Annotated in this window: 102 protein-coding genes, 1 tRNA gene and 1 pseudogene (2 of these 104 only partly in view); 39 read left to right on the forward strand and 65 right to left on the reverse strand. The window is 68.8% G+C overall.

Going from position 1 to position 112727, the window contains the following annotated elements; genetic code table 11:
- The 3 genes from atpA to DFP88_RS12690 form a co-directional block, all read right to left on the reverse strand.
- A protein-coding gene (gene atpA / locus DFP88_RS12680; protein WP_110815066.1) for a F0F1 ATP synthase subunit alpha crosses the window boundary here: on the reverse strand, window positions 1-1514 show its 5' portion. 25 nt of this gene lie to the left of the window's left edge; only the first 1514 of its 1539 coding nucleotides appear in the window; its start codon is at window positions 1512-1514; the stop codon falls past the left edge of the window.
- On the reverse strand, window positions 1514-2080 hold the full coding sequence (locus DFP88_RS12685) for a F0F1 ATP synthase subunit delta (RefSeq protein ID WP_110815067.1): 567 nt from the start codon (window positions 2078-2080) through the stop codon (window positions 1514-1516). Before DFP88_RS12685 ends, atpA begins: the two co-directional genes overlap by 1 nt.
- A 225-nt stretch (window positions 2081-2305) precedes the next feature.
- On the reverse strand, window positions 2306-3091 hold the full coding sequence (locus DFP88_RS12690; protein ID WP_110815068.1) for a class I SAM-dependent methyltransferase: 786 nt from the start codon (window positions 3089-3091) through the stop codon (window positions 2306-2308).
- Between the two features lie 63 nt (window positions 3092-3154).
- Here DFP88_RS12690 and gloB point away from each other — a divergent pair, with 63 nt between their 5' ends.
- Both gloB and clpA read left to right on the forward strand, forming a co-directional pair.
- A complete protein-coding gene (gloB, locus tag DFP88_RS12695; protein WP_110815069.1) occupies window positions 3155-3931 on the forward strand; it encodes a hydroxyacylglutathione hydrolase in 777 nt (258 codons plus the stop codon).
- A 200-nt stretch (window positions 3932-4131) separates the two neighbouring features.
- On the forward strand, window positions 4132-6462 hold the full coding sequence (clpA, locus tag DFP88_RS12700) for an ATP-dependent Clp protease ATP-binding subunit ClpA (protein WP_110815070.1): 2331 nt from the start codon (window positions 4132-4134) through the stop codon (window positions 6460-6462).
- Window positions 6463-6642: 180 nt separating this feature from the next.
- Here the strand turns inward: clpA and DFP88_RS12705 are convergent, their stop codons facing one another.
- From DFP88_RS12705 to DFP88_RS12715, 3 genes are all read right to left on the reverse strand, one after another.
- Complete coding sequence (locus tag DFP88_RS12705) at window positions 6643-8682, reverse strand: peptidoglycan -binding protein (protein ID WP_110815071.1); 2040 nt, start codon at window positions 8680-8682, stop codon at window positions 6643-6645.
- Window positions 8683-8686: 4 nt separating this feature from the next.
- Window positions 8687-9886, reverse strand: a complete 1200-nt coding sequence (locus DFP88_RS12710; RefSeq protein ID WP_110815072.1) for a biopolymer transporter ExbB — start codon at window positions 9884-9886, stop codon at window positions 8687-8689.
- Window positions 9887-9959: 73 nt separating this feature from the next.
- Entirely contained in the window at window positions 9960-10499 is a 540-nt protein-coding gene (locus DFP88_RS12715; protein WP_110815073.1) for a gamma-glutamylcyclotransferase, read from the reverse strand.
- 72 nt (window positions 10500-10571) lie between these two features.
- Here DFP88_RS12715 and DFP88_RS12720 point away from each other — a divergent pair, with 72 nt between their 5' ends.
- On the forward strand, window positions 10572-11588 hold the full coding sequence (locus tag DFP88_RS12720; protein ID WP_110815074.1) for a DUF2125 domain-containing protein: 1017 nt from the start codon (window positions 10572-10574) through the stop codon (window positions 11586-11588).
- A gap of 7 nt (window positions 11589-11595) precedes the next feature.
- Here the strand turns inward: DFP88_RS12720 and DFP88_RS12725 are convergent, their stop codons facing one another.
- The 6 genes from DFP88_RS12725 to rpsD form a co-directional block, all read right to left on the reverse strand.
- Window positions 11596-12342 carry an extensin-like domain-containing protein gene (locus DFP88_RS12725; protein ID WP_110815075.1) on the reverse strand — a complete coding sequence of 249 codons (747 nt, stop codon included), beginning with the start codon at window positions 12340-12342 and terminating at the stop codon, window positions 11596-11598.
- Window positions 12339-13274, reverse strand: a complete 936-nt coding sequence (locus DFP88_RS12730) for a prephenate/arogenate dehydrogenase family protein (RefSeq protein ID WP_110815076.1) — start codon at window positions 13272-13274, stop codon at window positions 12339-12341. Before DFP88_RS12730 ends, DFP88_RS12725 begins: the two co-directional genes overlap by 4 nt.
- Complete coding sequence (hisC, locus tag DFP88_RS12735) at window positions 13271-14347, reverse strand: histidinol-phosphate transaminase (RefSeq protein ID WP_110815077.1); 1077 nt, start codon at window positions 14345-14347, stop codon at window positions 13271-13273. The genes DFP88_RS12730 and hisC overlap by 4 nt, the downstream gene beginning before the upstream one ends.
- Before the next feature lie 113 nt (window positions 14348-14460).
- Complete coding sequence (locus tag DFP88_RS12740) at window positions 14461-15882, reverse strand: homospermidine synthase (RefSeq protein ID WP_110815078.1); 1422 nt, start codon at window positions 15880-15882, stop codon at window positions 14461-14463.
- 86 nt (window positions 15883-15968) lie between these two features.
- Window positions 15969-16646 (reverse strand): DUF4396 domain-containing protein, encoded by a 678-nt coding sequence (locus tag DFP88_RS12745; RefSeq protein WP_110815079.1) that lies wholly within the window; start codon window positions 16644-16646, stop codon window positions 15969-15971.
- 163 nt (window positions 16647-16809) lie between these two features.
- Window positions 16810-17430 (reverse strand): 30S ribosomal protein S4, encoded by a 621-nt coding sequence (rpsD, locus tag DFP88_RS12750; protein ID WP_110815080.1) that lies wholly within the window; start codon window positions 17428-17430, stop codon window positions 16810-16812.
- Between the two features lie 288 nt (window positions 17431-17718).
- On the opposite strand from rpsD, the gene DFP88_RS12755 reads away from it, so the two are divergent.
- On the forward strand, window positions 17719-19308 hold the full coding sequence (locus tag DFP88_RS12755) for an alpha-glucosidase (RefSeq protein WP_110815081.1): 1590 nt from the start codon (window positions 17719-17721) through the stop codon (window positions 19306-19308).
- A gap of 39 nt (window positions 19309-19347) precedes the next feature.
- Here DFP88_RS12755 and DFP88_RS12760 read toward each other — a convergent pair whose 3' ends face one another.
- Window positions 19348-20526, reverse strand: a complete 1179-nt coding sequence (locus tag DFP88_RS12760; protein WP_110815082.1) for a citrate synthase family protein — start codon at window positions 20524-20526, stop codon at window positions 19348-19350.
- An 86-nt stretch (window positions 20527-20612) separates the two neighbouring features.
- Between DFP88_RS12760 and DFP88_RS12765 the strand changes: the two genes are divergently transcribed.
- Window positions 20613-21698, forward strand: coding sequence for a citrate synthase (locus tag DFP88_RS12765; protein WP_110815083.1), 1086 nt, complete (start codon window positions 20613-20615; stop codon window positions 21696-21698).
- Here DFP88_RS12765 and DFP88_RS12770 read toward each other — a convergent pair.
- Window positions 21671-22039, reverse strand: coding sequence for a DUF4186 domain-containing protein (locus DFP88_RS12770; protein ID WP_110815084.1), 369 nt, complete (start codon window positions 22037-22039; stop codon window positions 21671-21673). The genes DFP88_RS12765 and DFP88_RS12770 overlap by 28 nt on opposite strands.
- Window positions 22036-22386 (reverse strand): YigZ family protein, encoded by a 351-nt coding sequence (locus tag DFP88_RS12775; protein ID WP_110815085.1) that lies wholly within the window; start codon window positions 22384-22386, stop codon window positions 22036-22038. The genes DFP88_RS12770 and DFP88_RS12775 overlap by 4 nt, the downstream gene beginning before the upstream one ends.
- A gap of 108 nt (window positions 22387-22494) precedes the next feature.
- On the opposite strand from DFP88_RS12775, the gene DFP88_RS12780 reads away from it, so the two are divergent.
- The 3 genes from DFP88_RS12780 to DFP88_RS12790 are packed head-to-tail and all read left to right on the forward strand — an operon-like array spanning window position 22495 to window position 25363.
- Complete coding sequence (locus DFP88_RS12780) at window positions 22495-23901, forward strand: YcjX family GTP-binding protein (protein ID WP_110815086.1); 1407 nt, start codon at window positions 22495-22497, stop codon at window positions 23899-23901.
- Window positions 23901-24326 (forward strand): GNAT family N-acetyltransferase, encoded by a 426-nt coding sequence (locus DFP88_RS12785; protein WP_110815087.1) that lies wholly within the window; start codon window positions 23901-23903, stop codon window positions 24324-24326. Before DFP88_RS12780 ends, DFP88_RS12785 begins: the two co-directional genes overlap by 1 nt.
- Complete coding sequence (locus DFP88_RS12790; RefSeq protein ID WP_110815246.1) at window positions 24323-25363, forward strand: YcjF family protein; 1041 nt, start codon at window positions 24323-24325, stop codon at window positions 25361-25363. Before DFP88_RS12785 ends, DFP88_RS12790 begins: the two co-directional genes overlap by 4 nt.
- Here the strand turns inward: DFP88_RS12790 and DFP88_RS12795 are convergent.
- Entirely contained in the window at window positions 25360-26184 is an 825-nt protein-coding gene (locus tag DFP88_RS12795) for an SDR family NAD(P)-dependent oxidoreductase (RefSeq protein WP_110815088.1), read from the reverse strand. The two genes, DFP88_RS12790 and DFP88_RS12795, sit on opposite strands and share 4 nt — an antisense overlap.
- Window positions 26185-26243: 59 nt before the next feature.
- Window positions 26244-27152: a helix-turn-helix domain-containing protein gene (locus tag DFP88_RS12800; RefSeq protein WP_110815089.1), complete on the reverse strand. Its 909-nt coding sequence runs from the start codon at window positions 27150-27152 to the stop codon at window positions 26244-26246.
- A 229-nt stretch (window positions 27153-27381) separates the two neighbouring features.
- Between DFP88_RS12800 and DFP88_RS12805 the strand changes: the two genes are divergently transcribed.
- From DFP88_RS12805 to melA (DFP88_RS12830), 6 genes are all read left to right on the forward strand, one after another.
- Entirely contained in the window at window positions 27382-29430 is a 2049-nt protein-coding gene (locus tag DFP88_RS12805) for an ABC transporter substrate-binding protein (protein WP_245904810.1), read from the forward strand.
- Between the two features lie 80 nt (window positions 29431-29510).
- Complete coding sequence (locus DFP88_RS12810) at window positions 29511-30542, forward strand: ABC transporter permease (protein WP_110815091.1); 1032 nt, start codon at window positions 29511-29513, stop codon at window positions 30540-30542.
- A 2-nt stretch (window positions 30543-30544) separates the two neighbouring features.
- Window positions 30545-31759 (forward strand): ABC transporter permease, encoded by a 1215-nt coding sequence (locus tag DFP88_RS12815; protein ID WP_220032334.1) that lies wholly within the window; start codon window positions 30545-30547, stop codon window positions 31757-31759.
- Window positions 31760-31776: 17 nt separating this feature from the next.
- On the forward strand, window positions 31777-33393 hold the full coding sequence (locus tag DFP88_RS12820; RefSeq protein WP_110815248.1) for an ABC transporter ATP-binding protein: 1617 nt from the start codon (window positions 31777-31779) through the stop codon (window positions 33391-33393).
- Window positions 33390-34751 carry an alpha-glucosidase/alpha-galactosidase gene (melA, locus tag DFP88_RS12825; protein ID WP_110815092.1) on the forward strand — a complete coding sequence of 454 codons (1362 nt, stop codon included), beginning with the start codon at window positions 33390-33392 and terminating at the stop codon, window positions 34749-34751. Before DFP88_RS12820 ends, melA (DFP88_RS12825) begins: the two co-directional genes overlap by 4 nt.
- 14 nt (window positions 34752-34765) lie before the next feature.
- Window positions 34766-36250 (forward strand): alpha-glucosidase/alpha-galactosidase, encoded by a 1485-nt coding sequence (gene melA, locus DFP88_RS12830; protein ID WP_110815093.1) that lies wholly within the window; start codon window positions 34766-34768, stop codon window positions 36248-36250.
- Window positions 36251-36333: 83 nt separating this feature from the next.
- On the opposite strand, the gene DFP88_RS12835 is transcribed toward melA (DFP88_RS12830), so the two are convergent.
- From DFP88_RS12835 to DFP88_RS12905, 15 genes are all read right to left on the reverse strand, one after another.
- Entirely contained in the window at window positions 36334-37152 is an 819-nt protein-coding gene (locus tag DFP88_RS12835) for an ABC transporter ATP-binding protein (RefSeq protein ID WP_110815094.1), read from the reverse strand.
- Window positions 37149-38039: an ATP-binding cassette domain-containing protein gene (locus DFP88_RS12840; protein ID WP_110815095.1), complete on the reverse strand. Its 891-nt coding sequence runs from the start codon at window positions 38037-38039 to the stop codon at window positions 37149-37151. The genes DFP88_RS12835 and DFP88_RS12840 overlap by 4 nt, the downstream gene beginning before the upstream one ends.
- Window positions 38040-38041: 2 nt before the next feature.
- Entirely contained in the window at window positions 38042-38890 is an 849-nt protein-coding gene (locus DFP88_RS12845) for an ABC transporter permease (RefSeq protein WP_110815096.1), read from the reverse strand.
- Window positions 38890-39921 (reverse strand): ABC transporter permease, encoded by a 1032-nt coding sequence (locus DFP88_RS12850; protein ID WP_110815097.1) that lies wholly within the window; start codon window positions 39919-39921, stop codon window positions 38890-38892. The genes DFP88_RS12845 and DFP88_RS12850 overlap by 1 nt, the downstream gene beginning before the upstream one ends.
- Before the next feature lie 81 nt (window positions 39922-40002).
- Entirely contained in the window at window positions 40003-41613 is a 1611-nt protein-coding gene (locus DFP88_RS12855) for an ABC transporter substrate-binding protein (RefSeq protein ID WP_110815098.1), read from the reverse strand.
- Window positions 41610-43208, reverse strand: coding sequence for a hydantoinase B/oxoprolinase family protein (locus tag DFP88_RS12860; protein ID WP_110815099.1), 1599 nt, complete (start codon window positions 43206-43208; stop codon window positions 41610-41612). Before DFP88_RS12860 ends, DFP88_RS12855 begins: the two co-directional genes overlap by 4 nt.
- Window positions 43208-44314, reverse strand: coding sequence for a M24 family metallopeptidase (locus tag DFP88_RS12865; RefSeq protein ID WP_110815100.1), 1107 nt, complete (start codon window positions 44312-44314; stop codon window positions 43208-43210). The genes DFP88_RS12860 and DFP88_RS12865 overlap by 1 nt, the downstream gene beginning before the upstream one ends.
- Window positions 44314-45975, reverse strand: a complete 1662-nt coding sequence (locus DFP88_RS12870; RefSeq protein WP_110815101.1) for a hydantoinase B/oxoprolinase family protein — start codon at window positions 45973-45975, stop codon at window positions 44314-44316. The genes DFP88_RS12865 and DFP88_RS12870 overlap by 1 nt, the downstream gene beginning before the upstream one ends.
- Window positions 45972-48083: a hydantoinase/oxoprolinase family protein gene (locus DFP88_RS12875; RefSeq protein WP_110815102.1), complete on the reverse strand. Its 2112-nt coding sequence runs from the start codon at window positions 48081-48083 to the stop codon at window positions 45972-45974. Before DFP88_RS12875 ends, DFP88_RS12870 begins: the two co-directional genes overlap by 4 nt.
- Window positions 48080-48577 carry a GAF domain-containing protein gene (locus DFP88_RS12880; RefSeq protein ID WP_110815103.1) on the reverse strand — a complete coding sequence of 166 codons (498 nt, stop codon included), beginning with the start codon at window positions 48575-48577 and terminating at the stop codon, window positions 48080-48082. The genes DFP88_RS12875 and DFP88_RS12880 overlap by 4 nt, the downstream gene beginning before the upstream one ends.
- Entirely contained in the window at window positions 48574-49242 is a 669-nt protein-coding gene (locus DFP88_RS12885) for a helix-turn-helix domain-containing protein (RefSeq protein WP_181418641.1), read from the reverse strand. The genes DFP88_RS12880 and DFP88_RS12885 overlap by 4 nt, the downstream gene beginning before the upstream one ends.
- 414 nt (window positions 49243-49656) lie before the next feature.
- A complete protein-coding gene (locus DFP88_RS12890; protein WP_110815105.1) occupies window positions 49657-50622 on the reverse strand; it encodes an SIS domain-containing protein in 966 nt (321 codons plus the stop codon).
- Window positions 50619-51437 carry a DeoR/GlpR family DNA-binding transcription regulator gene (locus DFP88_RS12895; protein WP_110815106.1) on the reverse strand — a complete coding sequence of 273 codons (819 nt, stop codon included), beginning with the start codon at window positions 51435-51437 and terminating at the stop codon, window positions 50619-50621. The genes DFP88_RS12890 and DFP88_RS12895 overlap by 4 nt, the downstream gene beginning before the upstream one ends.
- Before the next feature lie 101 nt (window positions 51438-51538).
- Window positions 51539-52387 carry a fumarylacetoacetate hydrolase family protein gene (locus DFP88_RS12900; RefSeq protein ID WP_110815107.1) on the reverse strand — a complete coding sequence of 283 codons (849 nt, stop codon included), beginning with the start codon at window positions 52385-52387 and terminating at the stop codon, window positions 51539-51541.
- 88 nt (window positions 52388-52475) lie between these two features.
- On the reverse strand, window positions 52476-52850 hold the full coding sequence (locus DFP88_RS12905; RefSeq protein WP_245904811.1) for a winged helix-turn-helix transcriptional regulator: 375 nt from the start codon (window positions 52848-52850) through the stop codon (window positions 52476-52478).
- A gap of 100 nt (window positions 52851-52950) precedes the next feature.
- Between DFP88_RS12905 and DFP88_RS12910 the strand changes: the two genes are divergently transcribed.
- Entirely contained in the window at window positions 52951-54438 is a 1488-nt protein-coding gene (locus DFP88_RS12910) for an amidohydrolase family protein (RefSeq protein ID WP_110815109.1), read from the forward strand.
- 106 nt (window positions 54439-54544) lie between these two features.
- On the forward strand, window positions 54545-54973 hold the full coding sequence (locus DFP88_RS12915; protein WP_110815110.1) for an RbsD/FucU family protein: 429 nt from the start codon (window positions 54545-54547) through the stop codon (window positions 54971-54973).
- A 34-nt stretch (window positions 54974-55007) separates the two neighbouring features.
- Here the strand turns inward: DFP88_RS12915 and DFP88_RS12920 are convergent, their stop codons facing one another.
- From DFP88_RS12920 to DFP88_RS12945, 6 genes are read right to left on the reverse strand one after another with little or no spacing between them, the layout of a single operon-like run.
- Window positions 55008-56222 (reverse strand): AGE family epimerase/isomerase, encoded by a 1215-nt coding sequence (locus DFP88_RS12920; protein WP_245904812.1) that lies wholly within the window; start codon window positions 56220-56222, stop codon window positions 55008-55010.
- Window positions 56212-57321 carry an ABC transporter ATP-binding protein gene (locus tag DFP88_RS12925; protein ID WP_110815111.1) on the reverse strand — a complete coding sequence of 370 codons (1110 nt, stop codon included), beginning with the start codon at window positions 57319-57321 and terminating at the stop codon, window positions 56212-56214. Before DFP88_RS12925 ends, DFP88_RS12920 begins: the two co-directional genes overlap by 11 nt.
- Complete coding sequence (locus DFP88_RS12930) at window positions 57314-60493, reverse strand: alpha-mannosidase (protein ID WP_110815112.1); 3180 nt, start codon at window positions 60491-60493, stop codon at window positions 57314-57316. Before DFP88_RS12930 ends, DFP88_RS12925 begins: the two co-directional genes overlap by 8 nt.
- On the reverse strand, window positions 60490-61305 hold the full coding sequence (locus DFP88_RS12935) for a carbohydrate ABC transporter permease (RefSeq protein ID WP_110815113.1): 816 nt from the start codon (window positions 61303-61305) through the stop codon (window positions 60490-60492). The genes DFP88_RS12930 and DFP88_RS12935 overlap by 4 nt, the downstream gene beginning before the upstream one ends.
- Window positions 61305-62207, reverse strand: a complete 903-nt coding sequence (locus tag DFP88_RS12940) for a carbohydrate ABC transporter permease (RefSeq protein WP_110815114.1) — start codon at window positions 62205-62207, stop codon at window positions 61305-61307. The genes DFP88_RS12935 and DFP88_RS12940 overlap by 1 nt, the downstream gene beginning before the upstream one ends.
- A gap of 56 nt (window positions 62208-62263) precedes the next feature.
- Window positions 62264-63580, reverse strand: coding sequence for an extracellular solute-binding protein (locus DFP88_RS12945; protein ID WP_110815115.1), 1317 nt, complete (start codon window positions 63578-63580; stop codon window positions 62264-62266).
- Between the two features lie 221 nt (window positions 63581-63801).
- Here DFP88_RS12945 and DFP88_RS12950 point away from each other — a divergent pair, with 221 nt between their 5' ends.
- From DFP88_RS12950 to DFP88_RS13015, 14 genes are all read left to right on the forward strand, one after another.
- Complete coding sequence (locus tag DFP88_RS12950) at window positions 63802-64833, forward strand: substrate-binding domain-containing protein (RefSeq protein WP_110815116.1); 1032 nt, start codon at window positions 63802-63804, stop codon at window positions 64831-64833.
- Window positions 64834-64967: 134 nt separating this feature from the next.
- Window positions 64968-66569 (forward strand): cytochrome-c oxidase, cbb3-type subunit I, encoded by a 1602-nt coding sequence (ccoN, locus tag DFP88_RS12955; RefSeq protein ID WP_110815117.1) that lies wholly within the window; start codon window positions 64968-64970, stop codon window positions 66567-66569.
- A gap of 5 nt (window positions 66570-66574) precedes the next feature.
- Window positions 66575-67336: a cytochrome-c oxidase, cbb3-type subunit II gene (ccoO, locus tag DFP88_RS12960; RefSeq protein ID WP_110815118.1), complete on the forward strand. Its 762-nt coding sequence runs from the start codon at window positions 66575-66577 to the stop codon at window positions 67334-67336.
- Between the two features lie 7 nt (window positions 67337-67343).
- The gene (locus DFP88_RS12965; protein WP_110815119.1) at window positions 67344-67541 is read left to right on the forward strand and encodes a cbb3-type cytochrome c oxidase subunit 3; all 198 of its coding nucleotides are present in this window, start codon (window positions 67344-67346) and stop codon (window positions 67539-67541) included.
- Window positions 67538-68572: a cytochrome-c oxidase, cbb3-type subunit III gene (gene ccoP, locus DFP88_RS12970; protein ID WP_110815120.1), complete on the forward strand. Its 1035-nt coding sequence runs from the start codon at window positions 67538-67540 to the stop codon at window positions 68570-68572. The genes DFP88_RS12965 and ccoP overlap by 4 nt, the downstream gene beginning before the upstream one ends.
- A 104-nt stretch (window positions 68573-68676) precedes the next feature.
- Window positions 68677-70209: a 4Fe-4S dicluster domain-containing protein gene (locus DFP88_RS12975; RefSeq protein ID WP_110815121.1), complete on the forward strand. Its 1533-nt coding sequence runs from the start codon at window positions 68677-68679 to the stop codon at window positions 70207-70209.
- Window positions 70206-70667: a FixH family protein gene (locus tag DFP88_RS12980; protein ID WP_110815122.1), complete on the forward strand. Its 462-nt coding sequence runs from the start codon at window positions 70206-70208 to the stop codon at window positions 70665-70667. Before DFP88_RS12975 ends, DFP88_RS12980 begins: the two co-directional genes overlap by 4 nt.
- Complete coding sequence (locus tag DFP88_RS12985) at window positions 70664-72808, forward strand: heavy metal translocating P-type ATPase (RefSeq protein ID WP_110815123.1); 2145 nt, start codon at window positions 70664-70666, stop codon at window positions 72806-72808. Before DFP88_RS12980 ends, DFP88_RS12985 begins: the two co-directional genes overlap by 4 nt.
- On the forward strand, window positions 72805-72990 hold the full coding sequence (ccoS, locus tag DFP88_RS12990) for a cbb3-type cytochrome oxidase assembly protein CcoS (RefSeq protein WP_110815124.1): 186 nt from the start codon (window positions 72805-72807) through the stop codon (window positions 72988-72990). Before DFP88_RS12985 ends, ccoS begins: the two co-directional genes overlap by 4 nt.
- 91 nt (window positions 72991-73081) lie before the next feature.
- A complete protein-coding gene (locus DFP88_RS12995; protein WP_110815125.1) occupies window positions 73082-75004 on the forward strand; it encodes an ABC transporter substrate-binding protein in 1923 nt (640 codons plus the stop codon).
- A 77-nt stretch (window positions 75005-75081) separates the two neighbouring features.
- Window positions 75082-76086, forward strand: a complete 1005-nt coding sequence (locus DFP88_RS13000) for an ABC transporter permease (protein WP_110815126.1) — start codon at window positions 75082-75084, stop codon at window positions 76084-76086.
- A 4-nt stretch (window positions 76087-76090) separates the two neighbouring features.
- Entirely contained in the window at window positions 76091-76954 is an 864-nt protein-coding gene (locus DFP88_RS13005) for an ABC transporter permease (RefSeq protein ID WP_110815127.1), read from the forward strand.
- Entirely contained in the window at window positions 76951-77988 is a 1038-nt protein-coding gene (locus tag DFP88_RS13010; protein ID WP_110815128.1) for an ABC transporter ATP-binding protein, read from the forward strand. The genes DFP88_RS13005 and DFP88_RS13010 overlap by 4 nt, the downstream gene beginning before the upstream one ends.
- Window positions 77985-78905 carry an ABC transporter ATP-binding protein gene (locus DFP88_RS13015; protein WP_110815129.1) on the forward strand — a complete coding sequence of 307 codons (921 nt, stop codon included), beginning with the start codon at window positions 77985-77987 and terminating at the stop codon, window positions 78903-78905. Before DFP88_RS13010 ends, DFP88_RS13015 begins: the two co-directional genes overlap by 4 nt.
- Window positions 78906-78941: 36 nt before the next feature.
- Here DFP88_RS13015 and DFP88_RS13020 read toward each other — a convergent pair whose 3' ends face one another.
- Window positions 78942-79742 (reverse strand): MauE/DoxX family redox-associated membrane protein, encoded by an 801-nt coding sequence (locus DFP88_RS13020; RefSeq protein WP_110815250.1) that lies wholly within the window; start codon window positions 79740-79742, stop codon window positions 78942-78944.
- A 97-nt stretch (window positions 79743-79839) separates the two neighbouring features.
- On the opposite strand from DFP88_RS13020, the gene DFP88_RS13025 reads away from it, so the two are divergent.
- Window positions 79840-80193: a metal-sensitive transcriptional regulator gene (locus tag DFP88_RS13025; protein ID WP_342767729.1), complete on the forward strand. Its 354-nt coding sequence runs from the start codon at window positions 79840-79842 to the stop codon at window positions 80191-80193.
- A gap of 126 nt (window positions 80194-80319) precedes the next feature.
- Here the strand turns inward: DFP88_RS13025 and DFP88_RS13030 are convergent, their stop codons facing one another.
- From DFP88_RS13030 to DFP88_RS13050, 5 genes are all read right to left on the reverse strand, one after another.
- Window positions 80320-81267 carry a nickel/cobalt transporter gene (locus DFP88_RS13030; protein ID WP_110815130.1) on the reverse strand — a complete coding sequence of 316 codons (948 nt, stop codon included), beginning with the start codon at window positions 81265-81267 and terminating at the stop codon, window positions 80320-80322.
- Complete coding sequence (locus tag DFP88_RS13035; RefSeq protein ID WP_110815131.1) at window positions 81249-81914, reverse strand: DUF1007 family protein; 666 nt, start codon at window positions 81912-81914, stop codon at window positions 81249-81251. Before DFP88_RS13035 ends, DFP88_RS13030 begins: the two co-directional genes overlap by 19 nt.
- Window positions 81915-82129: 215 nt before the next feature.
- The gene (locus tag DFP88_RS13040) at window positions 82130-83191 is read right to left on the reverse strand and encodes a zinc ABC transporter substrate-binding protein (RefSeq protein WP_110815132.1); all 1062 of its coding nucleotides are present in this window, start codon (window positions 83189-83191) and stop codon (window positions 82130-82132) included.
- Window positions 83192-83728: 537 nt separating this feature from the next.
- Window positions 83729-84295 (reverse strand): methyltransferase family protein, encoded by a 567-nt coding sequence (locus DFP88_RS13045; RefSeq protein WP_110815133.1) that lies wholly within the window; start codon window positions 84293-84295, stop codon window positions 83729-83731.
- A gap of 10 nt (window positions 84296-84305) precedes the next feature.
- Window positions 84306-84863, reverse strand: a complete 558-nt coding sequence (locus DFP88_RS13050) for a dual specificity protein phosphatase family protein (RefSeq protein ID WP_110815134.1) — start codon at window positions 84861-84863, stop codon at window positions 84306-84308.
- 97 nt (window positions 84864-84960) lie between these two features.
- Here DFP88_RS13050 and DFP88_RS13055 point away from each other — a divergent pair, with 97 nt between their 5' ends.
- Together DFP88_RS13055 and DFP88_RS13060 are read left to right on the forward strand one after the other, a co-directional pair.
- Window positions 84961-85617 (forward strand): response regulator, encoded by a 657-nt coding sequence (locus DFP88_RS13055; RefSeq protein ID WP_110815135.1) that lies wholly within the window; start codon window positions 84961-84963, stop codon window positions 85615-85617.
- Entirely contained in the window at window positions 85614-86879 is a 1266-nt protein-coding gene (locus DFP88_RS13060; protein ID WP_110815136.1) for a sensor histidine kinase, read from the forward strand. The genes DFP88_RS13055 and DFP88_RS13060 overlap by 4 nt, the downstream gene beginning before the upstream one ends.
- 70 nt (window positions 86880-86949) lie before the next feature.
- On the opposite strand, the gene DFP88_RS13065 is transcribed toward DFP88_RS13060, so the two are convergent.
- Window positions 86950-87885, reverse strand: a complete 936-nt coding sequence (locus DFP88_RS13065; RefSeq protein ID WP_110815137.1) for an AraC family transcriptional regulator — start codon at window positions 87883-87885, stop codon at window positions 86950-86952.
- Between the two features lie 114 nt (window positions 87886-87999).
- Here DFP88_RS13065 and DFP88_RS13070 point away from each other — a divergent pair, with 114 nt between their 5' ends.
- Both DFP88_RS13070 and DFP88_RS13075 read left to right on the forward strand, forming a co-directional pair.
- Window positions 88000-88338 (forward strand): EthD domain-containing protein, encoded by a 339-nt coding sequence (locus tag DFP88_RS13070; protein WP_110815138.1) that lies wholly within the window; start codon window positions 88000-88002, stop codon window positions 88336-88338.
- A 266-nt stretch (window positions 88339-88604) separates the two neighbouring features.
- Window positions 88605-89291, forward strand: a pseudogene (locus DFP88_RS13075) (tyrosine-type recombinase/integrase).
- 270 nt (window positions 89292-89561) lie between these two features.
- Here DFP88_RS13075 and DFP88_RS13080 read toward each other — a convergent pair.
- A complete protein-coding gene (locus DFP88_RS13080) occupies window positions 89562-90884 on the reverse strand; it encodes a serine hydroxymethyltransferase (RefSeq protein WP_110815139.1) in 1323 nt (440 codons plus the stop codon).
- A 98-nt stretch (window positions 90885-90982) separates the two neighbouring features.
- On the opposite strand from DFP88_RS13080, the gene DFP88_RS13085 reads away from it, so the two are divergent.
- Complete coding sequence (locus tag DFP88_RS13085; RefSeq protein WP_110815140.1) at window positions 90983-91861, forward strand: LysR family transcriptional regulator; 879 nt, start codon at window positions 90983-90985, stop codon at window positions 91859-91861.
- Between the two features lie 426 nt (window positions 91862-92287).
- Here the strand turns inward: DFP88_RS13085 and DFP88_RS13090 are convergent, their stop codons facing one another.
- From DFP88_RS13090 to DFP88_RS13140, 11 genes are all read right to left on the reverse strand, one after another.
- Window positions 92288-92701, reverse strand: a complete 414-nt coding sequence (locus tag DFP88_RS13090) for a VOC family protein (RefSeq protein ID WP_110815141.1) — start codon at window positions 92699-92701, stop codon at window positions 92288-92290.
- 145 nt (window positions 92702-92846) lie between these two features.
- A complete protein-coding gene (locus tag DFP88_RS13095) occupies window positions 92847-93734 on the reverse strand; it encodes an ABC transporter permease (protein ID WP_110815142.1) in 888 nt (295 codons plus the stop codon).
- Entirely contained in the window at window positions 93727-94680 is a 954-nt protein-coding gene (locus tag DFP88_RS13100) for an ABC transporter permease (RefSeq protein ID WP_110815143.1), read from the reverse strand. The genes DFP88_RS13095 and DFP88_RS13100 overlap by 8 nt, the downstream gene beginning before the upstream one ends.
- Window positions 94681-94750: 70 nt before the next feature.
- Window positions 94751-96358 carry an ABC transporter substrate-binding protein gene (locus DFP88_RS13105; RefSeq protein WP_110815144.1) on the reverse strand — a complete coding sequence of 536 codons (1608 nt, stop codon included), beginning with the start codon at window positions 96356-96358 and terminating at the stop codon, window positions 94751-94753.
- Between the two features lie 68 nt (window positions 96359-96426).
- Window positions 96427-97353, reverse strand: a complete 927-nt coding sequence (locus DFP88_RS13110; protein WP_110815145.1) for a 2-hydroxyacid dehydrogenase — start codon at window positions 97351-97353, stop codon at window positions 96427-96429.
- Between the two features lie 102 nt (window positions 97354-97455).
- A complete protein-coding gene (locus DFP88_RS13115) occupies window positions 97456-98442 on the reverse strand; it encodes an ABC transporter ATP-binding protein (RefSeq protein WP_110815146.1) in 987 nt (328 codons plus the stop codon).
- Window positions 98439-99449, reverse strand: coding sequence for an ABC transporter ATP-binding protein (locus DFP88_RS13120; RefSeq protein ID WP_110815147.1), 1011 nt, complete (start codon window positions 99447-99449; stop codon window positions 98439-98441). The genes DFP88_RS13115 and DFP88_RS13120 overlap by 4 nt, the downstream gene beginning before the upstream one ends.
- Window positions 99446-101041: a DUF885 family protein gene (locus DFP88_RS13125; protein WP_220032335.1), complete on the reverse strand. Its 1596-nt coding sequence runs from the start codon at window positions 101039-101041 to the stop codon at window positions 99446-99448. Before DFP88_RS13125 ends, DFP88_RS13120 begins: the two co-directional genes overlap by 4 nt.
- Window positions 101038-102162, reverse strand: a complete 1125-nt coding sequence (locus DFP88_RS13130; RefSeq protein ID WP_245904813.1) for a Gfo/Idh/MocA family protein — start codon at window positions 102160-102162, stop codon at window positions 101038-101040. The genes DFP88_RS13125 and DFP88_RS13130 overlap by 4 nt, the downstream gene beginning before the upstream one ends.
- On the reverse strand, window positions 102159-103241 hold the full coding sequence (locus DFP88_RS13135; RefSeq protein WP_110815149.1) for a ketopantoate reductase family protein: 1083 nt from the start codon (window positions 103239-103241) through the stop codon (window positions 102159-102161). Before DFP88_RS13135 ends, DFP88_RS13130 begins: the two co-directional genes overlap by 4 nt.
- 5 nt (window positions 103242-103246) lie before the next feature.
- Complete coding sequence (locus tag DFP88_RS13140; RefSeq protein ID WP_110815150.1) at window positions 103247-104425, reverse strand: hypothetical protein; 1179 nt, start codon at window positions 104423-104425, stop codon at window positions 103247-103249.
- Window positions 104426-104601: 176 nt separating this feature from the next.
- Here DFP88_RS13140 and gcvA point away from each other — a divergent pair, with 176 nt between their 5' ends.
- Window positions 104602-105498: a transcriptional regulator GcvA gene (gene gcvA / locus DFP88_RS13145; protein WP_181418642.1), complete on the forward strand. Its 897-nt coding sequence runs from the start codon at window positions 104602-104604 to the stop codon at window positions 105496-105498.
- A 316-nt stretch (window positions 105499-105814) separates the two neighbouring features.
- Here gcvA and DFP88_RS13150 read toward each other — a convergent pair.
- The 5 genes from DFP88_RS13150 to infA form a co-directional block, all read right to left on the reverse strand.
- A tRNA-Phe gene (locus tag DFP88_RS13150) sits at window positions 105815-105889 on the reverse strand.
- A gap of 125 nt (window positions 105890-106014) precedes the next feature.
- Window positions 106015-106224: a DNA gyrase inhibitor YacG gene (locus tag DFP88_RS13155; protein ID WP_110815152.1), complete on the reverse strand. Its 210-nt coding sequence runs from the start codon at window positions 106222-106224 to the stop codon at window positions 106015-106017.
- 2 nt (window positions 106225-106226) lie between these two features.
- The gene (locus DFP88_RS13160; protein WP_110815253.1) at window positions 106227-107279 is read right to left on the reverse strand and encodes a ribonuclease E/G; all 1053 of its coding nucleotides are present in this window, start codon (window positions 107277-107279) and stop codon (window positions 106227-106229) included.
- Window positions 107276-107875 carry a Maf family protein gene (locus tag DFP88_RS13165; protein ID WP_110815153.1) on the reverse strand — a complete coding sequence of 200 codons (600 nt, stop codon included), beginning with the start codon at window positions 107873-107875 and terminating at the stop codon, window positions 107276-107278. The genes DFP88_RS13160 and DFP88_RS13165 overlap by 4 nt, the downstream gene beginning before the upstream one ends.
- A gap of 10 nt (window positions 107876-107885) precedes the next feature.
- A complete protein-coding gene (gene infA, locus DFP88_RS13170) occupies window positions 107886-108104 on the reverse strand; it encodes a translation initiation factor IF-1 (protein WP_018300988.1) in 219 nt (72 codons plus the stop codon).
- A gap of 209 nt (window positions 108105-108313) precedes the next feature.
- Between infA and DFP88_RS13175 the strand changes: the two genes are divergently transcribed.
- Complete coding sequence (locus DFP88_RS13175; RefSeq protein ID WP_110815154.1) at window positions 108314-110098, forward strand: PRC-barrel domain-containing protein; 1785 nt, start codon at window positions 108314-108316, stop codon at window positions 110096-110098.
- Between the two features lie 82 nt (window positions 110099-110180).
- Here the strand turns inward: DFP88_RS13175 and DFP88_RS13180 are convergent, their stop codons facing one another.
- Genes DFP88_RS13180 through hisD form a run of 3 tightly spaced genes read right to left on the reverse strand, consistent with a single transcriptional unit; the run spans window position 110181 to window position 112449 of the window.
- On the reverse strand, window positions 110181-110654 hold the full coding sequence (locus DFP88_RS13180) for an arsenate-mycothiol transferase ArsC (protein WP_110815155.1): 474 nt from the start codon (window positions 110652-110654) through the stop codon (window positions 110181-110183).
- A gap of 5 nt (window positions 110655-110659) precedes the next feature.
- Window positions 110660-111139 (reverse strand): UPF0262 family protein, encoded by a 480-nt coding sequence (locus DFP88_RS13185; RefSeq protein WP_110815156.1) that lies wholly within the window; start codon window positions 111137-111139, stop codon window positions 110660-110662.
- Complete coding sequence (gene hisD, locus DFP88_RS13190; protein WP_110815157.1) at window positions 111136-112449, reverse strand: histidinol dehydrogenase; 1314 nt, start codon at window positions 112447-112449, stop codon at window positions 111136-111138. Before hisD ends, DFP88_RS13185 begins: the two co-directional genes overlap by 4 nt.
- A 174-nt stretch (window positions 112450-112623) precedes the next feature.
- Here hisD and DFP88_RS13195 point away from each other — a divergent pair, with 174 nt between their 5' ends.
- Window positions 112624-112727 carry the 5' portion of a lysophospholipid acyltransferase family protein gene (locus DFP88_RS13195; protein ID WP_110815158.1) on the forward strand. Its footprint extends 757 nt past the window's final position, so only the first 104 of its 861 coding nucleotides appear in the window; the start codon lies at window positions 112624-112626; the stop codon falls past the right edge of the window.

A 112727-nucleotide genomic window follows, 5' to 3' on the forward strand; every position in this document is an offset into this window, starting at 1 on the left:
TCGATCGCGCCCTTGATCTTCTCTTCCGCGTCGCCCTTCACCTTGGGGTCTTCGTTGGTGATGAAGTCCAGCACGTCGCTGCGGTTGCTGCGTAGGTGCTTGAGCAGGCCCTGCTCCCAGCGGCTGACGTCGCCGATCTTCACCTTGTCCAGGTAGCCGTGGGTGCCGGCGTAGATGACGCAGACGATCTCGGCGTTGGTCAGGGGCGAATACTGCGGCTGCTTCATCAGCTCGGTCAGGCGCTGACCGCGGTTCAGAAGCTGCTGCGTGGCGGCATCGAGGTCCGAGCCGAACTGCGCGAAGGCCGCCATCTCGCGGTACTGCGCAAGCTCCAGCTTCACCGGGCCGGCGACCGACTTCATCGCGTTGGTCTGCGCGGCAGAGCCGACGCGGCTGACCGAGAGGCCGGTGTTCACGGCGGGGCGGACACCCTGGTAGAACAGCTCGGTCTCGAGGAAGATCTGGCCGTCGGTGATCGAGATCACGTTGGTCGGGATGAAGGCCGACACGTCGCCGCCCTGCGTCTCGATGATCGGCAGCGCGGTCAGCGAGCCGGAGCCGTGATCCTCGTTCAGCTTGGCCGAACGCTCGAGCAGGCGAGAGTGCAGGTAGAAGACGTCGCCCGGGTAGGCTTCACGCCCCGGCGGACGGCGCAGCAGAAGCGACATCTGGCGGTAGGCGACGGCCTGCTTGGAGAGGTCATCGTAGATGATCAGGCCGTGGCGGCCGTTGTCGCGGAAATACTCGGCCATCGCGGTGGCGGTATAGGGCGCGAGGTACTGCATCGGCGCCGGGTCCGAGGCGGTGGCGGCGACGACGATGGAGTATTCCATCGCGCCGGCGGCCTCGAGGCGCTTGACCAGCTGGGCAACGGTCGACCGCTTCTGGCCGATGGCGACGTAGACGCAGTAGAGCTTCTTGCTCTCGTCGTCGCCGGCGCGCTCGTTGTAGATCTTCTGGTTCAGCACCGCGTCCATCGCGACGGCGGTCTTGCCGGTCTGACGGTCGCCGATGATCAGCTCGCGCTGGCCACGGCCGATCGGGATCATGGCGTCGATCGACTTGAGGCCGGTCGCCATCGGCTCGTGGACCGATTTGCGCGGGATGATGCCCGGCGCCTTCACGTCGGCGACGCGGCGCTCGGTCGTCTCGATCGGGCCCTTGCCGTCGAGCGGGTTGCCGAGGCCATCGACGACGCGGCCCAGCAGGCCCATGCCGGCGGGCACGTCGACGATCGACTTGGTCCGCTTGACCACGTCGCCTTCGGCGATGGCGCGGTCAGAGCCGAAGATCACGACGCCGACGTTGTCGGTCTCGAGGTTCAGGGCCATGCCCATCACGCCGCCGGGGAACTCGACCATCTCGCCGGCTTCGATGTTGTCGAGGCCGTAGACGCGCGCGATGCCGTCGCCGACGCTCAGCACACGCCCGACCTCGGCAACCTCGGCCTCCTGGCCGAAGCTCTTGATCTGGTCCTTGAGGATCGCGGAGATTTCCGCCGCTTGGATCGCCATTACCGGGCCTCTTTCATGACATTCTGCAGGGACTGGAGCTTCGAGCGGATCGAGGTGTCGATCATCTTCGAGCCCAGCTTGACGACGAGGCCGCCGATCAGCCCCTCGTCCACCATCTGGTGCAAGCGCACGTCGCGCCCGGCCTGCGCCTTCAGCGCGGCGGAGAGCTCTTGCGTTTGCGTTTCGGTCAGCGGCTTGGCGCTGGTGACGTCGGCCGTCACCTCGCCCCGCTCTTCGGCGAGCCGCTCCTTGAGCGCGCGGATCAGCTGCGGCAGCACGAAAAGACGACGCTTTTCGGCCATGACGCCCAGCAGGCCGACCATCGTCTGCGACAGGTCCATCTTGCGCGCCACGGCGAGCACGCCGTCCCGCTGCTCGCCGCGCGCATAGATCGGCGAATTGATCAGGTCACGCAGGTCGGCGCTGTCATTCAGCGCCGCTTCCAGCGCCTCGGTATCCGAGCTCAGCCGGTCGAGGCCATCCCCCTCCCGTGCGAGGTCGAAGGCTGCTGAGGCGTAGCGCCCCGCTATGCCGGTCGAGATCGAAGCTGATTCAGACACATCCACCCTTCCGCTGTCTGGCCCGCCGCCGCCCCATCTGGCGCCGACCGGGCAGCGTAACGACCCACGCCGCGCGGGGGCCTTCAAAAATCAGAGGCGATGTAGCAGAGCCCTAAGGGTGCCGCAACCGGCTAGCTGCCGCCCAAGCGCCGCAACCGCCCCATCTTTTCGCCCGCGGCCACCGCCCCCCATCGGCCAGGGCCGCGCGCCCGCGCCATTTCGCGTCAAGGTTTAGCCATAGTCAATGCTGTTGGCGAGGCCCCGCCCGTAGCGGGCGGGTTCCGGCACCGGCGCGCCGATCCCCTCGAGCACGCGCAGCGGTTTGCGCACACGCTCGCTCAGCCCCGGACGGGTCGGCGCCGTCACCTGCTTGCTGACCTCGACGATCAGCACACCGCCTGCGGCAAAGACCGGCAGGTGCCGCCCCACCCCCTCGAGGACCTGCGCCGCCCGGCGCCAGCCGCGATGGACCGAAGGCGGCTGGTACAGGGCCGAGACCGCCTTCTCGGTACTGAAGCGATGCGTCTGCAACTGCGCCTCGAGCTGGCCCATGCTGTAGGGCCGCCCGTAGCCGAAGGGCGTCCGGTCCGAGCGCGACCAGAGCCCGGCGCGGTTCGGCACGACGAAGACCGCGCGCCCGCCCGGATCGAGCACCCGCCAGCATTCCTCGAGCAGGGCCGAGGGATGCTCCGATGTCTCGAGCCCGTGCATCACCACCAGCCGGTCCACCTGTCCGCTGCGCAGCGGCCAGAGCGTCTCTTCGCACAGCACGCTGACATTGGGACGCGCCGGCGGCCAGGGCATCACGCCCTGCGGCGCCGGCATCAGCCCGATCACCCGCTCCGCATCGGCAAGGTAGGGCCGCAGCAGGGGCACGGCAAAGCCGTAGCCGACCACCGTCTGCCCCCGCGCCCCGGGCCAGATCTGCAGCAAGGTGTCGCGGATCGCCTTCTGCGCCGCGCGCCCCAAGGCACTGCGATAGTAGAAATTGCGCAGGTCGATCGCGTCCAGGTGCATTGCGGGGGGCCGGTCCTTCCGTCAGTCTCGACCGGCACCTTAACAGCAAAGGCCCGCACCGCCATGCCCCAGGACACCGCGCCGCTCACCCTTGTCACCGTGCCGTGCCGGACCGACAACTACGCCTTCCTGCTGCACGATGAGGCCAGCGGCGCCACCGCGCTGGTCGATGCGCCCGAGGCCGCGCCGATCCAGGCAGAGCTGGACCGCCGCGGCTGGACCCTGTCCGACATCCTGATCACCCACCACCACGACGACCACGTCGACGGGCTCGCCGCCCTGCGCGGCGAGGCGCGGGTGATTGGCGCCGCCGCCGACGCGCATCGTCTGCCGCCGCTGGACCTGGCCGTGGCACCGGGCGGGGCCCTTGACGTGCTGGGGCAGGAAACCCAGATCATCGACGTGCCCGGCCATACCGTCGGACATATCGCCTTCTACATCCCCGACAGCGGCCTTCTGTTCACCGGCGACAGCCTGATGGCCCTTGGCTGCGGCCGGCTCTTCGAGGGAAGCCCCGCCCAGATGTGGGACAGCCTGTCCCGCCTCGCCCAGCTGCCGCCCGAGACGCAGGTCTGTTCGGGCCACGAATACACCCGGGCCAATGGCCGCTTCGCCCTCTCGGTCGACGGAGGCAACGCCGCCCTGCACCGCCGTGTCGCCGAGGTCGCCGCCGCACGCGAGGCCGGCCGGCCCACCGTCCCCTCCCTCCTGCAGCAGGAGCTGGAGACGAATCCCTTCCTTCGGGCCGGCGACCCGGAGCTGCGCCGCAGCGCGGGGATCGCTCAGATGAGCCCCGAGGAAGCCTTTGCAGAGCTTCGGCGACGCAAGGACAGTTTCTGAAACCGCCTGCCTCATTTGCAGGCACTGCACAGCGGAAAGGCACCCCAGAAGGACACAGCTCTGTGACACCGGGCCGCCCCGCGCCGTGATGAGCAAAGAAATGGCTTGAAGCGCGGCGGATAAACCCGATCTTTATTCCAAGAGGCCACGGTCTGGTTGGGACCCTTACCCTCCGGACCCCCGACAGAGGAGCACATCCAGTGCCGTCATTCTCGACAACTCTCGAGCAGTCCATTCACGCCGCTCTCGCCCTGGCCAACTCCCGTCGCCATGAACTGGCGACCCTCGAACACCTGCTGCTCGCCCTGACGGACGAGCCAGATGCCACGCGCGTGCTGCGCGCCTGCTCGGTGGACCTGTCGCAGCTGAAGAAACAGCTCGAGGACTTCATCGAGGACGACCTCTCGACGCTGGTCACCGATGTCGACGGCTCCGAGGCCGTGCCCACCGCTGCCTTCCAGCGCGTGATCCAGCGCGCCGCGATCCACGTCCAAAGCTCTGGCCGGCAGGAGGTGACGGGTGCCAACGTTCTCGTCGCGATCTTCGCCGAGCGCGAATCGAACGCCGCCTACTTCCTGCAGGAGCAGGACATGACGCGCTACGACGCGGTGAACTTCATCGCCCATGGCGTCGCCAAGGATCCCGCCTTCGGCGAGAGCCGCCCCGTCACCGGCGCCACCGACAAGGACGACGAGAGCGAGACCGCCTCTTCCGGCCCCGCCGGCGAGGAAAAGGAAACCGCCCTCGGCAAGTACTGCGTCGATCTCAACGCCAAGTCCCGCAAGGGCGACGTCGATCCGCTGATCGGCCGCGAAAGCGAGGTGGAGCGCTGCATTCAGGTGCTCTGCCGCCGTCGCAAGAACAACCCGCTGCTGGTCGGCGATCCCGGCGTCGGCAAGACCGCCATCGCCGAGGGCCTCGCCTGGAAGATCGTCAATGGCGAGGTGCCCGAGGTGCTGTCCGAGGCGACGATCTTCAGCCTCGACATGGGCGCGCTGCTGGCCGGCACCCGCTACCGCGGCGACTTCGAGGAGCGTCTGAAAGCTGTCGTCTCCGAGCTGGAGGATCATCCCGACGCGGTGCTCTTCATCGACGAGATCCACACCGTGATCGGCGCCGGCGCCACCTCCGGCGGGGCGATGGATGCCTCCAACCTGCTGAAGCCCGCGCTCGCGGGCGGCAAGCTGCGTTGCATGGGCTCCACCACCTACAAGGAGTTCCGCCAGCACTTCGAGAAGGACCGCGCCCTGTCGCGCCGGTTCCAGAAGATCGACGTGAACGAGCCCTCGGTCGAGGATGCGGTAAAGATCCTGCGCGGCCTGAAGCCGTATTTCGAGGATCACCACCACATCAAGTACACCCACGACGCGATCAAGACCGCGGTGGAGCTGTCTTCGCGCTACATCAACGACCGCAAGCTGCCGGACAAGGCGATTGACGTCATCGACGAGGCCGGCGCGGCCCAGCACCTGCTGGCCGAAAGCAAGCGTCGCAAGACCATCGGCCCCAAGGAGATCGAGGCCGTGGTGGCCAAGATTGCCCGCATCCCGCCCAAGAACGTCAGCAAGGACGATGCAGAGGTGCTCAAGGACCTCGAAGGCAGCCTGAAGCGCGTCGTCTTCGGACAGGATTCGGCCATCGAGGCGCTTTCGAGCGCGATCAAGCTGTCGCGGGCCGGCCTGCGCGAGCCCGAAAAGCCGATCGGCAACTACCTCTTCGCCGGCCCCACCGGCGTCGGCAAGACCGAGGTGGCCAAGCAGCTCGCCAGCACGCTGGGCGTCGAGATGCTGCGCTTCGACATGTCCGAGTACATGGAGAAGCATGCCGTCAGCCGCCTGATCGGTGCCCCGCCGGGCTATGTCGGCTTCGACCAGGGCGGTCTTCTGACCGATGGCGTCGACCAGCATCCGCATTGCGTGCTGCTTCTCGACGAGATCGAGAAGGCGCATCCGGACGTGTTCAACATCCTCCTGCAGGTGATGGACCACGGCAAGCTGACCGACCACAACGGCCGCGCGGTGGATTTCCGCAACGTGGTGCTGATCATGACCTCGAACGCCGGCGCGACCGAGCAGGCGAAAGAGGCCATCGGTTTCGGCCGCGACCGGCGCGAGGGCGAGGATACCGCCGCGATCGAGCGGACCTTCACGCCCGAGTTCCGCAACCGCCTTGATGCCGTCATCAGCTTCGGCCCGCTGGCCAAGGAGACGATCCTCTCGGTGGTCGAGAAGTTCGTCCTGCAACTCGAGGCGCAGCTGATGGACCGGAACGTCCATATCGAGCTGACGCGCGAGGCCGGCCTCTGGCTGGGCGAGAAGGGCTACGATGAGAAGATGGGTGCCCGCCCCCTGGGCCGTGTGATCCAGGAGCACATCAAGAAGCCCCTCGCCGAAGAGCTGCTCTTTGGACGGCTGACCAAGGGCGGCATCGTCCGCGTCGGCGTCAAGGACGACAAGATCGACCTGCAGTTCGAGGCGCCGGGCGCCAAGGCCCTGTCCGGCAACAAGCCGCCGCTGCTGACGGCCGAATGACCCCTCCAGGGATCGAGTGACGAAAAGGGGCGCCGGTGGCGCGCCTTTTTTTTGTGGTCCAGCGCCTCCGGGTCGCCCCCTTGGCTGGCTGCCAAGCCCCGCGCGGGGTCCTGCCCGCACTCTGCGGGAGGGCGGGCGGGGCGATGCGGCGGCGCAGCCGCGAGCGAGCGTCGTCCCGCCCTAGCGCTCCGTCAGCTTCAGCTCGATCCGGCGGTTCTGCGCCCGCGCCTCGGGCGTGTCAGCCGGGTCGAGGGGCTGGTATTCGGCAAAACCATTGGCCGAAAGGCGCTGCGGCGGGATGCCCTGCTCGTCGATCATGTATTGCACGACCGACAGCGCCCGCGCCTGGCTCAGCTCCCAGTTGTTGGCGAATTCGCCGGTGCCCGACAGCGGGATGTTGTCGGTATGCCCGTCGACCCGGATCACCCAGTCGATGCCATCGGGAATCTCCGCCGCGATCTGCCGCAGCAGGCCCGAGACGCTCGCGATCTCGGCCTCCCCCGCCGCGGAGAGCGTCGCGGAGCCGGGCGCGAAGAGCACCTCGGAAGAGAAGACGAAGCGGTCGCCGACGATCCGCAGCCCCTCCTGCCCCTCGAGTACGGAGCGCAGCCGCCCGAAGAAATCCGAGCGATAGCTCTCCAGATCCGCGGCCTCCGCCTCGGCCGCGAGGCGCGCCTCCTCCTCGAGCTGGCGGCGCCGGCGCTCTTCCTCGGCAACGCGGGCGAGCGCCTGGTTCAGCTCCGCGCCCAGGCTTTCGACCCGCACCTCCGAGGCCGCGTCCGAGGCGCGCGATTCGTCCAAGAGGCCCTGGAGCTGGTCCAGCTGACCGCGCAATGCCGCAACCTGCTGGTTCAGCGCCTGCACCCGGCGCTGTGCCTCGGCGGATTGCACCTCTTCCTCGGTCAGCTGCTGCCGCGCCGTGGCAAGAAGCGCGGCCCGGCGCTCTGCCTCGTCCTGGCTCTCCTCTGCCGCGCCACGCGCGGTTTCCAGCGAGGCCAGCGCCTCGGCCAGGCGCGCTTGCAGATCGGCCCGCTCGGCGCCCTCGCCGGTCAGCGTGTCCACCTCGCCCTGCAACCTGTCGCGGGCCAGCAGCGCCGCCTCAAGCCGCTCTTCCAGCGTCAGCCGCTCTGCCGCGGCCTCGGCCGCCGTGCCTTCGGCCGTCTCGCGCGCCAGAACCGCCTCGGCGAGGCGCCTGCGCAGCGCCTCCTCGGTGGTGGCCCCCTCGGCGAGGGCCGCGTCCAGCGCCTGCTGCACCTGCGCGAGATCGGCTTGGGCCCCGTCACGCGCGCCCAGCGCGGCGGCGAGGCGGGCCTCGAGGCTCTCTGCCCGATCCTGCGCATCCTCCCGCGCCTCGGCAGCCTGCTGCTGCGCCAGAAGCGCCTCGGCCAGCCGCGCATCCAGCCCCTCGCTGGCCGATTCCGCGGCGGCCAGCAGCGTCAGCGTTTCTTCCGCCTGCCGCCGCTGCTCCTCGAGCTGCAGGGTCATCGCCGTCAGCTCGGCATCCGCATCCTCGAGCCGCTCGCGCAGCGCCTGCGCGGCGGCGGCCTCGGCAAGGCGCTCCGCCTCGAGGGCGTCGATCTGCTCGGCACTGTCACCCTGCGCGCCTTCTAGCGCGGCGATACGGCCCTCGGCCTCCTCGGCCCCGGCCCGCATCTCCGCGACCAGTGCCTCCAGCGCCTCGCGCCGGGCGGCGGCGAGGCGGGCGGCTTCCTCGGCCTCGTCAAGGGCACCCTCAGCCGCGTCGCGCGCCTGCACGAGGGTGTCGGCCCGGTCCTCGGCGCCGCTCAGGTCGCGCTCGAGCCCGGCGATCCGCTGGCGGGCGGTGGCCCGCTCGGACAGCAGCGCCGCGATGCGCGCCTCGCTTTGGGCCGCCGCGCCTTGTGCCGCGTCCCGCTCCTGCGTCAGCCCGGCGATCAGTGCTGCCTGCTGCTCGGCCCGGCTCGTCGCCTCCTGCAGGGTGGCCCCGAGATCGCGCGCCTGCTCCTCGAGGCTGGCGGAGCGGTCGCGCTCCAGCCCCAGCGCCTCGGCGAGGCTGGCGACCTCGGCGGTCAATTCGTTCAGCTCCGTCTCCTGGCCGGTGATGGTGTCGCGCAGGACGAATTGCACCACGGTGAAGATGGTCAGCACGAACATCAGCACCAGCAGCAGGCCCGTCATCGCATCGACGAAGCCGGGCCAGATATTGGCCTGGAACCGCGGGGAGCGGCGGTTCAGCGCCATCGCCCTAGACCTCCGAGTCGCGGGCGGAGAGCGGGCGCCGACGCGGCCCCAGCGTCGGCGAGGCCGGCTGGGCCCCGCGCCGCAGCGCCTCGATCAGGGGGGCGATATCGGCGCGCAGTTCGGCCACGGTTTCCTGCCGGCCGGCGCTGATCTCTTCGAGGATGCGCAGAAGCTGCACGTCCATCGACCGCAGGCGCATGCGGCTTTCGGCATCCAGCCCCTCGGGCGCCTCGCGCTGTTCCAGCACCGCGATCAGCCGCTCCTGCCCCTCGGCCACCCGCTCGAGCGCGCGGGCATTGCTGCTGTCCTGCACGCTGTCGGCCAGCCGCTCCATCACGCCCGAGAGCTGCTCGAGCCGCGCGTCGAGCTGCCCGCGCCCGGCCTCGCCGCGCGCGATGAGGGTATGCAGCCCCTCCATCTGCTCGGAGAGACCGTCGACGACCTGCGCCATGAGGCCGGCCTCGCCGCCCTCTTCGGCAAATCCAACCCGGCTGATCGAGCTGAGCCATTCCTCGAGCTCGCGGTAGAAGCGGTTCTGGCCGTGGGTCGCGAAAAGCTCCAACAGGCCGATCACCAGGCTGCCCGCCAGCCCCAGCAGAGAGGAGGAGAAGGCCGTGCCCATGCCGCCAAGCTGCGTCTCGAGGCCCTGCTGCAGGCGGCTGAAGATCGCCGTGCCCGATTCCCCCTCGCCGGGGTTGAGCGAGCGAATGGTGTCGACCAGCGCCGGCACGGTCGTGGCAAGGCCGTAAAAGGTGCCCAGAAGCCCGAGGAAGATCAGCGTATTGCCGAGGTAGCGCGTGATCTCGCGGTCTTCCTCGACCCGCTGGCCCACCGATTCAAGGATTGTCCGGGCCGAGTTCGCCGAAAGCCGCATCCTTGCGCCGCGCCCGCGCAGCAGCGTCGCCAGCGGCAGCAGCAGGGCCGGCGCCTCCCATGTCTGCTCCTCGGGGCTGCGGGCAAACTCCTCGATCCAGCGGACGGAGCGCATCAGCGCGATCACCTGCCGGAAGCAGGCCAGCACGCCGAGGATGAAGAAGCCGGCGATGGCGGCGTTCAGGTAGGGGTTGGAATCGTAGATCGCGATGAAGGTCGGAAAGACCAGCACGAGGCCCAGAAGGACAAGCGCCAGAACCGCCAGCATCGAGCCGATCTGCCGCAGCGGCTTGGAGAAATGCAGCTCGGGCTGCGAGCCTGTGGCTGCCATGCGCGGCGGGTCCCCCAATTGCCAGTCACGCGGCAGCATAGGTGCAGCCGCCGAAATGCCAAGCGCCCTGCGGTCAGCTGTCGCTTTCGTGCATCAGTGTCTGCACCCGCCGCGACAGCCAGTCGAGGTCGGGATCGGCCAGCCCCAGTCCCTGCAGGTGGCTGGCGGTGTTGAGCAGGTAGTCGGCATTGCTGCCCATCGGCCCCGAGGCACGGGCGATCTTCCGGGCCTGCTCTTCGAGATCGAGGTGGACGTATTGCGCCGTCTGCCGGTTGATCACGTAGGTCAGCGCCTCGACCTCGCGCCCGTCGGAAAGGGTCAGCGGCAGGCGCATTTCCACATAGGCGTCCGAGATCAGCTCGCGCTTGCGCAGCATATCCAGCACCATGGCCTCGTCCCTTGGCGCCGCGCGCAGGGCGAGGCCGGTGCAGCTGGCCCCCGGCGCGGCATCGAGCGCCAGCACCAGCCCCGGCACCTCGGGCGTGCCGCGATAGTGGATCGAGCTCATGCAGAAGCTGCGGTGCCAGCCGTCGAGGCGCGCGACGGCGCTTTCCTCGGGCGTGAACTCTGGCTTCCACAGGAGCGAGCCATAGCCGAAGACCCAAAGCGACATTCTGGCCCTCCTGCCCGTTGCACGCTAGTCACTGGGGCGTGGTAGCCAATCGGCCTGTCCGGAGAAAGAGCGATGCGCATCATAGTGATCCTGCTGACGGTGGCGGCAGTGCTGTTCCTGGGCTGGTGGTTCGTCGCCGTCTGGCTGCTGGACCGCGGTCTCGACCGCAGCGCCGAGGCGCTGCGCGCGCGCGGCTGGACCGTCGCCTACGAGACGGAGCGGGTCGGCGGCTTCCCCTACCGCTTCGACCTGCGGCTTCGGGACGTGGCGCTGAGCGATCCCGCCGGCGCGCTGGCCTGGCAGACGCCGGAGCTGCGGCTCGACGCGCTCAGCTACCGACCGAACCGGGTCCTGGCCTTCTTCGCGCCCGGTCAGACCGTCACGCTGCCGCGCCAGACGATCGACATCGTGGCCGATGACCTGCGCGGCGACATCCGGGTCGGCTTCGCGCCACAGGTTCCGCTGACCTCGCTGACGCTGGACAGCGGCCCCCTGCGCGCCGCCTCGAGCCTGGGGTGGGAGATCTCGGCCGCGGAGGGTCTCGCGGCGCTGCGGCTCGCGCCCGATGAAACCCAGCAAGAGGCGCCGGAAAGCGGCGTGCTCTACGACGCCTATGCCCAGCTGGACGACCTCGCCCTGCCCCCGGTGCTGGCCGAGCGGCTCGATCCCGAGGGCGCGCTGCCTGACCGGCTGGCCGAGGTCAGCCTGGATGCGCGCCTTGGCCTAGACCAGGCACTGGACCGCGGGATGACCGCCTGGCCGCAGGTTCGCAGCATCGAGCTGCGCGGGCTTGAGGTCGATTGGGGCGCGGTGACCATCGCCGGCAGCGGCGATCTGCTGCTCGACGACGCGGGCATCCCCGAGGGCGAGCTGGTGCTGCGCATCGGCGGCTGGCAGCAGCTGATCGACCTGGCCGAAGAGGCCGGCCTGCTGACCGGCGGCTCGGCCCGGATGGTGCGCGGCGCGGCCAGCGCCATGGCCGATGGCGATGCCATCGAGGCGCCGATCACCTTCGAGGGCGGCGCAATGCGCCTGGGCTTCGTGCCGCTGGGGCCCGCGCCGCGCCTCTTCGTGCCGCCCGGCGGCTGACGCCCCCTCAGCGGCAGTAGGCGCCGGAGCTGCGCGCGGCCGTGTCGAAGTGGAAGTGGTCGTGGTGCAGCGCGTTCGCCTCCGGCCCCAGCACGGTGCCGAAGGGGCCGCAGGCGGCCTTGTGCAGGGCGCGGAAGGCGCCGGCATAGGGGCCGGACCAGTCATCCGTCAGCGTCAGCCGCGTGCCGTCGCGCAAGGCAAAGCCCATGATGTCGACGGCATGGCCGTAGGCATGTTCCGACAGCCGATTGCCCGCCCGGTTGTTGCGCGGGCGGCAGGTATAGCCCCCCGCCACGCGAAGCTGCGCCAGCCCGCCGCCGTAGCCCGCCAGCACCGGCCGCGCAGCCTCCTGCACCCAGTCCAGCAGCGTGACGGCGGTATTGCAGTTCACCGTCAGCGGCCGCGACAGGGCGATTCCGTCGACACTGCGCACACGCACCGCGTCCTCGACGCCGCAGGCGCCCGGCCCCTCGACCGTGCCGAGCCTGTCGCCCTGCAACTCGGGCCGGCCGCAGATCATGCCCCGCCGCGCCTCGGCGCGATCGGCCTCGACCCGGGCGGTCAGCGCCCCGGGGCGCAGCGGCGGGCGCAGGGCCTGCACGACCGCCGCCTCAGGGGCGGGCGCGGCTGCCGGCGGAGCGGAAGGGGTGCCCTCGGGGCGCGCCTGCGGCAAGGGCGCCTCAAGCGGCGCCTCGGCCAGAACCGGGGCAGCGTAGAGCAGCAGCAGGCCGGCCAGCCGGGCGGTCTGCCTCACGCGTTGCCGCCCCCGGCCTTGGTGCCGCCGCCCCGGCCGAAGTCCGGCGCCGCGGTGTCCTGCCCGGCCTCGATGATGCCCCGGCGGATCGCGCGGGTGCGGGTGAAGTAATCGTGCAGCTGCTGCCCGTCGCCGGTGCGGATCGCCCGCTGCAGGGCGAAAAGCTCCTCGGTGAAACGGCCCAGGATCTCGAGCGTCGCCTCCTTGTTGCTCAGGAAGACATCGCGCCACATCGTCGGATCGGAGGCGGCGATGCGGGTGAAGTCGCGGAAGCCCGCGGCGGAATACTTCACGACCTCGCTGTCCGTCACCCGGCCCAGATCGTCCGCCACGCCGACCATCGTATAGGCGATGAGGTGAGGCGTATGGCTCGTCACCGCCAGCACGAGGTCGTGGTGATCGGCGTCCATCCAGTCGACATGCGCGCCCATGCCCGTCCAGAAGGCGGCCAGCCGGTCCTGCGCCGCCTGCGGCGCGCCGTTCGGCACGAGGATGCACCAGCGCCCCGAGAAGAGCGCGGCAAAACCGGCGCGCGGGCCGGATTGCTCGGTCCCCGCCAGCGGGTGGCCGGCGATGAAATGCACGCCGTCGGGCAGGGCCGGCACCACGGCGTCGATCACCGCCCGCTTGACCGAGCCTGTATCGCTGACCGTCGCGCCGGGTTTCAGCACCGGCGCGATGTCCTCGGCCACGGCGCCCATCGCGCCCACCGGCACGCAAAGCATGACCAGGTCCGCACCCTGCGCCGCCTCGGCGGCACTGTCGCAGATCACGTCGCAGAGGCCGATTTCGCGCGCGGTCTCGCGGTGGCCTGCGTCGATGTCGTACCCCGCGACCTCACCCGCCAGCCCCGCCTGCCGGATCGCATGCGCCATGGACGAGGCGATAAGCCCCAGCCCGATCAGCGCGACGCGGTCATAAAGGCGGCTCATGCCGCCCCCTTGAAGCGCGACAGCGCGGAGAGGAGGCGGTCCACCTCCTCCGGCCGGCCGACGGTCATGCGCAGCGCCTCGGGAAAGCCGTAGCCGGTGACCCGGCGGACGATGATCCCGACCTCGCGCAGGGCCTCGTCGCAGGCGCCTGCCTCGGCCTCGTCGGCGAAGCGGGCGAGGACGAAGTTCGCCTCGCTCTCGTCGCAGGCGATGCCGAGCGCTTGCAGCCCCTCGGTCAGCCGCGCGCGCTGCACCAGCGTCTCGGCCTGAACCTCGCGCGCAAAGGCCTGATCGCGTACCGCCGCCTCTGCCGCCGCAAGCTGCACCTGCGACAGGTTGAAGGGCTGGCGCACCCGGTTGAGCACCTCGATCACGGCGGCGGGGCCATAGCCCCAGCCGATGCGCAGCCCGCCCAGCCCGAAGAGCTTGGAGAAGGTGCGCGTGGCCAGCACGTTGTCGCGCTCCGCAAGGCGCAGGCCGACGTCCCGCTCTGCAGCGAACTCGTCATAGGCGCCGTCGACGATCAGCAGCGCCCGCTCGGGCAGCCCCTCGGCGAGGCGGACAAGCTCGGCCTCCGGCAGGGTGGTACCAGTGGGATTGCCGGGGTTGGTGACGAAGACCAGCGCCGTCCGCTCGGTGCAGGCGGCGAGGATGGCATCGACATCGACCCGGCGCTCGCGCTCGGCCACCTTGACCGGCGCCGCGCCGACGGCATTGGCAAAGATCGGGTACATGGCAAAGCCATGCTCGGTATAGATCACCTCGTCGCCCGGCCCGGCATAGCACTGCGCGGCGAATTGCAGCACCTCGTCGCTGCCGACGCCGCAGATCACCCGCTCGGCATCCAGCCCGTAGACCTCGGCGATAGCGGCGCGCAGCGCGGCGTGGTCGGTCGAGGGGTAGCGGTTCAGGGTCTGCGCTGCCTGCGCAAGCGCCGGGCCGACCTCGGGCGACGGGCCCCAGGGGCTTTCGTTCGAGGACAGCTTCAGCACGTCGGGATGCCCGGGCAGCGTGCTCTGCCCGCCCTTGTAGAGGGCGATCTGCATGATACCGGGCTGCGGCGTGATCGGCATGGTCTGTCTCCCCTGTCCTCGGGCGGTTCTATCGGCGCGGCGCGCCCCGCGCCATAGGGGACGGCGGGCGGGGCGATGCGCGGGCGCAGCCCCGCGCGAGCGCCGTTCCGCCGTCAGGTGGCCAGGACGTTGCGGAAGGCCCAGGGCTCGCTCTCGTCGATATCCTCGGGGAAATGCGCCCAGCGGTCCTTGAGCGGCGTCCAGTCGGTGTAATGCGCCTCGACCGGTCCGAGGTAGGGCTTCTGCACCTCGAGGCAGCGGGCGTGGTCCATCTCGTCGGTCTCGACGATGCCCGCCTGCGGATTCTCAAGCGCCCAGACCATGCCGGCCAGAACCGCGCTGGTCACCTGCAGGCCCGTCGCGTTCTGGTAGGGCGCCAGATCGCGCGCCTCGGCGTTCGACAGGCGGCTGCCGTACCACAGCGCGTTCTTCTCGTGCCCGTAGAGCAGCACGCCAAGCTCGTCGATGCCCTCGACGATCTCGTCCTCCGACAGGATATGGTGGCTCTGCTGCTGCACCCCGGCCCCGAACATCTCGTGCAGGGACAGCACCGCGTCGTCGCAGGGGTGATAGGCATAATGACAGGTCGGCCGATACTCCGGCTCTGCCCCCTGCCCCACGGTGTAATAGTCGGAGATCGAGATCGCCTCGTTATGCGTCACGAGGTAGCCGAACTGCGGGCCGGGCGTCGGGCACCAGGAATGCACGCGGGTGATCGCGCCGGGGCGGTCCAGCCAGATCGAGGCCTGGCACCCCTCCTCGTGGCGGTGGCCGATCTCGGGGAACCAGGGCTCATGCGTGCCCCAGCCCAGCTCCGCCGGCTGGAAACCTTCTGCAATGAAGCCCTCGACCGACCAGGTATTCACGAAACTGCCGCGGGGGCGCGGGCGGGCGCGGGCCTGGGTGTCGCGCTCGGCGATATGCACACCCTGCACGCCCAGATCCCGCATCAGCCCGGCCCAGCCAGGGCGGTCCGCCGGCGCCGTCTCGCCGCGCCCGGTGTCGCGGGCCAGCGTCAGCAGCGCATCCTTGACGAACCAGCTGACCATGCCGGGATTGGCGCCGCAGCAGGAGACGGCGGTCGTGCCGCCGGGGCTGCGCGCCTTTTCGTCGCGGATCGCCTGGCGCAGGCGGTAGTTGGTGCGGCTGGGGTTGTCGGCGGTTTCGAAGTAGAAGCCCTTCCAGGGCTCGGCCACGGTATCGATGTAAAGAACGCCCAGCTCGCGGCAGAGCTTCATGATCTCGAGGCTCGAGGTATCGACGCTGAGGTTGACGCAGAAGCCGCGCCCTTCGGCGAAAAGCTCGGTCAGCACCTCGCGGTAGTTCTCGGGCGTCAGCGCGACCTGGCGGTGGTTCAGCTTGTGCTGGCGCAGGAAGTGGCCGACCTCCGGATCGGGGTCGATCACGGTGAACTTGTCCGCGTCGTAGTCGAAGTGCCGCTCGATCAGCGGCCAGGTCCCTTTGCCGATCGAGCCGAAGCCGATCATCACGATGGGGCCGTCGATGCGGCCGTAGACGGGATGAGAGGGGGCCATGCGCTGCACTCCTTCCAGCGGTCTCTGTCAGGGGCGATCCTCTAGCGTGCCGCGGCGCAAGATGGAACAGCGCGGCCCGCGTGGCGCTACATCCGCTCCTTGATGCCGCGGCGGATCAGCCACCAGTTCACCGGGTAGGCGGTCGTGAAACCGCAGAGCATCGCGATCTGCATCATGAACCAGAACTCGACACTCGCCGGCTCAAGCGTCACGCCCAGAACGTGGCCAAAAAGCCAGAAATGCGCGACGGCCATGAAGCCGTACATCCCGACCTGCCAAGAGGTCAGCGACAGTGCGTCCGCCTTGACCGCCTGCACCAGCCCCGCGCGCAGGCCCAGCCCGCGCATCGGCGCGATGGCGAAGTACTGGAACACCACGCCGATGCCGAAGGCGAGGATGTAGTCGAGGATCCAGACCGCGAAAATCTCGTGCCGGAAGAGGCTGCCGTAGCCGAACCAGACCGCAACGCCGGGCACGGCGATCACCAGCCATTCGGCGATGATATCGCCCAGGGTACAGCCCGCCCCGCAATGCGCGGCGCCAGTGCCGACGCTGGCGGCGAAACTGCTGTCTTCGGCCCGACCGACGCGCCTGTAGGCGATCAGTGCGGCAAGGCTGCCGAAAAGCGCCACCAGCGGCCAGACGAGGCCCATGATCCACATCTTCTGCGGATGCCGGCGCAGGTCCAGCGCGATCAGCACCGCGCAGACCGCTGCCAGCAGCAGCGACAGGATCGAGAGCCAGTGCAGCCATAAGGGTATCATCGCAGCCTCCGCCGGTTTGCCCGCATCAACGGGAACCGCCCCGTGGCAGGTTCCCGCGCCGGACGGGCCGAATGCGGTGGGCGAGACGCAAAACGGGCCGCGCGATCCCTCGCACGGCCCGTCCTTCATCCCGTCCCGGGGCGCGCGGGCGCGCCCCGCCGGATCAGTTCTGAGCGTAGTATTCGATGACCAGGTTCGGCTCCATCTGCACCGCGAAGGGCACATCGCCCAGGCTCGGGGCGCGCACGAAGGTGGCGGTCATCTTGTTGTGGTCGGCGTCGATGTAGTCGGGCACGTCACGCTCGGCGAGGCTGACGGCCTCGAGCACGCTGGCGAGCTGCTTGGACTTGTCGCGGACCGAGATGACGTCGCCTTCCTTCACGCGATAGGAGGGGATGTTCACCCGCTTGCCGTTCACCTCGACATGGCCGTGGTTCACGAACTGGCGCGCGGCGAAGACGGTCGGCACGAACTTGGCGCGGTAGACGACCGCGTCCAGACGGCTTTCCAGCAGGCCGATCAGCAGGTCGCCGGTGTCGCCCTTGCGGCGCTCGGCCTCGGCGAAGATGCGGCGGAACTGCTTTTCGGTCAGGTCGCCGTAGTGGCCCTTCAGCTTCTGCTTGGCGCGCAGCTGGATGCCGAAGTCGCTCATCTTGTTCTTGCGGCGCTGGCCGTGCTGGCCGGGGCCGTATTCGCGGCGGTTCACCGGGGACTTCGGGCGTCCCCAGATGTTCTCGCCCATGCGGCGGTCGATCTTGTACTTGGCAGAGGTGCGTTTGGTCACCGTCTGATCTCCTTCTTTCAATGTGCCTTGCGGCAGAAGGGCGTTGTCCTCTGGGAAGCGATCCCCGACAGGAGTCCCCTCGCGGGGCCCACCAACACCAGTGAAGCGCGCCTTATATCCGGTGCGGCCCGCCTGTCAACGTCCGCCCGCCGCGGCATCGCCAAAGGCCAGATCGATCAAAAGCGGCGTGATCCCGCGCCCCATGGCCGGCCCGGCGCCTTGCCAAGGCTGGCCGCCTCTGAAAGGGGTTTGGAAAAGCGATAGTCCCGATTGCAGGAAAGGGTTCTTATGTCCAACGCAGACTGGTGGCGCGGGTCCGTCACCTACCAGATCTACCCCCGCTCCTTCCAGGACAGCTCGGGCGACGGCATCGGCGATCTGAAGGGGATCACCAGCCGGCTCGGCCATATCGCCGACCTCGGCGTCGATGCGATCTGGCTCTCGCCGATCTTCACCTCGCCCATGGCCGACATGGGCTACGACGTCGCCGACTACACCGGCATCGATCCGTCCTTCGGCACGATGGAGGATTTCGAGGCGATGGTCACCGAGGCGCATCGCCTCGGGCTGAAGGTCATCATCGACCAGGTGCTCTCGCACAGCTCGAACCAGCACCCCTTCTTCGAGCAGTCGCGCCAGTCCAAGGACAACGACAAGTCCGACTGGTACGTCTGGGCCGATCCCAAGATGGACGGCTCTGCCCCCAACAACTGGCAGGCCATCTTCGGCGGCATCGCCTGGGAGTGGGAGCCGCGGCGCAAGCAGTACTACTTCCACAACTTCCTGAAGGAACAGCCCGACTGGAACTTCCACAACCCCGAGGTTCAGGACTGGCTTCTGGGCACGATGAAGTTCTGGCTGGACAAGGGCGTCGACGGCTTCCGCCTCGACACCGTGAACTTCTACTTCCACGACCAGCACCTGCGCGACGATCCGGCGGACTTCCGCAAGGGCGTCTGGCCGGCGGTCAAGCCCTACGACATGCAGTACCACCTGTTCTCGAAGAACCAGCCCGAGAACCTGGTCTTCCTGGGCAAGATGCGGGCCCTGCTTGACCAGTACGACGCGCGCACCCTGATCGGCGAGGTCGGCGAAAGCCACCACGCGATCGAGATCATGGGCGAGTACACCAGCGCCAACCGGCTGCACATGGCCTACAGCTTCGAGATGCTGAGCCCCAACTTCACGCCGGGCCACTTCCGCAGCCAGATCGACAAGTTCTTCAGCCTCGCCCCCGAGGGCTGGCCCTGCTGGGCGATGTCGAACCACGACGTCATCCGCCACGTGACCCGCTTCGCGGAGCATGGCGCCAGCCAGGACGCCATCGCCAAGCTTTCGGCCGCGATGCTGCTGAGCTTCGAGGGATCGGTCTGCATCTACCAGGGCGAAGAGGTCGGCCAGACCGAGACCGACATCGAGTTCCACGAGCTGACCGATCCCGAGGGCATGACCTTCTGGCCCGAGGCGAAGGGCCGCGACGGCTGCCGCACGCCGATGGTCTGGGAGGCCGATGCCCCCTACGGCGGGTTCTCGGAGGTGAAGCCCTGGCTGCCCGTGAAGGCGCCGCAGCTCTCGCGCGCCGTCGACACGCAGCAAGGGGTCGAAGGCTCGGTCCTCGAGACCTACCGCGCCCTCCTGAAGGTGCGCGGCACCACGCCCGAGCTCAGGACCGGCCGGACGGAGTTCCTCAAGGCGCAGCAGCCGGTGCTCGGCTTCATCCGCGGCGGCGCGGTGCTCTGCGTTTTCAACCTCTCGAACGAGGCCACCGAGGCCGAGATTCCGGCCACCGGCGACGTGCTGTTCCAGATGGAGAGCAGCGTGGACGGCGGCAAGGTGACGCTGGGCCCGAACGGCGCCCTGATCGCCCGCCTCGCCTGATCCGCTCCGGGCGCGGGGAAGCCCCCTCGCGCCCGGGTCTCAGCCCGTCTCCGCCCCCGGCCCGCTGTAGCGGGCACGGGGGCGGATCAAACGGTCCTCCCCGCCCTGCTCCAGCGCATGGGCAACCCAGCCCGCGCTGCGCCCCACGGCAAAGAGCGCGAGCGCCGCGCCCGGCGGCAGGTCCAGCGCGCGCCGCAGCGCGACCAGCGCCACGTCGATCGTCGGCGCCCGTCCTGACCCCTCTGCCATGAGCGCGATCAGCCTGTCCCGCCCCGCATCGGGCGGCAGCAGCGGCAGCAGCGCCGCCGCGCGGGCATCGCCCTGCGGATAGAGCTTGTGGCCGAAGCCCGGCACCCCCTCGCCCCGCCGCAGCCGCGCCTCGAGCGCCGGCTCCGCGCCCAGCGCCTGCACCTCGTCCAGCAGACGCTCGACCAGCGATGTGGCGCCGCCATGCAGCGGCCCCGAGAGCGCCGAGAGCCCGGCCTGCAGGCAGGCCCCCAGCGAGGCGCCGGTGGAGGCGACGACTCGCACCGCAAAGGCCGAGGCGTTCAGCTCGTGATCGGCCAGCAGCACCAGCGCGCGGCGGATCAGCTCGGCGCCATCCTCCGCGCCCCAGGCCTGGGCGAGGTGCCGATGCAGCGGCAGGTCCGAGGGCTGCGTGCCGCTTACCGCCGCCGCCATCGCCCGCATCAGCGCCGCGCCGCCGGGCCAGAGGTAGGCCGGGCTGCGCTGCCATGCCGCGCGGCGCCCCTCGGGCAGACTAGGCAGCAGCAGCTGGCAGCCCTCGGTCAACGGCAGCCGCCGCGCGGCCTTCATCTGCGCCTTCTTCCAGGGCGCGGGCGGCGGGGCCACGAAGGGATCGGAGGCCCCGCAACCCCAGAGCAGCCGCGCGGCCTCCTCGAGGCTGGCCTCCTGCGCGAGGTCCGCCGCGTCCCGCCCGCGGTACAGCAGCCGCCCGCCCTCGATCTGCGACAGCCCCGAGGCAAGGACCGGCAGGCCCCAGTCCAGCGCCGCCTCTGCCGCCTGCCCCGGACGCCGGCCCTGCGCCTTCTTCTGGAGAAGCGCGTCGATATCGGCGCGCCGGTAGAGGCGCCGGCGCGGATCACCGGGCGCGGGATCGGTGCCGATCCGGCCCCGGCTGACATAGGCGTAAAGCGTGGCGCGGCTGACGCCCAGCGCCTGTGCCGCACCTTCGGCGTCCAGATGGCTCTCGGTCATGGCCCTACATTGATTGTCTGTATCAAGATTGACTGACCACTGATGCACCGTCAAGCCTGCGGCCCGTCACCATGATAGGACAGCCCATGACCCAAGGCTTCACCCCCGGTCTGCAGGACACCGTCGCCGCCGAAACCGCCCTGTCGCATGTCGATGGCGCGGCTGGTCGCCTGATCCTGCGCGGACGGGACCTCGACGCCCTCGCAGGCCAGCCCTTCGAGGCGATGCTGGCGCTGCTCTGGGAGGGGACGGCCCCGCAGAAGACCCCGCAACCGATGGAGGCGGAGGCCCTGCGCAGCGCCCTCGGCGCCGCCCGGCAAGAGGCCTTCGCCCTGATGCAGCCCCTGCTGCCTGCCGCCCGCGCCCTGCCCCCGGTGCCTGCGCTGCGCCTCATGCTCTCGGCCCTGCCGGATACCCAGGACGCGGCGATCCGCTCTGTCGCCGCCACGGGCACCTTCACCGCCGCCATCGCCCGCCTCGCCATGGGCGAAACGCCCGTCGCACCGGACCCCGCGCGCGGCCATGCCGAGGACATGCTGGCTATGCTGACGGGCGCCGCGCCGGAGCCAGCGCAGGTTGCCGCGCTGGACCGTTACCTCGTGACCGTGGCGGATCACGGGCTCAACGCCTCGACCTTCGCCGCGCGGGTCGTCGCCTCGACGCGGGCCGGCACCGTCTCCTCGGTCGTGGCGGCGCTCTGCGCGCTGAAGGGGCCGCTGCACGGCGGCGCGCCGGGGCCGGTCCTCGACATGCTCGACGGGATCGGAGAGGCGGGAAACGCCCGCCCCTGGCTCGCGGCGGCGCTGGACCGGGGCGAGCGGCTGATGGGCTTCGGCCACCGCATCTACCGGGTCCGCGACCCGCGCGCCGACGTCCTCAAGGCCGGCGTTCAGACCCTGCGCGGCAGCGGCCGCATCGCCTTGGCCGAGACGGTCGAGGCCGAGGCCCTCGCCCTTCTGGCCGAGCGCAAGCCGGATCGCCCGCTGCAGACCAACGTGGAGTTCTACACCGCCCTCCTGCTCGAGGCGCTGGGATGGCCGCGCGACAGCTTCACCTGCGTTTTCGCCGCCGGTCGGGTCGCGGGCTGGACCGCCCATGTCAGGGAAGAGGAACGGACGGGCCGCCTGATCCGCCCGCAATCGCGCTACGTCGGCCCGGCCCCGGCGCGGTAGCCCATCTGGCGGTCGATCCATTCGAGGATCACCGCCGCCGCCCGCCCCTGCTCCACCGCGGTCATCTCGCGGCCCTGCGGCACCCCGTGCCACTTCGCCAGGCAACCGCGGCAGCAGGTGGCGGTGGCGTGCTGCGCGATGAAGACCGGGTGCCCGCGCATCGGCGTCTGCCGCCCGTCGTTCTTAGGCTGTGCCGGGGCGAGGCGCTGCGCGACGAAATCCTCCGCATGCGATAGAATTGTGCCGCGACCCTTGGCGTTCGCGTAGTCCCGCTCCTTGTCCCCCAGCCGGAAGCGGCTGCGAAAGGCGGAGCGGGCGAGGCGCTGGTGGATGTCGCTCATCCCAGCGCCGCGAGGTACTGGCGCACCGCCTCCTGCACGTGGCGAAAGCGGTCGCCGCCCAGATGCTTGCCGCCGTACCAGCGGGTCACGACGACAAGGTGCCGCTCCAGCCCCTCGCGCTCGAGTATGCGCAGGATCACCGCGCCAGCGCCGCTCTCGCCATCGTCGTTCTTCACCGGCGCCTCGGGCAGCAGCAGGGCCCAGCTGTGGTGCGTGGCCTTGGCGAAGCGCTTGCGCCGCTTCAGCTCCGCGACCAGCGCCTTCGCCTCCTCCTCGCTGCCGCAGGGCGCGCCCGAAACGGCATAGCGCGAGCCGCGGTCCGAGATGATCTTGTCGAGGACGAGCATGGGGCGCGGTCTAGCAAGCCGCGGGACGCATCGCCAGCGCCGCTGCCCTGTTCATCCCCGCCCCGGCACCCTATCTTCCTGCCAAGCAACGAAGAAAGGGGGCCGTCCGTGTTCTCCTCCATCGCCGGGGGCCTCTGGCGCAGCACGCAGGACGCGGCGGATCTGGCGCTGGCGCCCTTTTCCGATCCGGTGATCCGGCTGGGCGTGACCGGGCTGTCGCGGGCGGGCAAGACCGTCTTCATCACCTCGCTCGTCGCGAACCTGATGGACCGGGCGCGGATGCCGCAGCTTGCTGCCAACCCGCGCATCCTCGCCGCCTATCTGCAGCCGCAGCCTGACGACACCATGCCGCGCTTCGACCTCGAGGGGCATCTGGGCGCGCTGCTGGGGCCCGAGCCCTATTGGCCCGAGGGCACGCGCCGCGCCTCGCAACTGCGGCTGTCGCTGCGGCTTCAGCCCGAGGGGATGCTGGCGGGCGTGCAGGGGCCGCGGACCGTCCACCTCGATATCGTGGACTACCCCGGCGAATGGCTGCTCGACCTCGGGCTGCTGGAGAAAAGCTATGCCGACTGGTCCGCGCAGGCGCTGCGCCGGGCCGAGGGCCGCGCCGAGGGGGCGGTTTACCGGGAGGCGCTGGCCAAGGCCGATCCCGCCGCCGAGCATGAGGAGCCGGCGGCGCAGGCCCTCGCCCGCGCCTGGACGACCTACCTCGATACCGCGCGCGAGGCCGGCTATTCCGACCTGACGCCCGGCCGCTTCCTTCTGCCCGGCGAGATGGAGGGCTCGCCCGTCCTGACCTTCGCCCCGATGCCGAAGCCTGACGATCCCACTCGCCGCAGCCTCTGGCGCGAGTTCGAGCGGCGCTACGACAGCTACGTGCGCAACGTGGTGCAGAAGTTCTTCCGCGAGCATTTCGCCCGCATCGACCGGCAGGTGGTGCTGGTCGACGTGCTGGGCGCGATCCATGCCGGCCCCCGCGCGGTCGAGGACCTGCGCGAGGCCATGGCCGATATCCTCGGCGCCTTCCGCCCCGGCCGCAACGCGGTGCTCTCGCGCCTGCTGCGCGGGAGGCGAATCGACCGCATCCTCTTCGCCGCGACCAAAGCCGATCACCTGCACCACAGCCAGCACCCGGCGCTGCAGGCGATCACCGAGGCGCTGCTGCGCGATGCCCGCGACCGCGCCGATTTCGCCGGCGCCACGACGCAGGCCATGGCCATCGCCGCGCTGCGCGCCACGGTCGAGGACCGGGTCGAGCACGGGGGCCGCAGCCTCGACGTCGTGCGCGGGCGGCTGGCCGAGACGGGGCGCATGGCGGCGCTGCATGCCGGGGAGCTGCCCAGCGATCCGTCGAAGATCCTCTCGCCCGCCCGCTCCGGCGCGGAGCGCTGGCTGGACGAGGATTACGGCATCATGAACTTCGCCCCCGCCCGGCTGGAGCTGGCGCCCGGCGAAGGCCCGCCGCACATCCGCCTCGACCGCGCGGCGCAGTTTCTTTTCGGGGACCGCCTGTGATGCGGCTAGAGCAAGCCCGGGCCGAGGATGCGCCGGCCCTCGGAGCTCTTCTCTCGGATTGGATCGACGAGACGCCCTGGATGCCGCGCATCCACACGCGGGATGAGGATGCCGATTTCGCCGAGCACCTCGTCGAAACGGCCGAGGTCTGGGTGCTGCGCGATGCTGCGCCACAGGGCTTCCTGGCCCGCCGGGAGGAGCAGGTCGCGGCGCTCTACCTTCGGGCCTCCGCCCGGCGGCAGGGAGGCGGCGCCCTGTTGCTCGAACGGGCGAAGGAGGGGCGCGACTGCCTCCGCCTCTGGACCTTCGCGGCGAATGACGGCGCGCGGCGGTTCTATGCCCGGCACGGCTTTGCCGAGGTCGGCGGAACGGCGGGCGACAACGACGAGGGTCTTCCCGATATCAGGATGGAGTGGCGCCGATGACCGACCCGCAAGGCCGCCGCGGCCCGGTGATGATCGAGCTGGAGGAGGATGCCGCCGCGCCGCGCCCCGATACCGCGCCGCCGGTGCCGGAACTGGGCATGGAACCGGTGCAGGGCGCCGCGATGCAGCGGGCGGCGGCGCTGGCCGGGCGGCGCCCCTCGCGGCTGGCGCGCTGGTTCTGGGCGCTGGCCGGGGCGCTGGTCACGGCGCTGCTGACGCAGGCCGCCTGGGTCTGGGTGACGGGGCTGATCGCCAGCGTGCCGGTCCTCGGCTACCTCGCCGCCGCGCTGGTGATCGCACTGGCGCTGATCGTGCTGGCGCTGGCCCTGCGCGAGATCACGGCCTTCTTCCGCCTCGCCCGGCTCGACCACCTGCACAAGGAAGCCGCCGCGATCCTCGCCTCTGGCGATCTGACGGAGGCGCGGGCCTTTGCCGCCAAACTGGGCGCGCTCTACACCAGCCGCGACGACACCTCCTGGGGGCGCAAGCGGCTGGAGGAGCGGACGGCCGATGTCTTCGACGCCGACGGCCTTCTGGCGCTGGCCGAACGCGAGCTTCTCGCCCCGCTCGACGCGCGGGCCCAGCGAGAGGTCGAGATCGCGGCGCGGCAGGTGGCGACCGTGACGGCCGTCGTGCCACTGGCCTTTGCCGATGTCTTCGCCGCGCTGACCTCGAACCTGCGGATGATCCGCCGCGTGGCCGAGATCTACGGCGGCCGCTCGGGCACGCTGGGCGCCTGGCGGCTGACGCGCAGCGTGCTGGGGCACCTCGTGGCGACGGGCGCGGTGGCGGTGGGCGACGACCTGATCCACTCCGTCGCCGGCGGCGGGCTGGTCAGCCGCGTCTCGCGCCGCTTCGGCGAGGGCGTGGTCAACGGCGCGTTGACCGCCCGCGTGGGTGTCGCCGCGATGGAGGTCTGCCGCCCCCTGCCCTTCCGCGCCGTCCCGCGCCCCGGCGTCACCAACCTGGTGCGCCGGGCGCTGACAGGGCTGTTCGCCCGGGCCGAGGCGCAGGAGGGCGACGGACCCGCGCGTTAAAGCCCGCTGAAGCGCAGGGCGCGGCGGTCGTCTTCAGCGATCTCGGTCATCTCCGCCTCGACAGCGTCGCGGTCGTCGGCGCCGCGCAACAGCCGACCGTGCAGCGGGTCGAAGCGCCCGGCGGCGATATCGGCGATGACCGCGGCGGCCAGCGTCGGCGGCACGTCCTCTCCGCTGTCGAACATCTCGCGTATGCCGGGCAGATGCGCCTGCCCCTCGGGGGTATCCAGCTGCAGCTCGGTCATCGCCGTGCGCACGAGGCCGGGATCGACGGCGAAGGCGCGCAGCCCCTCGGGCGTGAGCGTGTCGTTCAGACACTCGGTGAAGCGCATGATCGCCGCCTTGCTCGAGGCATAGCCCGAGCCGGCGGGAAAGCTGTTCCCCGTGCCGCCGCCGACCATGTTGACGACCCGCCCGGCGCCGCGTGCGCGCATTGCCGGAAGCGCGGCGCGACAGGCATGGAAGGTGCCGCGCAGGTTGATCTCCACGTCCTGCCACCAGACCTCGGGGTCGACCTCCCAGATGGGGCCGAAGGCGCGGAAGGCGCCGTGGTTGTTGACTAGCGTCTGGATCGGCCCAAGCTCCGCCTCGATCCGGGCCATGGCTTCTTCCACGGCGCCCAGCTGCACGAGGTCCACCGGCACCGCCAGCGCCCGCCCGCCAGAGGCCGTGATCTGCGCGGCGGTCTCCTCGATCTCGGCCGCGCTGCGGGCCAGCACGGCGACGGCGGCGCCCTCCTCGGCCTGGGTCAGGGCGATCTGCCGGCCGATGCCGCGCCCGCCCCCGGTCACCACCGATACGGTTCCGTCAAGTCTGTTCATGATGCGTCCTCCTGCCCCCAGAGACTAGGCGGCAGGCGCGCGGCTTCAATCGTTGGAGGTCACCGCAGCGCCATCGCGGCATAGCGGTCGCGCAGGGCCTTGGGCGGCAGGCCGTAGGCCGCGCGGAACTGGGCGTAGAACTGGCTGATCGAGGAGAAACCCGATTCCTCGGCCACCTGCGCGATGGGCGTGCCGCTCTCCATCAGCAGGGCCCGCGCCCGAAGCAGCCGCATCCGCACGAGGAATCTCTTCGGCGGCATCCGCATCATCCGGCTGAACAGCTGCGTGGCGTAGCTTTCGTGCAGGCCGGTTACGGCGGCGATATCGGCATTGGTCATGGGCCTGTGCAGCCCCTCGACGATCACCCGCACCATGGCCACGACATGCCGCACGCTCTGCGCGCTCAGCGCGATGCCGCCCTCGGGCGCGCTCAGCGGGCGGCACAGCCACTCCGGCGGGCCGATCTGCGCGCGGCGCAGGAGGGTGTTGATCTCCATCCGCATGACCTCGGCCCGCTCGACCTCGTGGCTGCGGTAATCGGCGTACCAGCGGTCGATATCCTCGGGCCCGCAGGCGCCGGGGGGCAGCAGCAGCAGGCCGCCGCTCATCAGCCCGACCTGAAGCCCGGCGATATGCGGCATCGACAGGAAGCCGTCGACCGGCAGGTAGATGTTCGCCAGCCGCGGCGGCCCATCGCCCTGCGGGGTAATACGCACGAGGCGATGCGGGATGCCGGCCCAGAACAGCGCGAGGCGCCCGGGCGGCACCACCACCCGCAGCCCGTCGAGGTCGTATTCCATCTCGGCCCCGGTCAGGAAATTCGCCTCGACATGGCCGTGCCAATGCGCGGCCTCCATCGCGCTGGGCGAGAAGACCCGCATGCCGAAGCGGCCGATCGCCTTGGTCAGCGCGTAGAAGTGCCGCTCGTGCGCGGGGCCGCCGAGCTCGGCGCCGGTCTCCTCTGCCATGACCGCCTCTTGATGCCGGATCTTGGAAAGCCGGAAAACTATGGGGGATTCTGCTATTGCCGTAAAGTGCGGCAGAGGGTCAGGATGATGCCACGTCGCGGTGCGCTTGAGGAGGCGCGCCACGGGGGATGACGCGGCCAGCGGACCCGGGAGAAGTCCGCCCCGCACAGGGAGGAGATCATTGATGAAACCGCTTTCGCGCGCTGCCTTGGCAGCGCTTTTGACAGGTGTGTCCGCGACGGCCCTGACGGCCCAGATCGTCGAGCCGACGGCCCCGCCCGCGCCGCCCGCCTTTCCCGCACAGGGAGAGCCGAATTTCGTAACCCGCGACGCCATCGCGACCTACCGCAGCCTGCCGGAGTATCACCAGCCCGCCTTCATGGATGCCTTCGTCGAGGCGGGCGATCTGCCCCCCGTCGAAGAGCGGCTGCCGGATGAGCCGATGGTCTACGAGGTCAGCAATATGACCGACGGCATCGGCGTCTACGGCGACGTCATGCGCCATGTGATCGGCGGCCGCCCCGAGGGGTGGAACTACTGGGCCGGGCAGACGCAGGGCTGGGGCGGCATCGACATCGCGATGTCCGAATGCCTGACGCGCACCGGCCCGCTGTTCCAGATCGAGCCAGACGACCTCGAGCCGCTGCCGAACCTCGCCCGCGGGTGGGAGTGGTCGGAGGACGGGATGAGCCTGACGGTCCACCTGATCGAGGGGGCGAAATGGTCCGACGGCGATCCCTTCGATGCCGAGGACGTCATGTTCTACTGGGATCACACGATCATGGACCCCAATGTCACGCCGCTGAACGCGGCCTCTCCCGAGACCTTCGGCGAGGGCACGACGCTGAGCCGCGTCGACGATTATACAGTCCGCTTCGACTTCACGACCGAGCGGCCCGAGCGCGTGCTTTATTCCATGGCCTACGGCGATTTCTGCCCCGGCCCGAGCCACATCCTCGCGCCCATGCATCCGGCCAACAACCCGGACATGAGCTATGACGACTACCGCAACGCCTTTCCGCCCGACTACATGAACTTTCCGGTCATGGGCGCCTGGAGCCCGGTAGAATACCGCCCCGACGACGTGATCGTCCTGCGGCGCAATCCCTACTACTGGAAGGTCGACAGCGACGGGAACCAGCTGCCCTACCTGAACGAGCTGCAATACCGCCTCTCGACATGGGCGGATCGCGACGTGCAGGCGGTGGCCGGAACGGGCGATTTCTCGAACCTCGAGCAGGCCGAGAACTTCGTCGAAAGCCTGCGCCGCGCCGCCGAGGACGATGCCCCCGCCCGGCTGGAATTCGGGCCGCGGATCATCGGCTATACGCTCTATCCGAACCTCTCGGGCAATGGCTGGGGCAATCCCGACACGCGGGGCCAGGCCGTGCGCGAGCTCAATCGTAACCTCGATTTCCGGCAGGGCGTGACGCAGGTGATCGACCGGCAGCGGCTGGGCGACAGCCTCGTGAAGGGACCCTTCACCGCGCAATATCCGGGCGGTCTCTATGCCGGAACGTCGTACTACGACGAAGGCAGCACCGTCTTCTATCCCTACAGCCTTGAAAGCGCGCGGGCGCATTTCGAGGCGGCGGGGCTCGAGGATACCGACGGCAACGGCTTCTACAACTGGCCCGAAGGCTCGCCCGCGGGCACCGGCGACGTGCAGATCACGCTGCTGACCAACACCGACTACCAGACCGACCGCAACCTCGCCGAGGGGGTGATCGCGATGATGGAGGAGGCGGGGCTGAAGCTGTCGCTGAACGCGCTGACGGCCAACGACCGCGATGCCGCCGTCTCGGCGGGGCGCTACGACTGGCGGGTGGAGCGCAACGCCTCCGACCTCATCACCGTGGTGCAGAACACGGCGCAGCTGGCGCCGACGGGGCCGCGCACCTCGGCCAGCCACTACGCCAACGATGCGGGCGAGCTGGACCTGCTGCCCTTCGAGGAGGAGATGGTCGAGGCGGTCGAGGGCTTCATCGCGACCAATGACCCCGAGGCACGCAGCGAGCTGATGAAGACCTATCAGCAGCTCTACACCGACAACCTCTACGGCATCGGGCTGACGCAGTACCCGGGCGCGCTGGTGATCAACAAGCGCTTCCGCAACGTGGCGCCGGGCGTGCCGATCTACGCCTACAACTGGGCCGAGGACAGCGTGATCCGCGAGCGCCTCTTCGTCCCCGAGGAGGACCAGATCGGCGCCGAGCTCTACGAGGGCGCGCTGCCGGGCGAGCCGGGCGGCGAGGGCCCCGTCACCGCGGGCGACTGACGCACGCCCTAGCGGCGCGGCGGCCCCGGTCGCCGCGCCCCGCCGCCCGCCGGGCGCACCGACAGCCACAGGAGCAGGCCATGCTGCGTTTCCTCGGGGTCCGATTGCTGCAGGCGATCCCCGTCCTGCTGGTGATGAGCATCATCACCTTCATCATCATCCAGGCGCCGCCGGGCGATTACGGCGACTTCATCCGCAGCCAGATGGTCACCCAGGGTGGCGCCTCTGTCGCCGCCGCCGATGCCGCCGCCGACCAGTACCGCGCGGCGAACGGGCTGAACGATCCGCTGCCGGTGCAATACGTCCGCTGGATCTGGGGCATCGTCAGCCGCGGCGACTTCGGCCACTCCTACTTCTACAACCGGCCCGTCGCCGATGTCGTGGGCGAGCGTCTGCCGCGCACGATCATGCTGGCGCTGGCCTGCCACGTCCTCGCCTCGGTCTTCGGGATCAGCTTCGGCATCCTCGCGGCGACGCGGCAATACGGCTGGACCGACACGATCCTGTCCTTCGTCAGCTTCCTCGGCATGACCATCCCGCGCTTCCTGCTGGCGCTGATCATCCTCTACGTCCTTGCCTTCAAGCTGAACGTGCAGGAGCTGGGAAGCTTCTATTCCACCTACTACGGCGGGCAGCCCTACTGGACGGGTTTCCTCCAGTTCAACTGGGCCAAGCTGTGGAACCTGATCGAGCATGTCTGGCCGGTGATCTTCATCGCCACGCTCGGCGGGCTGGCCTACAACATGCGGGTGATGCGGGGGAACCTGCTCGACACGCTGAACGCGCAATACGTCGAGACGGCGCGCGCCAAGGGCCTGCCTGAACGCACGGTGATCATGAAGCACGCCGTGCCCAATGCGCTGCATCCGCTGATCGCCTACCAGGGCGTCATCCTGCCCTACATGCTGACCGGCGAGATCGAGGTGGCCATCGTCTTCTCGCTCGCCACCGTCGGGCCGGCGATCGTCGGCTCCATGGGGATCGGCGACGTCTATGTCACCGCCACGCTGCTCTTGGTGCTAGGCGCGACGCTGATCATCGGCAACATCATCGCCGACCTGCTGCTCGCGGTGCTCGACCCGCGCATCCGGGTCGGAAGGCAGGAGGCATGAGCATGGCCGATCCCTCCCGCAAGCTGCCGCTGGACGAGCGGCCCGAGCGCAGCATCGGCGACGAGATGCCGCCCGTGGACTGGCACCACGACCTCGGCGAGGAAGAGCTGGACCAGCGCTTCTCCACCGTCTCGTCCGAGGGGCAAAGCTACGGCGCCCTCGTCTGGCGCCGGCTGCGCCGCTCCATCCCCGGCGTGCTGGGCCTCGTGCTGGTGGCCCTGCTGCTGATCGTCGCGCTTTTCGCGCCCTTCTTCGCCCCGGTCGATCCCAAGGCGCCGAACGTCGCCTTCGCGCCGCCCGACGGCCTCAGTTGGCATGTCCCCGGCGAGGGCCCCGAGGCCGGCTGGCACCTGATGCCCGTCTCCTTCCCGCTGACAGAGGGCGCGGAGTACGATCCGATCACCTTCCAGCCGATCCTCTCGCCCGATTACGAGAACCCCCGGCAACTCGTCTTCTTCGCCAAGGGGTGGGAATACTCGCTCTTCGGGATCGAGATGTCGCGCCACTTCATCGGCACCGAGGGCGGCACGCCGCTGCACCTGCTGGGCACCGACAAGCTGGGCCGCGACATCCTGAGCCGGGGCATCGTCGGCAGCCGGATCAGCCTCGCCATCGCGCTGACATCCGTGGCTCTGATCACGGTGATCGGCACGCTGGCGGGCATCACCTCGGGCTATATCGGCGGTACCTTCGATCTGTGGTTCCAGCGCTTCGTCGAGGTCGTCCTCGCCTTTCCGCAGCTGCCGCTCTACCTCGCGCTTGCCACGCTGATCCCGGTGACGGCGCCCTCGGGGCTGTTCCTAACCTTCGTGGTGCTGGTGATCGTCGGCCTCGGCTGGGCGCAGCTGTCGCGCGAGGTGCGGTCGAAGACCCTCTCGCTCCGGCGCGTGGACTACGTGCGTGCCGCGCAGGCGGTTGGCGCGGGCGACGGGCGCATCATCACCCGGCACATCCTGCCCAATGTCCTGAGCCACGTGATCGTCTCGATCACGCTGGGCATCCCGACCATCGTGCTGCTGGAAAGCTTTCTCGGGTTCCTCGGCTTTGCCGTGAAGCCGCCGCTGATCTCCTGGGGGCTGATGCTTCAGGATGCCGGCACCTTCAGCGTGATCGGCAGCTACCCCTGGATCCTCTCGCCCGTGGGCTTCGTGCTGATCACCGTCTTCGCCTTCAACGCCCTCGGCGACGGTCTGCGCGACGCCGTCGACCCCTATTGAGGCCCGCCATGACCAAGATGGACAAGATAGAGCCGATCATCGACGCGCGGCACGTCGCCGTCAGCTTCAAGGTCGAGGGCGGAGAGGTCGAGGCCGTGCGCGACGTCTCGTTCCGGCTGTACCCCGGCCAGACCACCGCACTGGTGGGCGAAAGCGGATCGGGCAAGAGCGTCACCGCCCGCGCGATCATGCGCCTTCTGTCGAAGCGCGCGCGCCTCGGGGCCGAAACCCGCATCAGCTACGCCGGCGAGGATATGGCCAAGCTGTCGCAGACCGCGATGCGCCGGCTGCGCGGCAACCGCATCTCGATGATCTTTCAGGAACCGATGAGCTCGCTGAACCCGGTCTATACCATCGGCGCGCAGCTGGTCGAAGGCATCCGCCTGCACCAGAAGATGTCCCACAAGGCCGCCCTCGCCCGCGCGGTCGAGCTGCTGGACGAGGTGCGCCTGCCGGACCCCGAGGCGCGCGTGCAGCAATATCCGCACCAGCTGTCCGGCGGGCAGCGCCAGCGCGTGATGATCGCCATGGCGCTGGCGAACCGGCCCGACGTGCTGATCGCGGACGAGCCGACGACCGCGCTCGACGTGACGGTGCAGGCAGAGATCCTGCACCTGATCGACGACCTGAAGGAGCGGCTGGGCATGGGGGTGATCCTGATCACCCACGACCTGACCGTGGTGCGGCAGTTTGCCGACCACGTCTACGTCATGCAGCACGGCGAGGTGCGCGAAGAAGGCCCCTGCGCCCGCATCTTCGAGGCGCCGCAGCATCCCTATACCAAGCGCCTTCTGGCGGCAGAGCCGACCGGCAGGGCCGTGCCCATCGCCGATGCCTCCGAGACAGTGCTCTCGGGGCGCGACGTGCGGGTGGAGTTCATGCTGCGCCGGGGCGGCGCCTTTCGCGGCAGCTACCACCCGCTGATCGCGGTGGACGGGCTGACGCTGGACCTCAAGCGCGGAGAGACGCTGGGCCTCGTCGGCGAAAGCGGATCGGGCAAGACCACCTTCGGGCAGGCGTTGCTGCGGCTGAACCGGATGGACGCCGGCGAGGTGACCTTCCTCGGCGACCGGATCGACGGGCTCGAGCGGCGGCAGATGCGCCAGTACCGCAGCCGGATGCAGGTGGTCTTTCAGGACCCCTTCGCCTCGCTCAACCCGCGCATGAGCGTGCGGCAGATCATCGAGGAGGGCCTCGTGGTCAACGGCCTTGGCCGCACGGGGCGCGAGCGCTTTGCCCGCGTCCAGCAGGCGCTGCGCGACGCCGGCCTGCCCGACACCATCGCCCACCGCTTCCCGCACGAATTCTCGGGCGGGCAGCGCCAGCGCCTCGCCATTGCCCGCGCCATCGCGCTGGAGCCGGAGTTCATCCTGCTGGACGAGCCGACTTCCGCGCTGGACCTGTCGGTGCAGGCGCAGATCATCGCGCTTCTGCGCAAGCTGCAGGCCGAGCGGGGCCTGAGCTACCTCTTCATCTCGCACGACCTCAAGGTCGTGCGGGCCCTGTGTCACCGCGTGATGGTGATGCAGGGCGGCCGCATCGTGGAACAGGGCCCGACCGAGGATGTCCTGACACGCCCGCAAACCGAGTACACCCAGCGGCTTGTCCGCGCAGCCTTCGAGATTGCCACATGACTGTCATCACCTTCATCGGCGCCGGATCCACGGTCTTCACCAAGAACCTGACCGGCGACATGCTGCAACGCCCCTCCCTCGCCCAGGCCGAGATCCGGCTGATGGACATCGACCCCAAGCGGCTGGAGGAATCCGAGATCGTCGTGGGCAAGATGGCCAAGTCGCTGGGCAGCGCCGCCACGATCAAGACCTACACCGACCAGAAGCGCGCGCTCGATGGCGCCGATTTCGTCGTCGTCAGCTTCCAGATCGGCGGGTACGAGCCCTGCACCGTCACCGATTTCGAGGTGCCGAAGAATTACGGTCTGCGCCAGACCATCGCCGACACGCTGGGCATCGGCGGCATCATGCGGGGCCTGCGCACCGTCCCGCACCTGTGGTCGATCTGCGAGGACATGATGCAGCTCTGCCCGCAGGCGATCATGTTGCAATACGTGAACCCCATGGCGATCAACACCTGGGCCATCGGCGCGAAGTATCCGAGCATCCGCCAGGTCGGCCTGTGCCACTCCGTGCAGGGGACCGCCGAGGAGCTGGCCCGCGATCTCGATATCCCGATCGGCGAGATCCGCTACCGCAGCGCCGGCATCAACCACATGGCCTATTTCCTGCAGTTCGAGCATCGCCAGCCCGACGGCAGCTACCGCGACCTCTACCCGACCCTCAAGCAGGGCTACGCCGAGGGGCGCCTGCCCCGCTTCTCGAACCACTCGGACCGCTGCCCGAACAAGGTGCGCTACGAGATGATGTCGCGCCTTGGCTACTTCGTCACCGAAAGCTCGGAGCATTTCGCCGAATACGTCCCCTACTTCATCAAGCGCGACCGTCCCGACCTGATCGAGAAATTCGGCATCCCGCTGGACGAGTACCCCAAGCGCTGCGTCGAGCAGGTGGCGAACTGGCAGGCTCAGGCCGAGCGTTATCGCAAGGCCGAGACGATCGAGGTCAAGCCGAGCCGCGAATACGCCAGCGAGATCGTCAATTCCGTCGTCACCGGCGAGCCCTCGGTGATCTACGGCAATATCCGCAACCTCGGCTACATCCCGCAGCTGCCCGAGGGCGCGGCAGTCGAGGTGCCGGTGCTGGTCGACGGCACGGGCCTGCATCCCACCGTGGTGCGGGACATCCCGCCGCAGCTCACCGCGCTGATGCGCACCAACATCAACGTGCAGGAGCTGACGGTCGAGGCGCTGCTGCGCGAGGATCCGCAGTACATCTACCACGCCGCGATGATGGATCCGCATACCGCCGCCGAGCTGGACCTCGACCAGATCTGGTCCCTCGTGGACGAGCTTCTGGCCGCCCACGACGGTTGGCTTCCCGACTTCGCCCGCATCCAGACGCGCCGCGCGTCCTGAGACAGGAGAGTTCCATGTCCTTCCGCATCTGCATCATCGGCGCCGGCAGCGTCGGCTTCACCAAGAAACTCGTCTCGGACATCCTGCGGGTGCCGGAATTCTCGGGTGTCGAGTTCGCCCTGACGGATATCAATCTGCACAACCTCGACATGATCCGCCAGATCGTCGAGCGGATCATCGAGGCCAACGGCATGCCCGCCCGCGTCCTCGCCACCACCGACCGGCGCGAGGCGCTGACCGGCGCGCGCTACGTGATGAACTGCGTGCGGATCGGCGGGCTCGAGGCCTTTGCCGACGATATCCGCATCCCGCTGAAGTACGGCGTCGACCAATGCGTCGGCGATACCCTCTGCGCGGGCGGCATCCTTTACGGCCAGCGCGGCATTCCCGCGATGCTCGACTTCTGCCGCGACATCAAGGAGGTGGCGGAACCCGGCGCCTGGATGCTGAACTACGCCAACCCCATGGCGATGATGACCTGGGCGGCGCTGGAGACGGGCGTGAATGTCGTCGGCCTCTGCCACGGTGTGCAGAACGGCCATAGGCAGATCGCCCGCGCGCTGAAGGTGCCGATGGAGAGTGTGGACATCGTCTGCTCGGGCATCAATCACCAGACCTGGTACCTCGATATCCGCGTCGACGGCGTGCCCGTCACGCGCGAGCGGCTGACCGAGGCCTTCGAGGCGCATCCGGTCTATGCCCGCCAGGAGAAGGTGCGGATCGACGTGCTCAAGCGCTTCGGCTTCTATTCGACCGAAAGCAACGGGCACCTGTCGGAATACCTCCCCTGGTATCGCAAGCGCCCCGAGGAGATCATGGACTGGATCTCCACCGACGACTGGATCCACGGCGAAACGGGCGGCTACCTGCGCTACACCACCGAGAACCGGAACTGGTTCGAGACGGATTTCCCGAAGTTCCTCGACGAGGCCGGGCAGGATCTGTCCAAGGCGCCGCGCACTGATGAGCACGCCAGCTGGATCCTTGAGGCGATGGAAACGGGCCGCCCCTATCGCGGGCATTTCAACGTCCGCAACGGCGGCACCATCACCAACCTGCCCGAGGATTGCATCATCGAAAGCCCCGGCTGGGTCGACCGCTTCGGCATCAACATGATCGAGGGGGTCGAACTGCCGCTCGCCTGCGCCGCCACCTGCAACGCCAGCGTCAGCGTCCAGCGGATGAGCGTGCGCGCCGCGCTGACGGGCGATGTGGAGCTGCTGAAACAGGCGGTGCTGCACGACCCGCTGGTCGGCGCGATCTGCACCCCGGACGAGGTCTGGCAGATGGTCGACGAGCTGCTCGTCGCGCAGGCCGAGTACCTGCCGCAATATGCCCATGCCATCGAGGGCGCGAGGGCGCGCATGGCCAATCCCAAGGTGCAGACCCGCGACTGGGAGGGCGCCGCCCGCCTCACCGTCCGCTCGGTCGAGGAGCTGCGCGCCGCCAAGGGCAAACCGGCCGAGGAGGCAGACCTCGGCACCCGCGTGATGAGCTAGGGCCGCGGCCCGCCCCTGCGGCGCAAGCCGCCCGCGCCGGGCGCGCGGGGCCCTTGCGGCCCCCGAAGCCCGGCGCGCCCCCCTCAGCCGGGCGTGTGTCCCGTCTCGCGGATCACGTCGCGCATGCGCGCTTCCTCCTCGCTCGCGACGGGGACCGCGCCGATCAGCTGGCGCGTGAACGCCGCCTGCGGCGCGGTGAAGATCGCCTCGGTGGTGCCGGTCTCGACCTTCTCGCCGCCGACGAAGACGCTGATCCGGTCGGCCAGCGCCCGCACCACGGCCAAATCGTGGGTGATGAAGATATAGGTCAGACCGCGCTCGCGCCGCAGCCGGTCCAGTAGCGCCAGCACCCGCGCCTGCACCAGCACGTCCAGCGCCGAGGTCGGCTCGTCCAGCACGATCAGGTCCGGCTCCGCCGCCAAGGCGCGCGCGATGGCCACGCGCTGGCGCTGCCCGCCGGACAGCGAGGCGGGGGTGCGGCGCGCCATCTCGGGCTCCAGCCCGACCTCTTCCAGCAGCGCCTCGACGCGGGCGGGCCGCTCAGACCGCGCGCCGATGCCATGCACGTCCAGCGGCAGCCGGATCGAGGCGCCGATCCGCCGCCGGATGTTCAGCGAGGACAGCGGGTTCTGCTGCACCAGCTGGATGCGCCGCCGCATCGCGCGAGGCCGGGTTTGGCCCAGCGGCGCGCCGTCGAACAGCATCTCGCCCGCGCTGGCCGGGTAGATGCCCAGCACGATGTTCGCCAGCGTCGACTTGCCCGACCCGCTTTCGCCGACCACGGCGTGACACTCGCCGCTCGCGACCTCCAGATCGACGTCCTTGAGCGCCTGCACCCGGTGATCGCCGACGACAAAAGTCTTGCCCAGCCCGCGGGCCTGAAGAAGGGGGCCCTCGGTCATGCCGTCACCTCGCCGGGTTCCGCGCAGCCGTCGTGCACCAACAGCGGATCTGCGAAGGCCTCTGCCCCCTGCGGCAGATCGGGAAGCCCGCCGCCCAGCAGCCGCGGCGCCGCCGCCAGCAGCGCCTTGGTGTAGGGATGGCGCGGATCGCTGAAAAGCTGCTCGGTGCGCCCGTGCTCCACGATGCGACCCCGGTAGATGACATAGACCCGATCCGCGAATTCCCGCACCACCGAGAGGTTGTGCGAGATGAAGAGGACGGCGGTCCCGCGTGAGGTCACAAGATCGTCCATCAACCGCAGCGTCTGCGCCTGCACCGTCACGTCGAGCGCGGTACCCGGCTCGTCCGCCAGCAGCAGCTCCGGCCCGTTCGCCAGCGCCATGGCGATCATCACGCGCTGGTTCATGCCGCCCGACAGCTGGAAGGGATAGCTGTCCAGCGCCCGCGCGGGATCGGGGATCTGCACCTCGGCCAGCGCGGCCTCGGCCCGGCGGCGGGCCTCCTGCGCGCGCAGGCGCTGGCCGCCGGCCCGCAGCACCTGCTCGAAGATCTCGCCGATGCGGAACACCGGGTTCAGCGCCGAGGTCGGATCCTGGAAGATCATCGTCACCCGGTGCCCGCGCATCGCGGCAATCCGCGCCGGGCTGCGCGTCGCGTCATGGCCCAGCACCTCGATCAACCCCTCTGCCTCGGTGCCCTTTTCCTGCTGCAGCCGCGCCAGCGCGAGCTGCGCCGTCACCGACTTGCCAGAGCCGCTTTCGCCCACCAGCGCGACCTTCTCGCCCGCGTTCACATGCAGCGAGATGCCGTGCAGCACCTCCGTCCTCTGGCGCCCCTTGCGGAAGGCCAGATGCAGGTCGCGTACCGTGAGAACCGGATCCGCCATCGTCACACCTCCGCGTCGAAGGCTTCGCGCAGCCCGTCGCCCAGCAGGTTGAACCCGAGGACGAGGACCATGATCGCGAGCGCTGGGAAGATCGACAGCCACCAGGCGTCGGGCATGTATTTCGCGCCATCCGCCACCATGGACCCAAGGTCCGGCGTCGGCGGCTGCACCCCCAGCCCGAGGAACGACAGCGAAGAGACCATGAGGACGACGAAGCCCACGTCCAGCGTCAGCTTGGTCAGGATCGCCGGGGCGCAATTGGGCAGGATCTCGCGCGTCATCACGTGCAGGGGCGAGGCGCCGATCACCTCGGCCGCCAGCACGTAGCCCTCGCGCGCCTCGGAGCGGACGACGTTGTAAACGAGCCGCGTGTACCAGGGCCACCACATCGCGGTGACCGCCAGCATGGCATTGGTCAGCGTCGCGGGCAGAAAGCCCATGATCGCCATGGCCAGCACCAGCGGCGGGATGGCGAGGAAGACATCCGTCAGCCGCATGATCGCGAATTCGACCCAGCCGCCGAGGTAGCCGGCCATCAGGCCCAGCGCCACGCCGATCGGCATGGAGATCGCCAGCACCATCGCCGCCATGACCAGCGAGAGGCGAAAGCCATAAAGGATGCGCGTCAGCACGTCGCGCCCGATGGTATCGGTGCCGAACCAATGCGCCGCCGAGGGCGCCTGATTGATCGCCATGAAATCGCCGATCGGCCCGACATGCGCCGGGTACGGCGCGACGAGATCGGCGAAGACGGCAAGCCCGACGCAGAGCGCCACGAGGACGAGGCCGATGATCGACAGCGGGTTGCTGCGAAACTCGGTCAGCGCGACGGAGGAGGTCTTGCTGCTCATCACTTGCCCCTTTTCTCGGCCAGCCGCAGGCGCGGGTTGATGATCGAGACGATCAGGTCGACGACGAGGTTGGTGATCAGGAACATCGCCGCGATCACCAGCACCACGCCGACGATGGCATCGAGGTCCTTGCGCAGGATCACCTCGACCCCGTAGCGCGACAGGCCCGGCCAGACGAAGACCCGCTCCACCAGAAAGGCATTGGCCAGCATTGCCGCGAAATCGAGACCCAGCACCGTCAGTGTCGGAATGAGCGCCGGGCGGAAGGCATAGCGGCGGGCAATCCGCCCCTCCTTGAAGCCATAGGCGCGCGCCATCTCGATATAGGGCTTGCGGTAGGTCTCGATCATCGAGGACCGCGTCAGCCGCGCCGATTGCCCGATGCCCGACAGCGCGAGCGCCGTCGCCGGCAGGATCAGGTGATACAGCGCGTTGAGCATGGTGCCGAACTGGCCGGTCAGCAGCGCGTCCACGGTGTAAAGGCCGGTGATGTCAGGTGGCGGCGCGACGCCGGTCGAAAGCCGCCCCTCCAGCGGGAAGATCGGCCAGACATAGGCCAGCAGAAGCTGCAGGATCACGCCCCAGACGAAGGCCGGGGTGCAGACCGCCAGCACCGAGAGGAACCGCGCGAGGTGGTCCGGCCCGCGCCGCTGGTGCCGCGCCGCCAGCCGCCCCAGCGGCAGGCCGACCAGCACCATCATCAGGCCGGCGATGAAGACCAGCTCCAGCGTGGCGGGCAAGTAGGCGGCGATGTCCTGCAGCACCGGCCTGCGGGTATAAAGCGAGGTGCCCAGATCGCCCCCCGCCAGGTCGCGCAGGAACCAGCCGTATTGCACGATCAGCGGGTCGTTCAGATGCCGCTCCTCGCGCAGCGCCTCCACCGCCTCGGCGCCGGCATTGGGGCCCAGAGCGATGCGCGCCGGATCGCCCGGCACGACCCGCGCGACGAAGAAAATCAGGATCGACACGCCCGCCAGCACCAGCAGCGACAGCGCCAGCCTGTGGATCAGCAGTCTGAGGATCGGTGACATGACGCCTCCGCTCGGGTGGCAGGGGTGCAGGGTTCAGCATGGCAGGGCGGGCGACACCGCGAGGGCCGCCCGCCCGATGGATCAGCCGTCGATCTGCGCGTCCTTGAACAGCATCCCGTAGCCCGAGATGGCGAAGCGCCTGTCGTCCTGCTCGAGGTTGGGCAGCGAGACGCCGTTGCGCAGGGCATAGACCGGGTTCGCCTCGTAGGCCCAGATCCCCGGGGCGAGGTCGCGCAGGCGGTCCGAGAGGGCATCGTAGATCGCGGCCCGCGCCTCGGGGTCGGTCTCGCTCCGGCCTTCCTCGAGAAGGCGGTCGACCTCCTCGTCGGCGAGGTAGGTCGAGGAGATCCAGGTCGGCGGCAGGGTCGAGCTGAACATGTTGTAGGCCAGCGAATCCGGGTCCGGCGTCCGGGCCGAGATCGCGATCTCGATCGCATGGGGCGCGGTCTCGGGATCGGTGACCTGCTGGGTGATCAGCGCCCAGGGCGTGCGCGTGACGTTCACCTGAAAGCCGAGCTGGCTGAAGGTCGCCTGCATCAGCAGGGCGATCCGCTCGCGCGCCGGCACCTCGGCGATCCAGGCGATGTCGAGCGGGTACTCGGCCGGGTCGTACTGACATTCGGCCAGCGCCTCCTGCGCCGCCTGCATGTCCTGCGTCGGCGCCCGGCGCTCGGGATCAGAGCCGTAGAAGCCCTGCGGCATCGGGCCCGACATCGGGATGCCCTGCGCCACCCCTTCGGTCACGGTCAGAAGATGCAGCGTCGTGCCGTAGTCATAGGCCAGGCTCAGCGCGCGGCGGCAGTTCACGTCGTCGAGCGGCGCGCGCCGGGTGTTGAGCATGATGTATTCGCCGGTCCCGCCCGGCTCCGTCTCGAGGTGGACGCCGCCCTCCTCGTTCAGCGCCTTGAGCACTTCGGGCGGCAGCCACTGCGAGGTGACGTCATGCTCGCCCCGGCTCATCAGCGCGCGCACGGTCGATGCCTCGAGCGAGTAGCGGTAGGTCACCTGCTCGGGCGCGGCGGGATCCACGGGGTCGCCGTCGTAGTTCGGGTTCGGCACGAGGACCGTCTCGATCTGCGGATCGTGCTCGGCGATGATGTAGGCGCCCGATCCGGCGCTGTTGGCCGAGATCCAGTCAGAGGCATAGCCGCCATTCTCGCCGTAGGGCCCCTCGCCCAGATGCTCCTGCGCCAGCGTGCTGTCGATCACCGAAAGCTGCACCAGCGCCGAGAGGAAGGGCGCGAAGGGCTCGGTCAGGGTGAAACGGACGGTGCTGTCGTCCACCGCCTCGACGCCCTCGACGCGCCCCTCGAACAGGGACGCCGGCCCCTGCCCCATCGCCATCAGCCGCTCGAAGGACCAGACGACGTCCCCAGCCGTCACCGGGTTGCCCGAGGCGAAACTGGCGCCGTCGCGCAGGGTGAACTCGTAGGTCAGCCCGTCGATGGTCCAGTCGCTGGCCAGCCAGGGCTGCACGCCCGCCTCGCCCTGCGCGGGATAGACCAGCGGCTCGTAAAGGTTCACGGCCAGGACGGTATCGGCGTAATCGGTGCCCTTGGCGGGATCGATCTCGCCCACGGCGGATTCGTCCAGCCGCAGCACCCGCTCCTGGGCCGTGGCGAGGCCGGGCAGAAGCGCCGCGGCGAGGATGCTCGTTCCGGCAAGAAAACCGGGCGAGATGGATCGTGTCATTGGCTGGTCCCTCCGTTCTTTTTAAATTGTCTTTCGGCCGGGGCGGCGCCCCAGCCGCCGCCGTTCGCCGTCTCGATCAGCAGCGCGTCGCCCGGGCGCATCACCACGCCCGAGGCGAAGGCGAAGCGGTCCTCGCCGCCCTCAGCCCGCTGCAATGTCACGCTGTTGCGCCCGCCGGGCACGCCGCCGTTGCCGCCCCAGACCGGCACGCGGGTGTGCGAATAGCCGACCGAGAGCTTGGCCTCGCCGCGCGGGCGGTAGCAGGTCGACAGCCCCCGCCCGCCCCGGTGACGCCCCTGCCCTGCGGTGCTGTCGGACAGGCGGCGCCAGCCGACATCGATGCCGTAGCGCGCCTCGCAGATCTCGACCGGGCAGTTGAAGGTATCGCCGTGGTTGGTCGAATACATCGCGTCCAGCCCGTCACGCGTCGCCGTGGCGCCCCAGCCGCCCATCTGCGGCTCGACCATGGTGAAGGGGCGCTGCGTGTCGGGATGGCGCCCGGCGATGACGGTGCCGCAGATGCTGGCGAAATGGCCCGCGGGCAGCCGGTCCGGCATGACCTGCGCCATGGCCTGCCACAGCATGTCCGAGAGGCGAATCCGCGTCTCGGAGTAGTAGCCATGCGGCGCCGGGGCCTCGGCCTCGAAGATGGAGCCGGGGCGGGTCAGTACCTTCAGCGGGCGGAAGGAGCCTGCATTGGCGAAAAGCGCGGGATCGGTCAGCACCTTGAAGATCAGCTGGCAGGCGATGCGCGTGCCGTCCGCCGAGGTGTTGTGCGGCGCCGCCTTCTGCTCCGGCGCATCGCGCAGATCGACGGTGAAGCTGTCTTCGGCAATCGTGATCTCTGCGGTCCAGACCTCGCCCCCGTCCTGCTCGACCGCGGCGTGGTAGGTGCCCTTGGGCAGGCTCTTCAGCCCCGCCAGCGCCCGCGCCTCGCCCTCGGCGAAGGCGGCCTCGATCGCCTCCTGCAGGACATCCGCCCCGTAGCTTTCCGCCATCTTCTGGATCGGCCGCGCGGCGCGGCGCCCGGCGGAGATCTGCGCCCAGAGATCGCCCGAGGCGAAATCCGGCAGGCGCGAATTGGCGGCGATGATGTCGAAGACCGGCTGGATCTTCCGCCCCGCCTCGAAAAGGCGGACGCAGGGCAGGCGCAGCCCTTCCTGAAAGATCTCGGTCGCATCGGCGGGCATGGAGCCGGGGGTCATCCCGCCCACGTCGTTCCAATGCGCGATGGAAGCGGTCCAGGCGACGAGCCGGCCTTCGGCGAAGACGGGCTGCGCCACCACCACGTCGTTCAGATGGGTGACCCCGCCCCAGTAGGGGTCGTTGGTCACGAAGACGTCGCCCTCCTGCACCGTGCCCTCGTGCAGCGCCACGATCCGCTTCACCGCCTTGTCGAGCACGCCGACGAAGCCCGGGATTCCCGCGCCCGAGGAGACGATCTCTCCGCCCGGGTCGGTGACGCCGGTGCCGACGTCGAGAACCTCGTAGATGATCGGGCTCATCGCGGTCTTCTTCAGCACGGCGAACATCTCGTCCGCCGCCGCCGAGAGGCCCGCCTGGATGACCGAAATGGTGAAGGGATCGGAGGTCATCAGCCCTCCACCACCACGGCGTCGCGCGGCAGCTCGGAAAAGCGCACCGGGCCCTCTGCAGTCAGGTAGACGATTTCTTCCAGCCGCAGGCCGAACCTGCCCTGCTGGTAGATGCCCGGCTCGATCGAGAAGACCATGCCTTCTTCCAGCACGGTCTCGGCGGCGCCGGTCAGGTAGGGCGGCTCGTGCACCTCGATCCCCAGCCCGTGGCCGGTGCGGTGCAGGAACAACTCGCCGTAACCCTTGGAGGCGATGTAATCGCGCGCCGCGGCATCGACGGCGCGGGCCGGAACGCCGGGCCGCGCGGCGGCCATCGCCGCCTCGACCGCGCCGTCGACGATGGCGTGGATCTCGTCGAAGCCCTCGGGCTTTTCGCCGACCACCGCCATGCGCGTGATGTCCGAGGGCATCCCGCCCAGCCGCGCGCCGATGTCGATGACGATGGCATCGCCGCGCTTGATCCGCGTCTCGCCGGTCTGGTGATGCGGGAAGGCGCCGTTGCCCCCCGCGCCGACGATGCAGAATTCAAGGCTCGCGCCCTGCTCGGCGAAGCCCTGCTTGATCACCTGCCCCAGCTCGGCCTCGGTCATGCCGACGCGGATCGCGGCAAAGGCGCGGCGCATGGCCTCGTCCGCCGCGAGGGCGCTGGCCTTGAGCGCGGCGCGCTCGCCCTCGTCCTTCTTCATCCGCAGCCGGCCCAACGTGCTCTCGGTGAAGCGATGCGCGGCGCCGGGCAGACGGCCCAGCAGCGCGAGGGCGAAGTCGGCGCGCATCGCCTCGTCCAGCGCGACCTCAGCCGCACCCTGCCCGCCCACGGCGGCAAGCGCGGCATCCAGCGCAGCGCCCGGCCCCTGATCGTCGGTCCAGCCATGCATCGGCAGATCGGTATGCTGCCCGGCGCTATCCGCCTCGAGCGCGGGCATGGCGAAGGCGGCGCCCTCTTGCGTCACAAGCAGAAGCAGCAGCCGCTCGTCGCCATGCGGCTGAAAGCCCAGCAGCCACTTCATGTGCGGCCCCGGCCCGAGGGCCAGAAGATCGACCCCCTCGGCGTCCATCGCGCCGCGCAGGGCCGCCAGCCGGGTTTCGCTGCGGGTCTGGTCGGCCATCATGCCTCTCCCTCGTAGCCGTAGACCTCGCGCGCGCGGTCGCGCGTCAGCAGCCCGTCGCGGATGTCTGCGGCGATCTTGTCATGCGGGCGGTCCTTCGGATCGCCCATGCCGCCGCCATTGCCGGTGAAGACGCGGATGACGTCGCCCGGCTTGGTCGGCAGGCCCGAGACGAAGGCGAAATCCTGCGCCTCGCCGTCCTGCGGCAGGAAGCGGACGAAGTTCGGGCTGCCGTCGCGCCCGCCGTCAAGCCCCCAGGCCGGAAACTTCGACCGGGTATAGCCGACGGTCAGGTAGCCGCCCTCGCTGGCGCGGGTGCGGTAGTCGATGACCACGCCGCGCCCGCCGGTCTCGCGCCCCTCGCCGCCGGGGGCGGTGTTCAGCTCCATCCGGTCGATGGTGACGCCGTTGCGGGCCTCGTTGATCTCGGCCGGGCAGTTGTAGGTCTCTCCGTGGAAGGAGGAGAAGATGGCCGAATTGCCGTCGCTGCCGCGCGCGGCGCCCCAACCGCCCACCTGCGGCTCGATGATGGTATACTGCCGACCGGTGTCCGGGTGGATGCCGCCGATGAAGGTGCCGCAGACGCTGGCGAAATGCCCCGCCCCCAGCCGGTCCGGCATATGCGGCGCGAGGCAGCGCCAGATCAGGTCGTAGGCCCGCAGCTCGATCTCGTAGTAAAAGCCCATCGCCGCCGGCGCCTGCGCGTCGAAGGTCGATCCCGGCCGGGTCAGCAGGGTGATGGGGCGGAACGAACCCGCGTTGGCGAGGCCCTGCGGGTCGGTCAGCGATTTGAAGATCATCTGCGAGGCGACCATGACCCCGTCGCGGCAGGAGTTCACCGGCCCGCTCGACTGGTCGGGATTGTCGCGCAGATCGACGGTGAAGCTGTCCTCGGTGATCTTGATCTTCACAGTGAAGACGCGGCCGTCGTCCTGCTCCTCTGACAGCGCGAAGCTGCCCTTTGGCAGGTCTTTCAGCGCCCGGCGCGACACGGCCTCTCCGTGATCCATGTACTGCACCAGCGCCTGTTCAAAGGCATCGGCGCCGTATTTGCCGGCCATCTGCTGCAGCCGCTTCGCCCCCACCCGGACCGAGGAGATCGCGGCCCAGACGTCGCCTTCCAGCACGTCGGGCATCCGTGAATTGACCTTGAGGATGTCGAAGACGGGGCGGATCGGGCGGCCCGCCTCGATCAGCTGGATCGCGGGCAGGCGCAGCCCCTCCTGGAAGATCTCCGTCGCCTCGCCGGTGAGAGAGCCGGGCGCCATGCCGCCGACGTCCGAGTTATGGGCGATATTCGCGGTCCAGGCGATCAGCCGGCCTTCGGCGAAGACCGGCATCGCGACGATAATGTCGTTCAGATGCGTGACGCCGCCGTGGAAGGGATCGTTGGTGACGTAGACATCGCCCTCGCGCATCTGCTCGACCGGGTTGCGCGCGATGATGGCTTTCACCGCCTTGTCGAGCACCCCGACGAAGGCCGGGATGCCGGCGCCGGAAGAGGCGATCTCGCCTGCCGCGTCGGTGATCCCGGTGCCCATGTCGAGCACCTCGTAGATGATCGAGGACATCGCCGTCTTCTTCATCGCGACAAACATCTCGTCCGCCGCCGCCTGAAGCGAGTTCTGGATGATCTCGCTGGTGATCGGATCGAGCGTCATGCCGCCCCCTCTGCCGCGCGGTCCTCGGCGGCGATCAGCACGTGCAGGTTGCCCCAGCGGTCCATATGGGCGCTGTTGCCGGGGTGGATGACGATAGTGGTGCCCGGATCCTCGACCACGGCGGGGCCGTCGAAGGCCATGCCGGGGCGCAGCGCCTCGCCATCGTAGATATCTGCCTCGTGCTGGCCTTCGGTGGCGTAATCGACCACGCGCCGGCCCTTCAGCGCCGCGCTGGCTGGGGTATCGACGGGCTCCGCCTCGACCGGTTTCAGCTTGCCCACTTCGGCAGAGGCGATGACATGCAGCCCCACCATCTCGACCGGCGCGTCGAGGCGATAGGTGTATTCCTTCTCGTAGGCGGCGTGGAAATCCTCGGCTATGCGCGCGAGCGCGCCTTCCGTCACCGGCCCCTCCAGCGGCACCTCGACCGTATGCTCCTGGTTCTGGTAGCGCAGCTTGCCGAAGCGGCGCAGGTGCAGCTTGTCCTCGGGCACGTTCTCCTGCGCGAACTGCGCGCGGGCGCCATCCTCGACCTGCGCGAAGCGGTCCTCGACCGCGGCGGCGGCGCCCTCGCCCAGGTCTACCAGCGCGGTCAGGAAGTAGTCGCGGCGCAGGTCGGACATCATCATCCCCCAGGCCGAGAAGACGGCCGCGCCGGCGGGGATCACCACCTTCTTGACGCCCAGTTCCTGCCCCAGCGCCACGGCATGCATCGCCCCGCCGCCGCCGAAGGCCACGAGGACGAAGTCGCGCGGATCGTGGCCCCGGTTCAGGCTGACCAGCTTGAGCGCGTTGACCATGTTGTTGTTGGCGATGCGCACGATGCCCTGCGCCGCCGCGTCGCGGTCTAGGCCGAGGCTGTCGGCCACGCCCTGCAGCGCGCTGCCCGCGGCCTCCATGTCGGCCTCGATGGCGCCGCCGCAGAAATAGTCGCGGTTGATCCGGCCCAGCCAGAGGTTGGCATCCGTCGTCGTCGCCTGCGTGCCGCCCTTGCCGTAGGCCGCCGGCCCCGGCATCGCGCCCGCCGATTGCGGCCCGACATGCAGCTTGCCGAAATCGTCGACCCAGGCGATGGAGCCGCCGCCATTGCCGATTTCCACGAGATCGACCACGGGCACCATGATCGGATAACCGGCCGAGCTGCGATCCCGCTCGATCCAGTAATCGGTCATGATGGTGACCTCGCCGTTCTCGATCAGCGAGCACTTGGCCGTCGTCCCGCCGATATCGAGGGCGAGAACATTCGGCTCGCCGATCATCTTGCCCAGTTCCGCCGCGCCCCAGAAGCCGCTGGCCGGGCCGCTTTCGACCATGGTGATCGGGATGCGGGCCGTCGCCTCGAGGCTGTCGACACCGCAGTTCGACTGCATGACGTAAAGCTGGCCGGCGAAGCCGTCCTCCTTCAGCCCCCGCTCCAGCCGGCCGAGGTAGCGTTCGGCGACGGGTTGGACGTAGGCCGAGAGGACGGCGGTATTGCCGCGCTCGTACTCACGCCATTCGCGGCTGATCTGATGCGCGCCGACGACCGAAACCTCGGGCCAGAGGGCGCGCAGACGCTCGATCACGGCCAGCTCATGCGCGGGATTGGCATAGGCGTGCAGCAGGGAGACGGCGATGGCCTCGACCCCTTCGGCCTTGAAATCCGCGACGATGCCGTCGAGCGGCGCGAGATCCAGCGCTTGGGATTCCTCGCCGAGGTAGGTCATGCGCCCCGGCACCTCGCGGCGCAGGTGGCGCGGCACGAAGGGCTTGGGCTTTTCGTAATGCAGGTTGAAGAAGTCGGGCCGGTTGCCGCGCGCGATCTCAAGCGTGTCGCGGAAACCTTCGGTGGTCACGAGGCCGACCTTCACGCCCTTGCGCTCGGTCAGGGCGTTGATGACGACCGTCGTGCCATGGGCCATGAAGTCGATGGTCCCGGGCTCCACCCCGCCCTTCTTCAGCACGTCGCGCACGCCCTGCTCGAAGTCGGGCGGCGTGGTGTCGGACTTGGCCGTGGTGATCCGGCTCTGCCCCGTGGCGGTATCGGTCTCGAAGCAGACCATGTCGGTGAAGGTGCCGCCCACATCCGTCGCCACGCGAATGGTCCGGGCTTTGTCGGTTCTGGTCATGGTCCCTCGGCATTTGGTGGCATCTCCCGCGCCCGCAGCAGGGCCAGCGCGCCGGGCGCGACCAGGCAGGCGGCATGCTCGACGCGCGCGGCGGTATAGTGGCCGGCCTCGTGCAGGCAGTTCAGCGTGCCCAGCACGCGCCCCTCCACGACGACCGGCAGGTTCATGCAGCTTTCGCAGCCAAGGCTCTGGATCAGCGCGTGATCCGGGAAATGCTGCGCGATCTCCTCGATGCTGTTCATCACCGCCGGCTCGTGCCAGTCCAGCACCCGCTGGCCCCAGTCCGTTTCCGGCGCGGGCTTCGTGCCCTGCGGCGGATAGGCCTCCGGCATGCTGGACCAGGTCCGGCTGGCCATGCGCGTCTCGGGATCGAAGGTCATGACGGTGAAGAGGCGCACCCCCACCTCCTGCTGCGCCAGCGCGCAGAGGGCGGCGAACAGCTCCTCTCGGTCCTGCCCGGCCAGCGCCCGCGCGAGATCGGCCCAGGCAGTCATGCCGGGTCCTTCGGCGCGGCGCGGCGCGCGTCCTCGTGGCCCGCGTGAAGGCCCGGCCCCTCCGAATCCTCGGCGATGCGATCGCCGAAGACATCGATGGTGCAGACATGCAGCAGCAGGGCGGTACGGTTGGTGTGATTCCAGGTCGAATGCCGCCGCCTGGACGAGAAGTGCAGGCTGTCCCCCGGCGACAGCACGATCTGCTCGCCCTCCAGCTCGACGGTGATGCTGCCGTCGAGCATGTAGAACATCTCCTCCCCGTCGTGCCGCTGCGGCTCGGTCCGGTTGCCCGGCGGCTCGTGCATGAGGACCGACGAGAGAGTCGAGCCGGGAAAGGTGGTGCTGATCCGCTCGTAGCCCCTGCCGTTCCGATCCGGCCGAAGCGTCAGGAGCGGGCGCTGCGCGTTGCGCGAGGCCTGCGGCGCCACCGAGACTTCGGGCAGCACCTCCTGCACCGGGATCTTCAGAACGCGGCAGATATTGTGCAGCGAGGTCAGCGAAGGGACCGTGATGTCGCGCTCGGCCTGGCTGATGAAGCCGATCGACAGGCCGGAGCCGACCGCGACCTCCCGCAAGGTCAGGTTCAGCTCCCGGCGCCGCTCGCGCAGGCGGGCGCCGAAAGCGGGGTGAGCGGTCCGTTGCTCGGGCTCGGTGGCGCCGGTCATGACGGCCGGGCGTGTTGGTGTTTCGACAGGGTCATGGTGAGTTTGCTCCGCATGGTACATCGGCGGCAGATGCCGCCTATAGACGGAACCCGAAGTATTGCTTCGCGCGCAACGTGCAAAGGTGCCTCCGGCACGCATCGGGCGGCGCAGACCCCGCGCCCCGCCGTCGCCATGCGAAAGGTTTTCACCTGAAACGGACACCGTTCCTCATCCCCGGAAGCGCTTGTTACCGGATGAGACTGCACCATGTTTTAGTATTGGTGCAATTATACTTTTATTAAAAGTTCGCGCCTCGCGGCCCCTGCCTAAGTTTTGATCTTTCCGGAGCGAAAAGGCAGCGGTGCGCCGGTTCGGCGACCACTTTGGCTGCAGGCCGCGGCGGCTGCCCGCCGCGGCAGGAAACCGGGCCCTGCGTCAGCCCTCCAGCAGGACGACCTTGGTCAGGTGACGCGGGGTCTCGGTGTCGATCCCCTTCAGCAGCGCGACCTTCTCGCCCAGCAGCTGCAGCGCCGGCAGCACCCGCAGACCCTGCCGCAAATCACCCTCGGGCGCCGTGCCGAGCGCCAGGGTGCCGGGGCCGCCGAGGCCGAGCACCCGTGCCCCCTTCGCCTCGAGCTCGGCGGCCAGCGCCGCCTGCTCTGCCCCGCCCTCTGCCGCGTAGAGCATCACCGCGAGCGTGCGCTCGTCGGTCAGGGAGATCGGGCCATGCCGGAACTCCATCGGGTGGAAGGCCTGCGCGGGATTGATGCTCATCTCCATCAGCTTGAGCGCGCCTTCGCAGGCGATGCCGTAAAGCGGCCCGGCCCCGAGGAAGACGTGATGGGTGCAGCCCTCGATCAACCCCGGCTCGGCGTCGAGGGCCTGCATCAGCGCCTCGGCTTCGGCGATGTCGTCCATCGTGAGCGTGACGCCGATCATCCGCAGCCCGCCCAGAAGCATCAGGCTGGCGGAGGTGCTCATCACGATGCCCTCGCGCGAATCCGTGGGCAGGTAAAGCCGGTGCTCCGCCGCCTCGAGGATCGGCGAGTCTTCCTCGCAAGAAATCGCGACGGTCGTCAGCCCGCGCCCGCGCGAGGCGCGCAGCGCCGCCACCGTCTCGGTCGTCGTGCCCGAACGCGAGAGGCCGATGACCGCCGCACCCGCCTCCTGCGGCAGGTAAGCGCCGGGGCGGTTCAGCCATTCCGCCCCCGGCACCGCCAGCGCGGCCAGCCCCGAAAGGTTGGCCGAGGCCGCCAGCGCCTGCGCAAGGTAGTAGGAGGTGCCGCAGCCCACGAAGACCAGCGGCGCGCCGACCCGCGCGAGGTCCGGCACCTCGATCTCGAGGGCGGCGCGCAGGTAGTCGAACTGGGCGCGGATGACGGTTTCGGTGGTGGATGTCATGATCTCTCCTGGTCTGTGGCCTTGGTGGGAACGGGGCCGGAGGCGCCGGGCAAGGGCGCCAGCGCGAGATCCACCCCCAAGTCGGTCAGGCGGCGGCGCCATTCGGCGGGCAGCCCCGTATCGGTCACCAGCTGCAGGCCATTCCCGACAGGCGCCACGCGATGCGTCAGGTAGCGCCCGAATTTCGAGGAATCGGCCAGGATCACCGGCTGTGCCGCCCGCTCCAGCGTCAGCGCGTTCAGCTGCGCCTCGCGCGGATCGGCGGTATAGATCGCGGCATCCTCGCCCAGCGCGCCCATGCCGATGAAGGCCCGGTCGAAGCGCAGGTGCCGCAGCGCCGCCTCGGCCAGCGGCCCGACGGTCGAGGCGTTCTCGGGCCGGATCGTGCCGCCCAGCAGCGTCACCTCGACGGGCGCGACGTCGGCGAGCACCTGCGCCACCGGCAGGCAATTGGTAAAGACGCGCAGCGGCAGCGGCCGCAGGCGGATCAGCCGCGCCAGCTGCAGCACCGTCGTCCCCGCGTCGAGGAAGACCGCCTCGCCCGGGCGCAGCAGCCCATGGGCCACCTCGCCGATCGCGCGCTTCTCCTCCAGCCGCTGGCCTTCGCGCAGGGCGAAACCGACCTCGCGGCCTGCCTCCTCGGCGATGCTGGCGCCGCCATGGCTGCGCGTGATCGCCCCATCGGCCTCGAGCGCGGCCAGATCGCGCCGCACCGTCGGCTCGGAGGCCGCGACCGCCACGGCGATCTCGCCCACGGTCAGCCTGCCGCGGGCGTAGAGAAGCTGGCGGATCGCCGTCGCGCGGTCGCTTTTCATGGCAGGCCATCCTCGCTGCGTCACGATGAAGGGTGACGCAGCGAGTGATCACGGTCAATCAGATTCCTGATCTATTTCGATCACAATGACCGAAGTCATGATCATTCAGGATCGGCCTGCACCTCCTGCCGCTGCGTGCCCAGCCCCTCGATCCCCAAGGTCACGTTGTCGCCGGCCTTCAGGAACTGCGGCGGTGTGCGGCCCATGCCGACCCCCGGCGGGGTGCCGGTGGAAATCACGTCGCCCGGATGCAGGCTCATGAACTGCGACAGGTAGCTGACCAGATGCGCCACGCCGTAGACCATGGTCGCGGTGCTGCCGTCCTGCATCCGGTTGCCGTTCACGTCGAGCCACATGCCCAGCGCCTGCGGATCGGCCACCTCGTCGCGGGTGACGAGGAAGGGGCCGAGCGGTCCGAAGCTGTCGCAGCTCTTGCCCTTGGTCCACTGGCCGGCGCGTTCGCTCTGGAACGACCGTTCCGAGACGTCGTTCGCCACGGCGTAGCCGGCGACGTAGTCCAGCGCCTCGCTTTCGGGGACGTATTTCGCGTGGCGCCCGATGATCACCGCCAGCTCGACCTCCCAGTCGGTCTTCTCGCTGCCGCGGGGCAGCAGGATCGGATCGTTCGGGCCGCAGATCGCGCTGGTCGCCTTCATGAAGATGATCGGCTCCGGCGGCACCGCGGCGCCGCTTTCGGCGGCGTGATCCGCAAAGTTCAGCCCGATGCAGATCATCTTGCCGGTGCCGCCGACGCAGGCGCCCAGCCGTGTCCCCTCGGGCACCGGCGGCAGCCCCTCGGCATCGATCCGCGCCAGATCGGCAAGCCCGGCATCGCCCAGCACTGCGCCGCCGATATCCGCCACATGCCCCGTCAGGTCGCGCATCTGCCCCTGCGCATCGAGGATGCCGGGCCGTTCTTGCCCGCGCAGGCCATGCCTGAAGAGTTTCATCTCGTCCCTTTCCGTTTCCACCGGGGTGCCCCGGCTTCGGGCGCAGGGTCGGGCCACGGGCCGCCGCCGTCAATGTCGAAGCCGGGCCTCAGCCCGCCTGCCGCGCATGGCGGCCCGGGCCGTCGTAGTCAGCCTGGTTCCGCTCGATCGCGTCGCAATTCACCGCCGACCACTGGCACAGCGCGAAGAGCGGCTGCACCAGCGTCTCGCCCAGCGGCGTCAGGCTGTATTCGACCTGCGGCGGCATCCGCTCGGCAAAGACCTCGCGCCGGACAAGGCCGTCGCGCTCCAGCCCGCGCAGGGTGACGGTCAGCATCCGCTGAGAGACGGTCTCGATCTCGCGGCGGAGCTGGTTGTAGCGCTTCGGCCCCTCGGAGAGGACCAGCACCGTCAGCGCCGCCCACTTGTTCCCGACATGCGACAGGATCGGCGAGATCCGGTCGCAGTCCCCGGGTACAGACATGTGCCCTAGCTTCATCGGCGTGCCTCCTTGAGCCGTAGTCGGCGCATCTTTACCGGATGTAACGCACCAGAAGTAACCACCCCGATCAGGAGATTCACCGATGTGTGACCTGTGCCGCTCTGCCGGCCCGACCCGCCGCTCGTTCCTCAGGTATGCCGCGGCCGGCGCGGCGAGCATGGCCGCGATGCCCGCCTTTTTGACAGGCTCCGCCGCCGCGCAGGGCCTGCCGCAGGGCATCGGCACCGAAGGGCGCCGCACGCTGATCCGCGGCGGCCATGTGATGAGCATGGACCCGGCGGTCGGCGATTTCGCGCGCGGCGACGTGCTGATCGAGGGCCGCCGCATCCTTGAGATCGCGCCCAGCATCGAGGCGCCCGACGCCGCCGTGATCGAGGCCGAGGGCCGCGTCGTGATGCCCGGCTTCATCGACACGCATCACCACCAGTTCGAGACCGCGCTGCGGTCCTTCCTGCCCAACGGCATCATGTTCGGCACGCCGGACCGCGAGGGCGCGCGCAGCTACCTGGAGGATATCCTGGGCAAGCTCGCCCCGGTCTACCGCCCCGAGGATGTCTATATCTCTGAGCTGTTCGGCGGCATCAGCCAGCTCGACGCGGGCGTGACGACGGTGCACGACGTCTCGCAAATCCACCATTCTCCCGCCCATTCCGACGCGGCCATCCGCGGCCTGCGCGATGCGGGCCGCCGCGGCGTCTTCGGCTACTTCGAAGGCGCGGGCCCCGAGGCGCAGTACCCGCAGGACGCCCGCCGCATCCGCGATGAGCACTTCGCCTCGGACGACCAGCTTCTGACGATGACCATGGGCGGCGAGGCCTATCTGCCGGGCGTCGATCCGCTGGACCTCTGGCGTCTTGGACAGGACCTCGACCTGCCGATCGCGCTGCATGTCGTCGGCAGCCTCGGCATGGCCGAGACGATGGACCGGCTGATCCCCGAGTTCACCGACCGCCACCTCTTCATCCACATGACCGGGATGAGCGATGCCGCCTGGGAGCGCACGCGCGAGGTCGGGGCGCATGTCTCGCTCTCGGTGCCGATCGAGATGCAGATGCGCCACGGCATGCCGCCGATCCAGAAGGCGCTGGACATGGGGATCGCGCCCTCGCTGTCGGTCGATGTCGAATGCACGATGACCGCCGATCCCTTCACCCAGATGCGCAGCGCGATGACGCTGCAGCGGGCCTTTGCCAATCAGGCCGCGCTCGAGGGGGCGGCGGATGCGCCGAGGCTTCTGACCGCGCGCGACGTGCTGGAATTCGCGACGTTGAACGGCGCGAAGGACCTCTGGCTCGACCGCAAGGTGGGCAGCCTCACCCCCGGCAAGGAGGCCGACATCGTCCTTCTGGACGCGCAGGCGCTGAACGTCGCGCCGCTGAACAACGTGCCCGGCGCGGTGGTGACGCTGATGGAACGCTCGAACGTCGAGACGGTGCTCGTCGCCGGCGAGGTGAAGAAGTGGCAGGGCGAGATGGTGGGCGTCGATGTCGCGGCGCTGCGCGACCAGATCACCGCCTCGCGCGATCATCTCTTCGAGGCCGCGGGGATCGAGCAGGCGCTCTTCGACTAGACCCGTCAGGGCGCCCTGCCCCCCCGGACGGGGCGCCTTTCAAAATCCTCCGCGAGGCGGCAGGGTCGGGCCAGCAGGGCCGGCCCGCGGCCCAAGGGAGACTTCGATGCTGTTCAACATTCCCCCCATCCTCTCGCCGGACCTGCTCTGGACGCTGCAGGCGATGGGGCACGGCGACGAGATCGTCATCGCCGACGCCAACTTTCCCGGCACTTCGATGGGGGCGCGCTGCCACCGCCTCGACGGGATCTCGGCGACCGACGCGCTCGATGCGGTGCTGCAACTGCTGCCGCTCGACAGCTTCGTCGAGACGCCGGCGACGACGATGCAGGTTGTGGGCGACGCATCGGCAAAGCCCGAGGCCGTCGCCGAATTCCGCCGCATCATCACCGACCGGACCGGCGCCGAGGCGAAGATGGGCACGCTCGAGCGGTTCGAGTTCTACGAGCGGGCGAAGAAGGCCTTCGCCATCGTGCAGACGGGCGAGAGCCGGATCTACGCCAATGTCATCCTGACCAAGGGCGTCATCGCCTGAGGCGGCGGGGCCGGTCGCCCGGCCCTGCCCTTGCTCACTTTGCCAGGATGCCCGCGATCCCGTCATAGTGGCGGGAGAGCCCGCCGTGCAGCGGGTAGAGGTCGGCCTGCAGCGCGTGGTAGATGTCGGGCTTGCCGGTGAACTGCTTTTCCACCGGACGCCCCGCATCGTCGATCTCGGGGTTCCAGCCGCCGCGGTCCTCATCGATGAACAGACGCTCGGCATCCTGCCACAGCGCCTCGTAGCGGGCGGCCTCCTCGGGGTCGGGCTGCAGCTTCAAGAGCGTGGCGAGCGCCCCGATCGCCTCGGACTGGGGCCACCAGTAGCGGTCGGTGACGCGCTGGCTGCCGTCGAAGTTCAGCGTGTAGCAGAACCCGCCCTCCGGCATCGCGGCATCCGAAAGCGCGGTCTCGATCAGCGCGCGGGCGCGGGCCGGGGCCTGCCCCTCCGGGCGCCCCTGCAGGTCCCAGGCCTGCAGCAGCAGGCGCCCCAGCTCGAAGGAATGGCCCGGCGTGGTGCCGCGCGGGCGGAACATCGGATTGCCCTCGTAATCGGCATCGACGGACCAGTCCTGATGGTAATGCTCCGGCAGGCGCCAGTCGTTGCCGGCGCCCATCTTGCCGACGAAGAAGTCGAGGATGCTCATCGCGCGGTCGAGGTAGCGGGTCTCTCCCGTCGCCTCATAGGCGCTCAGATGCGCCTCGACGCCATGCATGTTGGCGTTCATGCCCCGGTATTCGGAAAACGGCGTCCAGTCGCGGCGGTATTCGTCCACCATCAGCCCGGCCTCGGCGTCCCAGAAGCGCTCCGCGATCACCGCGTCGGCGAGGGACATCAGGCGATCCGCATCGGCATGGCCCGCAGCCTTGGCCGTGGCGGCGGCCAAAAGGACGAACATGTGCCCATAGGCCAGCTTGTCGGTCTGCACCGGCCCGCCGTCGTCGAAGGACCAGAGGAAGCCGCCATGCTCGGGGTCGAGGTGGCGCGTCAGCAGCGCCTGCATCCCGGCATCGACGATATCCGCGCAACCCGGCGCCCCGGCGATCATGCCCAGCGCGTAGGAATGGACGAGGCGGGTGGTGGTGATCAGCTCCTGCGGGCCCTCCAGCGGGCGCCCCTCGTGGTCCAGCGTGGCAAGGCGGCCACCGGGGCGCAGGCTGGCGCCGAAGAAGGCAAGCTGGCGCAGGGCGTCGGTCTTCATCGCCGCGATGCGGCCGGGCGCGTGGAAGGTGGGGCTGTCAGCGGACATGGCGGGTCTCCTCGCTCGGGCGGTCGGCGCGCCCTGCCCCCGCGGGGCTGCCCGCGGCCAGAGCGGCGCCCTTGTCGTCGAAGGCATGGATCGCCTCGGGGCGGCAGGTCAAGGTGATCTGCGCCCCCTCCCCGCCCAGCCCCTCGGCGTCGGATTTCAGGGTGATCTCGCGATGGCCCTCCGGGGCCTCGTCGAGGGTGAGGTGATAAAGGCCGAATTCGCCGAACTCCTCGACCACGTCGATGCGCCCCGTCAGGCCAGGCGCGCCGGGCTCGGCCAGGCGCAGGTGCTCGGGCCGCACGCCGATGATCTTTGCGCCGGCGGGCACGGCGCCGCCGGTCCCGGCCAGAAGCGCCCTGCCCTGTTCGGGCGAGAGGAAGTTCATCGTATGCCCGCCGATGAAGCCGGCGACGAAGTCGTTGGCGGGCGCGCGGTACAGCTCCAGCGGGGTGCCGACCTGCTCGACCCGCCCGCCGCGCAGCACGACGATGCGGTCGGCGAGCGTCATCGCCTCAGTCTGGTCGTGGGTGACGTAGATCATCGTCGTGCCCAGCCGCGCGTGCAGCCGCGCGATCTCGACCCGGGTCTGCCCCCGAAGCGCGGCATCAAGGTTCGACAGCGGCTCGTCGAAGAGAAAGACCTCGGGCTCGCGCACAATGGCCCTTCCGATGGCGACGCGCTGGCGCTGCCCGCCCGAGAGCGCGCGCGGCGCCCGGTCGAGGTAGTCGCCGATCTGCAGGATCTCGGCCGCGGCCTCGACCCGGCGCGTCGTCTCGGCCTTGTCCATTCCCGCGATCTGAAGACCGAAGGACATGTTCTCGCGCACGCTCATATGCGGGTAAAGCGCGTAGGACTGGAACACCATCGAGATGCCGCGCCGGGGCGCGGGCACGCCGTTCATCACCTTGCCGCCGATGCTGACCTCGCCGCCGGTCACGGTCTCGAGGCCCGCGATCATCCGCAGCAGCGTGGACTTCCCGCAGCCCGAGGGGCCGACGAAGACCACGAATTCCCCGTCGCGGATGTCGAGGTCGACGCCCTTGATGACTTCCAGCCCGCCAAAGGCCTTGCGGACGCCTTTCAGTGCGAGGTCAGCCATGACCCACCTCGACCAGCAGGGTGACGATCTCGAAGGGGCGCAGGGTCAGGTCGACACCGCCGCCCGTGACTTCCAGCGGGGCGGAGGCCTCTTCTTCCATTAAGTTGGCGCGGCGGACGGAGGCGACGGGCAGGCCGAAATCGAGCCGCCCGACCGCGCGGCGGTTGGCATGCTCGAAAAGCCGGACCACCAGCGCCTTGCCGTCCTCGGAGCGTTTGACCGTCTCGATGGCGACGTTCGGCGCGCTCATCCGCGCGAGGCTGAAGGCCGCGGGCGCGGTCTCGCCGGGCGTGCCGATCACCCGCAGCGGCGTGTTGAAATCCTCCGCCGCGTGGTGGACGACCTCGAGGTCCGCCGCGCCGCCATGCAGCAGAAGCGCGTAGCGGAAGCCGTGGATGCCACGGTCGGCATCCGGGTGCGGCCAGGTCGATCCGCGCAGCAGCGTCAGCCCGATCTCCTGGTCATGGGCGCTGTAGCCATACTTGCAGTCGTTCAGCAGCGCCGCACCGAAGTCCGGCTCGGACATGTCGACCCAGCGGTGCATCGAGGCCTCGAACCGCGCCTTGTCCCAGCTGGTGTTGCGATGCGTCGCGCGCTGGACATGGCCGAACTGGATCTCGGAGCGGACCTCGGCGACGTTCAGATCGAAGGGGAACATCGCCTTGAGCACCGTCTGGCGTTCCTGCCAGTCGACCTGCGTGTCGAACTCGATCTGCCGGGCGCCCTCTTCGAGGCTGACGATCTGCGTCAGGCTGCTGCCCTGATAGCGCTTGGTGATCTTCAGCGCCGCGCGATGCGGCCCCTCTTCGATCACCTCGATCTCGGCGCTGTCGCCGAAGGGCCAGGACTGCTCCTCGAAGTACCAGTCGATGTCCCAGGCGTCCCATTCGACGGACTTGTCCTCGAAGGCGACGAGGCGGTTGGCGCGCTGCCCCTCGGGGATCAGCTCGCGTCCAGTCGCCTTGTCGATCACGGAGGTGATCTCTCCGGCGGCATCGAAGGTGGCGCGGATCTGCGCGTTCTCGAGCCGGTCCGGCGCGGCGGAGAGGCTGCTGGGCGCGGCCTGCGCCTGGCCGGCCCGCGCGATACCGGCCCAGCCCATCGGGCCTACGCCGTGCACCGGGGCGGCGCCCTGGCTGCTGCCGTCGGCGCGGTGCAGGCGCTGCACCGGCTCCGTCCGGCCGCCGGTGGCGATCGCCTCCAGCCCATCGGGCAGCAGGGCGAGCGCGCCGTCCCGGGCATGGCCGGTCGCGTTCACGACGCGCGCCCCCTCATCTCCGCCCAGCGCCCGCATGGCGCCCAGAAGCGGGCCATTGCCGCTTTCGATCTCGGCGAAGAGGGCGGCGTATTCGGCCTCGCTGTCCTCGTAGACCTCGGGGATAGAGGTGCCGGGCAGGATGTCGTGGAACTGGTTCAGCAGCACGATCTTCCACATCCGGTCGAGGTCGGCCTCGGGGTAGTCCGCCCCGCCCTGCGCCCAGGCGAGGGCGGTCATGAACTCCATCTCGCGCATCAGGCGCTCGGCGAGACGGTTGTTGCGCTTGGTGCGGCCGATGGTGGTCAGCGTGCCGCGGTGGAACTGCAGGTAGAGCTCGCCCTGCCAGCGCGGGAAACGCGCGCCCTCGGCCTCCATCGCGGCGCCCATCCGGTCGAGGAAGGGCCGCAGCCCGTCGAGCTTCATCTTCGGCGCGCCGGGAATGCCGCGCTCGAAGCGCGTCGCGCGCTCGATCATGTCGCGGGTCGGGCCGCCGCCGCCGTCGCCCCAGCCGTAGCAGATCGCCAGCTCGGAAGAGGCGGCCTTGGGCTCGTACCGCTTCCAGGCGCCCATGACCTGGCTGGCGGAAAGGTCGGAGTTGTAGGTGGTGAAGATCTCGTCGCTCTCGAACTCCTGCGCGACGAGGAGGTGGGCCTTGGTGTCGGTGCCGTCGATGCCGCGCCAGAAGAAGGTATCGAAGGGGTGGCGGTCGGTGTCGTTCCACGACAGCTTCGAGGTGACGAAATAGGACAGCCCCGACTTGTCGAGGATCTGCGGCATGTTCGCCGAATAGCCGAAGGTATCGGGCAGCCAGACGCAGGTCGGCGTCACGCCGAACTCCTCCTGGTGGAAGCGGCGGCCCATCAGGATCTGCCGCACCATGCTCTCGCCCGAGACGATGTTGGCGTCGGGCTCGACCCACATCGCGCCCTCGATCTCGAGCTGACCGCGCGAGACCGCCTCCTTGATGCCGGCCCAGAGGTCCGGGTAGTCGGTCTTCAGGTAGTGGTAGAGCACCGCCTGGTTGTACATGAACTTGAACTGCGGGTACTCGACCATGTTCGCCAGCGCGGTGGCGAAGCTGCGCCCGCCCTTCTCGCGGGTGTGCAGCACCCGCCAGAGCCAGGCGATGTCGATATGCGTATGGCCGAAGGCGGCGATGGTCGGCTGCACCTCGGTGTCCTGAAGCGCGTAGATCTCTTCCGCGATGGCACCCGCCTCGGCGAGAGAGGCCTCTAGCCCCGGGGTCAGCCCCTCACCGCGGCGGTCGAGCGCGCGCAGGGCGCGATCCACGCGGTTGAAGATCTCGTGCCGCCTGGCATCGGTCTGGTGCAGCCGGGCCGCGACGTCGAAGGGCGTGCGCAGGTCGTGGTACAGGCGCTCCACCGCCTCGTTGCGCACGAGGTACTCCACCCCGAAGCCGGCCAGCGGGCGGTCGAAGAAGGTGAAGGCATCGACGTGCAGCGTGACGGTGGTGCCCGGCACCGCGTCGCGCATGATCAGCAGCTCGGTATGGTTGCCGTCGATGGCCTGGGCGATCTTCCCGTCGAGATAGGCGAGGCACTGCGGATCGGTCGATCCGGGCCGCTCCTGCCACTGCGAGGAGAAGCGCAGCACGAAGGTCTGGCCCTTCGCCTCTTCCGGCACGGTGATCTCGGCGGCGAACCAGGTATGGCCCTGCGCCCGCGACCATGTTGTGCGCTGGGTAAAGCCCGGCCAGCCGCGCCAGTCGGCGGAGAGCGCCTCGGCGGGATCGGGATCGGTGCCGGTGTCGAGGACATGCCAGTCGATCTGGCCCGGCACGGGCTGGAGGATCTTCGCCTCCAGATCCTTGAGCAGGCGGTCCAGCTTGCCTTCCTGCTTCACGTCATCCGTGGTCAGCGACAGCTTCGACTTGAGGGGGGTAGAGTAGCTCATCCTTTGACTCCCACTCCTGCGAAGCCGGTGTTCATGTTCCGGCGCAGGAGAAAATAGACGGCGATGGCTGGCGCCGCGTAGATGATGGAAAATGCAGCGAGGAAACCGTATTCGATCGAGCCGTTCCGTCCGAAGGCGGAATAGAGGCCGATCGACATCGGGAAGGCATCCTCGGTGCGCGAGAAGAGGAGCGGGAACAGGAACTCGTTCCAGGCGCTCGTGAAGGTGAAGAACCAGACGACGGCGAGCCCGGCGCGGGACATCGGCATGACCACGCGCCACAGGATGCGCGGCAGCGAGGCGCCCTCGACATGGGCGGCCTCCTCAAGCTCGACCGGCACGGTGTCGAAGAAGTTCTTCAGGAGCAGCATCGCGAAGGGCAGGTTCAGCACCGTCAGCGCCACCACGATACCAAGGTTGTTGAGCAGCCCGACGCTTTGCGCCGCGAAGTAGATCGGCACGAGGATGCCAGTCGGCGGCAGCATCCGCAGAAGCACCAGCGACCACAGAAGGCCGTTGCGCCCCGGGATGCGCAGCCGCGACAGCGCGTAGGCGGCGCCCGATCCGACCACGAGCGTCAGCGTCGCCGTGCCGACGCCGATGAACATGGAGTTCCAGAACTGCGTCAGCGCCGGCCCCGACATTGCGCCGAGAAAGTTGCCGAGGCCGGGCTCGGCCGGCAGGCGCAGCTGCCCGTTGGCGCCGGTGTCGAAGGCATTCGACAGCAGCCAGGCGAAGGGGCTGACCCAGATCACGGCCATGAAGGCCAGGGCGGCGGAGGTGGCGCTGCTGGGGCGGGTGTCCGTCGACATCACTTCGGCTCCTTCAGAAGACGCAGGTAGAAGATCGACATCACCCCGACGATGGCCAGCATGGCGACCGAGATGGCGCTGCCGTAGCCCAGCTTTCCGACAGAGAAGCTCTGCTGATAGAGGAAGATCGGCAGGGTCTCGGTCTGGCTGCCGGGCCCGCCCCCGGTCATCGCGTAGATCAGCGGGAAGTAGGTGAAGGTCCAGATCGTGATGAACAGCATGTTCGTCCCGATATGCGGCTTGATGATCGGCAGGATCACCCGCCGCGTCCGCTGCCAGCCATTCGCGCCGTCGACCTTGGCGGCCTCGACCACCTCGCCCGGCACGTTATCGAGGGCGGCGGAATACAGCAGGTAGGACCAGGCGGTGCCCTTCCAGATATTGGCGAGGATCACGACCTGAAGCGCGTAGTCGTTCAGGAAGTTCACCGGCTCCACCCCCAGCGGGCCGAGGATCACCTGGTTCACGAGGCCGGTCTTCGAGGTGGTCGCGGACCAGAGGAAGGCCGCGACGATATCCGGCAGCAGCCAGCCCAGCATCAGGCAGACCTCGATGGTGCCGCGCATGCTGCCGCGGTAGCGGCGCAGGGTGCTGGCCAGCAGGAAGCCCAGGACGCTTTGCCCGACGATGGCCGAGAAGAAGGTGAAGGTCAGCGTCGTCCAGAGGCTTTCGAGGAACCCGCGGCGGGTGAACAGCCGCTCGTAGTTCTCGATCCCGACGAAGGACCAGTCGGTCGCCTTGCGCCCGAAGAGCTCCAGATCGGTGAAGCTGAAGACGACGGCCCAGAGCGTGAAGTAGAGCAGCACCCCCACGAAAAGGAGCGCCGGCAGCGCCGCCAGCACGAGGACGGGAATGGAGCCGGAGAGCCATGGGCTGGCCCAGCTGGATCGGGGGTCGCGCATCGGGGAAATCCCTTGGAAGACGGGCGGCGGGAGAGGCCCCCGCCGCCGCTTGAGCCTCAGTCCAGCGTCATCACGCTGTCTTCGCCGAACTCGTCGACCAGCGCCTCGCGGTATTCCTCGAGCGCCTCGTCGACGGGCACGCCGTCGAGGATCGCGCCGGTCATGTCCTGGATCAGCGACGAGACGACCTGGTAGCCGGGATAAGTGTCGCGGCCCGTGGTATTGGCCGAAAGCTCCGTCACCGCGGCGAGGTAGTCGTTCGCGGCGAAGTCCTCGGAGGCGGCGATATCCTCGCGCACGGCCATGCGGCCGTTGTCCACCACCCAGGGCTGGAAGTTGTCGTAGTCGAAGATCGTGGTCAGCAGCTGTTTCGCGGCCTCCATGTCACCCGAGCCGGCGTTCAGGCCCATGGCCCAGCCGCCCGAAACATTGGCCCCCTGCTCCGCGCCCTCGGCGCCGCTGCTGGGCCAGGGCGTCCAGCCGACGATCTCGGCCCGCTCCTCGGGCGAGGGGATGTCGACGCCGTTGCAGTTGAAGAGGCAAGACCGTTCCCAGGACCCCGAGGCGAAGATCCCCAGCTCGTTCGAGGCCAGCGCCTCACGCGTCGCATTGCCGAGGTCGGTGGCATAGTTGATCGAGGGTTCGGTCAGCTCGCGCTGGTTGTAGACCTCGTCGTAAAGCTCGGCGACCTGCCGGATCGCGGGGCTGTCGGCGATCCACTTGCCCTCTTCCCAGTTGCGCAGGCGATTGCGCTCTCCCTCGGCGGTGTCGGCCCCCAGCAGCGCCATGTAGAAGCCCTGCATGGTCGCCGCCTCGCCCTGCTTGGTGCCGGCGGGCAGGACGAAGGCATAGTCGATGCCGGTCTCGTCCTTGATCGTCGTTGCGGTCTCGAGCACGTCGTCCCAAGTCTCGGGCGTCCAAGGCATCTCGATCCCCGCCTCCTCGAAGACGGAGCGGTTGTACCACAGCATCCGCACGTCGGTATCGACGGGCAGCGCGTAGGCCGTCCCGTCGAAGGAGGTCACGTCGAGCAGCGCGGGCATGAACTGCTGGTACTGGTCCCAATCCGCCAGCTGCTCGTCCAGCGAGGCGAGGTAGCCGGCATCGGCGAGCTGCGCGACCATGAAGCTGTCGAGCACGACGACATCGGCGGCGGTGCCGGCGGCAAGGTCGACGGCGATGCGGCGGTCGTAGCCGTCCGTCGGCAGCCGCGTGGATGTCACCGTCTCGCCGGTCTCGGCCTCGTAGGCCTCGATCGCGGGCTCGACCAGCGCCGTGATCCAGTCCGGATACATGATCGAGACATCGGCCAGTGCCGGCGTGGCGCCGGCGAAAAGCGCGCAGATCGCTGCGCCCTGAATGGGTGCCTTCATCGGAAATCCTCCCTTTGCGCGCCAAGCCGGCTCCTCTTCAAGCCTCGACGCTGAGCGGACTAGAGCGCGATTCGACGATTTTTGCAACGTTGCAATTTATGCCCTCCGTTGCCCTGAGCGGATCGCCGCGATAAATCGTTGCGCGCAATCTTTGCTTGGGTCATCAATTCAAGGGTCACCCCGGCTGGCGTGATCGCAACGTTGCACGAAAGGGGTGGATCATGGCGCGCGGACCCGGAGCGGATCAGGAACGTCCGACGCTGCGCACCATCGCGGAGGCGACCGGGCTCAGCCTCTCGACCGTCTCCCTCGCCCTGCGGGACGGTGACCGCCTCAAGGCCGATACGCGCCGCCGGGTGATCGAGGCGGCGCGCCGCCTCGGCTACGTGCCGGACCTGGCCGGCGTGCGCCTGCGCACCGGGCGCAGCAACACCATCGGGCTGATCCTCGACGGACGCGAGGAGTCGCTCGGCTTCTCGCGGATGCTGATGCAGGGGATCAGCGGCGCGGTCCGCGCCAAAGGCATGGCGCTGAACGTCTTTCCGCAGTTCGAACGGTCCGAGACGCTGCCCCTGATCGGCAGCCTGCTGCGCGATCAGACGGTCGAGGGGCTGATCCTGACCCATACCGAGCCGCAGGACGACAGGGTCAAGCTGCTGCTGGAGAACGGCCTGCCCTTCGTGACGCACGGCCGGACCGAGCTTTATACCCCGCATGCCTTCCACGACTTCGACACCGCGGCCTTCATGCAGACGGCGGTCCGGCTACTGGCAGAGCGCGGGGCGCGGCGCCTTCTCGCCGTGCTCTCGGACAACCGGACCTTCAACCACCATCAGGCGCGCCGCAGCTTTCTGGACAGCGCCGCGCAGCTCGGCCTCGAAGCCGAGGTGCAGGAGGATCAGCCCGAGGGCGGCGATCACGTCGGACGGCTGCGCCTGCTGGGCCGGTCCATCGCCGGCCAGGGCCGGACCGACGCGGTGATCTGCGACAGCGAGCTTGCGGGCATCTCCATCGCCTCGGGCCTGCGCGAGGCGGGCTGCCGGATCGGCGCGGATCTGCAGGTGGCCTCGAAACAGACCTCGCAGCTGCTGCCGGCCCTCTTCCCCGAGGTGCTATGCCTGCGCGAGGATGTCCCCGCCTCGGGGGCGGAGCTGGCGCGCCTGCTCTTCGCGCGCCTGGGCGATGAGCCCGCGACCAAGCTGCAGACGCTGGCCGCGCCGCTGATCGCCCCGGGGGATAAACCCGCGGCCTGATCCCCGGCGCCCCCTCCCTGCCCCCGAATTGATCCAGGTCAAGGCCGCGCCCCCGCAGCCATGTCATGGCACCGCGAAACGGCGCGCCCGCCCTGCCGCGGGCGCGGTGCGTCACGCGGTGGAAGAGGGGCCTCATGGCAATCGTAAGACTGGTTTCACTGGGGCTGATCGCCCTCTTCGCCGCGATAGCGGCGAACTTCGGGCGCGACCTCGCCTATTCGGTCCATGCCGTGCTGATCATGCTGGTCTCGGCAGGCCTCTTCCTGCGCGAGATCCGGCGTTTCGGCGATCCGCGCGCCGCGATCGACGAAACAAGCTACATGGACGGGCCGATCCGCGCCGGCGTCATCGCCACCGCCTTCTGGGGCGTCGTCGGCTTTCTCGCGGGCACCTTCATCGCGGCGCAGCTGGCCTTTCCGCAACTGAACTTCGACTGGTCCGAGGGCTATGCCAACTTCGGCCGGCTGCGGCCCCTGCACACCAGCGCGGTGATCTTCGCCTTCGGCGGCAACGCGCTGCTGGCGACATCCTTCTACGTCGTGCAGCGCACCTGCGCCGCGCGTCTCTGGGGCGGGAACACGGCCTGGTTCGTCTTCTGGGGCTACCAGCTTTTCATCGTGCTGGCGGCGACGGGCTACCTGCTGGGCGCGACCCAGTCGAAGGAATACGCCGAGCCCGAATGGTACGTCGACCTCTGGCTGACGGTGGTCTGGCTGTCCTACCTCGCGGTCTTCCTCGGCACGCTCTTCAAGCGGCGAGAGCCGCATATCTATGTCGCCAACTGGTTCTTCCTGGCCTTCATCGTGACGGTGGCCCTGCTGCACGTCGTCAACAACCTGTCGATCCCGGTCTCGATCTGGGGGTCGAAGTCGGTGCAGCTTTTCGCCGGGGTGCAGGATGCGATGACCCAGTGGTGGTACGGGCATAACGCCGTCGGCTTCTTCCTGACGGCCGGCTTCCTGGGGATGATGTATTACTTCGTGCCCAAGCAGGCGGGCCGCCCGGTCTATTCCTACAAGCTGTCGATCATCCACTTCTGGGCGTTGATCTTCCTCTATATCTGGGCCGGTCCGCACCACCTGCATTACACCGCCCTGCCCGACTGGGCGGCGACGCTGGGGATGGTCTTCTCGATCATGCTGTGGATGCCCAGCTGGGGCGGCATGATCAACGGGCTGATGACGCTGGAAGGCGCCTGGGACAAGATCCGCACCGATCCGATCATCCGCATGTTCGTCGCCTCCCTCGCCTTCTACGGCATGGCCACCTTCGAGGGGCCGATGATGTCGATCCGGGCGGTGAACTCCCTGTCGCATTACACCGACTGGACCATCGGGCACGTGCATTCGGGCGCGCTGGGCTGGAACGGGCTGATCACCTTCGGCTGCCTCTACTTCCTGACGCCGCGCCTCTGGGGGCAGACGCGGATGCATTCCCTCGCCGCGATCAACTGGCACTTCTGGCTCGCGACGATCGGCATCGTTCTCTACGCCGCCTCGATGTGGGTCAGCGGCATCATGGAAGGCCTGATGTGGCGCGAGGTCGATGCCAACGGCTTCCTCGTCAACGCCTTCGCCGACACCGTCGCGGCCAAGTTCCCGATGTACGTGCTGCGCGCGCTGGGCGGCGGCCTCTACCTCGCGGGGGCGCTGCTGATGGTCTGGAACATGTGGATGACCGTCCGCCATGCCCCCGGCCGCGCCAGCGCCACCCCTGCCCCCCTTCCCGCGGAGTGACCCGGATGACCAAGCAAACCGACACCTCGGCGCCGGGCCGGACCCGGCTGATCGACCGGCACGGCGTGATCGAACGCAATGCCACCCTGCTGCTGGTCCTGTCGTTCCTCGTGGTCACCATCGGCGGCATCGTCGAGATCGCGCCGCTGTTCTGGCTCGAGAACACCATCGAGGAAGTGGAGGGCGTGCGCCCCTACTCCCCGCTGGAGCTGGCGGGCCGCGACGTCTACGTCCGCGAGGGCTGCTACAACTGCCACAGCCAGATGATCCGCCCGATCCGCGACGAGGTCGAACGCTACGGCCACTACAGCCTGGCCGCGGAATCCATGTACGACCACCCGCACCAATGGGGCTCGAAGCGGACGGGACCGGACCTCGCGCGCCTGGGCGGGCGGTACTCGGACGAATGGCACGTCGATCACCTGATCGATCCGCAAAGCGTCGTGCCCGAAAGCATCATGCCCAAGTACGACTACCTGATGCGTGCCCCGATCCGGCCCGACTACATCGAGGATCTGCTGCGCACCCATGCCATGACCGGCGTGCCCTACACCGACGAGATGATCGGGGCCGCCGCTGCCGACTTCCGCGTCCAGGTCGATCCCATGGGCGATTACGACGGCCTGCTGGCCCGCTATCCCGGCGCGCAGGTGCGCAACTTCGACGGCCAGCCCGAGCTGACCGAGATGGATGCCCTGATCGCCTACTTGCAGATGCTCGGCACGCTGGTCGATTTCTCGACCTTCACCGCCGACGCCAGCCGCTGAGGGGACCATGCACGACACCTACACCCTGATGCGCCACTTCGCCGACAGCTGGTTCCTGATCCTGATGGTCGGCTTCTTCGCGGGCTGCATCCTCTGGGCGCTGCGTCCCGGATCGCGGCACCTGCACGAGGACGCCGCCGCCTCGATCTTCCAGGGCGGGGACACCGCGCCCAGCGCCCCTTCCAAGCCGGAGACACGGCCATGAGCAACCGCCCCATCGACGAGACGACCGGCACCGAGACCACCGGCCACCAGTGGGACGGCATCGAGGAGCTGAACAACCCGCTGCCGCGCTGGTGGCTCTGGACCTTTTACGCCTGCATCCTCTTCGCGCTGGTCTACGTCATCCTCTACCCCGCCTGGCCGCTGGTGAACGGCGCCACCGCCGGGCTGCTGGGCTGGTCGACGCGGGGCGAGGTCGCCGCCGAGGTGCAGGAGGTCGAGGCCGGGCAAGCCGACCTCTGGCAGTCCCTCGTCGAGACCGACATCCACGTGCTGCGCGACAACGAGGAGCTGAACCGCTTCGCCGGACAGGCCGGCGCCGCGCTGTTCCGGACAAACTGCTCGCAATGCCACGGGTCCGGGGCCGCCGGGGCGCCCGGCTATCCCAACCTGCTGGACGACGACTGGCTCTGGGGCGGGCGGATCGAGCAGATCGCCACGACCATCCGCCACGGCATCCGCACAGAGGAGGATCCCGAGGCGCGGTTCAGCCAGATGCCCGCCTTCGGCGAGGTGCTGTCCCGCGCCGATATCCGCACGCTGGCCCAGCATGTGCAGGCCCTGCCCGGCGGCGCCGATCCGATGGGTGGCGCCGGAGGCCAGCTCTTCGCCGACAATTGCACCGCCTGCCACGGCAGCGACGCCCGCGGCGACCGCAGCATCGGCGCGCCCGACCTGACCGACGCGATCTGGCTTTACGGCAGCGACGAGGAAGAGCTGCGCGAGCTGATCGCCGAGGGGCCCTTCGGCGTCATGCCGGCCTGGGGCGAGCGGCTGGGCGAGGCGCGGGTGCGGGCGCTGGCCGCCTATGTCCACCAGCTTGGCGGCGGCGAGCCCGAGGAGGGTCAGGCCCGCCCGCAGGGCGCGGCCGAGGATCAGATCGGCGAGACGCCCGCCGAGGCCCGGCCTGCCGAAAGCCAGCCCGCCGAGGCCGCGCCGGCCGATCCCTCCGACCCCGCGAAGGTCCCCTTCCCGGAAGAGGGCGAAGGCGCGGCGCAGGATCAGCCGGACTGATCCCCGCCCCCCCGCCCGGGATCCCGGGCGGGGGAGGCTTGATCCAGGTCAAGGCATCGGCGCGCCCGCCGCGCGACAAGGGCGGACCAATCGGGAGTCACGTCATGGCCTCTTCTCTTTATGCCCCGCGGGTGCCGATCTTTCCGCGCCGGGTCTCGGGCTTCTACCGCCGCCTGAAGTGGCAGATCATGGCGCTGACGCTCGCGGTCTATTACCTGACCCCCTTGCTGCGCTGGGATCGCGGCCCGGCCCTGCCCGACCAGGCGGTGCTGGTCGATCTCGCCAACCGGCGCTTCTACTTCCTGTGGATCGAGATCTGGCCGCACGAATTCTACTTCGTCGCCGGCCTTCTGATCATGGCGGGGCTGGGGCTGTTTCTCTTTACCGCCGCGCTGGGCCGGGTCTGGTGCGGCTATACCTGCCCGCAGACCGTCTGGACCGATCTCTTCCTGCTGGTCGAGCGCCGGGTCGAGGGCGACCGCAACGCCCGGCTGCGCCTGCACCAGGCGCCCTGGAGCGCGCGCAAGGCGCGGCTGCGGCTGACGAAATGGACGCTCTGGTTGGTGATCTCGGTCCTGACGGGCGGGGCATGGGTCTTCTACCTCGCCGATGCGCCGATGCTGGCGCGGGATCTCGCGACCTTCTCGGCGCCGCCGGTGGCCTGGGCGACCATCGCCCTGCTGACGGCCACGACCTTCACCTTCGGCGGCTTCATGCGCGAGCAGATCTGCATCTATGCCTGCCCCTGGCCGCGCATCCAGGGCGCGATGATGGACGAAGGCACGCTGACGGTCGCCTACCGCGACCGGCGCGGAGAGCCGCGGGGCCGCGGCCTCAAGCGCAAGGGCGGCAAGGTAGAGGCGCCGCAGGAGGTGACGCGCGCCGCCGGCCCGCAGATCGGCGGACGCTCTCCCGTGCTGCCGCTGCAGATCCGCGAGGGGCGCGCCGTGCTCGGCGCCGCGCCGGGCGCCGGCGCGGAAGGCCCCGGCGACTGCATCGACTGCAATGCCTGCGTCAACGTCTGCCCCATGGGCATCGACATCCGCGACGGCCAGCAGATGGCCTGCATCACCTGCGCGCTCTGCATCGACGCCTGCGACGAGGTGATGGAGAAGGTCGGCCGCCCGCGCGGGCTGATCGACTACGTCGCCCTCTCCGACGCCGGGGCGGAGCAGGCGGAGGAGACGCCGCTCCGGCGCAGCGTGCTGCGGCCCCGCAACATCCTGTACTTCGGCCTCTGGGCCGCCATCGGGGCCGGGCTGATCGCCGCGCTTCTGCTGCGCCCGATGCTGCAGCTGACCGTCGCGCCGGTGCGCAACCCGACCTTCGTCACCCTCTCGGACGGCAGCATCCGCAACGCCTACGACCTGCGCCTGCGCAACCGCGAGGGCGCGGCGCAGGAGATCGCGCTGACGCTGGAGGGGCCGGAGGCGCTGGTCCTTTCGGTCGAGGGGGCGGGCACGGAGGCGGTGCCGGTTCAGGCCGACACGCAGCGCGCCATCCGCGTCTATGTCACCGCCGCCCCCGGCACCGCGCCGGCCGAAGCGGCCCGCACCGGCTTCGAGATCGCCGCCCGCGACGCCATGACCGGCGAGACGGCGCGCATCGCCACCACCTTCACCGGAGAGGCCCGATGATCACAAACAGCAAACCCGCCGGCGGCCTGACCGGGCGCCATGTCCTTGCGATGTTCCTCGGGGCCTTCGGCGTGATCATCGCCGTGAACCTCGTGCTCGCCTTCACCGCGGTGCGGACCTTTTCCGGCATGGAGGTCGCCAATTCCTACGTCGCGAGCCAAAGCTTCGACCGCCGCCGCGAGGCGCAGGAGGCGCTGGGATGGACGCCGCAGGTCAGCTACGCGGATGGTATCCTGCGCCTCGCCGTGCATGACGCGGCGGGCGGCACCGTCGATCCCGCGCGCTTCTCGGCCGTGGTGGGGCGGCCGACCATGCGGCGGCAGGACCATGCCCTGGACTTCGACGCCCGCGGCCGCGCGCCGCTGCTGCTGGCGCCCGGCCGCTGGCGCATCGACCTGCAGGGCGAGACCGGCGGCGCGCCCTTCGTGCAGGCCCTGACCCTCGAGGTCGCGCCATGACCGCCGCCTGCCCCGCCTGCGGCGGCGCCGCCCAGATTGCCGAGGCGGCGGCACGCAGACCCGCGCCGCAGGGCATCGTCCTGCACCTGCCGGACATCAGCTGCGCCGCCTGCATCGCCTCGGTCGAGGGTACGCTGCACGCGCAGCCCGGCCTGCAGGAGGCGCGGGTGAACCTTTCGCGCAAGCAGGTCGTGGCCAAGGGCACCAACCTAGAGGCCGACCGCCTGATCGCCGCGCTGGCCGCCGCCGGGCACCGCGCGCAGGAGCTTGGCGAGGGGGCCACGGCGCGGCAGGACGGCGGCCTGCGCGACCTGCTGCTGCGCACCGGCATCGCCGGCTTCGCGATGATGAACGTCATGCTGCTGTCCGTCGCCGTCTGGTCCGGCGCGGCGGATGCCACGGCGCGCCTGTTTCACCTGATCTCGGCGGCCATCGCCCTGCCCGCCGTGGCCTATGCCGCGCGGCCCTTCTTCGCCTCGGCGCTGGGGGCGCTGCGGCACGGGCGGCTGAACATGGACGTGCCGATCTCGCTTGCCATCGCTCTGGCCGCGGGCGCCTCGCTTGTCGGGGCGCTGACGGGATCGGCGGGGCACAGCTGGTTCGACGCTGCGCTGGCGCTGACCTTCTTCCTGCTGATCGGGCGCACGCTGGACCATGCCGGGCGCAGTGCCGCCCGCTCTGCCGCGGCAGAGCTTGCGGCGCTGAACGTGCCGCAGGCCGTGCTGCTGACCGAGGACGGGCGCCGCGTCGTCCGCTCGGACAGCCTCGTCGCGGGGGACGTGATCGCGCTGCGTCCCGGCGACAGGCTGCCCGCCGACGGCATCGTGACAGAGGGGCGCAGCGACATCGACCGCTCTGCCCTGACCGGGGAATCGGCGCCCGTTCCCGTCGCGCCCGGCGACAGCCTGATGGCCGGCGAGGTGGCGCTGTCCGGGGCCCTGACCCTGCGGGTGCTGCGCGCGGGGAAGGACACGGCCCTGAACCGGCTGTCCGACCTCGTCGCCACGGCCGAGATGCAACGCTCTCGCTTCACCGGCCTCGCCGACCGCGCCGCCCGCGCCTATGCGCCGCTGGTGCATCTGCTGGGGCTGGTGGCCTTCGCCGGCTGGTGGGCCGGAACGAGCGAGGCCTGGCGCGCGCTCGACGTCGCGATCTCGGTGCTGGTCATCACCTGCCCCTGCGCGCTGGGCCTCGCCATTCCGGCGGTCTCGGTGGTGGCGACGGGGCGGCTGTTCCGCCGCGGCCTTCTGGTCAAGTCGCGCACCGCGCTCGAGCGGACGGCGGCGATCGACCTCGTGGTCTTCGACAAGACCGGCACGCTGACCACCGGCGAGGCGCGGCTGACGAGCGCCCCGCCGCGCGAGGCGCTCGCCCTGGCCGCGGCATTGGCCGCGGGGTCCTCCCATCCCTATTCGCGCGCCATCGCCCGCGCCGCAGAGGAGGCCGGGATCGCCCCCGCCCCGGTGCAGGACGCGCAGGAGCGTGCGGGTCTGGGGATCGAGGCGCGGCACGAGGGGCGAGTGATCCGCCTTGGCCGCCCCTCGTGGATCGGCGCCTCGGGCGACGGCGTCGCGCTGGACGACGGCAGCGGCACACCGACCCTCTTCACCTTCGAGGAGGCGCTGCGCCCGGATGCCGCCGCAGCCGTCGCCGCGCTGCACCGGCAGGGGCTGGAGGTGGCGCTGCTGTCGGGCGACACCGCCCTGCCCTGCCGGCGGGTGGCAGAGAGCCTTGGCATCGAAACCCTGCAGGCCGCGATGACGCCCGAGGAGAAGGCGGATTGGATCCGCGCCCGCAGCGCGACCGGTCGGCGCGTCCTGATGGTCGGCGACGGGCTGAACGACACCGGCGCGCTCTCCCTCGCCCATGCCTCGGTCGCGCTGGGATCGGGCCTCGACGCCGCGCAGAAGGCTGCGGATGTGGTGCTGCTGTCGGGGCAGCTGACCCGGATCCCCGAATTGCTGTCGATCAGCCGCCGGAGCCTGGGACGGATGCGGCAGAACATCGCCCTGTCGCTGGGCTACAACGTGATCGCCGTTCCGGTGGCGCTGGCCGGCCTTGCGACGCCGCTGCTGGCGGCGCTGGCGATGTCGCTGTCTTCGCTGACCGTCTCGCTGAACGCGGCGCGGAGGCTGCGATGAACGTCCTTGCCGTGCTGATCCCGGTCTCGGTCGGGCTGGGCCTCGTCGGTCTTGCCGGCTTCGTCTGGACCATGCGCGCCGCCCAATACGACGATGCCGAAGGCGACCGGCACCGCGTGCTGGACGAGCGTTGGGACGAGGCGCCCCGACCGCCCGGCCAGTCAGACACCTCCCCTCGGTAGAGCGTGCGAAATCGTTGACAACTTATACGGTCTCGGTAGCCTGATCCTGCCGGCGTCATCGTCACGCGTCGGCACCAGGGAGGAGAACGTGATGAGGTTTACCGCGCTTGCGACGGCATCGTCGCTGGCCCTTGCGGCCTGTGCTGGCGCCGCCATCGGCCAGGAAGAGGGGGCCGCCCCCCCGATCACCGAATTTCCGCGTGATCAGACGCTGATCCTGCAGAACCCCGAACCGCCGGCCACCAATCCACCGAACTTCAACATCTGGGTCGCCGGCAACGGCGCGGGCTGGTCCACCGGCCTGCACCAGCTGGTGATGGACACGCTGTGGTTCATCGACCCCGACGAGGGGCTGGACGGCCCGCTCTACAACCAGCTTGCCGCCGAGACATGGCAGTACAACGACGACTTCACCGAGATGACGGTGGACCTGCGCGAGGGCATCTACTGGAGCGACGGCGAGGAGTTCACCGCCGAAGACGTCGTCTTCACCGTCGAGACGCAGATGGAAACGCCCGGCATGACCTGGAGCGCGGCCTTCTCGGACGTGGTCGAGACGGTCGAGGCGGTGGACGATTATACCGTCCGCTTCACCCTGCAAGAGCCGAACTCGCGCTTTCACGCGCTGTTCTCGGTGCGCTGGAACGGCGCATGGATCATGCCAGAACACGTCTTTTCGGAAGTCGAGGACGTGATGGCCTTCCAGTTCAACCCGCCGGTCGGCCTAGGGCCATACACGCTGCATTCCTTCGATCCCAACGGCTACTGGTACGCTTGGGAAAAGCGCGAGGACTGGGATCGCACCGCGCTGGCCGAATGGGGCGAGCCGGGGCCGCAATACGTGATCTACCGCAGCATCCCGACGCCGGACAACCGGCTGATCGAGATGGCGAACGGCAATCTCGACGTGATCCACGACCTGACGCCCGAGGCGACCTTCTCGATCATCGAGGATCGCGAGACGGCGCGCGGCTGGTTTCCGGGCTTTCCCTACGCCCATCCCGATCCGACCCTGCCGATGGTCATCTTCAACACCCAGCGCGCGCCCTTCGACGATCGTCGGGTGCGCTGGGCGCTGGCGCTGATGCTGGACGCGCGGGCGATCTCCATGGCCTCTTACCGGGGGGCGGCGACGCTCTCGGCCATCGCGATGCCGCCGACCGGGACGCATCCGGACGACTACCATGCGCCGATGCAGGACTGGCTCATCGATTACGAGCTGGACCTCGGCAACGGCGAGACGATCCAGCCCTACGACCCGAGCATCGGCAGCCAGATCGCCGAGATGGTCCGCCCTCAGTTCGGCGAGGATGTCCCCACCGAGGAGGCCGCGATCCAGCGCGCCTTCGGCTTCGGCTGGTGGCGCCAGGATCTCGAGGCGGCAGCGACGCTGCTGGAGGCGGCGGGCTTCACCGAAGGCCGCGGCGGCTGGATGACGCCCGAGGGCGAGCCCTTCGAGTTCGAGGTGAACACCTTCACTGACGGCGTCATCAACCGCATGGGCACGATGATCGCGCAGCAATGGACGCAGGCCGGGATCGAGGTGACGCCGGTGGCCGATCCGCAGATCTTCGCCTCGACCCTGCCGCTGGGCGATTACGACGTCGCCACCGCCTGGTCGATCGAGACCTGGGGCGGCGATCCCGATCTCAGCTACTTCCTCGACAGCTGGCATTCGGACTTCGTGGTCGAGCCGGGCGAAAGACAGCCCGCGCGGAACTGGCAGCGCTGGAGCAGCCCCGCGCTGGACGGGATCATCGAGGAGGTCCGTACGACCGAGTTCACCGATCCCCGCAACCTTGAGCTGGGGCGCGATTTCGTGCGGCTCATGGTCGATGAGATGCCGGTGATCCCGATGATGGCCTACAACGTCTTCTCGGTCTACGACACGGAATATTGGGAAGGCTTCCCCACCGCCGAGGAGCGGCCCTACGCCAATATCGTCAACAACTGGGCGAACTCGAAGTACATCTTCACCCAGCTGAGGCCCGCCGGCCAGACCGAGGGCGACTGAGCCGCCGGGCATCCGGCCCCGGCCGGATGCCCCCCGCGCAGCCCCCCTTAGATCGTCGTCACCGACAGGACGCCGCCATGAGATCCTATGCCTTCTTCGCCCTCAAACGGTTGATTCAGCTTGCCGTGGTGGTCTTCGCTGGAACCTCGGCGGCCTTTCTGGTGGCGCATTTCTCGCCCATCTCGCCGGTCGAGACGATCATCGGCCGGGTCTCGGGGCAGTCGAGCTTCTCGCCCGCGGCCATCGAGTCCCTGCGCGCCACGCTGACCGAGCTTTTCGGCTTCGACGAGCCGCTCTGGCAGCAGTACCTGAACTTCTGGTCGCGCTTCATCCGCGGCGACCTCGGCCCCTCGCTGATCGCCTTTCCGACCCCGGCGATGGAGCTGGTGATGCGCGCCCTGCCCTGGACCGTGGGCCTGCTGACGGTGGCCATCGTCCTGGCCTGGCTGCTGGGCAATATCCTCGGCGGGCTGGCGGGCTACTACCAGAATTCGCGCCTGCTCAAGGGGTTCGGCGTGATCGCCATCGGCATCCAGCCGATCCCCTACTACATCACCGCTTTTCTGATGGTGGTCCTCTTCGGCTACATCTGGCCCGTCATGCCGATCTCCGGCGGCTTCGCGATGGAGATCAGGCCAGCCTGGACGCTGGATTTCATCCTCACGGTCCTCTGGCACGCGCTGCTGCCGGCCGCCTCGCTGGTGCTGGCGGGGATCGGGACCTGGTTTCTCGGGATGCGGGCGCTGGTCTCGAACATCGTCACGGAAGACTACGTCACCTATGCCGAGCTCGCGGGCGTCCGCAGGGGGACCATCGTCGGCGGCTACGTCATCCGCAACGCGCTGGTGCCGCAGCTGACGGCGCTGGCGATGGCGCTGGGGGGCATCTTTTCCGGCACCATCATTACCGAGCAGGTCTTTTCCTATCCCGGCCTCGGCACACTGCTGATCCGTGCGGTGAATGGCGGCGACTCTGGCCTCGTTCTGGCCGTGTCCTGCGTCGCGGTCATCGCCGTGGCGGCGGCGATCTTCGTGATCGACCTGCTGCACCCGCTGCTCGATCCGCGCGTGAAGGTGGGCTGAGGGCATGCTGACCACGATCCGCGACCTCTTCCGCTACAACATCGAGTTCCGCATCGGCAGCATCCTGGTGACGGTGATCGTGCTCTACTCGGGCCTGAGCTTCTTCTCGCCCTATGCGCCCGAGCAGATCTACGTCGTGATCCCCGATCAGCCGCCCTCCCTTACCTACTGGTTCGGGACCAATTCGCGCGGGCAGGACCTGTTCTGGAACCTCAGCTTCGCCTTTCGCAACACGCTGGTCTTCGGCCTGATCGTCGCGGTCCTCAGCCGCGTGATCTCCATCGTGGTGGGGATGACGGCGGGCTACATGGGCGGAATGACCGACCGGGTGCTGATGTTCTTCAACGACATCTTCGTCGCCCTGCCGATCTTCCCGATCCTGATCCTGTTCTACTTCGTCCTGCGCAACGATCTGGACACCTACACGCTGGCGCTGATCATGGCCTGCCTCGGCTGGGCCTTCGACGCGCGGCTGATCCGCTCCGTCGCGCTGGGACTGCGGCATCGGGAGTTCACGCGGCAAGCGACATTCGCCGGCATGGGCCCGGTGCGCATCATGGTCGAGGAGCATCTGCCCTACGTCATGCCGATCATCTTCTCGACCGCCATGGCCAACATGATCTGGTCGATCGGCTTCGAGGTGACGCTGGGCGTGCTGGGCTTCACCAACCTCAACATCCCGACCATCGGCACGACGCTCTACTGGGCCAACAGCCATTCGGCGATGCTGGTCGGCACTTGGTGGTGGATCATGATCCCCGTCATCCTGATCATCCTGACCTTCCTGGGCCTGTTCCTGCTGGCGGTCTCGATCAACGAGCACATCGATCCGCGCAGCCGCCTGCGCCGCATGGGAGGCGCCGAATGACGGGCCCGATCCTGACGGTCGAGGGCCTGAAGGCCTATTACCAGATCTGCCAATTTGGCCAGCACCTCGAGGTGCGCGCCGTCGACGACATCAGCCTGCAGATCGAACGCGGCGAGGTCTACGGCATCGCCGGCGAAAGCTCGAGCGGGAAGACCAGCCTGATCAAGGTCCTCGCCGCCGCGACGCGGCCGCCGCTGCGCGTGGTCGGCGGCAGCGCGCGCTACGATTTCGGCGGCAAGGGCATCGATCCGACCACCGCCAGCGAGGCCGAGATCCGCGCCATCCGCTGGAGGCACCTGAGCTACATCATGCAAGGCTCGATGAGCGTGCTGAACCCGGTGCGCCGGATCGAACGCACGTTCCGCGACTTCGCCCAGCGCCCGCTGGGCCTGAGCGGCGCCGCCTACCGCGACCGGATCGAGGAGCATCTCGATCACCTGCGCCTTCCGAAAAGCGTGCTGCGCGCCTATCCGCACGAGCTGTCGGGCGGGATGCGCCAGCGCGTGACCATCGGGCTGGCCACCGTCTGCCGCCCCGACTTCATGATCGCGGACGAGCCGACGACGGCGCTGGACGTGGTGGTGCAGAAGGACGTGCTGTCGCTGCTGCGCACCGTGCAGCAGGACATGGGCGCCTCGATCATCTTCGTCACGCATGACATGTCGGTCCATGCCAACATGGCCGACCGGATCGGCATCATCTACGCCGGCCGGCTGGTCGAGGAGGGGCCGACGCGCACCCTCTTCACCCGGTCGCGCCACCCCTATACCGCCCATCTCGTCGCCAGCCTGCCGGTGATCGGCGACACCCGGCCCCGCCCCGCGCTGGAGGGGCGCCCGCCGAGCCTCGCCAATCCGCCAAGGGGCTGCCGCTTTCACCCGCGCTGCCCGCTGGCGATCGAGCGCTGCGCCCGCGAGGTGCCGCCGCTGGAGGCCGTCGGCCAGCGCCACAGATCCGCCTGCTGGCGGGCCGAGGACGTCAGGCCGCTGCTGATCCCCGGCGAGACGGGCCAGACCGCCATGGTGCAGGCATGAGCGCGCTTCTCGAGGTCGATGCCGTCTCCAAGAGCTTTCCGATGGGCGGGCTGCTGTCGCGCGAGCAGATCGAGGCGGTCGTCGACATCGATGTCACGCTGCTGCAGGACCGGCCCGAGATCTTCACCATCGTCGGCGAATCCGGCTCGGGCAAGACGACGCTGGCGCGGCTGATCCTGGGGCTGGAGACGCCGACGCGGGGCGAGATCCGGCATCTGGGACAGCCGGTCGGCGCGGGGCGCTTCGGCGCGCAGCGGCATGCCTTCATGTCCGCGGTGCAGCCGGTGTTCCAGAACCCCTTCGAGGCCTTCAACCCGCTGAAACGCGTGGACCGCTACCTCGCCTCGACCGCGCGCGCCTTTCGCAGCTTGACCCGCCGCGCCGAGATCGAGGCGGCGATGGATGCGGCGCTGGTGGATGTCGGCCTCTCGCTCGAGGAGATCCGCGGCCGCTACCCGCACGAGCTGTCGGGCGGCCAGCTGCAGCGCGCCGCCATCGCCCGGGCGCTGGTCTGCGAGGCGCGGATCCTGATCGCGGACGAGCCGGTCTCGATGGTCGATGCCTCGCTGCGCATGGCGATCGTGAACCTCCTGCGCCGCCTGCGCGACGACAAGGGCGTCACGGTGATCTACATCACCCACGACCTTGCCACGGCCTACTACATCTCGGACCGGATCATGATCATGCAGAAGGGCCGCGTGGTCGAGACGGGGCCGGCGCGGCGGGTTCTGAACGCGCCGCAGCACCCCTATTCGCGGCTGCTCAAGGCCTCGGTCCTCTCGGCGGCCGATGCCGGGCAAGGCAACCTCGCGCCCGCGCAGGACCTGTTTGAGGCCAGCCAGGAGGCGCTGGAGGTCGCGCGGGACAGCCGGATGATCGACCTCGGAGAGGGGCACAGCGTCAGGCGGGCGGGCTGACGGGGCGCGTCCCGGCGCCCGCTAACACCCCCGCCCTCAGGCCAGCAGCCGCCACAGCATCACGAGGGCCATGCCCATCATCGCGAGGTTCTCGCTCAGGCTGACGAAGCCCAGCGGCACGTTGGAGCCGCCGCCGACGCAGGCGCACTTGAGCTTGCGCTTGTCGATATAGACCGCCTTGAACACGCTCCAGGCGCCGATGGTCGAGACGACGAGCGCGGCCGGCGCGGCGAGCCATGTCAGCAGCATCCCGGCCATCAGCACGCCGGCGCCCGTCTCGACCCAGGGGTAGATGTAGCCGTAGGGGACCCAGCGCCGCGCCAGAACGTCGTAGTTCAGGAACATGGTGCTGAAGCTCTCGATATCGCGCAGCTTCTGCATGCCCAGCAGGATCATCGAGATCGAGACGAACCAGCCCAGCGTCTGCCAGGTCACCGCGCCGAGAAACCCGACGGAAAGCGCCAGCGCCGTCGCCGCCGCCACCGCAAAAAGGATGATGACGGGGCTGTAGGTCGTGGCCTTGGGGTCGTAGCCGGTCAGCTGCTGGCGCAGCGCGTCGTAGCCGCCGACACGCTCCCCCTCGATCCAGACCTGCGGCGTGGTCGGGACGTCGTGGCGCGCCTTGAAGGCATCAACCTCGTCGCGGCTGCGGAACAGCCGGTCGTCGACCTCGTAGCCTTGCCGGTCCAGCAGCCATCGCGCCTTCTGCCCCGAGGGGCAGAGGTGGCCCGGCAGCGCCATGCGGTAGAGCACGGCGGTCTTCCCGGTCGCGGCGGCGGCGGGATCGCCGCTGACGTCAGAGACGTTGCGTGTACCTTCTAGGATGTCCTTGGGCATGGGGGCCTCCGGCATGTCTGGTCTGTCTTGTCCCCGGGGCGGGCCGGGGACCTCGTGGGGCACCGGCTGTGCCGCCCACGGCGACAGACCTATACCCATGGGGGGTATCTTCAAGGGGGCCGGCGATCTTTGCGCGCGCCTCTCGACATCGACCGCCCGCGTCCCCTTATATCCCGGCATGCATGAAAACCGCGAAGCCGCGCTCAAGCGCCTGAAGCGCCTCGAAGGACAGGTCCGGGGGGTCACCCGGATGGTCGAGGACGACCGCTACTGCGTCGATATCCTGACGCAGATCGCCGCCGTCCGCGCCGCCCTCAAGGGGGTCGAGAAACTGCTGATCGACGATCACGCCGCCCATTGCATCGAGGATGCCCTCGCCTCCGGCGACCGGGAGGACCAGAGGGCGAAGTTCACCGAGCTTCTGGACCTTCTCGACAAGGCGCGCGGCTGACCGCATCGAGGGAACGGCTCGCGCCAGTTCCCGCCCCTGGAGCAGGGTTGCGCCACCCGCGCGCTTTCCTCGATTGGGGCCCAGATTAGGCCCAACGCCCGCGCGGCCTGCTGCGTGTCGCGGCGCCTAGATCAGCCGGGCCAGCACCTCAAGGGAGACGAGGCAGATCGCCGCCCCTGCAGCGATCTCGACGACGGGAAGGAGGCGCAGGGCGCCGGTCCCGCCCCCGAAGGAGCGCAGCGTGCTTTCGCGGACGAAGACGCTGGCGATGGCGACCGCCACCGTCACCGTCGCCGTCCCGAGGGCCATGGACAGGGTTCCGAGGATGCCCATAGGCAGAAGGTCCATGTAGGCGGACAGAACGAGCAGCAGGATCGCGCCGGAGCAGGGGCGGATCGCCACGCCGCCGACCAGCATCAGCATGTCGCGCAGACCGCCCGCCCGCTCGACCTCGTCGAGGGTCGGCGCGTGACGATGGCCGCAGCCGCAATGATCGTGGTCGTGACCGTGGTCGTGATGGTGGGCATGCCCGTGAGAGCATTCCTGCAGCGCCTCCCCGGCAGGGGCGCTGGTCTTCCAGAGCCGCCAGAGGGAGATCAGGCCGCGGATCACCAGCCACAGCCCGATGCCGGCCACGGCCAGGGTGCTCGCGGGGAGCATCAGGGTCTCTGCCGCGCCCGTGAGTTGCTGGCGGGTGAAGCCCACCAGCAGCAGCCCCACGAGCACCAGCAGGATCGCCGTCGCCGCCTGCCCCAGGGAGGAGATCACCGCGATCCCCGCAAGGCGAAGCAGCGCCACCCGCCGTCCCAACCCGTAGCCCCCGATAAGCAGCTTGCCATGGCCCGGGCCCACGGCATGGAAGAAGCCGTAGGCGAAGCAGATGCCGAGAAAGAGGGTGACCGCCCCGGGCTCGCCCGCGCGCAGCGCCCGCAGCGTTCCGGCAAGCGATGTCTGGAAATCGCGCTGCCAACCCGCGGCCCAGGCGGCCACCCGCATGTCGACGCCGCTGGCCAGCACCCAGACGAGCGCCGCCACCAGCACCGCTGCGGGTGCGATCAGGAGGGCGCGTCGCATGTCAGCCTGAAGCTGTCGGCGAAGAGGACGCCGATGTCGGGAATCTCGATCACTTCGAAGGGGTCCTCCCCCATGTCGATGGCGGCGAGCCTGTCGCCGTATTCCTGCTGCGCCGCATCGGTATCCGCCTCCGTGCGCGTCAGCTGGCAGTCGTCGCGGCCAATGACGCCGGGCTCGCCCGGAACCTCGTAGGCCACGAAATACGTCGGATCGTAGGAGCGCGCGACGATATCCGCCCCGGCGAGGGCAAGGGGTTCAGCAAGGCGGCGGGTGTGGGATGTCGTGATGCGATCACCCTCGAAGCTGGCGGCATGGTCCGTCGGACGGTCCAGGGTCACCTCGGCCCCGTCCCGCGTGACGCTGAAATCGCCCGGAAAGCCGGCCTCCCAGTCGACGTCCTGCCCGGCGAAGGCATCGAGGCGATCCTGCTCGGGCACCCCGTCGCCGTCGGCATCCAGATCGCTCTCCTCGATCATCAGCAGCGTGTAGAACTCGTCGTAGGTCCAGTCGATCCGCACGGCCACGAGCTGCCCCTCCTCGATGACGAGGTCGAAGCGGGTGTCGATGAAGATATGCGGATGCGCGGCCGCGCTTCCCGCCGCACCGGCGAGGATCACCAAGGAGAGCAGGAGGTCGCGTCTGGCCATGGGGCCATCTGTTATCCGCCCGCGCCCCGTCCCGCAAATGCATGCTCCGGGTGCGAGCGGAACGATGCCGGGGCCTGCCGCCGCGCGCGGCTGGCGAGCGCGCCTCCCGCGCCCTGCCCGGACGTGACGCGGGAGAGGGACCAGCCGGCCGCGAGGGGCGGCTGGTCCCGGCCTTGGCCGGCCCGCGCAGCCGGTAGCTGCAGCGGCCCTCTGCCTCACTCGGCGCAGGAGACGATCGCCTCGCCGATGGCGGTCAGGAACGCCGGGTAGAAGTCCGGGCCGAGCGCGATGTCGCTGCCAAGGGGGTCGATGGTGCCGGAATGCCCATCGGCGCCCTCGAGCACCGTCTCGACGAGGCCCTGATTGAACTGGGGCTCCGAGAAGACGCAGCTCACGCCCAGCTCTTCCACCGTCTCGCGGATCTCCGCCACGCGGGCCGGGCTCGGGTCGGAGGCGTCGCCGACCGAAATCGCGCCCGCCGCCGTCATGCCGAAGCTGGTCTCGAAATACTGGTAGGCGTCGTGGAAGACGACGAACTCAAGCCCCTGGACCGGAGCGAGCGAGGCGCGGACCTCCTCGGCAGCCGTCTCGATCTCTGCCCTGCCCTCTTCCGCGTTCGCCTCGTAGGTCGCGGCATTCTCGGGATCGGCTTCGGCCAGCGCCTCGGCGATCACGCCGAGCCAGACCTGCGCATTGTGCGGATCGAGCCAGGCGTGGGGATCCGCTCCGTCGTGGGAATGGTGGTGGCCTTCGTCCCCGTGCTCCACGTGGGCATCGGCATCCGCGTCCTCATGGGCGTGATCGTGATCGCCGTGCTCGTGGTCATGCTCGCCATGGTCATGATCCCCGTGGTCGTGGTCACCGTGGTCATGCTCGCCATGGTCATGATCCCCGTGGTCGTGGGCTTCGAAGGTCGCCCCCTGGCAGAAGGGCAGCGTTTCGGTGCCCGGCGCGTCGAGAAGCGCGATCACCTCCGCATCGCCGGCAAGGGTCTCGATCACCCCGCCCAGCCAGGGCTCGAGCTCCGGTCCGACCCAGAAGACGAGGTCCGACTCCTGCAGCGCACGCGCCTCGGACGGGCTGAGCGAATAGCCGTGGGGCGTGGCGCCCTGCCGCACGATAAGCGCGGGCTCCCCCAGCCCCTGCATGACCCGGGCGACGAGGCCGTGAACCGGGCCGATATCGGCCGAAACCTGCGGCACATCCGCCGCGGCGGGCATCGCGCAGGCCGAGGCGAGCAGGCTCGCGATGACTGTCTGGTGAAGGCGGTTGGGCATCTGTCTCTCCTTCTGGACGACCGTGTCGAAGCCATACATGATACAGTATAACGTATCAATACGAGACATGGGCAACCCCGAGGGTCGAAAATCCGATGAGCCGGCCGGACGGCGCACCTTGCCAGCGCGGTGCCCGCTTCGCCTATGCCCGTCGCGGGCAAGCGCCGGGCCTGAACGGCGCCTCGGTTTTCCGGGCTGGGAGCCCTGTTAGGCCGCTCCAAAGACGATTGGCTTTAGGAGAGGAGTGGTGCCCGGGGGCGGCGTCGGATCACGCCCTGAAGCCCTTGTAATTGTTGCTGTAGGTGTCCACCAATCACGCTGAAGCAATTCCAGTTAGATCAATGTGTTGGGTGTAAGGTGTCCACCACCGTTGAGCAGAAGGCATGATGCTGAACCATGCCGTAAGTAGCTAGTACTATCGGCCCAAAGCTGGCGTTCGGTGCTCTGGCCCGCCGCAGCCGTTCTCGGACGAGGCTTTGTGAGACCATCGGAGTCTCAGAACAACGGGATTGTGGGCACGAGATGCATTGCCCCGACTCACCGCAGCAGCTCCGCCAGCGGTATGAGCGTGACGAAGACCAGCGCATCGGCAGCGTTGCCTGCCAGTGTGCCCGTGTCGACCGTCAGGCAAGCGGGAGTGTGGAACAGACGTAGGGCGGGCAGCATGCGCGGCACCTCGCGGGCATAGTCCGCATAGCCGGCGAAGGCAGCGCGCAGGAAGCGTTCCTCGCGCGATGCGGTCAGGGACAGGATCACGAATGCCGCCCCTCCCATCACCGCCGCCAGCGTCACGCTTTCCAGCATCAGACCGAAGCCCGTCGCGCCGATGGTGGAGAACAGGTAGAGCGGGTGACGGCAGATCGAATACGGCCCCTCTCGCAGAAGGGTCCGGTTCTTGCGCCCACCGATGTAGAGGATGGCCCAGAAGCGGCCCAGCACCGCCAGCAGGATGGCCAGGATGCCTGCCGTTTCCAGCAGGTCCGCCGCACCGCCGGAGATCGCGGGACGGGTGAAGAGGGTCAGCGGAAGCAGGCCAAGGAAGGCCAGTCGCAGCGCGAGGATACGGATCTTCTGGTTGAACGGTCGGGCAATGGTCGCGGTCATGATGCCCCCCCTACGAGGCATAGCCGAGCCAGCCTTCCAGAGCCTCCCAGCTCTGGTCGATCGGCCATGCGGCGGTGTGGGGAAGGGAGATATGGCCATAGCGGAAGGAAATCTGCGCCTCGGCCACCTCCTCGTCCTGCCCGTGATCCGCCAGATATAGCGCCGAGGCGAGGCCGCTGCGGTCGGCGCCCGACATGCAATGGATCAGCACCGGCTTCGGTGCGTCGCGAAGCAGCGCGATCAAGGCGGCGGCCTGTGTGCGATCCAGCCCCTTGCTGGCTGACATCGCGAAATCGTAGTGGGCCAGGCCAAGGCTATTCGATGCCGCGACCTCCTCGTCGTACCAGGCCGTGCCCTCATGCGCGCCGCGCAGGTTGATGACGCTGCGGATGCCGCTGTCCTGCACCCATCCGCGCAGATCGGCAGCATCGGGCTGGGCCGAGCGATAGGCCTCGCCCACTACGACGGGGTGGAAATTGCCGCTGGCTTGAAGGTAGCCAAGGTACCCGCCCGGCACGGCAAGGCACAGAGAACAGGCGACGGCGGCGCGGCGCAGGAGGGGCTTCATTGTCGGGGTCCGTGTGATTGCCCGCCCCCTATCGCGCGCCAAGCTGACGCGAACCTGAATGGCTGGCGCGGCCCGGGCCGCAGGCTATGATCGGGGGATGCGGATCTTGCTGATCGAAGACGACGAAGGCCTTGGATCGGCCGTGCGCGACCAGATCGCGGCGGAGGGTCACGTGCCGGACTGGGCGATGGACCTCGCGGAGGCACGGGATCACCTGGCAACCATGCGCTACGATCTGCTGCTCCTGGACATGATGCTGCCCGACGGCGCGGGGCTGACGGTGCTGCGCGAGTTGCGGCGCGGGGGCGCGGCGGTGCCGGTCATCATCCTGACGGCGATGGACCGCATCACAGATCGGATCGACGGGCTGAACGCCGGGGCGGACGATTACCTCGTGAAGCCCTTCGACCTGACGGAGCTTTCAGCCCGCATTGGCGCGGTCGCGCGCCGCTATGCCGGGAACCCGAACCCGCACCTGCGCCTCGGACCCTTCGCCGTCGATCTGGCGCAACGCCGCATCGACGGACCGGGGGGGGCGGTGGATCTGAGCCAGCGCGAATGGATCGTTCTGGAGACGCTGCTTCAGAACCGCGGCAGCACCGTCGCGAAGTCCCGCATCGAGGATCGGCTCTACTCCTTCGACGCCGAGGTCGAGAGCAACACGATCGAGGTCTATGTCAGCCGCCTTCGCAAGAAGCTGGGCCGGGACAGCGTGGAGACGTTGCGCGGCCTCGGCTACCGGATCGCACGATGAGGGTGCGCAGCCTGCGCCGCGACCTGGTGCTCGGCCTGGGACTTGGGCTGACGGCGCTTTGGGTGCTGGCGATGCTGGGCGCGTCGGTGATCGTCCGCGAGGAGATGGGCGAGGTCTACGACAGTCTGCTGGAGGAGACCGCCGACCGCATCCTGCCGCTGGCCCTGCAGAGCGGCGCACAGGATCTTCCAGCCGAGGCGGAGGTGCTGCTGACCTGGGTGCTGCGCGACGCCGGCAGCATCGTCCGGCGCTCGGGAGACGCGGAGGATGCCGTCTTCGCCACCCCCGCGCCCGAGGGGTTCAGCACGATCGACGATCACCGCCACTTTGTCCGCACAGATGGGAGCCGCAGCCTCGACGTGGCCAGCCCGCTGGAAGAGCGGCGCGAGGCAGGGCGCGGCATCCTGCTGTCGTTGCTGGTTCCGGCGCTGGTGCTGCTGCCGCTGTCGCTTCTCGGCATCGCCTGGTTCACAGGCCGCAGCTTTCAAAGCGTCACCGCCCTTTCGGCCGAGGTGGCGGCCCGCGCGCCGGAGGATCTGCACCCCCTGACAACCCCTGACCTGAAGGCCGAAATGCTGCCGATCCGCGATGCCGTGAACCGGCTGATGGGGACTCTGGACACGGCGCTGGAAGCGGAGCGGGCGTTCTCGGCGAATGCCGCGCATGAACTGCGCACCCCCATCGCGGCCACATTGGCGCATGTCCAGCGCCTGCTGGCCGAGGCCGACGGCCCCCTGCGCGACCGTGCCGTCACGGTGGAGGCGGAACTGAAGCGCGTGGCCCGGCTGATGGAGAAGTTGCTGCAGCTGGCCCGGGCCGAGAACGTGCCCGGCCCCTCTCATGCCATCGATGCAGTGCCGATCCTGCGCATGGTTGCGGACGACCTGCGCTTGCCCCTGACCGGGCCAGAGGCCCTTCCGGTGCGGATGGACCCCGACGCACTGGCGATCCTCACGCGCAACCTCGCCGAGAACGCCGCCCGGCACGGCCACGAGCCCCGCATCACGCTGTCGGAGGCCGGCAGACTGACGGTGGTGAACGCCGGACCCATTGTCGCTCCGGAGCGGCTGCCCCTCCTCACACGTCGCTTCGAACGAGCCGGCGCGCGCAGTCAGGGCTCGGGTCTGGGGCTGGCCATCGTCGCCGCGATCTGCCGAAATCACGACCTGACGCTCCATCTCGCGTCCCCTGCACCCGGGCAGAGGGACGGGTTCGAAGCGCAGGTCGATCTGCTCGTCGCAAGCGCACGGGAGCGATCCTGACGAGGCGGGGACTATCGACAGAAAACGAAGGCCTGCTGTGCGAACCTTCCGAGCGCGACAGATCAGCCAGTCATTGCAAGTGAGGCGCCGCTTGGCGACCCTTTCGACCATAGGCTCCCGGCGCCATGCCGACGAGCCGCCTGAACGCAGTGCTGAAAGCGGCATCCGACTCGTATCCGAGAGAAACGGCAATTTGCGAGATCGTCTCGTCTCCGCTGAGCAGACGGTCACAGGCCAGCATCATGCGCCACTGCGTCAGGTATGCGATCGGCGCAGAGCCACAGACGGTCCGGAAGCGCTGCGCAAATCTCGACCGGGACATCCCGGCAATCTGTGCAAGGTGTGGCAGCGTCCACTTCGCCCCCGGATCACGGTGGATCGCGGCGATCGCCGGTCCGATCCGCTCATCACCTATAGCGAAGAGCCAACCGACGCCCCGGTCTCGCTCCTGCGACAGGTAGAGCCGGAGCGCCTGGACGAGAACAAGATGGGCCAGGTTTCGAACCACGAGCGACGCACCCGGGCCGACATCGACGAGCTCGCGTCTCATCCGATCCAGTGTCCACATCAACCCGACCCGGTCATCGCCGTCGCGAAGGGGGGCGATCACCTGCATGGAACCGAGCAGCAGGTCCGAATGCGCGCCGGTGAAGTCGAAGTGCCCGCCGAGCATCATCGTGTCGCCGCCCCCGTTCACTGTGGCGATGCCCCCGTTCCAACCCTCGTCGGGGAGCGACGAGATCGGCATGGCATCGACGGCCGACCCCCTCGACACGGTGAAGCCGCGCCCATGCGGCAGCAGGACGCAATCTCCCGCCGACAATTCTATCTGCTCGGGCTGGTCGTCGACCTGAAGCCATGCGGCTCCCGAAACGAGGGCGAAGCACTTCAGCCCGCTGTGCTTGCCGAACCTGATCCCCCAGTCGCCGCCGAAATCGAACCCACCGACGACCGAGGTGCGCGGCTTCATGAACGACAGGATATCGGAAAAGGGGTCGGCTGCCATGAGCGGGACGATCGCGAATATTATAGGGACGTCATCGCATAGCGCGTCCGATCACCGGTAGCTATCTCCGCATCACGGCAAGGGCCGCTTCCGATTGCCTACAAGGAGATTTCGATGATCAAGCTCGTGATGACTTTCAAGCGTCGAGCGGGGATGGACGTGCAGGCGTTCCGCGACTACCGGCGCGATGTCCACGCCCCTATCCTCCTGTCTATTCCAGAGGCCGAACTCATGCGCCGCCTCGTCGTATCCTATCCGGCAATCCCACCGGCCGGCGCAGAGGAACCGCGGTTCGACGCCATGGTCGAGGTCTGGTTCGATACGGCACACGACATGATCGCCATGTTTCAGTCGGACGGCTTCCGCACCAAGGTTGATCCCGACCATGCGAACTTCGTCGACCCGACGTCCTTTGAGCAAGTCGTGACGGAAGAGATCATCCTCGTCGAGTGACGGATCGATGACGCGTCTGGCTGACACCGCAGATGGCGAAGCCGACGACCTCCGCTTTCGGCACGCCGCGGCGCAGATTGGAGGGGCTAGGGAGGTCTGCGATAGCCGATCACGACAAACGCGGCCGTGCAGCGACTGGCGAAGCCTCCTAAGACCAGCGCAGTCATATTTGGCTCGGGGCGGACTTCCGGCATCGCGGCTTGCTATCCTGTGGCACCGATACGGTGCCGATGATGGGAGGAGCCAGGCGCACCGGAGAAATTGCCATGCCTGCCTCGACCCTTCCCGCAATCCGCACGTATCGGCCAGCCTGGAACAAGGGCCGCATCGTGGGCCCAAAACGCCTGCTCCTGCCAAAACACGTCTCGGCAATCCGCGTGCGGATCGAGCTCGCCGACCGTGCCGGTGATCTCGCCCTCTTCAATCTGGCAATCGACAGCAAACTGCGAGGCTGCGATCTCATCTATCTCCGGATCGCCGACGTCTTCGCGGCGGGTCAGGTGAAGGAGTGAGCCTCGGTCCTCCAATGCAAGGCCCGGCAACCGGTCCGCTTCGAGATCACCGATGGCCCGCGGAAGCTCCTCTTTGACTGGCTCGAAGATCTCGAACTGGTCGGCTCGGAACTTCAATGGCCGGGGCGGTTCCACGAGCGGCTCCACATCTCGACCCGCCAGTATGCTTGCCTCGTCCGAGGCTGGGTTACCTCAATCGGCCTGGAGCCGAGCTCATACGGTACCCCTTCTATGCGCCGGACCAAGTTGGCACAGATCTACCGCAAAGCCGGCACCCTTAGCGCCGTCCAGCTCCAACTCGGACATAGGAAGGGGAACAGCCCCGTCCGCTACCTCGTGGTCGAACCCGAAGACGCCGTGGCAATATCCGAAGAAGTCGAGATTCAATCTTCGGCCTCACACGGTACAGTCAGTGCCCTACACGTACCCAGGCGCTCTTGATCCAGAGGGGACCTCAGCGCGGAGTTGGGTGCCAGCCGTTTCCGGCCCTTAGCGGACCTTTGAGTAGCCTGCAGCGAACTGCGGTTTCGAGCCCATCCACGACAATCGCGCGAGCTACAGCACATGGCGTCAAGGGCGCAGACCGGACCTTCGCCGCTTGCTTAACGAACGTCCGGTCTGCGCCTCCTCGGCGGGGCATCAGCAGGCGGGGTCACCCCGACAAAGTCCTGGCCTACGCCTTCCGTCCGGAGTTTCCCCCGGATCAGATCCTTACCCTCGGATGAAGTGGAGCCGGTCAAACCCCCCGCGCCACGCGGCGACATCCGGTGCCAGCGTTTCGGGCTGCGATGATCGCAGGGCCCGGGCGATGAAGTTTGCCAGCTGCGCCATGTCATGGTCCGTCATGCCCCAGCGGCAGAGCTCTGGCGTGCCCAGGCGCAGGCCATTAAGGTCTCCGTCGACGGGCGCGACCGGCAGGCCGATGCCACAGGCAAGGAGGTTGGCTTTGCGCAGGTGTTTCGACGCGGCTTGCCCGCCCCCGAAGGCCGCGGCCTCGAGCGCAAACTGGTGCGAGCCGGTGTAGCCCTGCGAGGTTGCGAAGACCGGCATGCCCTCGGCCGCGAGAGCCTCGGCCAATGCCCGGGAGGTCGAGACCATCGCCTCGGCATAGGCGACACCGAACTCCCGCCAGTCCAGCAGCCCGATCGCGAGCGCGGCGGATTTCGCGACGTCGAAGTTCGCGGTCAGCCCGGGGAAGGCGATCTGCTCGAGCCGCTGCGCCAAGTCATCATCGTTGGTCACGATGAGGCCGCCTGCCGGACCACCGAGGCTCTTGTAGGTGCTCATGGTCATCAGGTGGGCGCCCTCAGCCAGCGGGTCCGCGAAGACGCCGCCCGCGATCATGCCGCATTGGTGGGCGGCGTCGAACAGGACCTTCGCGCCGACCTCGTCCGCGATGGCGCGGATCTCGCGGATCGGATGCGGGAAGAGGTTCAGGCTCATCCCGATGGTGATGAGCTTGGGCCGGACCTCAAGGGCAAGGTCGCGCAGCCGGTCGAGGTCGACGGTGTAGCCGTCGGCATTCACCGGCGCGGCATGCGTCTTGAGGTGGTAAAGGCCGGCGCAGCCGGCGCCGTGATGCGTCACGTGCCCGCCGATGCTGGCCGGCGGCGCGATAATCGCATTGCCCGGCGCGCAGGTGGCCATGAAGGCGTAGAGGTTGGCGAGCGCACCGGAGGCCACACGGATCTCGGCGTGCCGGGCGTGGAAGATCTCGGCCGCGAGCTGTGCGGCGATCACCTCGATTTCCTCGATCGCCTCGAGCCCCATCTCGTACTTGTCTCCGGGGTAACCGAGCGATGGTCGCGATCCGAGCCCACTGGCGAGGATCGCCTCGGCCCGGGGGTTCATGACGTTGGTCGCGGGATTGAGGTTGAAGCATTCGCGCTCGTGGATGGCGCGGTTGCGTTCTGCGAGCGCAACGACACGCGCTTCGAGCCGATCCGACGGGGCGCGCCCGGTCTCTGCACTGATCTCGGCAATGCGGTTGGCAACGGTTTCGGGCAGCCAGGGGCGAAGGTCTTGAATGGTCATCTGAGGTCTCCAATCCGGTTGACGCAATCCTCGGCAGATCCCGGCTTTCCGGCAACGCAGATTTCAGGAATAATAGGCTTAGAAAAAATGAGCATGATATGTCTGTTGCGCCGCCCTTTCCCCGCCTCCCGTCGCTCAATGCCCTGAGGGCCTTCGAGGCGTCCGCCAGGCTCGGTGGCTTCGCCCTCGCCGCTGAGGAACTGCGGGTCACGCCCGGCGCCGTGGCGGCGCAGATCAAAAACCTCGAGAGCGAGGTCGGAGCCCCGCTCTTCAAGCGGAATGCCCAGGGCGTGCAGCTGACCGAGATCGGGGCGCGGGCGCTGCCGGGCTTCGTCGAGGCATTCGACCGACTGGGGGAGGCCGTGCAGGCGCTGCGGCAGGACGCGGCGCCGAAGCGCATTCACATTGCCACCCTGCCGGCGCTCGCGCAGCTGTGGCTGGCGCCACGCCTCCCTGCCCTGCGCACGGCGATGCCGGGTGTCGAGCTCTCCGTCACCGCCGTCGAAACGCCACCGAACCTGAAGCGCGTCCCCTTCGACATTTCCCTGTTCTACGTCGATGATCGTCGTGACATGAGCGGACGCATCACCGACGACGAGATCCTTCCGGTATGCGCCCCCGACCTGGCCCCGATGATGCGGACGCCCGATGATCTGCGGACGATGACCTGCCTGACAGACGCCATATGGGCCGACGACTGGACAACGTGGGCGGCCTCGGCGCTGTCCGGGCAGGCCTTCGCCCCTCGCGGACCGGTCTTTTCTCTCTACGCGGTCGCTGTCGAGGAGGCGCTGAACGGCGCGGGTGTCCTGATTGCGCGGCGGGCGCTGGTGGCCAGGCACCTCGAGGCCGGGACCCTTGTCGCCCCGCTCGGGGCAGGCGTCAGGGCCCCCGAGGCGATCAGCGCCTGGGCCTTGCCGGGCCTGGATTTGACCCGCCACCGGGAGCTGCTGAAAACGCTGCGCGATCTGCGTTGAACGGAAGTGGGCCAGGCGAGTAAGAAGCGGTCAATCGTTTGGCCGGCTTGGAATGTCGGCTATGGGCCTTTCGGGCGGCTATTACCTCGAGTGCGAATGTCAGGATCGTCCGCAGAGCCGACCTTTCACCTGAGCGCAGCGAACGACCGCTCTCCGCCCTCAAGCGACCATGGTGGTCGCCGCCGGTACCGCCCGCTCGCCGAATAGCCGCAGTCTCCGTGCTACGCGCAGACCGGCGTATGGCGACCCGGTAGAAACATCGTCGCGCACGCTGAGGCCTGAAGAACGTTTAACCGTCCGAGATCCAGACAGAGTAGGGCCGGCCATTCATGAAGCTTAGTACCAGAGGTGGATTTTGGAGCCCTTCGTCAGCTCGGAGGGCATTACGCGCGCAGGCATGCGTAAGAAGGGCGGCATTTGCTTTCGTCACGAAGCGAACAGTGCGTCGAAATCCTTAAAACCCTTGATCTCGATCGGGTTGCCAGAGGGATCGAAGAAGAACATCGTCCGCTGCTCCCCCGGCTGGCCTTCGAAGCGGACGACCGGCGGGATGTCGAAGGCCACGCCCGCCTTCTGCAGCCGGTCCGCCAGGGCCAGCCAGTCCTCCAGCCGCAGGACGGCGCCGATATGCGGCATCATCACCATGTGATCGCCGACCTTCCCGGTCCGCGTCGTCGCGAAAGGCGTGCCGAGGTGCAGCGACAGCTGGTGCGAGAAGAAGTCGAAATCGACCCATGTCTCGGCAGAGCGGCCCTCGCGGCAGCCCAGGACGCCGCCGTAGAAGGCGCGCGCCTCGTCCAGATCGGTGACATGGATGGCGAGGTGGAAGAGGGATTGCATGGGAGCCTCTGGCTAGGTTGTTTGCAGGATGTCGTACGGCGCCCGAGACGGTCGGGACGTCCACTTCAGGGAGGCTAAGAGGCGCAGAGGCGCTGTTGCCTCATTCCGGACTGTGGTCCCGAGGCGTCCACTGTCGCCCATGCTGTCAGCCCCGCGGCTCCATGGCGTCGCGCAGCCCCTCGCCGACGAAGTTCACCGCCAGCACCGTGAAGAAGATGCACAGGCCCGGCGGGATCGCGAGCCATGGCGCGATGGCAAGCCAGCCACTGGCCGAGTTCAGGATGTTCCCCCATGTCGGCACCGGCGGCAGGATGCCGAAGCCAAGAAAGGACAGCGCCGATTCCAGCATGATCGAGCTGCCGACCGCCAGCGTCGCGGCCACCGTGATCGGCCCCAGCGCATTGGGCAGGATGTGGCGAACGATCAGCCGCGGCCCCCCTGCCCCGAGCGCCCGCGCTGCCTCGACATACTCGCGCTCGCGCAGGGCGAGGAACTGCGACCGGACGAGGCGCGCGGTGCCCATCCAGATCAACCCGCCGACGATCACCACCAGCAGCACCGGGCTGGGCCGGAACAGGGTCGAAAGCAGCAGCACCAGCGGCAGCGTCGGGATCGAGAGCATCACGTCGGTGAACCGCATCAGCAGCATGTCCCAGACCCCGCGGTAGAAGCCGGCGAGAGAGCCGATTAGGGTTCCGACGAGGGTCGAGATCACCGCCCCCAGCAGCCCCACCCCCAGCGAGACACGCCCGCCGTAGATCAGCCGGGTCATCGCGTCCCGCCCCAGCTCGTCCGTTCCCAGCCAATGGGCCGCCGAGGGCGCACCGGGCATGCCGATCAGGGCAAAATCCTGCTGGTCGTAGGCATAGGGCGACAGCCACGGCCCGACGATGACGATCAGCGTCATGAGGGTCAGCACCACCAGCCCCATCAATGCCAAACGGTGCCGGGCAAAGCGCGTGGCCATCTGCCGCAGCGGCCTTCGGCTTTGCTGCGGCGGCGTTTCGAGAGTTTCTGTTGTCAGGTCAACCATGACGGATCCGCGGGTCGAGCGTGGCATAGACGATGTCGGCGATGATGTTGGCGGCGACGACCCCGACCGAGCCCATCATCATAAGCCCCATCAGCATCGGGTAGTCGCGCCCGTTCATGCTTTCGACAAACAGCCGGCCGATGCCGGGCCAGGCGAAAACCGTCTCGGTGATGACGGCCCCCGAGATGATGGTGACGAAGTCGATGGCGATCACCGTCACCGCCGGGATCATCGCGTTGCGCAGCGCGTGGCGCAGGATCACGCTACCCTCGCGCCGGCCCTTGGCATAGGCGGTGCGGATGTAATCCTGGCTCAGCACGTCGACCATGCCAGAGCGGATGTAGCGGCTCCAGCTGGCGATGGTGGCCAGTGACAGGACGGTGACGGGCAGGATCAGGTGCAGCAGCCGGTCCGAGACAGAGCCGTCGCCGATGGACTTCATCCCCGCCGAGGGCAGCCAGCCCAGCCAGACGCTGAACACCAGTTGAAGCAGAAGGGCCGACCAGAACACCGGCAGCGAGATGCCGGCAAAGGCGGCAAGTGTGACGGTGCTGTCCGTGCGGCTGCCGCGGCGCGCGGCGCTGATGATGCCCAGCGGCACGGCAACGAGGAAGGACAGCAGCATCGAGATGCCGCCAAGCTGCATCGTCGGGCCGAGCCGGGTCAGGATCTCGTCCAGGACGGGACGGCCCGTGCGGATCGACAGACCCCAGTCCCCCACCAGCATGGAGCGCAGCCAGAGCACGTATTGCACCGGCACGGGCCGGTCGAGGCCGAAGGCCTCGCGGATCTGCTCCAGCGCCTCGGGCGAGACGGAGGGATTGTCGGCATAGACGTCGAGCGGCCCGCCGGGCGCGAGGTGGATGATGGTGAACAGCACCAGCGAGATCCCGAAGAGCAAGGGAATCGCGCCGAGGATGCGCCGGATGAGGAAGCTGAAGCTCACGTGGTTGAAGTCCCTGCGGCAGGAGCGGAAGGGCCGGCCGCGGAGGGATCCGCGACCGGCGTATCGGAGATCACTCCTCGAGGTACCAGTCGGCCGTGTTGACGAAGTTGGTCATGTTCGTCGGGTTCGGCACGAAGTTCTTCAGCGCGGTCGTCTTGGTGATCAGCGCCACGTTGGTCGTGAGCGGGATCGAGGGCAGGTCCTCGGCGATCATGTGCTGCATGGTCGAGGAAGCCTCCTGCCGGATCTCGGGATCGAGGCTGCTTTCCAGCGTGGCCAGGACCTCGTCGAGCGCGGGGTCGGAGTAGTCCTGCCCGTTGTTGGCCCCGCCGGTGCCGTAGAAGACCGAGTATACCGGATCGGCCGAGGTGATCCAGCGCCCGTAGATCATGTCGTAATCGCCCGAGTAGCGCGCCTCGCGGTAGGCGACGCCGGCACGATTGTCGGGGACCAGCTCGATCCCGATCTCCTTGAGTTGCGCCATCAGGATTTGCTGGATGTTCTCGTCATCCGCGTTCCCCGCCGTCACGACGAACTCGAAGGACATCCGCTCGCCATCCTTGGTGCGGATGCCGTCATCGCCCATCTCGTAGCCGGCCTCGTCGAGAAGCTGGTTGGCCATGTCGACGTCGTAGGCCAGCTCGGGCGTGGTGTCGTCGTACATCGAGAAGACCGGCACGACGATCGACTTGATCGCCTCGGGGAAGCCGCCCTGCGCGCGGATCAGCACCTCGCGGTCGATGGCATGGGCCACCGCCTGGCGCACGGCCAGATCGTCCAGCATCGCGTTGCGGAAGTTGAAGTCGAGGTGCTGCCAAGAGAGCAGCGGCCCGACGACCAGCTCAAGCCCGTCCATCGCCTCGATCTGCGCGGCCTGATTGTAGGGCGTCTTCACCACGAGATCGAGCTCGCCCGAGCGCAGCTGCGTCATGACGGTGTTGGAGTCAGGGACGATGTGGAACACGATCCGGTCGAGATAGGGCAGCTGGGTGCCGTCCTCGGCGGTGCGCCAGTAGTCGGGGTTGCGCTCGGCCACGACATACTGGCCGCGCTCGAACTCGGTGGCCATGAAGGGGCCGGTGCCGATCGGCAGTTCGTTGTACTCGGCGGTGTTCAGGTCGACGCCCTCGAGAACATGCTTGGGCATCACGCCGAAGGTGAAGAGGGTCGAGGCGAAGTCCGGCGCGACCGTGTTGTAGTGCACGATGACGGTATGATCGTCCGGCGTCTCGATGCTGTCGATGGTCTCGGTGCCGGACTTGGATTCGGCGATGAAGGCCGGATCCTTGACCGCTTCCCAGGTGAAGGCGACGTCGGCAGAGGTGAAGGGCTCACCGTCGTGCCAAGTCACGCCCTCGCGCAGGTGGTAGGTGATGGTCATGGTCTCGCCGTCCTCGGACAGCTCGATCCCGCCGTTGTCCAGCGTCGGCACCTCGGTCGCGAGTACGGGGACGTAGTTGGCGTCTTTGTCGGGGGCCAGCAGCCCTTCGACGATGGTCGCCTGCGCATCGCCCAGATAGCCCGTCGAATAGACGTTCATCGTGTCGATCTCGTAGGTCAGGCCGACATCGAGGGTGCCGCCGCTTTGCTGGGCCGCGGCCCAGCCGGTGGAAAGCACCGTCAGGGCGGCGCCCGCGACGGTGGCCCGGAACATGCCGCGGCGTGTGAATCTGGTCATCGTATTCTGTCTCCTGGTTGGACTGGATCCGCCGGGGTTCTGCGCCCCGATCGAAGAAAAGCGCGCGGTCAGTATCCCGCCGCGCGGTCGACGGTGTTCCGCATCGGCTCTCCGGCCTGATGGAGCCGGATGTTGGCCGCCATCTCCGCGACGGCCGGCCCGGGATGGGTCGGCGCCGCGACATGCGGAGAGACGAGGATGCGGGGGTGGTGCCAGAGCGGGCTTTCGCCCGGCAGCGGCTCTGTCCGGAAGACGTCGAGCGCGGCGCAGGACAGGCGTCCCTCGTCCAGCGCCGCGATCAGGTCGGCCTCGACGACATGGGCGCCGCGGGCGCCATTGACGAAAAGGGCGCCTTTGGCGAGGCGCGTCAGCAGCGCCGCGTCGATCAGGTCGCGGGTCTCGGCTGTCAGGGGCAGCAGGTTGACCAGCACCTCGGCGCCCGTCACCGCCGCACCCAGATCCTCGGCGCCAAAGGCGCGGCAGCCCTTGATGTCCCTGCCCGACCGGCTCCAGACGCGGGTCTCGAAGCCCAGGGCGGCGAGGGTCTCTGCCGCCCGTCCGCCCAGCGCGCCGGCGCCCAGAACCGTGACGACACGGTCCCGCGCGAGCTTCTCCTTCTCGGGCACCCACTCCGCCCGGGGCTGAACCCGCAGGTAGTGCAGGATGTTGCGGTGCCAGGCAAAGACCTGCGCCAGCACCCATTCCGTCATTCCCTCGGCCAGGCCGTCGTCGACCATCCGCACGATCGGCATCCCCTCGGGCACCTCGCCCGAGGCCAGAAGATGCTCGACCCCCGCGTTCAGCGAGAGGACGACCTCGACGCCGGGGACCGAGGCGATGGTGCCCGGATCGGGGCGGCCGACGACGATGTAGGGACAGGGCGCGGCGCCAAGCGCGGCCTGATCGGTAATAACCTCGGCCTCAGGAAGCTCGGCCTCGAAGAGCCGGGCAAGACCGGCGCGGTCGCCCTTGGATGCGATGAAGATGCGTATCATGGGTCTCACGCTATTGGCTGGGAGGGGTCGGACAACGCTTCAAAAACTTGGCTATGCATTGCGCTGAACTCATGCATGCAGGGCCGGCGGCACGGGCGCGGGTCAGGCCGGAGCAAGATCGATCTCCTCGGCCCGGATGCAGGCGACCTCGTGCCCCGGCGCCCGCGCCAGAAGCGGCGGAATGGCCTGAGCGCAGGCCTCGGTCGCGAAGGGGCAACGGGTGCGGAAGATGCAGCCCGAGGGCGGGTTCACCGGGCTCGGCAGATCGCCCGTCAGCATGATCCGGTCGGTCCGCCGCCGCGTTGTCACCTGCGGCGCGGCATCGAGAAGCGCCCGCGTGTATGGGTGCCTCGGGCGCTGGTAGATGTCGGCGACGGTCCCCGTTTCCATCACCCGGCCCATGTACATCACCATCACCCGGTCGCAGAGATACTCGATCACCGACAGGTCATGCCCGATGAACAGGATCGACAGATCCAGCGCCTCGCGCAGGTCGTGCAGCAGGTTCACGATCTGCGCCTGGATCGAGACGTCGAGCGCACTGACCGGCTCGTCCGCGACGATGAAGGCGGGATTGACGGATAGCGCGCGGGCGATGCCGATGCGCTGACGCTGCCCGCCGGAAAACTCATGCGGGTGGCGCTGTGCGGCGCTCGCAGGAAGACCCACCTTCTCGAGCAGCGTCGCCACCCTGTCCCGCCGGTCGGCGCGGGTGCCGATGCGGTGCAGGTGCAGCGCCTCGCTCAGGATCTCGCCAACGCTCATTCGCGGATTGAGGCTGGCGAAGGGGTCCTGGAAGATGATCTGCATCTCGGACCGGGCGCGACGCAGGCGCGCCGGGGACATTGTCGTCACCTCCTCGCCGTTCAGCCGGACAGAGCCGCCCGTCGGTTCCACCAGCCGCAGCAGGGACCGGCCCAGCGTCGTCTTGCCGGACCCGCTTTCCCCGACGAGGCCCAGCACCTCGCCCTTGCCGATGGACAGCGAGACACCGTCGACGGCACGGACCGTGACGCCTTGGTTGAACATCGTGCGCCCGACCGGGAAATGGACCGAGAGGTCGCGGACATCGACCAGAGGCTGGCTCATGCGATTTCCTTCCAGCGGATGCAGCGGGCGTGGCCTTCCGGCCCCGTGGCCTCCAGCGGCGGGACGGCGGCGCGGCAGGCGGGGCCGGACCAGGCGCAGCGCGGCTCGAAATCGCAGCCGGGCGGCGGGCGCAAGGGATCGACCATGCTGCCGGGGATCTGGACGAGGCGCTCTCGCTGGCCGCTGGCGCGGGCGGCATGGTCGGTGCGCGGTACGCTGCCCAGCAGGCCCTTGGTATAGGGATGGCGCGGCGCCTCGAGGATGCGGTCCACCGGCGCATCCTCGACGATGCGGCCGCCGTACATCACCGCGACCCGGTCCGCGATTTCGGCCACGACGCCAAGGTTGTGGGTGATGAAGAGGATGCCCATCCGGAACTCTTCCTGCAGACGCTTGAGCAGGACGAGGATCTGCAGCTGCACGGTGGAATCCAGCGCCGTCGTCGGCTCGTCCGCGATCAGCAGCGAGGGGTTGCAGACCAGCGCGCTGGCGATCATCACCCGCTGCCGCATCCCGCCCGACAGCTGGTGCGGATAGGCCTCGGCCCGGCGCTCGGGTTCGGGAATCTCGACGAGGCGCAGCATCTCGATGGCGCGGGCCCTGGCAGCCTTGGCCGACAGCCCCTCGTGCAGGCGCGCCGCCTCGGCGATCTGCGCACCGATCCGGTGCGCGGGATTGAGCGAGGTCATCGGCTCCTGAAAGATCATCGCGATCTCGGAGCCGCGCAGGTCGCTCATCGCGCGCTGGTCCAGCTGCGCCAGATCGCGGACCCTGCCGTCACGGCCCTGGAACAGGATCTCGCCGCCCGCGATCCGGCCCACCCGATCGGGGATCAGCCGCATGGCCGACAGCGAGGTGACCGACTTGCCAGAGCCGCTTTCGCCCACCAGCGCCAGCGTCTCGCCCCGCGCGATGGTCAGGTCGACGCCCTTCACCGCGCGCAGAAGACCGGCCTCGGTGCGAAACTCGGTCACGAGGTCGCGGATATCGAGAAGCGGCCCGGTCATGCGGCAAGCATCCCCTGCCGGCCCATGTGCTCTGCCACTGTCGTCAGCGGCACATGGCCCAGAGACAGCAGCGTGTCGTGGAAGCCCTGCGTCGTCCCGGTCCAGCGGCGGCGCAAGTCGCGGATGCCCTCGACCCCGATCCAGTACATCAGGCGGCTGCCGGGGAACATCGCGTTGCGGGTCACTTCGCCCGCCACGCGGGCCGGGGCAAAGCCTGCCTCTTCGGCATAGAAGCGCGCGGCCTCTTCCAGGCTCCAGGCGCCTGTGTGGATGTTCACGTCCACGAGGACGCTGGCGGCGTTGCGCCGCTCGAAGGACTTGAGCAGCAGGCATTCGGCGGGGCTGTAGAAGCCCGGCGCCTCCATCAGCAGGTCCTCGACGTAGCAGGCCCAGCCTTCGATCAAGGTGCCGGAGCCGAGGAAGGCTAGGCCCATGACGCAGTCTGTACCGGCGAGGCGGCCAAGGCGCGAGGGCGCCTGCCGGGCGCGGGCGTTCTGCGTGTGATGGCCGACGCTGCCATGGTGGACGGCATGCACGGTCTTGAGCATCGCGGTGCTGTTGGCGGCGAGGTAGGCCGCCATGTCGTCCCCCGGACGGCTGACCCAATAGGTGCTGCCCTGCCCCGGGTTCATGGCGGGCGGCGAGCGGTAGAACAGGAAATATAGCGTCTTGCTGACGGTCCGGGCCCAGTCCGGGAAGAACCGGTAGTCCAGCGCGTAGCCGGTGGCGGGCGTGACGAGACCCTGCGCGGCCTCCAGTCCTTGCGCGTCGAGGGCCGTCACCTCGGCCATGACGCCGGCCTCGTCTGCTGCATGCGTCGCGGAAAGCGCGGCGATCTGCTCCTGCCATGGGGTGCTTGGATCGATGGCGCGGGCCATCTCCTCAAGCTCGGCGCCCATGCGATCGAAGGCGTCGCGGGCCCGGGCGGCGGCCTCTGCGGGGCCGAACTCCAGCCGATGCTGCTCGCGCATCACCAGTTCAAGGTGCGCGGTGCCACAAGACGGGTCGGCATACGGCAGGCCGTCAAGGCTGGCGGCGTAGTCTTCGAAGGCGCGGGCGGCGGCTTCGGCGGGGGCGGACCAGACGGCATCCCAAGCCTCGTGCAGCTGGATATCCGCGCGCAGGAAGGTGGCGAGGGCGGCGCATTCGGCCTGCGCCCGCCGGACCCAGCCCTCGGGCGTGGGCGCCGTGCCGATCGCTGCGCGCCCATCCTTCAGGAAGGCGGGAATGGCGGCGAGGCGGGCGGCAATGGCCGCCCCCTTCCAGGGCTTCGACTGCGGCAGCAGCAGGGAGATCACGCCAAAGCCCGCCTCGCCCGTATGCCAGGCCGGGTTGCCGTGGCGGGGGCGCGTTTTCAGGGCTGACTGTTCGACCCGCAGCTCGGCCAGCAGCATCTGGCGGTCCGAGGCCATCATGGCGCTGTCGCCCTCGACCCGCGCAAGAAGCGCCTCGATCTCGGCCAGCTCGGCCTCGGCGGCGCCGGGGCCGGTGCGCGGCAGGCGGTCGTCATGCCCCTCGGCGCCCATGAACGTCGCATCCACGGGCCGCCAGTCGAAGCGATGCGCGAGATAGGCGTCCAGCGTATCGGTCACGTGCCCACCTCGACCCAGCGCCGCTCGTAATGCGCCTTGATGAAGGCATCGACGATCTCCTGGCTCTTGGCGCCGTCGAAGAAGGTGCATTCCTGCGGCCGATCCTCGAGGATCTCGTCGACGAAGTGCCGCACGAGGTTGCGGTAATAGAGCTCGGGCCATGGCGTCGCGAGCGTGGTGCCCGGCGGCAGCGTGCTGTCCGGCAGGTCCAGCTTGCGAAACTCGAAGTTCTCCTTGGTCGCGACATGCAGCGTCTCCTGCACGTCGTATTCCGAGATCAGCCGCGCGATGGCCGCGCCCTTGGAGCCGTAGACCCGGATCTCGACGCCCGGGTAATTGCCGACCGCGATGTAGCTGGTCTGCAGCGTGCCCTGCGCGCCGCTGGCGTATTCCACAAGGCCCACGGTGCCGTCGTCGATCAGCACGCGCTGGCGGCCTTCCTCGCCGCGGATGACGCGCTCGGGGATGAAGTTCTTCATGCTGGAGACGACGCTGTCGAACTCTCCGCCGATCCAGCGCATGAGGTCGATCAGGTGGCTGCCGTAGCCGACGATGGAAGACGGGATCAGTTCGTCCCGTTTCGCATCCGGCGCGACCTGGCGCAGCGGAAAATCCGGGTCGAGCCACTGCTGGTTCTGCTCGAACCCGTGGATGTGGTAGATCTCGCCCAGCTCTCCCGACGCCACCGCCTGCTGGATCCAGCGGATCGCCGGTGAGTAGCGGAAGGTGAAGCCCAGCTTTGTCCGCACACCGGCGGCATCGGCGCGGGCGGCGGCATCGAAGGCCGGCGCGGCCTCGGTGTGCAGCGGCTTTTCCGACAGGACGTGCTTGCCGGCGGCGATGGCATCCAGCGACAGCGGCAGGTGCGTATGGGTCGGCGTGCAGACGTCGACCAGCCGAACCTCGGGATCGGCGATCAGATCGGCGGCATCGGTATAGACCTTGCGCGCGCCGAACTTCTCGGCCGCGGCCCGCGCCCGCTCTTCGTTGACGTCGCAGACGGCGACGATGTCCACACGCTCATGCGCCTTGTAGCCGGGAAGATGCGCCTTGTCGGCCCATGCGAAGGTGCCGATGACGCCGACACCTAGCTTTTCGTCACTCATGGCTTCGTCACTCATGGCAGGGTCTTTCCGCAATCGGCCACATAGGCCTCGAGTTCATCGTAGTTCTGGAAGCCGAGCGGACGCTGCCCCTCCTCGATCTCGTAGATCATCTCGAAGAGCTTCGCGTTCAGCCGCGTGTCGGCGCCGACTTCTTCGCCGTAGGCAATCAGCTTGCCGCTGGAGGACCGCGTCTCGGAGGCGCGCTTGCGGTAGACGATGTCCCACCAGATGCCCGACCCCTTCTTCTTGAACTGGTGGGCCGGCTTGGTGTCTTGGTCCTTCTTCAGCAGCCAGATCGCGTGGTTGACGTTGTCGAGCAGCTTGCGCGTGTCATCGGCCGTCTTCACCCGGTAGTTCGCGGGATCGAAGAAGTCGAAGGGCTGGACGTCGATCCCCTTGGCATCCGCGATCTCCAGCGCCTCCTTCACGATGGCGCCGGCGATACGGGCATAGCGCTCGTTGCCCAGCGTCTCGCGGATCGGGGCGTCGACGAGGGCCGAGAAGACGACCTGGCTGGCGTAGACTTCCTTGGCCCAGATCTGGCCCCAGATACGGTCCGAGACCTGAACCTCGGTCAGCGCGGAGAGGGCCTTTGCGATCTCCGTCAGCCGGTCCGACAGGGTGCCGTCCATCTCGCCCAATTGGATCGGCCCCTCGTGGACGAACTCGATATAGCCGGGATCGACCAGCGCACCGCCGTAATTGGGGATGGAGCCCATCACGATCCGCGCACCCGGCAGCCCCGCCTCGTCCAGCGCGGCGATAAGGTCGGGCTCGTTGAAGCCGTTCTGGAACGAGACGACGCAGCTTTCCGCATCGAGCAGCGGCACGATCTCCTTCAGCGCCTCGACCGCGTGCTGCGACTTCGTGGCAATCAGCACCACGCCCAGCGGCGCGGTCAGATCGGCGGGCATGGCGGCCTTGACCCGCACATGCCTGTCGCCGCGCACGCCGTCGACCCTCAACCCGTCGGCCTGCATCGCGGCGACATGCTCGGCCCAGCGGTCGACGAGGGTCACGTCATGCCCGGCCTCTGTCATCCAGGCCCCGGCGAGGCCGCCGATGGCGCCTGATCCGATGATGGTGAACTTCATCTGCGTCACTCCGCCGGGAACATGTCGAGGCTGCGCGGGCTCTGCGCCCGGCCCAGCAGCGCGTGCAGGAAATCAGGCTTCTGCTCGGGGCGGATCCGTTCGCGAACCGCGCGCACGGCCTCGTTCCCGGCCCAGTAGGAGGCGATGAAGGGGCCGCGGAACGGGTGGGCCGCCATGCGCAGGCGGCCGCGGGCCCAGGCCTCCTGCCCCATCGCGACCTCACGCAGGTAGCGCATCACCTCTTCGGCGGGCTTGCCTTCGACCATGTAGACCCAGGCGGCGGTGGTCTGCGCGGCGGAGCGTAGGCGCCGCAGCTCGAGCTGGATCTGGTCGTCATCGTCCTCGATCCAGTCGATAAGCTGCACGCCCTGATCACCAATCCCCTCCTGCACGCAGCCGGTGATGGCATTGGCGGTGATCAGCAGCGCATCCATGGTGGACCGGCCGGCATCGACCTCGGCCCGGGTGTAGAGAAGCTGGGTGGAATGGCCCGGGTAGACCTCGTGGCACACCAGATGCTTGAGAGCCGAGCGCGTGAAGCTGAGATCGGTGTTCAGGTCCATCTTCGCGTCGTCGAAGTTGCAGCGCGCCGTGTATGGCACGTCCGAGACCGGGTTCAGCGCCATGGTGTAGTCGCCGGTGTCGAAGATCATCTCGTCCGTGCGCGCCTTGGCCTGGGCCATGAGATCGGTGAAGACCTCCTGCAGCCGGGCCGGGTCCACCGCCCGCTCCTGCTCCCATTTCGCGACGCGCTCGGGCAGGCTGCCATCGGTGAAGCCGGCCTGCGCCAGCAGCCGGTCGATGTTGTCGCGGGCGGTTTCGATGATGGCCGCATCGACCTTGCCGCGCGGCGCGCCGACGAGATCGACCACCTTTTCCTCGAAGGTCGGAGAGCCGCCGGAAAAAAGCCTCACGGCAAGGCGCAGCGACGAAAGCATTCCCTCCATGAATACCTTACGCTCGCCCTTCGGCAGGGCCTCGACATCGTCCTGAAGGCCGCTGAGGTCCGACTGCGCGGCCTCCCAGCTGCTGTAGTCCCGCGCGGTGACCAGATCGTCGCCCATGAAGATCGGCACCAGCCCCTCGCCATCGAGCAGGCTGCGGCCATCGTTGCGCGTCCGCTCGAAACGGTCGATTCCCATGGTCACGGCAGTCAGCTGGCGACCGATTTTTGACAGGCTCATGGTATTCCTTCTGTACTGCTGTGCGCCGCCGCCCATGTGGGCCCTGCCCGTATCGGCGGCGTCTCCGGCACGGGCGAGACGGGGAAGGCCTCTTCGTTACGGCTGCATGACACGGCAGGTTGCGCTGCGTCGCAAGCGGCCTAAAGCTTGGCCATGCATGAGTTGAAGGAATGCACATGGCCGGCCGAACCCTCCCCTCTCTCAATGCGCTGCGCAGCTTCGAGGCGGCCGCTCGCCACGGCAGCTTCACCCGCGCGGCCGAGGAGTTGAACGTCACGCAGAGCGCCGCGAGCCGGATGGTGCGCAGCCTCGAGGACTATCTCGAGATCGAGCTTTTCACCCGCCGCAGCCGGGTGATCGAGCTGACCGAGCAGGGCCGCTACTATGCCGGCCTGCTGAGCGATGCGATGAACCGGATCGAGGCCGGCACGCTGGAGCTGACCTCGACCCGCGCCGGCACCGGCACGCTGACCGTCGGCATCGTTCCCAGCTTCGGGACCAAGTGGATGATCCCGCGGCTGAATTCCTTCCAGCAGCGCCACCCGGACATCTCGCTCAACATCGTGGCCAGCGACGGCCCCTCGGTCGAGGACGACAAGACCATCGATACCGCGATCCGCTTCGGCTACGGCGAATGGCCGGACCATGTCGCGCAGCCGATCATGTCCGAGGAGATGCAGGTGGTCTGCAGCCCGCGGATCATGGACGGCCCCTACCCGCTGGTGGACTACGAGATGCTGCGCCGGCACACGCTGATCGTCCATTCCACCCGGCCGCGCGCCTGGGACCACTGGTTCCGCTCGACCGGGATCGATCCCGCGGCAATGACCTGGGGCCTGAAGCTGGAGCACTTCTTCATGGTCCTGCAGGCCGCCGTCTCGGGTCTCGGGGTGGCGCTTCTGCCGACCTTCCTGGTCGAGACCGACATCGCCTCGGGCAACCTCGTCGCGCCCTTCCCGGTGCGCGTGAACGGACCCGGCGGCTACTACCTCGTGACGCCCGAGGGCAAGAGCGACCTGCCGCGCGTCCGGGCCTTTCGCCGCTGGCTCGCGCAGGAGGCACGCGACGCCTGAGGCGGCGTGCTTACTGATCGTGCACCCGGCGGGCCGTGGAAATTCAGTTGGCGGATTGCGAAATCGGGGTCGCTGTCATCAGCGGGCGGGCGCTCGTTGAGCGGGCTCCCAGTTTCTGACCCTCTGCAGACGGCTCGGGCGATCCAGCGGCCACCATCACCAAAGCTCATTCGCGCATTAGGCGTGGCGGGAAAGGCGAGGCCGCCGCAATGACGGCCATCGAGGGGCTCGAGATCGGCTGAGGTGTCCACCACGCCTTCAGACTCGTGGACACTATTCCAGATACTGGAATTATATCAGTGCTTCAGGAGAATAGTGGTGCCCGGGGGCGGAATCGAACCACCGACACGAGGATTTTCAATCCACTGCTCTACCCCTGAGCTACCCAGGCACGGGGACGTCGAAGGAGGCCTTCGCGTCGGGTGAGGGCCTTCTAGGCGAGGCGGGCGGGACTGTCCAGCCCCCGAAGACGCGCGCGCGATGCGCCGCAGCGTAAGGCTGCGGCGCGGGCCGGGATCAGTGCCGGGGCTCGTCGTCGTCGGCGGCCGCGCCCTCGCGCAGGGCCTCGTCCAGCGCCTCTTCCAGGGCGTCCGGATCGTCGGAGGCCGAGGGGATGGCATAGCCGCCGCCCAGCCACTTGCCGAGGTCGAGATCGGCGCAGCGCTTCGAGCAGAAGGGGCGGTAGGCGGGCACGGTCTCGTTGCCGCAGAGGGGGCAGAGGCTCATGGTCATCCTGCAAGGATCGCGGGGAGAATAGCCGCCAGCGGCAGACGCTCGCGCTTGCGCTGCAGTTCGAATAGCCCGCCGGTGGTCCAGCCGACGAGCGAGGTCTCGATCGGGTCGGCCCGGAAGGAGGCGCGCAGCGATTGCTCCACCTGGCGGCGGTGGGCCTTGGACATCGGCGCGAAATCGACCGCCACCTGCCCGCCCAGCCCGCGCAGGCGCAGCGCCCGCGGCAGGGCGCGCGCGGCGGCCAGATTGGCCTTGAGCGCCGCGGCGGGCGAGGTGTCGCCGCCCGTGTTCACATCGACCGCGACGAGGGCCCGCGTCGGCTCGACGAACATGGTCCCCTCGCCCAAAGGTACCTCGGCGCGCAGCAGCGCCTCGGCGGCCTCGAGAACGCCCTCGCGGGCGAAGCCGCCGGGCTCGGTCACGACATCGGGGGCGGTCCATTCGCGCCAGGCGTAGAGATGCGGGCCGTCGCCTTCGGTCAGCGCCTCGGGCTTGTCGCCCTGCGCGTCACCGGCAAGGGCGGCGGCAAGGGCGATCATCTCGCCGATATCGGCGGCGACGGCCTCTTCCTCGGCCCCGGCGGTGGAGGAGCGCAGGATCAGGCCCGTGTCCTCGGGCACATCGGCCTCTTCCCAGAGCGTCATCGCGAGCGCGCGCAGGCGCAGACGCTCTTCCTCGTCGTCGATCCGGCGCGAGAGGTTCACGCCGGGCGCGCCGGGGGTGACGATGGCATAGCGGCTTTTCAGCAGGAGGCGCTGGGTGACAGGCAGGGCCTTTCCCGGCTCCGCAGTGCCGGTGACCTGCACCAGCAGCGGCTGACCGGGGCTGAGACCCTTGGCGCCGCGCAGAAAGGCGCTGCCGCCCTCGGGCAGGCGCAGGAACATGCCGCCCTGCCCCTTCACGGGGCGGTCGCAGATGCCGCGGAAGATCGCGCCCTGGTAGGGGGTCTCGGGGTCCTCGATCAGCAGATCGTCGAGCGCCCCGTCCACCATCAGGGCCGCGGCCTCGCGCCCGGCGATATGGTCGAGGATGATGCGGCGGCCCTTCACGGCGTTCTCCATAGATCATGGCCCGCGGCGGTCAGCAGGGCTGAAGTTTCGGCCAGTGGAAGGCCCACGACAGAGGTAAAGCTGCCGCCGATCCAGGGGATGAAGGCGGCGGCGGGGCCCTGGATGCCGTAGCCCCCGGCCTTACCGCGCCAGTCGCCTGTGGCGAGGTAGCCCGCGATCTCGGCGCTGGAGAGCAGCTTCATCTTCACGGCGGTCAGCACGTCACGCTGCCAGATGCTGGTCCCGCGGCGCAGCGCGACGGCGGTGATGACCCTGTGCCGCCGCCCGGACAGCAGCCGAAGGAAGGCCTCGGCCTCGGCCTCGTCCGCGGGCTTGCCCAGAATGCGGCGCCCGGCGGCGACGGTGGTATCGGCACAAAGGACGATATCGTCCGGCCCGGCCTCGACGGCGGCAAGCTTCGCCGCGGCGATCCGGCGAACGTAGTCGCGCGGTGTTTCGGCCTTGAGCGGGGTCTCGTCGATCTCGGGCGGGAGGACCGCATCGGGGGTCACGCCGATCTGCGCGAGCAGATCGAGCCGCCGCGGCGAGGCGGACCCGAGGATCAATCTCGGGCGGCCCGCGTCTTCCTGCGTCACCAATCCCGCCTTAACGGAAGCGATAGTTGATGCGGCCCTTGGTCAGGTCGTAGGGGGTCATTTCGACCTGAACGCGGTCCCCCGCGAGCACGCGGATGCGGTTCTTGCGAAGTTTCCCTGCCGTATGCGCGATGATTTCATGGCCGTTTTCCAACTCGACCCGGAACGTCGCATTCGGCAGGAGCTCCTTCACGACACCGGGAAATTCGAGAAGTTCTTCCTTGGCCATGTCGTCTCCTGAAAATTCGCCCGTCACTGCGGGCAGTGGCGCTGATTTGCGCGCCTGCCCCCCGTTTTTCAAGGGCTAAACGCCGCCTGCTGCCTCGGTGGCCTCGAAATCGCACACGAAACAGTCGCGATTTACACAATTTAGGGGGAACAGCCCTCCATCGGCAGGTGTTTGCCTATCGAACCTGCACAGCCTCTAGGAGACTGACGATGAAACTGACGCACCTGATGGTCACCACTGCCCTGACCATTCCGGCCGCGACCGCCCTGCACGCTCAGGACGCCACCGCCGCCGCCTGCGACAACCTCGCCATGATGGTCGAGCAAGGCGTGACCGACAACGATGCCGTGAACGAAGCCGACGTAATGGCCGTGATCGATGGCGCCGACGACGACCAGTGCGCCATCGTGCTGTCCGACCTCGAAGAGGCCGGCCTGACGATGACCACGCAGGACACCGACGTCGCCGAAGATGACCCCGACGCGACCGAGACCGAGCAGGTCGACGCCGACACCGATGTCACCGTCACCAGCGACGCCGATGGCGAGGCTGAAGGCGAAGTCGCCGATACTGCCGAAGCCACCGTCACCGTCGAGAACGAAGTGACGTTGCAGGGCATGGTCTACCTCGACCAGACGCCGCCGAGCGTCGACGTCGAGGAAGGCCAGACCGAGATCGACGTCGCCAGCGCCCAGCCGCAGGTCTCCGTGACCGAGGGCGAAGCCGAGATCGTCGTGCGCCAGGCCGCTCCGACCATCACCATCGACATGCCGCAGCCGACCATCCGGATCGAGCAGCCGGCCCCCGAGATCATCATCACGATGCCCGAGCCGGGCGTGGACGTCGCCAACAGCCGTCCGCAGGTCGAGGTTCGCCAGTCCGAGCCGACCATCTCGGTCTCGCAGGCCAACCCGCAGGTCGAGCTTGAGCTGATGCCCTCCACCAGCGCCGACGGTGAAGAAGGCGACGAGGGTATCCAGGTCACCAACCGCAACACCGGTGAGACCTACACCCCCGGCGCGAGCGACGACTCCGAGGCCCGCGAAGTCTCGGACGCCGAGGTCAACCTCGTCCAGACCGAGCCGCTGATTAACTATCAGGACTCCGAAGGCGAATCCGAAGTCACGATCAACCGCAGCGAGCCGACCGTCAGCTACGAAGCGGCCGAGCCCAGCGTGCAGTTCGTCGACAACGGCGAGCCGAACGTCGAATTCGTCCAGTCGGGCGAGCCGACCGTGACGGTCAACGACGCCGAAGGTGCCGCTGAAGACGGTCAGGACGAGGCGATGGCCGACGAGGCAGCGACTGACGAGCCGGCTGCTGACGACGCCGTGTCCGATGAGGCCATGACCGACGAGGCCATGACCGAGGACACCGCCGAAGACGGCGCCATGGTCGAAGAGACCGTGACCGAGGATCCGGCCGGAGACGAGGCCACGCTCGAAGAGCCTGCGTCGGGCGAGGCCATGGCTGAAGAGTCGGCCACGGACGAAGCGATGACCGAAGAGCCGGCCATGGACGACGCCGAGACGGAGGCCGATACGGCCGCCACCGAAGCGCCCGCCACCGACGAGTCGGCCGAGATCGTGGCCGATGAGCCGACCACCGAGGCCGACCCGCAGGAAGCTGTCGGCACGGACGTCGAAGAGTCTGCCGAGGCTGCCGAAGCGGCCCCGATGGGTCCGACCATCGAGCGTGAAGGCTACACCACGGCCGAAGCCGGCGCGATCGAGGCGACCGAGATGACGGGTACGGCCGTCTACGGTGTCGACGACGAGACCATCGGCGACATCAACGACATCATCCTCAGCGACTCGGGCGAGATCGAGAGCGTGATCGTGGGTGTCGGCGGCTTCCTCGGCATCGGCGAGAAGAACGTCGAAATCCCGTTCAACGAGATCACCTTCCTCGTGAACGACATGGGCGGCGACGTCCGGGCCTATGTCGACGCCACCGAAGACAGCGTCGAAGCGATGCCCGCCTACGAAAACTAAGTCGCGCCTCGCGCGACAGCAGAAGGGCCACCCTGCGGGGTGGCCCTTCTTCGTTCTGCCCGGCCTTTTGTCGCGCCTGGGGTCAGCCCTCAGCCCATCGGGCCTTGAGGCGCGCCTGGATCGCGTCACGGATCCGTCGGGTGGCGTCCAGCCGTGCCTCGCGCCCCTCGCCCGCGCCGGGGGCGCCGGGATCGGGCAGGGGCCAGTACTCCACCGCCATGTGCCAGCGCTCGGCCAGTGCCTCGGCGCGGTGCCGGCTCGCCTCGCTCAGCGCGACGACAAGATCGTAGGAGGACAGGTCGTCCCCTTCCTCGATCAGCCCGTCGAAGCTGCGCGAGCGGTGGCGCGACAGCTCCACCCCGATCTCGGCGCAGACGGCGATGGCGAAGCCGTCGATCTCGGCGTCGCTGCGCAGGCCGACAGACTGGACGTAGCAGGCCTCGCCGTAGAGCTTCTTCATGATGCCCTCGGCCATGGGCGAGCGGATGGCATTGTGATCGCAGCAGAACAGAACGGCCTGCGGCAGCGTCTTCGGCGCGGTCCCGGCTGCGCCCATGCCCCCTACCCCGCCGGACCCAGCACGCAGATCAGCGTGAAGAGCCGGCGCGCGGTGGTCAGATCCACCTCGGCCTTCCCCTCCAGCCGCTCCTGCAGGACGCGGGCGCCCTCGTCGTGGATACCGCGGCGCGCCATGTCGATGGTTTCGATCTGGCCCGGCGGCAGCGTCTTCACCGCCTCGTCGTAGCTTTCGCAGATCTGGAAGTAATCCTTCACCACCTGCCGGAACGGCCCGAGGCTGAGGTGGAATTCTCCCGCCGGGGCGCCGTCCGGCGCACTGAGGTCGAAGACCAGCCGCCGCTCGCGGATCGCGAGGACGAGGGCAAAGGGCCCCTCCTGCCGGGGCTGCCCCTCGCGCGGCGGCAGGGCGAAGACGTTCTCCTCGAGCAGGTCGTGCACGGCCACGCGCCGCTCCTGCTCCATCTCGGGGGTGGGCGGGGCGCGGCCGGCATCGTCCAGCGCGATGGAGACGAGGTGGCTCATCCCGCCTCCGGCCCGTTCAGCCGATCCAGCCGCGCCCGCAGCGCGAGGCCATGCGCCTCGAGGCCCTCGGCCTGCGCCAGACGCTCTGCCGCGGGGCCCAGCGCCGCCAGCGCGCCGGGGGTCAGCCGCGACAGCGTCGTGCGCTTGAGAAAATCGAGCACCGACAGCCCCGAGGAGAAGCGCGCCGAGCGGGCGGTGGGCAGCACGTGGTTCGGCCCCGAGATGTAATCCCCCGCCGCCTCGGGCGTCATCGGCCCGAGGAAGATCGCACCGGCATGGCGCACCTTGGCGGCGACGGCCTCCGTTTCGGCGCAGCAGATCTCGAGGTGCTCGGGCGCGATGCGGTCGGACAGGGCCGCGGCCTCTTCCATGTCGCGCACGATGATCACCGCGCCGAAGTCGCGCCAGCTTGCCGCGGCGATGTCGCGGCGCATCAGCCCCTGCAGCCGCGCTTCGAGCGCCTGCTCGACCGCGCGGCCGAAACTTTCGTCGTCGGTGATCAGGATCGCCTGCGCGCTCTCGTCGTGCTCGGCCTGGCTCAGCAGGTCGAGGGCGATCCAGTCGGGGTCGTTCTGCGCATCGGCGATCACCAGGATCTCCGAGGGGCCGGCGATCATGTCGATGCCGACCTTGCCGAAAACGCGCCGCTTGGCCGCCGCGACCCAGGCATTCCCGGGGCCGGTGATCTTGTCGACGGGGGCAATGGTCTCGGTGCCATAGGCCAGCGCGGCGATCGCCTGCGCGCCGCCGACGCGGTAGACCTCATCGACCCCGGCGATGCGGCAGGCCAGCAGCACCAGCGGGTTCAGCCTGCCGCCCGGCGCGGGCACCGTCACCGCCAGTCGCTCGACCCCGGCGGCCTTGGCCGGCACGGCATTCATCAGCACCGAAGAGGGATAGGCCGCCGTGCCGCCGGGCACGTAGAGACCCGCTGCCTGCACCGGCGTCCAGCGCCAGCCGAGCGAGGCGCCGTCGGGATCGGTCCACATCGCGTTTTCGGGCAGCTGGCGGACGTGGTAGGCGCGGATGCGCTCTGCTGCCAGCTCCAGCGCGGCGCGATCCTCGGAGGAGACCTGCGTGGCCGCCTCGTCGATCTCCTGCGCCGAGATGCGCAGGCTGTCCTGCGTCAGCTCCAGCCCGTCGAAGCGGGCGGTCAGCTCGATCAGCGCGGCATCGCCGCGGGCGCGGACATCGGCGATGATCGCCTGCACGACCTCGTCCACGTCGGGGCTGTCCTCGCGCTTGGCCGAAAGCAGGGCGGTGAAGGCGGTCTCGAAATCGGGATCGAGCGTGGACAGGTACTGCGGCATCGGACGGCTCCTTTCCAAGGGGCCATAGCGTCCGGCGCGGGGACGCTCAACTGCCCAGCTGCAGCGGCACCGTTTCGCCATCGCTGCGGCAGGTGACAGCGAACACTCGCCAAACGGGGCTGCATGATCTAGATGGTTACAGAACTGACATGTCGTCATGGTCCTCTGAGCTTCATGCAAGAACGCATAGACCCCTTGATCGCCGAACGGGCCCCCTGGCTGTTCCGGCCCTCCCCGATGATCCGGGGCATGCGCAGCGTCCTCAATCGCACCCTGTC

It is taken from the genome of Pseudoroseicyclus aestuarii, from assembly GCF_003217255.1.
In the GTDB taxonomy this organism is placed as follows: Bacteria; Pseudomonadota; Alphaproteobacteria; order Rhodobacterales; family Rhodobacteraceae; genus Pseudoroseicyclus; species Pseudoroseicyclus aestuarii.

Bases quoted from the DNA above. Each gene is read 5' to 3' on its own strand.
- DFP88_RS12905 (WP_245904811.1), bottom strand. From the start codon at position 52,850: ATGTCTGTACCCGGGGACTGCGACCGGATCTCGCCGATCCTGTCGCAT.
- DFP88_RS12815 (WP_220032334.1), top strand. From the start codon at position 30,545: ATGGCCGATCCCTCCCGCAAGCTGCCGCTGGACGAGCGGCCCGAGCGC.
- DFP88_RS12710 (WP_110815072.1), bottom strand. From the start codon at position 9,886: ATGGCAGCCACAGGCTCGCAGCCCGAGCTGCATTTCTCCAAGCCGCTG.
- DFP88_RS13055 (WP_110815135.1), top strand. From the start codon at position 84,961: ATGCGGATCTTGCTGATCGAAGACGACGAAGGCCTTGGATCGGCCGTG.
- DFP88_RS13015 (WP_110815129.1), top strand. From the start codon at position 77,985: ATGAGCGCGCTTCTCGAGGTCGATGCCGTCTCCAAGAGCTTTCCGATG.
- ccoO (WP_110815118.1), top strand. From the start codon at position 66,575: ATGACCAAGCAAACCGACACCTCGGCGCCGGGCCGGACCCGGCTGATC.
- DFP88_RS13030 (WP_110815130.1), bottom strand. From the start codon at position 81,267: ATGCGACGCGCCCTCCTGATCGCACCCGCAGCGGTGCTGGTGGCGGCG.
- DFP88_RS12950 (WP_110815116.1), top strand. From the start codon at position 63,802: ATGGCGCGCGGACCCGGAGCGGATCAGGAACGTCCGACGCTGCGCACC.
- DFP88_RS12690 (WP_110815068.1), bottom strand. From the start codon at position 3,091: ATGCACCTGGACGCGATCGACCTGCGCAATTTCTACTATCGCAGTGCC.
- DFP88_RS12880 (WP_110815103.1), bottom strand. From the start codon at position 48,577: ATGACTGCCTGGGCCGATCTCGCGCGGGCGCTGGCCGGGCAGGACCGA.
- DFP88_RS12910 (WP_110815109.1), top strand. From the start codon at position 52,951: ATGTGTGACCTGTGCCGCTCTGCCGGCCCGACCCGCCGCTCGTTCCTC.
- melA (WP_110815093.1), top strand. From the start codon at position 34,766: ATGTCCTTCCGCATCTGCATCATCGGCGCCGGCAGCGTCGGCTTCACC.
- DFP88_RS12980 (WP_110815122.1), top strand. From the start codon at position 70,206: ATGATCACAAACAGCAAACCCGCCGGCGGCCTGACCGGGCGCCATGTC.
- DFP88_RS12840 (WP_110815095.1), bottom strand. From the start codon at position 38,039: ATGGCGGATCCGGTTCTCACGGTACGCGACCTGCATCTGGCCTTCCGC.
- DFP88_RS12940 (WP_110815114.1), bottom strand. From the start codon at position 62,207: ATGCGCGACCCCCGATCCAGCTGGGCCAGCCCATGGCTCTCCGGCTCC.
- hisC (WP_110815077.1), bottom strand. From the start codon at position 14,347: ATGCCGATCACGCCGCAGCCCGGTATCATGCAGATCGCCCTCTACAAG.
- DFP88_RS12720 (WP_110815074.1), top strand. From the start codon at position 10,572: ATGCGCATCATAGTGATCCTGCTGACGGTGGCGGCAGTGCTGTTCCTG.
- DFP88_RS12745 (WP_110815079.1), bottom strand. From the start codon at position 16,646: ATGATACCCTTATGGCTGCACTGGCTCTCGATCCTGTCGCTGCTGCTG.
- DFP88_RS12755 (WP_110815081.1), top strand. From the start codon at position 17,719: ATGTCCAACGCAGACTGGTGGCGCGGGTCCGTCACCTACCAGATCTAC.
- DFP88_RS12965 (WP_110815119.1), top strand. From the start codon at position 67,344: ATGCACGACACCTACACCCTGATGCGCCACTTCGCCGACAGCTGGTTC.
- DFP88_RS13040 (WP_110815132.1), bottom strand. From the start codon at position 83,191: ATGCCCAACCGCCTTCACCAGACAGTCATCGCGAGCCTGCTCGCCTCG.
- DFP88_RS13090 (WP_110815141.1), bottom strand. From the start codon at position 92,701: ATGCAATCCCTCTTCCACCTCGCCATCCATGTCACCGATCTGGACGAG.
- DFP88_RS13105 (WP_110815144.1), bottom strand. From the start codon at position 96,358: ATGACCAGATTCACACGCCGCGGCATGTTCCGGGCCACCGTCGCGGGC.
- DFP88_RS13010 (WP_110815128.1), top strand. From the start codon at position 76,951: ATGACGGGCCCGATCCTGACGGTCGAGGGCCTGAAGGCCTATTACCAG.
- melA (WP_110815092.1), top strand. From the start codon at position 33,390: ATGACTGTCATCACCTTCATCGGCGCCGGATCCACGGTCTTCACCAAG.
- DFP88_RS12930 (WP_110815112.1), bottom strand. From the start codon at position 60,493: ATGAGCTACTCTACCCCCCTCAAGTCGAAGCTGTCGCTGACCACGGAT.
- DFP88_RS12890 (WP_110815105.1), bottom strand. From the start codon at position 50,622: ATGACATCCACCACCGAAACCGTCATCCGCGCCCAGTTCGACTACCTG.
- DFP88_RS13005 (WP_110815127.1), top strand. From the start codon at position 76,091: ATGCTGACCACGATCCGCGACCTCTTCCGCTACAACATCGAGTTCCGC.
- DFP88_RS12925 (WP_110815111.1), bottom strand. From the start codon at position 57,321: ATGGCTGACCTCGCACTGAAAGGCGTCCGCAAGGCCTTTGGCGGGCTG.
- DFP88_RS13155 (WP_110815152.1), bottom strand. From the start codon at position 106,224: ATGAGCCTCTGCCCCCTCTGCGGCAACGAGACCGTGCCCGCCTACCGC.
- DFP88_RS13085 (WP_110815140.1), top strand. From the start codon at position 90,983: ATGTCTGTTGCGCCGCCCTTTCCCCGCCTCCCGTCGCTCAATGCCCTG.
- DFP88_RS13140 (WP_110815150.1), bottom strand. From the start codon at position 104,425: ATGAGCCTGTCAAAAATCGGTCGCCAGCTGACTGCCGTGACCATGGGA.
- DFP88_RS12760 (WP_110815082.1), bottom strand. From the start codon at position 20,526: ATGACCGAGAGCCATCTGGACGCCGAAGGTGCGGCACAGGCGCTGGGC.
- gcvA (WP_181418642.1), top strand. From the start codon at position 104,602: ATGGCCGGCCGAACCCTCCCCTCTCTCAATGCGCTGCGCAGCTTCGAG.
- DFP88_RS13175 (WP_110815154.1), top strand. From the start codon at position 108,314: ATGAAACTGACGCACCTGATGGTCACCACTGCCCTGACCATTCCGGCC.
- DFP88_RS12810 (WP_110815091.1), top strand. From the start codon at position 29,511: ATGCTGCGTTTCCTCGGGGTCCGATTGCTGCAGGCGATCCCCGTCCTG.
- DFP88_RS12740 (WP_110815078.1), bottom strand. From the start codon at position 15,882: ATGGCCCCCTCTCATCCCGTCTACGGCCGCATCGACGGCCCCATCGTG.
- DFP88_RS13000 (WP_110815126.1), top strand. From the start codon at position 75,082: ATGAGATCCTATGCCTTCTTCGCCCTCAAACGGTTGATTCAGCTTGCC.
- infA (WP_018300988.1), bottom strand. From the start codon at position 108,104: ATGGCCAAGGAAGAACTTCTCGAATTTCCCGGTGTCGTGAAGGAGCTC.
- DFP88_RS12850 (WP_110815097.1), bottom strand. From the start codon at position 39,921: ATGTCACCGATCCTCAGACTGCTGATCCACAGGCTGGCGCTGTCGCTG.
- DFP88_RS13060 (WP_110815136.1), top strand. From the start codon at position 85,614: ATGAGGGTGCGCAGCCTGCGCCGCGACCTGGTGCTCGGCCTGGGACTT.
- DFP88_RS12875 (WP_110815102.1), bottom strand. From the start codon at position 48,083: ATGACCAGAACCGACAAAGCCCGGACCATTCGCGTGGCGACGGATGTG.
- DFP88_RS12845 (WP_110815096.1), bottom strand. From the start codon at position 38,890: ATGAGCAGCAAGACCTCCTCCGTCGCGCTGACCGAGTTTCGCAGCAAC.
- hisD (WP_110815157.1), bottom strand. From the start codon at position 112,449: ATGCCGCAGTACCTGTCCACGCTCGATCCCGATTTCGAGACCGCCTTC.
- DFP88_RS12770 (WP_110815084.1), bottom strand. From the start codon at position 22,039: ATGAGCGACATCCACCAGCGCCTCGCCCGCTCCGCCTTTCGCAGCCGC.
- DFP88_RS13120 (WP_110815147.1), bottom strand. From the start codon at position 99,449: ATGACCGGGCCGCTTCTCGATATCCGCGACCTCGTGACCGAGTTTCGC.
- DFP88_RS13070 (WP_110815138.1), top strand. From the start codon at position 88,000: ATGATCAAGCTCGTGATGACTTTCAAGCGTCGAGCGGGGATGGACGTG.
- DFP88_RS12870 (WP_110815101.1), bottom strand. From the start codon at position 45,975: ATGACGCTCGATCCGATCACCAGCGAGATCATCCAGAACTCGCTTCAG.
- DFP88_RS12900 (WP_110815107.1), bottom strand. From the start codon at position 52,387: ATGAAACTCTTCAGGCATGGCCTGCGCGGGCAAGAACGGCCCGGCATC.
- DFP88_RS12790 (WP_110815246.1), top strand. From the start codon at position 24,323: ATGACCGACCCGCAAGGCCGCCGCGGCCCGGTGATGATCGAGCTGGAG.
- DFP88_RS13095 (WP_110815142.1), bottom strand. From the start codon at position 93,734: ATGGTTGACCTGACAACAGAAACTCTCGAAACGCCGCCGCAGCAAAGC.
- DFP88_RS12945 (WP_110815115.1), bottom strand. From the start codon at position 63,580: ATGAAGGCACCCATTCAGGGCGCAGCGATCTGCGCGCTTTTCGCCGGC.
- DFP88_RS12865 (WP_110815100.1), bottom strand. From the start codon at position 44,314: ATGGCCGACCAGACCCGCAGCGAAACCCGGCTGGCGGCCCTGCGCGGC.
- ccoN (WP_110815117.1), top strand. From the start codon at position 64,968: ATGGCAATCGTAAGACTGGTTTCACTGGGGCTGATCGCCCTCTTCGCC.
- DFP88_RS13130 (WP_245904813.1), bottom strand. From the start codon at position 102,162: ATGAGTGACGAAGCCATGAGTGACGAAAAGCTAGGTGTCGGCGTCATC.
- DFP88_RS13035 (WP_110815131.1), bottom strand. From the start codon at position 81,914: ATGGCCAGACGCGACCTCCTGCTCTCCTTGGTGATCCTCGCCGGTGCG.
- DFP88_RS12730 (WP_110815076.1), bottom strand. From the start codon at position 13,274: ATGAGCCGCCTTTATGACCGCGTCGCGCTGATCGGGCTGGGGCTTATC.
- DFP88_RS12935 (WP_110815113.1), bottom strand. From the start codon at position 61,305: ATGTCGACGGACACCCGCCCCAGCAGCGCCACCTCCGCCGCCCTGGCC.
- DFP88_RS12885 (WP_181418641.1), bottom strand. From the start codon at position 49,242: ATGACCGGCGCCACCGAGCCCGAGCAACGGACCGCTCACCCCGCTTTC.
- DFP88_RS13135 (WP_110815149.1), bottom strand. From the start codon at position 103,241: ATGAAGTTCACCATCATCGGATCAGGCGCCATCGGCGGCCTCGCCGGG.
- DFP88_RS12800 (WP_110815089.1), bottom strand. From the start codon at position 27,152: ATGGCAGAGGAGACCGGCGCCGAGCTCGGCGGCCCCGCGCACGAGCGG.
- DFP88_RS13045 (WP_110815133.1), bottom strand. From the start codon at position 84,295: ATGACCGCGACCATTGCCCGACCGTTCAACCAGAAGATCCGTATCCTC.
- DFP88_RS12895 (WP_110815106.1), bottom strand. From the start codon at position 51,437: ATGAAAAGCGACCGCGCGACGGCGATCCGCCAGCTTCTCTACGCCCGC.
- DFP88_RS12820 (WP_110815248.1), top strand. From the start codon at position 31,777: ATGGACAAGATAGAGCCGATCATCGACGCGCGGCACGTCGCCGTCAGC.
- DFP88_RS12795 (WP_110815088.1), bottom strand. From the start codon at position 26,184: ATGAACAGACTTGACGGAACCGTATCGGTGGTGACCGGGGGCGGGCGC.
- DFP88_RS12705 (WP_110815071.1), bottom strand. From the start codon at position 8,682: ATGGCGCTGAACCGCCGCTCCCCGCGGTTCCAGGCCAATATCTGGCCC.
- DFP88_RS12920 (WP_245904812.1), bottom strand. From the start codon at position 56,222: ATGTCCGCTGACAGCCCCACCTTCCACGCGCCCGGCCGCATCGCGGCG.
- DFP88_RS12915 (WP_110815110.1), top strand. From the start codon at position 54,545: ATGCTGTTCAACATTCCCCCCATCCTCTCGCCGGACCTGCTCTGGACG.
- DFP88_RS12860 (WP_110815099.1), bottom strand. From the start codon at position 43,208: ATGACCTCCGATCCCTTCACCATTTCGGTCATCCAGGCGGGCCTCTCG.
- DFP88_RS13025 (WP_342767729.1), top strand. From the start codon at position 79,840: ATGGGGGGTATCTTCAAGGGGGCCGGCGATCTTTGCGCGCGCCTCTCG.
- DFP88_RS13115 (WP_110815146.1), bottom strand. From the start codon at position 98,442: ATGAGCCAGCCTCTGGTCGATGTCCGCGACCTCTCGGTCCATTTCCCG.
- DFP88_RS13180 (WP_110815155.1), bottom strand. From the start codon at position 110,654: ATGGGCGCAGCCGGGACCGCGCCGAAGACGCTGCCGCAGGCCGTTCTG.
- ccoS (WP_110815124.1), top strand. From the start codon at position 72,805: ATGAACGTCCTTGCCGTGCTGATCCCGGTCTCGGTCGGGCTGGGCCTC.
- DFP88_RS12785 (WP_110815087.1), top strand. From the start codon at position 23,901: ATGCGGCTAGAGCAAGCCCGGGCCGAGGATGCGCCGGCCCTCGGAGCT.
- DFP88_RS12985 (WP_110815123.1), top strand. From the start codon at position 70,664: ATGACCGCCGCCTGCCCCGCCTGCGGCGGCGCCGCCCAGATTGCCGAG.
- ccoP (WP_110815120.1), top strand. From the start codon at position 67,538: ATGAGCAACCGCCCCATCGACGAGACGACCGGCACCGAGACCACCGGC.
- DFP88_RS12775 (WP_110815085.1), bottom strand. From the start codon at position 22,386: ATGCTCGTCCTCGACAAGATCATCTCGGACCGCGGCTCGCGCTATGCC.
- DFP88_RS13185 (WP_110815156.1), bottom strand. From the start codon at position 111,139: ATGAGCCACCTCGTCTCCATCGCGCTGGACGATGCCGGCCGCGCCCCG.
- DFP88_RS13020 (WP_110815250.1), bottom strand. From the start codon at position 79,742: ATGCCCAAGGACATCCTAGAAGGTACACGCAACGTCTCTGACGTCAGC.
- DFP88_RS13110 (WP_110815145.1), bottom strand. From the start codon at position 97,353: ATGATACGCATCTTCATCGCATCCAAGGGCGACCGCGCCGGTCTTGCC.
- DFP88_RS12855 (WP_110815098.1), bottom strand. From the start codon at position 41,613: ATGACACGATCCATCTCGCCCGGTTTTCTTGCCGGAACGAGCATCCTC.
- gloB (WP_110815069.1), top strand. From the start codon at position 3,155: ATGCCCCAGGACACCGCGCCGCTCACCCTTGTCACCGTGCCGTGCCGG.
- DFP88_RS12835 (WP_110815094.1), bottom strand. From the start codon at position 37,152: ATGACCGAGGGCCCCCTTCTTCAGGCCCGCGGGCTGGGCAAGACTTTT.
- DFP88_RS13050 (WP_110815134.1), bottom strand. From the start codon at position 84,863: ATGAAGCCCCTCCTGCGCCGCGCCGCCGTCGCCTGTTCTCTGTGCCTT.
- DFP88_RS13065 (WP_110815137.1), bottom strand. From the start codon at position 87,885: ATGGCAGCCGACCCCTTTTCCGATATCCTGTCGTTCATGAAGCCGCGC.
- DFP88_RS12995 (WP_110815125.1), top strand. From the start codon at position 73,082: ATGAGGTTTACCGCGCTTGCGACGGCATCGTCGCTGGCCCTTGCGGCC.
- DFP88_RS12715 (WP_110815073.1), bottom strand. From the start codon at position 10,499: ATGTCGCTTTGGGTCTTCGGCTATGGCTCGCTCCTGTGGAAGCCAGAG.
- DFP88_RS12765 (WP_110815083.1), top strand. From the start codon at position 20,613: ATGACCCAAGGCTTCACCCCCGGTCTGCAGGACACCGTCGCCGCCGAA.
- DFP88_RS13080 (WP_110815139.1), bottom strand. From the start codon at position 90,884: ATGACCATTCAAGACCTTCGCCCCTGGCTGCCCGAAACCGTTGCCAAC.
- DFP88_RS12975 (WP_110815121.1), top strand. From the start codon at position 68,677: ATGGCCTCTTCTCTTTATGCCCCGCGGGTGCCGATCTTTCCGCGCCGG.